Here is a 115,343-nt window from a genome sequence, read left to right on the forward strand (position 1 = left end):
GTCCGAGGGCCGGTACGGGCGGATGAACGGTTCGGTCGTCATCCCGTGCACCCTGCCATCTTGGGAGCGCTCCCGCAGGCATTTTCGTCGGCCGGGAGCTCCCTGCGCCGGCGCAGCGGGGACAGGAGCGTCGGGAGGAAGCTCAGACAGAGGACACATCCGCCGGCCCAGAGGGCCGCGCGCGGCGAGTGATGCGCACCGACGACGCCGGCGAGCGCGGCGGCGACGGCCATCGATCCGGTGAGGAGGAAGCGGAAGGTGGCGTTCATGCGGCCAAGGAGGTCGTTCGGGGTCAGCCGCTGACGAAGGCTCACGCCCAGGACATTGGCCGTCCCCGTCCGCACGGCGAACGCGAACCATCCGGCGCCCGCCGCCCACAGCCCGACGCCCCGGTCCATCAGGGGCACCAGGAGACCGGCCGGGGCCGTGCACAGGCCGACCAGGACCAGCCCCCGCCCATGGCCGAACCGGTCGGCCAGAGGACGGGCACAGCGGGCACCGACGAACAGCCCGACGCCCCCGACCCCCCAGAACAGCCCCAGCGCACCCGCCGACAGGCCCAGTTCGCGGGTGAACACCACGGGGAGCATCGTGTTCACCATGACCGTCCCCAGGTTCCCGAGCGCGCCGGTCAGGGCGAGGGCGCGCAGTTCCGCATGGCGCAGGACATGACGCAGCCCCTCGGCGATCTGGGCGCGCAGGTTCGGCCGCGGGCCGGGGGCGGCGGTTCCCGCGGGAGCCCCACGGACGGCGGTACGGGCGTCGCCGCGCCCCATCCTCAGCAGTCGGAGCCCCGACCCGAGGTGGCCCGCCGCGGCGCACACCACCGCGAGCGGTGCCCCCAGGAACTGCACCAGTGCGCCGCCCGCTCCCCGTCCGGCCACGTTGCCCGCGGCCATCAGGCTCACCACGGCCGAGTTGGCCGGGATCAGGGCGGCGGGCCCGACGAGCCGGGGCAGGACGCTCTGCGAGGCCACGTCGAAGAGGACCGTGGCGGCCCCGCTCAGGAGCACCACCGCGCACAGGCTCCCGAAGGTCAGGACGTCGCACCACCAGGCCACCGGGATCCACGCGAACAGCGCCGCGCGCAGGAGATCCGCCACGATCAGGACCGTGCGGTGACGCAGGCGGTCGACCCACGCGCCCGCGGGAAGGCCGATGAGCAGGAACGCGAGCGTACTCAGGGAGGCGAGCAGGCCGACCTGGCCGGGCCCCGCGTCCAGGGCGAGGACGGCGACCAGGGGGACGGCGACGTACGTGACGTTCGTCCCGAGGGTGCTCAGTACGGAGGCGGAGAACAGGACACGGAAATCCCTCGTGCTCCAGGGGGACCGCGCGTCACGGGGGTCGTCGGGCTGTGTGCGCCGCCCGGAGCGCGCGCTCCGGGAGGCCGGGAGGAAGGTGGGCATGCCCGGAACGGTGGCCGGTCCGCACAGCCCGGGGCCAATGTTTTAGCCTCACATGAATCCATGGAACGGCGGCAGGTCAGGGAGGCGGGGTCACCCGTGCTGGAGATCGAGTTCTCGGCGGAGGACGTCGCGCGCACCCGTTTCGCCATCTCACCGCTCTGGGAGGTCGTGGCCGCGGTCCGCGTGCTGTCGGGGGCCGACGAGCAGACCCTGCACCGCCGCTGGGCCGCGCGGGTACGGGACCGGATCGCGGCCGCGCGGCTCGACCTGACGCCGCTGACCTCACTCGTCCCGGTGCCCGCGCCTTCCATCCCCGGTTTCCTCTGCCCGCCGCCCAGCACCTCCGGCCCGACGCTCGCCGTGGAGCTCGCCGCGCTGCGCGCCACCCCGCCCGAGCGGCTCCGGGCCTCCGCGCCCGAGGCGCAGCCCGGCGTCGACGCGCTGCGGGCCGACCCGGAGCGCGCGCTCGGGCGGCTCACCGATCTCATCGCGGCCTTCTGGGAGCTCGCGATGGCCCCGTACTGGCCTCGTATCCAGACGCATCTGGAGGCCGACATCCAGTACCGGGCCCGTCGCTTCGCCGGGGGCGGGACAAGGACCCTCTTCGAGGACCTCGAACCCCGACTCGCCTGGAACGCGGGCACCTTGAGCGTCCAGCACCGCTTCGTCCACGGTGTGCGCAAGCTGGACGGACGGGGGCTGCTGCTCGTGCCGTCGGCGTTCGTGTGGCCCCGGATCTTCTCGACGACGGACCCCCTGTACCAGCCGGCCCTGCGCTATCCCCCGCGCGGCATCGGCACCCTGTGGGAAGCCCCGCCGGAATCGGCCTCCCAGGCCCTGTCTGGGGTCCTCGGCCGGTCTCGGGCGCACTTGCTCGCGGAGCTCACCGCACCGGCGTCGACGACCGAACTGGCCGGGCGCACCGGCCTCACACCCGGCGGAGTGTCCCAGCACCTCGGCGCGCTGCGCGCCGCCGGTCTCGTCTCGGCCCACCGGGCGGGACGGTCCGTGCTGTACGCACGCACGCGCGTGGCGGAGGAACTCGTCGCGGGAGCGGGCCGGTGACGGCCGGACCGCGGATTTCCGGTCCACGTCGGAGACGGCCCGCATCCTGGGGTTGAAGTTGCCGCTGCGGCAGCTTCTACCGTCCTGACCAGGGCCGGAGAGACCGGCCCGTGACGCACTCGTGTGGGAGGCGGCCATGGACTGGCCGATCGCGGAGGTCGCCCGGATGTCGGGCGTGACCGCCCGGACCCTGCGGCACTACGACGAGATCGGCCTGCTGCCGCCGGCCCGGATCGGCGCCGGTGGCCATCGCCGTTACGGGGAGCACCAGCTCCTGCGGTTGCAGCAGATCCTCGTCCTGCGGGCGCTGGGCCTGGGTCTGCCCGAGATCGGCCGGATCCTCTCCGAGCAGGTCGACGAGGTGGAGGCGCTGCGCGGCCACCACCGGCGGCTGCTCGCCGAGCGGGACCGGCTCGACGCCCTGGCCGGCACCGTCTCCCGCACGATCGTCGAACTGGAGCAGTCCAGGAAGGACGGCACACCCATGACCGCGATCAACCGACCCGAGAATCTCTTCGAGGGCATTCAGCCCTCCCAGTACGAGGAGACCCTGCGCGACTTCCCCGAGCACGCCGAGGCCGTCGCCCGCCGGGTCGCCGGCATGAGCGCCCGGGCCGTCGAGGACGGGCAGCGTGAGCGCACGGAGCAGATGGTCCGGCTCGCCGAGCTGATGGCCGCGGGCCTGCCGGCCGACGCCGGACCCGTGCAGGCCGCGACGGACGCCCAGTACCGGGCCCTGACGGAACTGCGCGCCGTCTCCGTCGAGGAGTACCGCGCCATCGGGCGCTCCTGCGTGGACAACGAGCAGTGGCGCGCCGCGTACGAGGCGATCGCACCGGGCCTGGCCGTGTACCAGCGCGACGCCATCGAGGCGTACGCCGCGTCCAGGCTGGGCTGAGGCGGGCAGCGGCCGGGGCCTCACTTCACGGGGACACGGTCACCGCTGGGCCAGGCCCGCCGGGGCCGGCGGGCTCTGTGTTCCGCCGCGGGGTACCGGGACGTGCGGGCGATGCCGTGATGACAGCGCGCCGGCCGCCGTCGTGGCGAGGTCGAAGGAGGTGAGAAGGAGGCGCAGGGCCCGGCGGGCCTGCGGGGCGTCGACCCGGGCTTCGAGGTCCGCCAGGGCGCGACGGGCACGGTGCCGGGCGCGGCCGGTGTGTCCGGCGCGGTGGTCGGCGAAGGCACGGGCGTAGTGGGCCAGCGCCGTGGCCCACGCGTCGTTCGCGCAGTCCGGCTGTGCGAGCGCCCGGCGGGCGGTACGGGCCGCCGCCGTCGGGGTGCGGTGGGCCTGGACCACGGCCAGGGCGGCCAGGCTCACGGTGGGCGACGGGCCTCCGGGAGCGCCGCCGGCCGTGGTGTCCGCCGCCTGCCGGTAGTACGCGGCGGCCGATTCGAGGTCCTGTCGCTGCCAGGCCAGGGTTCCGTGCACATGGGCGATGCGGCCGAGGAGGGCGTCGTCGCCCGCGAGCACGGCAGCGGGCCAGGCGAGCGACAGCAGCTCGTGCGCCGTGCGCGGATCCCACGCCGTGCTGAGCCAGGCCGCGAGCCATCGGCCCCGCGCCACGAGCCGGCTGTCCGCCGGCAGCCGGGGGAGCAGTGCGTGCAGGTGGTCGCTGCCTTCTCGGGCGTGGTCGTGGACCGCCCACCAGAACCAGAGGTGCAGCATGGCCTCCAGGGACGTCTCGGCATGACCGGTCCCGGCCCCGGCACGGTGCACGAGGGCCATCAGGTCGTCGTGTTCGTCCTGGACGGTCTGCAGCGCCTGTCGCTGAAGGCCGGTGCTCCACAGGGTCTCGGCGACGGCCGCCACTCCGCGGAAGTGCGCGGCATGCCGCTCCCAGGTCGTCGGCCGCTCCCCAGCCGCCGCGAGCCGTTCCGTCCCGAAGTCGCGGGCGGCCCGGGCCATGCGGTAGCGGGGCAGGCTCACCGCGCCCGCCTCCCCGAGGGTCCGGAGCACACCGGTGGCGCTCAACACCGCGAGGGCGGGCGGCACTTCGTGCGGCGCGAGGTCGGACCCCGCACACACGAACACCGCCGCCGCCTCCGTGAAGGAGCCGGCGAAGGCACTGAGCCGGCGCCAGACCCTGCGCTGCGCCGGTTCGCACAGGGCGTGCACGGCCCCGAGGGAGGTCCGCAGCGTGCGGTGCCGCAGTAGGAGCGGCGCGGGGTCGGCGAGCCGGCACTGGCCGGCTTCGAGGTGGGCGGCGAGCTCTTCCATCGTCCACTCCCCCAGCCTGCCGGCGGCCAGTTCGAGGGCCAGGGGTACGCCCTCCAGCAGGCGGCACACCCGCGCCAGGGCCGCCGGGTCGGGTTCCTCGCTCCACCCGCGTTCCCGCGCGCGGGCGACCAGGAGTTCCGCGGCCGGGGACGCACCCGCCCGGCCCGGTGCCGTGTCGACCGGCAGCGGCGCCAGTCCGACGACCTTCTCGTCACCGAGCCCGAGCGGCCGCCGCGCGGTCACCAGGATCCGTACCGCCGGCCGGGCCATCCGGAGCGCCTGGACCAGACCGATGCACTCCGTGTGCACGGGGTCGACATCGTCCAGGAGGAGGAGCACCCCACCGGCCGGGAGGGTACGAGCGGGTACGGCGAGGTCCGTATGCGCACCCACACCGGTACCGGTACCGGCACCGCTCCGGGCCACCGGATCCCAGGGCAGCCCCGCACCGCTCAGCGCGCGGGCGACCCGCGCCGTCAGCGCCCGGCGTCCCACGGGGACCCCGTCGTGCCACCGCACCCGGACCACCGTCCGCCAGGGGCCGTCCAGGGGTGACGTGACCGCGGCCAGCGCCAGCCGGCTCTTCCCCGTCCCGACCGCGCCCGTCACGGTGACCAGCGGGTGCCCGGACACGGCGCTCCGGAGCTCGGCGAGCTCCGCGTCGCGTCCGACCAGGGCGTGACCGTCCCGGAGGCAGTCCACGAACCGGGCTTCGTCTTCCTCGCCCCGAGTCCACATCTCCGGCACCGTGCACCCTCCAGATCTTCGCTCTCGCCCGCCGACCCGCCACGATCGGGAGTCGGCACAGAACCCGCAGGTCCCGGATGCAGAACCGTCACTGCACCGGGGTCACGGCAATCCCAACGCGCCCACCCGTCCATGGGTGGCGCGGACGGGGGACGAACCACCCGCCGCAACGAACGCTGGAACGCGTGACCGACACGCACGATCGATACGGACGTAACAATTCCGTTGGCTTGAAAGCGATCTGCTTGACGTTTCTGGCAGTTGATGATCGATTCAAGTAATCTTCCATCGCGCCGGGGGCGTCAGGGGATCACCCGGGATCACAACCTGGGGGGCCAGTGTCCAAAGCGACCACGCTCGACCTGCCGTTTCCGCCTCGCAGCAATCCGCACCAGGCATTCGTCGCGCAGCCCAACCGCGACTGGCTCCTCCGTCACGAGGGACTCGCCGCCGCCATCGCCCTTCCGGCGTACGACAAGTGGGACGTGCCCCGCCTCGCCGCGTTCACCAGCCCCGATTCCGCCGCCGACGACCTCGTCCTCGCCGCGGACCTGCTCAGCTTCTACTTCCTCTTCGACGACCGGTTCGACTCGGACCTCGGCCGGGCCCCGGCACAAGTGGCCGAGATATGCACCCGCCTGACGGACCTTCTGCACGGGGAGGGCCCGGCGCCCGACGTCCGCACCCCTGTCGAGCGGGCCTTCGCCGACCTCTGGGAGCGCAGCCTGCACGGCATGTCCGCGCGATGGCGGGCCCGGTCCGCGTACAACTGGGAGTGGTACTTCGCCTGCCACCCCGCCGAGGCCGCCGGCCGGCTCTCCGGCCGCCTCCCCGACCGGGAGAGCTACCTCGCGCTCCGCCGGGGCACGGCCGCCATGGAGACCCTCTTCGACATGGTCGAGCGGCTCAACCGCTTCGAGCTGCCCCAGGAAGTGCTGCACCACCCGGTGTTCCGCCGGATGCGCCAACTGGCGGCCGACATACCGTCGTTCACCAACGACGTGCACTCGTACGCCCAGGAACTCGCCCGGGGCGACGTCGCCAACCTGGTGATGATCGTCCGCGAGGAACGCGGCGGCACTCCTGAACAGGCGGCCGTCCAGGTGATGCGCGAGGCACAGACCATGGTCGACCGCTTCGTGGAGCTGTCGGCCGATGTCCCCGGGATATGCGACCTCCTCGGCCTCACCCCGGCCGCACGCGAGGCGGCCCACCGGTACGTGGACGGCCTGGCCGCCTGGATAGCCGGCTACCACCGGTGGGAGATAGACACCGGCCGCTACGGCCACTGACCGACGACCGAGCCGGCCGGCACCTTCCCCAGGGCCCGGCCTGCCCCTTCCGCAGCCGGGTCCGGGGGTCGTCGCCGGCGGCGCCCATGGTGGAGCGGTACCGCTCGGCGTCCTCGGCCGTGCTGCGGCGAGCTCGGCGCCGACGACGTCGTCGACTACGTGACCACCCCCGACTGGGCCGGGGAGGTCCGGGCCCTCACCGAGGGCCGGGGCGCCGACCGTGTCGTCGACGTCGCCGGCCTCCTCCACGAGTCCGTCCGCGCCATCGCCCTGGGCGGCACGATCGCGTGCGTCGGCTTCACCGGCAGGACCGCCCCGCCGCTCGACCCCCAGGCCCTCTTCGCCTCCGGTGCCACCCTCCGCAGCGTGGCGGTCGGCAGCCGCGCCCAGTTCACCGCGATGAACGCCTTCATCGAGACGCACGGACTCCGGCCGGTCATCGACCGCGTCTTCCCGTTCGAGCAGGCCGTCGACGCCTACCGCCACTACGCCGACGCCTCCCCCTTCGGCAAAGTCGTCATCCACCACTCCTGACCCCGGCGTCGCTCCCCGCCACCCCCTGGTCCCAGTACTGGGAGAGCGCTCCCTCCCGGTACGGAGCCGGGCTCACGCTCAGTTCACCGGCGAAGGGGCGGTCGAGGACGAAGACGAGGAGGAGGCTGAAGCCGATGAGGGCGGCGACCGAGGCGACGAAGAGGAGCTGGATCCTGAGCTTGCGCATGCCGTAGAGGAAGGTCAGCGGGACGAGGACGAGGGCGCCGCCGAAGGCCAGGACCTGGAGCAGGGGCGGAAGTTCCTGCTGGGCCATGGTCAGGCGGGCCCGGCGCTGGGCGGCGACGTCGTTGAGATGGGTGACGGCCTCCTCGTAGAAGACCTCCTCGCGCGATGTCTTCGGGTCGTACGCCTGGAGGACGTCGAAGGCCGCCCGGAGATGCCCCTCCGTGGCCCCGAAGCTCGGCTGCCCGGCCCGCATGCGGGGCCACTGGTCCTCGACGACCGCGTGGACGTAGCCGCTGAGCGCCGCATCGAGGTCGGTGCGCACCTCGGGCGGGAAGGCGACGGCGTCGCGCGCGATGAGCGCGACGTCGGTCGCCTCGCTCGCGACGATGGTCTGCGTACTGTCCAGCTGCGTCCAGAGGGTGACGATGACGAAGGCGAGGATGATCCCGTAGATCGCGCCGAACATCCCCAGCGTCACCCCGACCATGTCGTTGTGCTCCCCGCGGGCCAGCGACGGATACCTGCGGCGGAGCAGCACGCTGCCGGCCACCGCGAGGACGACGGTCCCGCCGACGGTGACCGCGGCCAGGGTGAAGGTGCTGAAGTGATTGAGGAGCCAGAGCGACATGTGCGCGGAGTCTAGGTGCGACGCACGGCCGTTCTCGCTCCACGGCGGCGATCACGGTGAATGATCACTCGCCCGTGTCGGCGATGGAACACGCTGTCGCCACGACAGCTCCGTGCCACGGGTTCAGGACGACTCGACGGCTCGGCCGACAGGGGGCGTCACGCTCCTCCGGGCGGAGTGACCGCGTCGCCGTACAGCCGGAACAGCCGAAGGGGTGACACGGCGGTGCCCTGGGCGGCGGTGGGGCGGGCACGGAGGGCCGCCCAGCACTCCTGGGCGAGTCTGCGGGCACGGCTGCCGGGCCAGGGCCGGGGCAGCAGTTCCAGGGGCAGGAGCGGGTCGGGGGTCATGGCGCGGCTGAACTCCGCGGCGAGTTCCACGGCGAGGCCGATCCGCTCCGCCCCCGACAGCTCCGCTCCGTGGGCGAGCCGGTCCGCGCACGTCTCGGCGAAGGCGGCGAGCTGCTCGTGGCGGGCGGAGATCTCGTCCAGGGGCCAGATGGCGGCGGCCAGTCGGAGCGGGTCCTCGACGTCGCCGATGCGCAGGTCCCGGCTGGTGAGGAAGGTGACGTTGTCGAGGACGTCGAGGTGCCGGGCCTGCGCCTCGACGAGACCGGCGATGGGGTTGGCGGCGACGTACAGGCCGCCCTGGACGGGCGCGGCGCCCAGGTGCAGGAGGGCTTCCCGGAGGGCGTCGCGGGCGTCGCGGCGCGCCTCCGGGACCGCGAACGCGAACAGGTGCCAGGTGCCGTCCCAGGGCGCGAGTCCGCTGTCCTGACGGTAGGCGTGGCGGACGTGGTCGGCGTCGGGGGCGAAGGTTCCGGTGGAGGGATCGGCGACGGCCCGCAGGACGGCCTTGCGCCCTCGCCCGTCCTGCACGAACCGGCCTTCGGCGACCAGGCGTTTGACGCACAGACGGACCTGTTGATCGGTCATGCCGAGGAGCTCGGCGACGCCGTAGAGCTCACCACCGTCGACCGTCCCGTCCTCACGGACCAGGGCGTGGACGAGCAGCCGGGTGGCAACCTCCGGACGCCGCACGCGGTCCTGCTCTGTGTGATTCATCGGGGGATTCCTCCGCGCTGGTCGTCCGGCGTGACGGGCCGGTGCATGGTGTCCACGGCGCCGAACCCCATCGGCTTCCGCAGGAAAGGGGTCCGCCGGGTGCGTACGGTACGGAAGCCGTGGCGTTCGTACAGGGCCTTGGCACGGGGGTTCACGTCGATGACGTCGAGCCGGATCCGGGAACAGTCGTGCTCGGCGGCCACGGCGACGATCTCACGCAGCAGCAGGCCGCCGATGCCACCGCCCCGCTGCGCCGGTGCGACACAGATGCCGTCCATCACGAGCTCGCCGTCGGCGGGCTCGCGGGTGAACAGGGCGAGGAGGGCGAGCCGGGGCAGCCCGCGCAGGGAGCCGTACGCGGACAGCACGTCACGCGCCGAACCACCGATCAGGGCGCGGCCCGCGAGGTGGTAGCCGGCGACGCCGACGACACGGCCCGCGCCGTCGAGTGCGGTGATCCCTCGGTCGTGGTGGAGATGGGCGGCGAGGAACGCGCGGCCCTCGTCGGGCGGGCCGAGCGCCCCGCCGAGCTTGCGACCGAAGGCCTCCCAGTACAAGGCGGCCACCTGCTCCTCCGCCCCTTCGGGGATTCTCCGGTACGCGCGGGGGAAGCCGCTGTGACCTCGCCCCGTCGGCTCCTGTGCTGGGTTCAAGACCGGCCTTCCCTCGGTACGCGGACCGCTGCGCGGCTTCCCTCACCCCCCCTGCCGACAATCATAGTACGCTCGTGAGAGACACGATCGTTTTGGATTCGTTAGTTTGGAGCGCCGTGAGAGCCCGGACGCATGGCGAGGACCCCTCGCACCCCCTCCCCGCGGCAGGACAGCGACAGGAACGGCACCAGGAGCAACGGCAGCCGGCGAGCGGCACCCGGCTGGCGCAGGTCGACGCACTCCGCGGCTTCGCGCTCCTCGGCATCCTGATGGTCAACATCACCTACATGGCCTCCGCCTATCACGGCAGCGGCCTGGAGGACCCGGGCCTCGACGGCCCCGTGAGCGAGACCGTCCGCCGACTGGTGGCGGTGTTCTTCGAGGCGAAGTTCTTCCTGCTGTTCTCCTTCCTGTTCGGCTACAGCTTCACGCTCCAGATGGACTCGGCCGACCGGGGCGGCGCGCGCTTCACGCCGCGGTTCCTGCGGCGGCTGACGGGACTGTTCGCGTTCGGTGTCGTCCACGCCGTCGTCCTCTTCCCCGGCGACATCCTCACCCTGTACGCCGTGCTCGGCCTGGTCCTGCTCGCGCTGCGCGGCCTCCGGCCCCCTACGGCCGTGCGGGTCGCGGTGGTCCTGCTCGTGGTGACCGCCGTCGGGTACGCGCTCCTCGCGCTCGGCGTCGGGCTCACGGGCGGGGACGACTCGATCCCACCGTCCACGGCCGCCGCCGCGGCGCAGACGACCGAGGCCCTGCGCGGTGGTCCGGCCTCGGTCATCGGCGCCCACCTCCGCGACCTGCCCGACATGGCGTTCGTACTGGTCTTCTTCCAGGCGCCGTCCGCGTTCGCCGCGTTCCTGCTGGGTCTGGCCGCCGGACGCCGTCGAGCCCTCGCGGACGCCGACCGCCATCAGCGACTGCTGCGACGGCTCCAGTGGGCGGGCTTCACGGTCGGTCTGCCGGGCGCCCTCGTGTACGCGGACGCGAGCCTGAACCACGCCGGGTCCGCCTACCACCTCTTCGCCGTGAGCGTCGACGTGATCACGGCTCCGCTGCTGGCCGCCGCCTACGCGGCGACGGTGCTCCGCCTCGTCCACGGCCGCCACGGCCGCGGGGTGGTCGCCGCGCTCGCGCCGGCGGGCCGGATGTCGCTGACCAACTATCTCGGTCAATCCCTCGTCTGCGCCCTGCTGTTCACCGGCTTCGGGGCCGCTCTCATCGGCCGCGTCGCACCCCTCGGTGTCGCGGCGATCGCCCTGGTCCTGTTCGCGGCCCAGACGGTGGCGAGCCGCTGGTGGCTGCGCCGCCACGCCTACGGTCCGCTGGAGTGGCTCCTGCGCGCCTGGACCACGCTGTCGGTTCCACCGTGGCGCGCCCGGGACGAAATACGTCCGCCGAGGCCTTAGTTCCCGTACATCCCCGGTCCCGACCGACCGACCGACCTCACGAAGGAAAGGCACATGGACATGTCCGGCACGGATGTGACGACCGTGGTTCGACAGAAGACATCGAACCGGGTTCTGGTGGCGGCCGGGTTTCCCGTCCTGGGCGCGGTGGCCGGATGGCTGCTGAAACTCCTGGCGCACTGGGCGGCCTCCTGGCCCTGGATACCGTGGGAGGGCCCGGTCAAGCTGATCGACAACGCGCCCGAGCCGGCGGCGACGATCGTCAGCCTGCTCGTCGGGGCCCTGGCCGGGGGCGTCCTCGTCCTCCTGGCCGAACACGGCTACGTGACCGTCACCATCGAGGACGACCAGGTCACGACGGCCCGCGGCGACGCCTCCCGGAGCGTCCCCCGCCACGCGGTCCACGCGGTGTTCGCCGACGGCGGGCGCCTGGTCGTGCTGGGCTCGCGAGGCGAGGAGCTGGCCGTGGAGAGCAAGAACGAGGGCGCGGACCTGCCGTCGATCACGGAACTCGAGGAGGCCTTCCGCGCCCACGGCTATCCGTGGCTGCCGGAGGGCGACCCGTACCGGGACACGTACAGGCGATGGGTCGAGGACACACCGGACCTGCCGGCCGGCGGCAACGCGCTCTTCAAGGCACGGTCCGAGGCCCTCAGGAAGAACGAGGAGAAGGACATCGCGGACCTGAGGAAGGAACTGGCGCGACTCGGCGTGGTCGTACGCGACGAGGGCAGGCGGCAGTGGTGGCGCCGCGTCGAACAGGGGGAGGCCGGCGGCCACTGAGTGAACCGGGCTGTCCCTGCCACGCGGCCGGGGCTGCACCGTACGACACCGACCGCGCGACAGACGCGCCTGGCCGGGCTGCCGTCCTGGCAGCCCGGCCGGGCTGCCAGGTCGTGACGCCGGTGCCGCACTCCACCACCCCGGGCACGCGCTCACCGGAGGAGTCCCCCCGAGGTCGTCACCGCGGCCACGGAGGCCGCCTTCCACGGCACCCGTGTGGCGTGCCCTGCCTCCGAGGCGCATCCTGGTGGCGAGATCGTCGGCACGGGCCCGGCTCCCGTGCCCGCCGGGCCACGGCGCGCGGGCGCCGTACAGCCCGTCCGTCGCCCTGCGGAAGGGAGCGGGATGACCGTCGGATCGTCAGGGCGACCGGATCGCTCGGAGAGCTTCGGGGAGGGGCTGCTGGGCGGGCTCCTGGACCGGGCCCACGAGCTGCCACCGCACCGGGTCGGGGCGGTCCTCGCCGACACGGTGGCGCGGCTGGGGGGACGGGATCCGCAGATCCTGCTCCAGGACTACGGGCAGCAGAGGCTGGTCCCCCTGCGGGGCGAAGGGCTGGCGGGCGGTGAGCCGCAGTCCATCGACGGCTCCGACGCGGGTCGGTGCTTCCTCACCTCGCGGCCGGTCGAACTCGTGCTGCCCGACGGTGTGCGGGTCCTGCTGCCGTTGCTGGACGGGGGTGACCAGTCGGGTGTCCTGGCCGTCACCCTGGACGCGGTCGACGACGACGGCCGCCGTCTGCTGCGCAGGATCGCCGGTCTGGTAGCGGACATGATGCAGACCAAGAACGGCCACACCGACCTTTTCTTCCGCACGCGCCGCAGGGAACCGATGAGCGTCGCCGCCGAGATCCAGTGGTCCCTGCTGCCGCCGCTGTCGATGGTGACGCCGCACGTCACCGTCGCCGGCGTTCTGGAGCCCGCCTACGACGTGGCGGGCGACAGCTTCGACTACGCCCTGAACGGGGACACCTTCCACCTCGCCATGATCGACGCCATGGGCCACGGTCTGGACGCGGCCACGATGGCGACGGTGGCCATCGGCGCGTACCGGCATGCCCGCCGGATCAGCATCGAGCTGTCCGAGATCTACCTCTTCATGGACCGGGCCATCGCCGAGCAGTTCGCCCCCGACCACTTCGTGACCGCGCAGATGATGCGGCTGGACACGGACACCGGCCGCCTCCAATGGGTCAACGCCGGGCACCCCGCCCCCATGCTGATCCGCAGTCACCGGGTCGTGGGCCGCCTGGACAGCCCCACGACCCTGCCGGTCGGGTTCGGAGGGGCACAGCCGCAGGTCAGCGAAGTGACGCTCGAACCGGGGGATCGCGTCCTCTGCTTCACCGACGGTCTGATCGAGGAACACGAGAGCGGACAGGAGGAGTTCGGCGAGGACCGGCTGATCGAGTGGGTGAACCAGCTGGAGAAGGCTGACCGGCAGGTCCGCGCGGTGGCACGGGACCTCTCCCACACCCTCAAGCGGGCACGGGGCGAGGCCACTTCGGACGACGCCACGCTGGTCCTGGTCGAGTGGCGCGGATGACGGAGGGGGTCACCGGACCGGGCGGTTGCGGGCGGAGCGGCGCGTGCGCAGGGCGATGTAGAGGAGGTCTGCCACGAGCAGCACGATGCCGATGAACAGAAGGAAGAGCAGCCCGTCGACGACGGCGCCGATGATGCCGAGCACGATCGCCACGATGATCAGGGCCAGGAAGAGCGACACGAGGGCCACCTCCTCGGTCGGTCGGGGGGCTCAGCGGCGGGCCAGTTGCCGTTCACCGTTCGCCCCGGGCTCGTAGGGGAGGTCGTAGTACCGGAAGACCGCTTCCTCGTCCCCGGCGGGAAGGACGTCGTCGGTGCCGATCGAAGGCCCCTGCTTCACCAGCGCCTTGTCGTGAACGACCTTCACGTACCCCGGCCCCACCGTCGCCCCATCCAGGGGGACGAACACCAGACGGTGCCGGGTGGGCAGGCCGACCCGAACCGTGGCCATGGCCGGCTCATCGGTGCTGGTGTCGACGTAGACAGCCTCCAGCTCTCCGATCCTGTGGCCCCGCGCGTCCACCACGTCGTGGGTTCGCCACTCGCGGATGTCCGCCATCTGGATCATGCCGGCTCCTCGCGGTCGGTCGCTGGTTCCGGAAGCGTGGCGACGAGGATCTCCGCGGCCTGGGTGACGTTGTCGGCCCGGACCGCACGGGCCATGGCGTCACGTGCCGCGTCGGGTGTCGTGTCCGGGGGCACCACCAGGAGGGCGAAGTGGTCGGTGTCGCCACGGGTGATGAGGACGGTGTCGTCGCCGACGGGGAAGGAGTCGAGGTGCACGACACGGCCGTCGACGACCACACGAGTCGGGACCTCCTCCCAGGCGGCGCTGTCGAGGCCGACCCGTGTGAGGGGTCCGAGGTGCTCGGTGAGTACCTGGATCAGGGCGGGGAGCTCGTCCGCGAGCGTACGGGAGCGGGGCCACCACGCGCCGTCGAGAACGCCTTCGCGAGAGTGCGTCGTCCGCAGCCGGAGCAGGGCCGTTCCGGGCCTCACCGCTCGGTGGATCTCCTCCGGAAGGAGCTTCGGAGGGGTGGGGGCGTCTGATTCGGCCATGGTGGGTTCGCCTGACTGCACGGGGCCGCCGACACCTCATGGCCGACGAGAAGCCGCCGTGGTTCTCACGGTACTCGTGCGGCCGTGGACCTGCCCGCGGCCACCGGCCGGGCGGCGTGGCCCGGGGAAGATGACCTGGCCGGAACGGCTCGTCCGACCCCAGCGCGGAGTACGCTGAAAGTACCGGGAGTAAGTCGAGCACCCGCTCCCACGCGGACGTCGTTTCCGGCGATCAAGACACTGGGCCGCCCTGCAGGGCGGCCCGGAGACGGGTCCGCGATCATGACCACGACCCTGGCACCCACGCTTTCGGCGCGACTGTCACTGACACCGAAGACCACCCTCGCCGGCCTTTTGGACGGCGCCTGGTGGCCTCACTCGCGTGACCTCGCCGCCGAGCTTCCGCCTCTGGTCGACGCGCTGGAGAGGCGCTACGGACGCATCACACGCGTCACGGTGAACCCCACCCACTGGCCCGTCGTCCCGCACAAGGTCGCCTTCCCCGGGCACACCGTGCATGTCGGCTGGTTCACCGAGCAGGATCCCGACAAGATGATCCTGCTCTCCTACAGCGTGGGCCGCTGCGACCTGCTGGTGATCCCGCCCGAGACCGAACCCGCCGCAGCCGCCCGGCTCATGACCGCCGCCGCCGTCCCCGGCAGCGTTCTGGCCGCCGGTGTCCTGATGTCCGACGAAGCCGCGACCGGCCGCCGAATGCGGGACGCCCGAAGCAGCGAGGACGCCTGGGAGACCGACGGCGGGGCATCCCCGCCGCCCCTGCGGCACCCGATCGTCGGCGCCCGAATGATCGCCATGCCGGGAATCCCGCGGAGGTGACCCCATGGAGACCCTGATCACGCTCGCCGCGATCGCCCTGCTGATCGTGCTCGGCATACGCCTGATCCACCGGCTCAACGCCCAGCACGACGCACGCATCGCCGCCCACCACTTCGGCGACCCCTTCCCCGCCATTCGCCGGCCGCCCGGCCACGGCCACGGCCACCCCACGGCGAAGGACCGAGCCGACCGCCGCGAGGTCACGGGCACCTGACCCTGACCACCCCCGACCACTCCTCCGACCGAAGGCGGCGGGTGGGGCACCCGACACCCGGGACAACCCACCCGCCGGCCTCTCGCTCGCCCGTGAAGGGACCACGCTCCTTGTACTCCACCGACACCGCGACCCTGCCCTCGGCCGGACACGCCGAGATCCGCATCGTCGCCGCCACCCCCGAAGCCGCGCGCGCGGTCGCCCAAGTGATCCGCCGCTCCTTCGCAGGGGCGGAGCAGCGCAGCTACCCCGTTCCCGAAGGCGGCACACGGCTTCACCTCACCGTCGACACCGGCTCCGCCGCGGAACCCGCCCTCTCCTGGCTCGCCACCAGCAGACCGTCCTCTCGCTCCGGCACCCACGTCGACGAGGTGTGAGCAGCGCCGGCCGTTCCCGACGGGACGGGCAGGAAAGGACTCGGTCATGGCGACACTCCGCGAGCGACAGGCCTACCGCGAACGGGTCCTGACCGCCCTCTACGAAGCCACCGAAGGCAATCGACTCCTCGGAGTCCCGGGGCGGAAACTGGGGAACGACCTGCGCATCCCGGAGGAGGACCTGGCCGCCGCCTGTACCTATCTCGTCAGCGAGGGGCTGATCACCGTCGACTGGGAACCGGGCAACACTCCCGCGATGGCCTCCCTGACCCACCAGGGGATCCTCCGCATGGAGGCCGCGGAGGAAGAACGCGGATGAGCCGGACCGCCCGGCGGCCCGTTCTCCCGACGATGAACCGGCGCGGAGGAAGATGCGCGTCCGGCCTCCCGTCGGAGGCCGCTGACCTTCATGCCGTTGATGCGCATGATGTGTTGATGCGCATGATGTACTTCGTCCCCCCTAGTACCAGGGGCGGGCGTCCTGCCCGGGCAGCGGACGCAGTGTCGACCAGCGTGCGAGCAGGCGGTCGGCCAGGGCGGAGCTGAGGCGGCCGAGGGCGTGCAGATGGTCGTGGTCGCGGGTCATGTCGGCGACCACGCCCAGGCGGTGGACGAGCCGCTCACGGGCGGTGGCGTTGCCCCACTCGAAGTCCTCGGCGGGAACCCGGGCGAGCTGGTCGGCCGTCCCGCGGTGGGCCCGCTCGACGAGTGCGTCGCCCTGGATCAGCCACGCCGCACACGCGTCGGCGAGGTCACCCGACACGTCCTTGCCGGTGAGGCCGCGCCAGGTGGTCCGGTAGACGTCCTCGACCTCCGTGAGCGGGGCCGCGGTGATGGACATGGCACACCAGCAGGTGGGGAAGCCGATGCGGAAGTAGGCGAGTTCCATCAGGCCGTTGCCGAGCGCGGCCCGCTCGAAGTCGACGAAGCGGACGCCGTCGGCGGTGCGCAGATCATTGCCGGGGCAGGGGTCGCCGTGCAGCAGCGCATGGTGCGCGGTGGGGTCCAACCGCTCAAGAAGACCGGCGAGTTCATCGGGAACCGTGGACGGCACGGGCACGTCGAGCGCCCTGGCCAGGGCGAGGAAGGACTCCGCGTCGCCGGCCGTGGGCCCCGACAAGACCGGCAGTGCGCCCGCGTCGGCGGGCCCGGTCAGGGCGTGCAGCCGGGCGAGCGACTCGGCGTACCCCGGCATCCAGTCGTCCGTCTTGCCGAGGTCCTCCACGTGCTCAAGGACCATCGCCCGCGAGGCCGGGTCCGTGGCGAGCACCGCGGGAGCCACGGCGGGCTCGGAGCCCCGCCCCGCCAGGCGCAGCCCGGAGACCTCCCGCGCGAAGCGCGTGCTCGCGTCGGCGCCCGCGTCCCCGTCGTCGGTGATCTGCTTGACGATCACCAGGCGTCGGTCGGTCAGCCGCACTCGCCACACTCGTGACCGCGGACTGCTGTCGAGGAGTTCGGCCTGCTGGGGGGTGCCCACGGTGGAGAGCAGCGCCTCATGGAACGGAACAGGGGTCAGCATGCCGCCGAGCCTAGCCGTTGCTTCGCACATGCGAGCGAGCACCCTGACCCTGCGGGGGCGATCAGCAGCAGCCGCCGGCGGTGGCGGTCGCCGGCTCGCCCGCCCGGGCGTCGGCGGCTGCCGGGGTGGAACAGCACGTGCTGGTCTGCCGCTTGGCCAGGGAGTCGGCGTCGGCCTTGACGACGTACACCTCCCACGGCTCGCGGCCGGGGCCGTGGACCCACACCTTGTCCTGGAGGGCGTAGCAGCAGGTGCTGTCGTTCTCCTCCGTGGTGGCGAGACCTTCCTGGGCCAGCCTGGTGGTGGCGGCATGGACGGCGGCGGTGCTGTCCACCTCGACGCCGAGGTGGTCCAGGCGGGTGTCCTCGCCGTCGACGCCCTCGATGAGGACGAGTTTGAGCGGCGGTTCGGCGAGGGCGAAGTTGGCGTAGCCGTCGCGGAGTTTGGCCGGCTCGGTGCCGAAGAGCTTGGTGTAGAAGGCGACGGATGCCGCCAGGTCGGGGACGCGCAGGGCGAGTTGTACGCGAGACATGACGGTCCTCCTGCTGTGAGCGGGGCGGGTGGCCGGGCCAGGTCAGCAGCCGCCGGAGGCGGCCGGGGAGCCGGCGCCGAGCTGGATGAGCGCGGGGGCGGGGGCGCAGCAACCGCCGCCGTCCGCCGTCTCGTCGGTCTGCGGCTGGTCGAAGAGGCCGGCTCCGCCGCAGACCCCCGTCTCCGGGAGGACGAGTTCGACGCGCTCGGCGGACGCGCGGTCGCCGGCGATGGCGGCGACGACGGAGCGGACCTGCTCGTACCCCGTGAGGGCGAGGAAGGTCGGGGCGCGGCCGTAGGACTTCATGCCGACGAGGTGGACGCCGGGTTCCGGGTGGGAGAGCTCGTTGACGCCGTGCGGGTAGACCGTGCCGCAGGAGTGCTGGTTGGGGTCGATCAGCGGAGCCAGCTCGACCGGGGCCTGGAGGCGCTCGTCGAGGCCGAGGCGGAGTTCGTCGAGGAAGGTCAGGTCGGGGCGGAAGCCCGTGAGGACGATGACCTCGTCGACCGGGTCGAGGCGTCGGCCGTCCTCCGCGACCAGGACGAGCCGCTCGCCGTCCCGCTCGATCACGGCTGTACGGAAGCCGGTGACGGCGTCCGCGTGCCCCGCGTCGACCGCCGCCTTGGCGGCGAGGCCGAGGGCGCCGCGCGCGGGGAGCTGGTCGGCGGCGCCGCCTCCGAAGGTGGAGCCGGAGATGCCCCGGCGGAGGATCCAGGTGGCGTGCGTGCCCGTGCCGTCCTCGGACTTCGCAAGGTCGGCGAGGGACGCGAGCGCGGTGAAGGCGGAGGCCCCGGAGCCGATGACGGCCGTACGACTGCCCGCGTACCGGCCTCGTACGGCGGGGTCGCTCAGGTCGGGGACGCGGTAGGAGATCCGGTCGGCCGCCGCGCGCTCGCCCAGGGCGGGGAGTCCGTCCCCGCCGGCCGGGCTCGGGACCGACCACGTACCGGAGGCGTCGATGACGGCGCGGGCGAGGATCCTCTCCTCGCGCCCGTCGGCGTAATCGACATGGACGGTGAAGGGCTGGGTCTCGCGGTCGGCGTCGACGATCCGGTCTCGGCCCACGCGGGAGACTCCGGTGACCCGGGCGCCGAGCCGGACGCGCTCACCGAGGACGTCGGCGAGCGGCTGGAGGTAGTCGGCCGCCCAGTCGCCACCCGTCGGGTACGTGCCCGCGTCCGGCTTCACCCAGCCGGTGGGGGCGAGGAGCTTCTCGGCCGCCGGGTCGGTGACCTCGCCCCAGGTGGAGAAGAGCCGCACGTGCGACCACTCGCGCACCGCCGCACCCGCCTGCGCGCCCGCTTCCAGGACCACCGGCTCCACGCCACGGTCCACGAGGTGGGCGGCGGCGGCCAGGCCGGCGGGACCGGCCCCGATGACCACGACGGGCAGCTGCTCGGTGGCGATGTCGTTCATGCCGATTCCCCTTGTATATCGATGTTCGTCGATCTCCTGCGCCTTCAGGATGACACCTGCATCGATGAGCGTCAACATAGACATGCATCGAATTAAAGGCGGTGCAATGCCTCGCCGACCGCTCGGCCCCGCACCTTTAGTTCGATGTGTGTCAACATAGACACATGTCGAACGCGAAGGCGCTGCCGCTCCTGGAGCCCACCGTCGAGCCCTGCTGCCCGCCCCTGGCGGAGCGGCCGCTGACGGCCGAGGAGGCCGAGCGGACGGCCGTCATGTTCAAGGCGCTCGGCGATCCGGTCCGGCTGCGGCTCTTCTCCTCCATCGCCTCGCACGAGGGCGGCGAGGCCTGCGTCTGCGACATCTCCGACGTGGGCGTCTCCCAGCCGACCGTCTCCCACCACCTCAAGAAGCTGAAGGAGGCCGGGCTGCTCTCCTCCGAGCGGCGCGGCACCTGGGTCTACTACCGCGTCGAGCCCGCCGTCCTGGCGGCGATGGGTCAGCTGCTCACCAGGGCGGCCGCCGTATGACCGGCTCCGTCGTCGTGGTGCCGCTCACCGCAGCGCACGCCGACGCGGTCGTCGCGATCTACCAGGCCGGTGTCGACGAGGGGAACGCCACCTTCGAGACCACCGCCCCGACCTGGGAGCGTTTCGACGCGGCCAAGCTGCCCGAGCACCGCTTCGCCGCCCTCGACGAGACCGGGCGCGTCCTCGGCTGGGTCGCCGCCACCAAGGTCTCCGACCGGTGCGCGTACGCCGGAGTCGTCGAGCACTCGGTCTACGTGCACCCCGCGGCGCGGGGCCGAGGCGTCGCCTCCGCGCTCCTCGACGCGCTCGTCGCGTCCACCGAGGCGGCGGGCATCTGGACCATCCAGTCCGGCATCTTCCCCGAGAACGCCGCCAGCCTCGCCGTCCACGCCCGCGCCGGTTTCCGCGTCATCGGCACCCGCGAACGCATCGGCCGGCTGCACGGCGTCTGGCGCGACACCGTCCTGGTCGAACGCCGCAGCCCCCACATCGGCTGACGGGCCCGGCCACGCCCACCAGAGCCGCCGCTCCAGAGGGCCGGCATTGCGACAGCATGCGACGGCCCGGCCGGGCGTTCCCGGCCGGGCCGTCGCATGCTCCGTCAGTCCGCGAGCCGGGCGGTGTAGTCGCCCGCGCCCTTCACCGCTGCCACGAGCGCGTCGGCGTCCACGTCGACGCCCTCCTCCAGGCGCACCACGGTCCGCCCCTTGCGGACGTCGGTACGCGCGGAACGGACGCCCGCCAGTTCCTCCAGCTCGTCGTCGATGAGCATTCCGCAGCTGGAGCAGTGCATGCCCTCCACCAGCAGCACCAGCTCCTCCCCCGTCTCGGGGGCCTTCTTGTTCCTACGGCCGAACAGGCTCACGGAAGCCTCCTCACGCGAAGTCGATGACGCCGGTCTGCATGCCCATGGCGCAGGAGAAGCGCAGCGTCCCCGCCTTGGGCGTGCCCAGGTCGACGGCGGTGTCGCCGTTCTCCTTGACGATCTCCCGTACGCCCATCGCCGGGATCGTGAAGGCACGAGCGCAGCCGCCCGCGTCCTTGCCGCGCAGCACCAGCTCGGTGGGCACGCCCGCCTTGGCGGCGAAGGCCGTCGTCTCGTAGAAGTCCGTGACCGTGAGGGTGAGGATCTGCTTCCCCGAGGCGTCCGACCGCACCGGGGCGTCCGACGCGGCCTGGGCCCTCGGCCCTGCGGGCGGCTCGGCGGCCGCGACCGCCGGCCGGGCGTCCGTACCGAAGGAGACCCAGCCGCCCGCCTGCAGCGCGGAGGTGATCGTCCAGACCGCCACGGTCAGGACGACGACGCCCGTGAGGCTACGCAGGTGCGCAGAGACGGATCCGGCGGCCCGGCGGAAGAGATGGCCGAGGACTGTGAACAGCGGTGCGGTGCCGAGGACGAAGCCCGCCATCACCGCCGCCCCGGCCACGGGCGAGCCGGAGGTGATCGCGACCAGCTCGACCGACAGCGTCACCCCGCAGGGGACGAGGACGGTGGCGAAGCCGACCAGCGCCGGCGTGAGGGCCGACGTCGTCCTGGCACTGCGCCGCACCACCCGGCCGAAGGAGGCCGGCGGACGGGGCACGAGCCGCCCGACCGCCTTGACCCCGAACAGATCGAGCGCGAACAGCAGCATCAGCGCCCCGGCGATGATCAGCAGCACCGCCTGGGTGCGCGGGCCGGGTTGAAGGGTCTTGCCGAAGGTACCGAGCAGGGCGCCGAGCACCGTGTGGGAGGCGAGTTTCCCGGCCAGGAACGCCCCGACCGGGGCGAGGTCGCCGGGCTTCACCGCGGGGAGCGGGCCTCCGGCGGAAGGCTTCCGGCTGTCGGCCGCACGGCGGGTGACCGCCCCGGCCAAGAGACCCCCCTGAACGGCGGCGCACGAGGCCCCGCCGGCGAGAAGACCGGTGCCGGCACCGGTCATGAACAGAGCGATGGACGACGGCATGCGTCGTGACTCCTGATTCTGCGACGGCACGCGGGCGTGCCGAAGTGGACGTGAGAGGACCGGCGGCCCGGGAGGCGGCAGGGCCTCACGGGCGGTCGGTATCACGTCCGCGATACGCAGAGTCGATGCGGATCAGGAGGGGGAAGGGGCTCGGGCGGCGCGTGGGGCCAGGCCGTGTCCGGGACATGGGCGCAGGGCGAGGTCGACGACGGGCCGATGGGATCCGCAAGCGGCTGAACGTCCTGCGTGAGGGTGCCCTGGGGCGACACGCACTGGGGATCGACCATCGGACACCGCGTACCGGCCGCACCCGGTTCGGCCGCCGTCGCGGCAGCCGGATCGCCGGCTGCCGAAGCGAGAGCGGGCGTAGGAGCGGGAGCGGAAGTCGAAGCGGGAGCGCCCATCGCCTCCATGGCCATGCCCGGCATCGCGGGAGACATCGGAGCCATCGGGGCCATCGCCATCGCCGGGCGGGCCAGCCCGCCCAGGCAGAACAGCAGCGCGCACACCAGAAGCGCCCCGGACCATGCCCGGAGCGGCATCGGCAGACGGCGCACCATGCCCGTCATGCTGGGCGACACCGGTCAGCGACCGACGTCGGGCATCACCTCACGAACGTGCCGTGGAGGTCAACGCCCCAGCAGGCCGGCGATCTGACGTGCTGCTTCCCGGGCGGGTCGGCCGACACCGATGAGGGTGGCGGAAGCGAGGCCGGTCCAGTCGCCGTAGCCGAGGAGGTGGAGGCGTGGTTCGCCGAGGGCCTGGGTGCCGGTGGTGGGGATGTGGCCGCGGGGACCTCGCAGGCCGAGGGGGGCGAGGTGGGAGAGGGCCGGGCGGAAGCCGGTGCACCAGATGATCGCGGCGGCGTCGGCGGTGGTGCCGTCGGCCCACTCGACTCCGGTCGCGGTGACGCGGGCGAACATCGGCATGGGCTTGAGGAGTCCGGCGTCGCGGGCGGCTCGCACCGGCGGCACCGCGACGATGTCGCCGAGCGAGGCGACGCCACCGGTGTCGGTGCGGCCTTCGTCGAGGGCTCGGCGGCGGGCCGTCGCGTGGTCGAAGAGGGCGCGGCCGTCGATCTCGTCCGCGAGGTAGCGGGGTTCGCGGAGGGTGACCCAGCTCAGCTCGGTGTCGTACGCGAGGTCGGCTGCGATCTGGGCGCCGGAGTTGCCGCCGCCGACCACGATCACCGGCTGTCCGGCGAAGTCCGCCGGTCCGCGGTACTCCACCGTGTGGAGCTGAGCACCCTTGAACTCCGTACGCCCGGGAACGGCCGGGACGAACGGACGCCACCAGGTGCCGGTCGCGCTGATCACCGTACGGGCGCGCCAGGTGCCGGCATCCGCCTCCACCCGCAGGAACTCGCCGTCACGGTGAACTCCTCCGACGCGGACGGGGCGTGCGACGGGAAGCTCGTACCGCTGCTCGTAGTCGGTGAGGTACGAGACGACGTGGGCGGCCTCCGGGTACGTCTCGCCCGGCTGGGGCGGCATGAGCCGGCCGGGGAGGGAGGAGTACGCGGCCGGGGAGAAGAGGCGCAGCGAGTCCCAGGTGTGCTGCCAGGCGCCGCCCGGGGTGGCCTGGGCGTCGAGGATGACGAAGTCCAGGCCGAGGCGGCGCAGGTGGTAGCCGGCGGCGAGCCCGGCCTGGCCGCCGCCGATCACCACCACGTCCACGGCCCGGGTCATCCGGCGTCCGTCCTGCCGCGCGTGAAGATGACCGCGACCAGGGCCAGGCCGACGGCCGCGCCGATGATCTGCATGCCGACGAACGCCGGGACCGAGGCGGGTGCGATGCCGGCGAAGGTGTCCGTGAAGGCCCGCCCGATCGTCACGGCCGGGTTCGCGAAGGACGTGGACGAGGTGAACCAGTAGGCCGCGCCGATGTACGAGGCGACCGCCACCGGCGCGAAGCGGAGTCGGTCCGTCCGGGCCAGGCCGAAGATCAGCAGGATCAGGCCGGCCGTCGCCACGACCTCGCCGAGCAGGAGGTTCCCCGCAGAGCGGTCGTGCGTCGACCACTTCACCAGCGGCGCGCCGAACATCGCGTCCGCCAGCACCGCGCCCGCGATCGCGCCGACGGTCTGGGAGGGGACGTAGACGGCGAGCTCGCGCGCGTTCACGCCCGCCCCGCCGCGGCGGGCGGTCCACCACTCGGCCAGGGTGACGGCCGGGTTGAAGTGCGCACCGGACACCGGCCCGAGGAGGACGATGAGGACGCCGAGGCCGAAGACGGTGGCGGTGGAGTTGGCGAGGAGCTGGAGTGCCACGTCGTCGGTGAGCTGGGTGGCCTGGATGCCGGAGCCGACGACGATCGCCACCAGGGCGGCCGTGCCGACGAACTCGGCGGCGGCCCGTGCGGCGAGCGGGGTACGGGGCGGGGTGGCGCCGGGCGCGGGCTGCGGCGACGGGTCGATACCTATGGCGTCGCGCGCGGCGGGCTCGGGGGCGTTCACGGGCGGGTACTCCTCGGCAGGTGAGGCGAGAGGCTACGGGCAGGCTCTCTTGGTGTCGGCGTTCGCGCGGGCGGCTGCCGCCAGGTCGGCGAACTGGCCGGCCAGGGCTTCGATGACGTCCGGCTTGAGCCGGTAGTAGGTGAAGCGGCCGCACGGCTCCGTCTCCACGACCCCGGCCTCGCGCAGCACTCTCAGGTGGTTGGAGAGGTTGGTCTGCTTGGCACCGGTCTCCTCCACGAGATGGGTGGTGCAGAGCGTCTCGCGGGCGAGCAGGGTCACGATCTGGAGGCGCAGGGGATCACCCAGCACCCGGATCAGATCAGTATCGACTGACGTCATCATGGACTGATACTGTCACATCACCCGAGGCTGATACCAGCCTGGACCGACCTCTTTGGATCCAGGGGTTTCCCCCCTGTCTCGAGGAAGAACCGATGACCGCTCCTCTCGCCTCCGTGCTCTTCGTCTGCGTCCACAACGCCGGCCGCTCCCAGATGGCCGCCGGATTCCTCACTCACCTGGCCGGTGACCGCATCGAGGTCCGCTCCGCCGGCTCGGTCCCGGGTGACCAGGTCAACCCGGCCGCCGTCGAGGCCATGGCCGAGGTCGGCGTCGACATCTCCGACCGGAAGCCGAAGGTCCTGACGACCGAGGCGGTCCAGGCGTCGGACTACGTCATCACCATGGGCTGCGGCGACGCCTGCCCGGTCTTCCCCGGCAAGAAGTACCTGGACTGGGCCCTGGAGGACCCGGCCGGCCAGGGCGTCGAGGCCGTCCGCCCCATCCGCGACGAGATCAAGGTGCTCATCGAGGGCCTCATCGCGGAGATCGACGCGAAGCGGGAGGCGTGACCGCAGCGACCCCGGTCGCACTCTCCACGTGACTGAAGCCGGTCCGGCGCGCCCCCACTTGGCGGGGCCCAGGGGATGGGATCAGGACGATCGATCTCTTCCCGCTCGCGATCACATCCGCCCGGTCGTCGGCGGACTGTGATCACCTCTCGTAGAACGCGGTGTCGGGAGATGCTCAAACCTTCCCGGAGAGTGAAACCGCCACACATCCCCCAGCGGTGGGGATGTCCTGTTCTGTGCTGCCACGTGACGGTTCCGGGCTAGAACGGTGCATGTGCCCCCGGCACTGGTCGACGGTCTGGATCGGTGCCTGATCCCCCGTACCCAGGCTTGGTCCCGTCGCGCTCGGGCGTCACCCCGCTCGCCGAAGGATGCGATGTGCCAGGGGCACTCCCACGGACAGCTCGTGCCGGCCCGGCGTTCGCCCGGGTCGGCCGTACCGAGAGGACGACTTCGTGAGCAACCCGCAGGACGACGCGGTCAGCGCGGTCACCACCGCCCAGCTGAGCCGGATCGCCGGGAACGGCCTGTACACCTCGGCCACCTCGATCGACCCGGCCGCGGCCAACGTCGCACAGGCCCTGATCGCCACCCTGAACGGCTCGGCGGAGCAGCCGCTGCTCCCCGCCGAGCTGCAGAAGCTGACGGAGCAGGTGCAGGCCAAGGCGAGCATCGGATTCCCGCGGATCACCGCCGACGACGGAGTCAGCCTGTCGGCACACACCATCAAGCTCAACACCACCGAGCCCCGTCCCGTGGTGATCGTGCCCGCGGGCTGGACGCCCTTCGGCTGGGCCCTGTTCGAGTACGCGTACCTGCAGCTGGCGCTGCGCGGCTACCACGTGCTCGCCTACACGCCCCGCGGCCTCGGGCTCACCTTCCCCGTCCCGGGCGGCGGTTACGTCGACGCGCCGTTCACCTCCGGGGGCACCATCGACGTGGCCGGGCCGCTGGACCGGGCCGACGGCTCCACCGTCATCGACTACGCCGTGCAGCACTTCAACCCGAGCAAGATCGCCTTCCTCGGCGAGTCGTACGGCTCCGGCATCAGCCAGCTCGTCGCGGCGCACGACCCGGACGCGCGCGTCGACGCGGTCGTGGCCCTCAGCACCTGGGGCGACCTGGCCGACAGCCTCTACCAGTACGAGACCCGCCACGTGGCGGCGGTGACCGCCCTGATCAACTTCACCGGCGGACCGCTGGAGCGGAAGTTCGACCCCGCCACCCGGCAGCTCCTGGAGGACTTCCTGGCGGGCCGGAACCTCGACCTGGTCGTGGCATGGGGCAAGGAGCGGTCACCGCGCTCGTACGTCGACCGGACCAACGCCCGCGGCGTTCCGACCTTCCTCTCCAACACCTGGCACGAGACGCTGTTCCCGGCCGGGCAGGTCGTCGAGCACTTCGAGCAGCTCACCGTGCCCAAGCACCTCAACCTGTGGATCGGCGACCACGCGGCCCCCGAGGGTGCCGGGCTGACCGTGCCGTTCAGCGGGCCGAACCTGCCCGTGGAGGAGGCGTTCGCCTGGCTGGACCACCACGTGCTCGGGACCGACAACGGCGTCCCCGGCTGGTCGCCGGTCCGCAGCCAGATCATGTTCACGTACAAGACCCGGACCGACCCGGGGACCGGACAGAACGTCATCACCGAACCGGCCGTCCGCGAGGACGCGGACTCCTGGGCCGACGTCACCAAGAGCACCGAGCAGTGGTACCTCACCGGCACCGCCGCTGATGACCGCCGTGACGGCGGGCTGGTCACCGGCTCACCGGAAGCCGGCTGGAAGCAGGAGTTCACCGCGGGTGAGCTCACCGACGCCACCGCCGTGGACGAGATCATCAAGACCGGCCAGGCGGAGTGGCAGGGCAACCCGAAGGCGTACGCCACCGACAAGTTCGACCGCCGACACCTCGCCGTGTGGTCCAGCGCCCCGCTCCCGGCGGCCCGGCGCGTCCGGGGCATCCCCGAGCTCACCCTCACCGTCCGCAGCACGGCCCGGGCCACGACCCTCGTCGCCCTGCTCCTCGACGTGAGCGCCGACGACACGGCCCGCATCATCACGCACGAGCCCCTCACCCTCACCGACCTGACCCCCGGCCAGGACCGCACCGCGACCTGGAAGCTCCAGCCCGCGGGCTACGACCTGGCGGCCGACCACCGGCTGATGCTCGTGCTCACCAGCAAGGACCCGCTCTATTCCGACGAGAGCGCCTCCGGCAGCACCACCACGATCACCTCCGTCGACGACACCGCCGCACACCTGCTGCTGCCTCTCGGCTGACGCGGCACTCCACGGGGTCTCGCCCCTGACTCGACAGCCGGCGCGCGGGCAACGGCCCGCGCGCCGGCTGTTCCGGCTTCGGCGGCGGGCGTCAGAAGCCCCCGCCGCAGCTGAACCCGCCGCTGAAGCCGCCGGCGCCTCCCGTGGCGGTGCCGCCCGACGGATTGCTCCGCCCGGACGAGGAGCCCCGCGCGGGAGGCGGTGCGGTGAACGTGCGGAAGTCCTCGTGGAACAGGTCCCGCCACCAGCGCCCGAAGCCGATGCCCGCCAGCTCACGCTCCGTCTCGGCGAGCGCCGCCCCGTCCCACCGCACGTCGGGCAGGTCGAGATCCACGATCGCCCGGCGCAGGCCTCGCAGGTCGACGTGCGGGCTCTCCTCCGGAGCGGCCCCCTCCGGCGCGTCGTCGCGCGGGACGTCGTGCCGGAAGACGTACACGGCACGCCGGCCCGCCTCCGTCACCTCCGACCAGCCCCAGAAGGCCCGAGCGGCCAGCACCGACCTGTGGCGACGGGTCTCGTCCTGCTGCCGGGCCCGTTCCTGCGCGGCGATCTCCACCATCTCGGCGAGGGCCCGTCCTATCTCCCGGGCCACGGGCTCGTACGCCTCGGCCGCCTCCCGCGTCACCTCCTCGTAGCGCCGCGCGGTCGTCTTCCAGTCTCTGAAGGCACGCTGCGCGGCGACGTACCGCCACCACGGGACGGACGCGGCCCGCCGGTGGGCCGCCTCCAGTTCGGCACTGACGTCGTTCACGACGATGACGTACTCGGCGGCGGCCCTCACCCAGCGGCTGCACGCCTCCGGGGTGCACGCGACGAGTTCCCCCCGGCCGTCCACGACTCCCGGGGACCGCACGAGAAAGACGGAGGCGCCCAGTCGCCCGTCGAGCAGCCCCCGGCAGGCCCGCTCCTCGACGCCAACCCGGCCGTCGAGCATGTCGACCCGCTCGCGTTCCTCCTGGGCCGGAAGCCGGTCGCCGTGGTGGGTCAGCTCCGGCAGTCTCCGGCGACTCATCCGCTCCACCCCCGCGATCCCGTACTCCCCGTCTCCTCCCCCAGCGTTCCCCCGCGCCCCGGCATCCAAGCCGGGGCGCGGGCACTGGCGTTGCTCAACGGCGCAGCGCCACGGCGGCGTGGTGGCCGTCCGGCACGACCACATCGGCGAGCAGCCATCCGGCGGGCGCGGTGGCCACCGGGCCGGAGCCGACGTAGTCGGCGGACGGGTCGGCGCCCAGGCCCGTGCCGATGCCTTTCAGGTAGGCCTCCTTCCTCGTCCAGACCCGGGCGAAGGCGGCGGGGCGCAGGGCGGGGGCGAGGGCGGCGAGTTCGGCCGCCTCGGCCGGATGGAGGACCTCCGCCGCCTCCGTGACGGTGTGCGGGGCCGGCACCCGCTCGATGTCCACGCCGACGGGGGTGGAGGCGACGGCGATCAGGCTCAGTCCCTCGCAGTGGGAGAGCGAGAAGTGCAGGCGCCCGTCGGGCAGTACGGGGCGCCCGTGCGGCTCGCCGCAGCAGGGGCAGGGTGCCCGGGCCACCGACACGGTGCGGGGCGCGACGTCCAGGTGGGCGCCGAGCACGCGGCGGAGTCCGACGTGCGCGCACAGATAGGTGGCGCGGTCCCCGGCGCGCCGGAACTCCTCGGCACGGGCCAGTTCGGTGGTGTCCAGGACGAGGGGTGCGTACCGGGTGACGGTGTCCTGGTGGGCTTCGGTGGCCACCAGCCACAGCTGCGGTCGTACGGGGCGCAGCCCCGGCAGCCGTGGCAGGGCCGTGGTCAGGAGTGGAAGGGACGTGGGAATCAGCGGGCCGGCCGGAGGAGCCTCCGGCGGCGGGGCAACCAGCGGAATCATGTCTGCCTCACACGGACGTGGCGGTGGGCTCCGGTGCGGTACGGGTACGGGCGTCGGCGCGCGGCGCGGCGGTGGTCGCTCCTCCGCGCAGGGCGACGGCCGCGGCGACCGGGGAGAGGAGGGCGAGGCCCGCGCAGAGCAGCCAGGTCCCGGTCACCCCGAGGTAGAGCGAGACGGGGCTGAACACGGCCAGGGACAGCGGTGCCGCGCCGATGCCGGAGAGGGCGAAGGTGGACATCGCCGCGCCCATCCGGCCCTCGGGGACGGCCTGTTGGTACGCGGTGACCAGGGCGGGCCCGTTGAGTCCGGAGAGCAGGCCGACGGCGCCGGCCGTGGCGGCCAGGAAGACGGGCGAGGGGACGAGCGCCATGGCGGCCATGCCGGCCGCGAGGCCGGCTCCGGTCACCACGAGCTTGGTGTGTGCGGGGATGCGGTGGGCGAGGGCCGCGCCGAGGGCGGCGGACGCCAGCGCGCCGGCTCCGAAGACGGCCAGGACCATGGCGACGGCGCCGACTCCCCAGCCCTCGTCGGCGGCCCGCAGGGGCAGGGCGACCTCGGCCGGCCACAGGAACGCCAGGTCCATGCAGAAGCAGGCGATGAACATCCACCGCAGGCGCGGGTGCGCGGCGAGGAGGCGGAAGCCGTCGCCGGAGCGGCGCAGCAGGGAAGGGCCCTGGGGGGCCCGCTCGGGCCGGGACATGCCGTGGGTGACGTGGGTGGCGCAGGCCAGCCAGACGGCGCAGCCGACGGCTGCCGCCGTCATGGCCACGGGCAGTCCTCCGACGACGACCAGCCAGGCGCCGAGGGGCGATCCGGCGATGGGGGCGAGGCGGAGCACCATGGAGAAGAGCGAGTTGGCGCGGCCGAGTTGGTCCTGGGGGGCGAGGCGGGGCAGCAGGACCCCGGAGGCGGGGCCGGTGAGGCCGAGCAGAACGCCGTCGACGAGGGCGACGGCGATGAGCGGCCACAGGGTCTCGGTGGTGGCGGTCACCGCGATGCCGGCGGCGAGGACGAGGATCCGGACGCTGGTCGCGCGGAGCAGGACGGCGCGGGGGCCGAGCGCGTCGGCGAGTGCTCCGCCGAAGAGGAGGAGCAGGGCGCGCGGCAGGGTGGCGGCGAGGGTGACGTACGTGACGGCTTCGCGGCCGCCGAGCTGGACGGCCGTCCAGCTCATGGCGATCAGGAGGGCGAAGCTGCCCGCCTGGACGGCGGCCTGGCCGATGACGAGACTGCTGACGCGGCGCCAGTCGACGGCGGGCTCTGTGCCCGCCGGTGCGCTGGTCGTGGGGGTCGTTCCCATGGGGCCGGCTTTCTGTGGTCGAGGGACGGGGAGCCAGGAGGGTGCGGGAGCCGGGGTGTTCGGTCGCGCTCAGAGGGGCGGGCGGACGGGGACCCGGACGTCGGCGGCGTCGCCCCGGAGGGTGGCGGCGACGGCCAGGGCCACGGCGCGGTCGGCGGCCCGGCGCACGGCGCGTCGCCGGCGCGTGCCGAAGGCGCTGGGCCGTGAGGTGACGCGGGCGGGGGGCCGGGGCGTACGCAGTTCGACGCGGCCGCCGAGGTAGCCGCGGCCCGCCTCCGTGAGGGCGCGCTGTGCCGTGTGCCGGACCGTGGTGACGAGGCCCGTCCCGTCGTGGGAGACGGCCACGGTGATGCCGGGAGCCTCCCTGACGGAGAAACAGGCGTGGACGGTGCGATCCGTGCCGCGCCGCCGGTACGCGGTCATGGCGTCGCTCCCGCCGGGTCGGTGACGCCCAGGGGCGGTGCGTCGGCGGGCGCGAGGTGGGACGGGTGGCCGTCGGGCCACCACAGGTCCTCGGGCGCCAGGGCGGCGACGGTGTACTTGCCCAAGGCGCTGATGAGGAGGCGCAGTTCGAGGGCGATGCTGTCGACGAGGCGCTCCAGGCCGTGCTCCGGGTCCTCGTCGACGGCCACGAGGGCCGCGCGGCCCAGGCCGACGGCGGTGGCACCCAGGGCGAGGGCGCGCACGGCGCGGCCGCCTTCCCACATGCCGCCGGCGGCGAGGAGGCAGCCTTCGGGGCGGCCGATGCGGCGCAGGGATTCGGCGAGGGGCAGGCCGACGTGGTCGAGGAAGACGCCCGGGGCCCAGCCGGTGCCGCCCTCGGCTCCGTCGACGGTGACGGCGTCCGCTCCGGCGGACCAGGCGGTGCGGGCGGCGTGGGCGATGTCGCGGCCCGGGTGGAACTTCACCCAGGTGCGGGCCTTGGGGAAGTTGTTCCGCATGAAGCGCAGTTGCTGGCGGAGGATCTCGTCGGTGAAGGTGCCGGGGGTGGCGCAGCGCAGCTGCCGTTCGCCCTCGGGGTCGAGGACCTTGCGGACGGTGAAGCGGCGGGCGAGCTGCTCGGCCTCCGCGCGGTCGACGACGGTCATGCCGCCGAGGCCGGGTTTGGCCCCCTGGCCGGTCTTCAGCTCGAAGGCGAGCCGGCCGGTCTCCAGGAGGGGCCGGAAGGCGGGGTCGCTGTAGAGGAGGTTCCAGACCTCGGAGTCGGCGTCCTCGGTGGACTGCTGGACGACGACGCCGCCGGCTCCGTCGGGTGCGGCGTCGAGGTAGGCCTCGACGCGGGCGAGGAGTGCGGAGCGGGTGGCGTCGCCGGCGCGGCGGTAGCCGTGCACGGGGATCATGTTCTCCCCGATGACCATGGGGATGCCGAGGCGGGCGGCCTGCCGGCTCGCGTGGACGGCGAGGTCGCCGCTGCCGGCGCGGGTGGAGCCGAAGGCGGACAGGTAGAGCGGCAGTCGGGCGGTGAAGCCGCCGACGCGGGAGCCGAGGTCGACGTCGGTGAACTCCGGTTCGCGGGCGAGGTCGATGAGCTTCTCGAGGCGCTGGGGCATGAAGACGGGCGGGACGATGCGCGCCCGGTCGAGGCTGTCGGCGGGGAGGGCGCCGGCGCTGGGTCCGTACAGACGCGTGCCGTACGTGGTGGCGTCGGGGAAGACCTCGGCGGTGCCGTTGCGGGCCCGGGCGCGGATCGCTCCGTCCGGGAAGCCGGGGGTGCTGAGGGCGGTCACGGGGCCACCACCCCGGGGAGCTTCGGGTAGGCGCTGACCTGCCACAGGGCGTCGAGGCCGGTGAGGAAGCGGACCAGGCGCTGCAGGCCCATGCCGAATCCGGCGCTGGCCGGCATGCCGTCGCGGGCCTCCTGGAGGTACCAGGCGTACTTGGCGGGGTTCTCCCCGCTCTCGCGCATGCGGGTGACGATGGTGGCGTAGTCGGCCTCGCGTTCGCTGCCGGAGACGAGTTCGCCGTAGCCGTGCGGCGCGATCAGGTCGAAGTTTCGCAGGACGCCGGGGCGGTCGGGGTCCTCCCGGTCGTAGAAGCCGCGGGAGCCCTTGGGGTAGTCGTTGACGAAGAAGGGGCGGTCGCTCTCCAGGGAGAGGAGGCGTTCGCCGGCCCAGTCGATCTCGCCGTCGGGGTTCTGCGGGTGACCGGCGGCGAGGAGGGCGGAGACGGCGTCGTCGTGGGTGCGCACGTCGTACTTGCCGGCGCGGATGTCGGCGAAGTCGCCCTCGATCCGGCCGAGTTCGCGAAGGATCTCGGGGACGGCGGTCCAGACGTGCTCGGTGACGTGGGTGAGGAGGCCGGCGGCGATCTCCTGGGCGTCCTCGCGGCTCCCGTCGGCGATCTCCACGTCGATCTGGTGGAACTCGACGAGGTGGCGGCCCGTGGTGGCGGTCTCCTCGGGTTCGACGCGCACGTTGGGGGCGACGTAGAAGAGGCGGGGGAAGCCGCGGAGGGACGCCTGCTTGTAGAGGATCGCGCTGGTCATCAGCTTGTACGGGTGACCGTAGTAGTCGACGTCGAGCGCCTTGGCGCCGCGGCCGCCGGGGTCGGTGACGGGGCCGACGAGCGGGGGCAGCAGCTCGGTGAAGCCTTCGCCGCGCAGGAACGCGCGGGCGGCGTGGAGGGCCTCCTGCTGGACGAGCATGGCGGCGCGCAGGCGGGGCGAGCGGAGGTGTTCGCCCAGCGGGGGCGGGGTGGCCGGTGCGCCGGTGGGGTGGGGCGTGTCCATGGCGGGGCTCCTGTTCGGGGTGGTCGCGGGCGGCGGGTGCGGTGTCGGGCGGCGGCAGGTGCGGGGGGCGGGCGGCGGTGCGATGTCGGGCGGCCTCAGGGCGGCCGGTGCGTGCGGTGGTCGGGCGGCGCCGGAAGGGCGGGGCGGGGGTCAGACGGTGACAGGGGTGGCCGGTGGCCGGTCGTGGCCGTCGCCGCTGTCGCGGTGCCGGGGGCTGTCGTAGCGGTCGGCGACGTGGTGGAGGGCGGCGAGCAGACCGGAGGAGGTCAGCGGCGCGGCGTCGGCCGCCGTGTCCGGGCGGATCGGCATGGCGCCGGTGCGGGCCCACCTGAGGCGGCCTTCGGGGTCGACGAACCCCAGGGAACGGCCGGGGTTGTCGGGGTGGAGGCAGAAGGGCACGTCGAGCAGCCCTCGTTCGAAGGCAGCCGGCAGGGCCCGGGACAGGTCGGGGTGGAGACCGAGGACGGTCTCGATGAGCGTGCGGGCCTCCTGGTACACCTCGTCGTCCCCCTGGGCCGTGGGGCCGGGTGCCGGGGGTCCGGCGAGCGCGGCGGCCGCCGCGGCGGTCTCCAGGGCGCGGACGTTCTCCTCGACGGTGGGGATGCGGTGGGCCTCCGCGGTGGTCTTGACGATGAGGCGGCCGGCGCCGGAGCGCACGGCGAGCCGGGCGGAGGCCTCCAGGAGGCGGGTGGCGCCCTGTTCGGTGCGGGGGTAGACGCCCATGTAGGTGTAGAGGACGACGTGGTGGTCGATGTCGTCGGGCAGGAACTCGGCGGCGAGCCGGTGCAGGGCGCGCAGGGCCTCCTCGTCCTGGGCGGGGTCGGTCTGCTGGGCGTAGCTGAGCGAGACGCTGCGCAGCCCGTACTGGACGAAGAACAGGCATTCCAGGACGCTCGTGGCCACCAGCAGGCCGGGCGGGCAGAGCTGGCCGAGGAGGCAGCCGCCGAAGCTCTCCAGGTGGGGGACGGAGCCGGGGCGCGCGCCGGTGGCGAGCAGTTCGCAGGCGTGGGCCCATGCGGTGACGGACTCCCGCAGGGGGGTGCGGCCGTAGGGCAGGCAGTAGGAGACGGGGCCGCCTTCGGTGGCGTCGAGGCCGGCCGCGGTGAGCGCCCGGACGATGGCCAGGGGCCTGGCGGAGCCGTGCCGGACCTGTACGGGGAAGTCGGCGTCGAACAGTCCGTCGAGGACGGCCCGGGTGGTGGCCGGTGCGTGCGCGGCGATCGGGTAGCCGTTGAGGCGGGTTCCCTCGGCCACGGCGGCGCGGGCGGCGGCGAGGTCGCCGACGCGGGTGTAGCTGTCGACGGTCAGGGTGCCCGCGGTGTGGGCGGTGGCGGCCCTGGTCCGCGCGAGCCCGGCCCGCATGCGCTCGGGGTCGCCGAAGCCCATGCGGGGTTGGACGACGAGCCGGCCGGCGGCCGTGGACGCCGCGACGAAGCCGCCGAAGTCGGGGGCCTGGGCGGTCAAGCCGGCACCTCCCTGCGGGCGCGGGCGGCGAGGAACGCGCGCAGGGCGTCCAGGTCCTCGCCGAGCACGGCGTCGCAGCCGGCCTCGGTCAGCCGTGCCACGTCCGCTTCCTGGCGGTGCCCGGCGACGCCGAGCTTGCCCCCGAGCACCACGGGCAGGCCGGCCAGGGTCGGTTCGGCGCGCAGCAGGCGGACGGCGGCGAGTCCGTCGCGGTAGCCGTGCCCGTTGACACTGCTGAGCACCACCGCGTCGGGCGTGTGCCGCAGACAGCCGGCGAGCAGTAGCTCGGCGGGGGCGCAGGGCCCGAGCCCGACGACCTCGTAGCCCTGTTCCTCGAGGAAGAGACGGAGGTACACGAGATTCCATGTGTGGGAATCCGATGCGGTTCCGCTCAGGAGTATCTTCATGTGTCGAGGATAAATTTCCTGGGATTCCGGAAGGGGAAGTACGACCGGCAGCAAGGACCGGCACTTTCGCCTCCGGAATTCTCTCGGAATCCGGGCCGGCGGGAACGGGAAAAGCGCCGTGCCCCGCATCGGATGCGGGGCACGGCGCTGGGGGCCGGGTGGGTCAGGCGTACTGGGCGACGAGGCCGCGCGGGCGGATGTCGGTCCAGTTGGCGGTGATGTAGTCCAGGGCGTCGGCGCGGTTTCCGGTGCCCCAGACGCTGGTCCAGCCTGCCGGGATGTCCGCGAAGGCGGGCCAGAGGGAGTGCTGGCCCTCGTCGTTCACGACGACGTGGAAGGTGCCCTCGGCGTTGTCGAACGGGTTGACGGACTCGCTCATGACTGGCTCCTCGTTTCTTCCTTCTGAAGCGCGGAGAGTTTCTCCGCGACTATTCTTCCGATTCTTTCGAGAGGTTCCGGTTCGGCCATCTGGAGGTGGCCGCATTCGAGGGTGTGGTTGTCGACGACTCCCTCGGTGAAGGGAATCCAGGTGGCGGCGAGAGCGCCTTCCCGCTCCCCCGGCCTGCGGGCGGTGAAGAACAGCGTGTCGGTGTCGGCGACGCCCGGCACGTGCCGTGCCATGAGGGCGGCGTGCGTCTCGGAGGCGCGGAGCACCGCCCGGAGTTCGGCGTCGGAGAATCCGGCGAGGACGGGGTCCTCTCGGCGGATCTCCTCCAGGGCCGCGGCCAGGTCCTCGGCGTCCGCCGGGCCGGCCGCCGCCGTCCGCTCCTCGGGCGGGAGTACGGAGACGCTTCCGGGGCCGGTCTGGTGGACGTCCATCAGGGCGAGCAGCTCGACCCGTTCCCCGGCGTCGCGGAGCCGTACCGCCATCGTGTGGGCGACGAGGCCGCCGTAGGACCAGCCGAGCAGCCGGTACGGGCCCCAGGGCTGGATCTGCCGGATCTGCTCCAGGTAGTCGTCGGCCATCGCCTCGACGCTGCGGGGCCGGTGGTCGGGCTCGCTCAGCGCCCGGGCCTGCAGGGCGTACAGCGGCTGGTCGTCGCCGAGGTGGCGGGCGAGGCCGGCGTAGGCCCAGCCGACGCCGGTGCCGGGGTGGACGCAGAACAGCGGGCGGCGGCCGCCCCGGGTGCTGAGCGGGAGCAGGACGCCCAGGGCGGCGGCCGTGCCGTCGTCGTCGGGCGAGCCGAGCAGTCCGGCCGGGGTGGGCAGGCGGAACAGGTCACGGACGGTGCGCTCGACGCCGAGGACGCTGCGGACGCGGTTGACCAGGCGGACACCGAGGAGCGAATGACCGCCCAGGGCGAAGAAGTTGTCGTCGATGCCGACGCGGGGCACGTCGAGGATCTCGGCGAACAGCGCGCACAGCACCTCCTCGCGGGCGTTGCGGGGCTGCCGTCCGCCCTCGGCGGCGGCGGGGCGGTCCGGTGCGGGGAGCGCCGCGCGGTCGGGCTTGCCGTTGACGGTGAGCGGCAGGGCGTCGAGGACGACGACGGCGGAGGGCACGAGGTGCTCGGGGAGCGTGGCCCGCGCCTCGGCGAGCAGTTCGGCCTCGGTGACCACCGCGTCCGCGCGGGGGACGACGTAGCCGACGAGGCTCTTGTCGCCGGGCCGGTCCTCGCGGACCACCACGAGCGCCTGGCCGACCGAGGGATGCGCGGCCAGCGTCCGCTCGATCTCACCGGGTTCGATCCGTACGCCGCGGAGCTTGATCTGGCCGTCCGCCCGTCCGAGGAAGCGGAGTTCACCGGCGGGGGTCCACAGCACGCGGTCGCCCGTGCGGTACATGCGGCTGCCGTCGCGCTCGAAGGGGTCGGGGACGAACCGCTCGGCGGTCAGACCGGCCCGGCCGACGTATCCGCGGGCCACGTGCGCGCCGGCGATGTAGAGCTCGCCGGGGACGCCCGGCGGGACGGGGCGCAGCGCCTCGTCGAGGACGTGGCTGCGGGTGTTGTCCATCGGCCGGCCGAGGTGGAGGCCGGCGCCGCGCAGGGTGCGTTCGCCGGTGCCGAACCACTGGTTGTGGGAGGCGAAGGTGGTCTCGGTGGGGCCGTAGGAGTGGACGAGGACGGTGTCCGGGCAGTGGGTGAGGACCCGTTGGACGGCGGCCGGATTGGCGACGTCGCCGCCGGTCCACACCTCGCGGAGCCGGCGCAGGGTGTCCAGGCCCTCGTCGGCCATGACGTGGAAGAGGCCGACGGTGAAGTAGGCGGTGGTGACGCCGTGTTCGCGGACGGCGCGGGCGGTCTCGGCGAGGTCGGTGCCATCGCCGCGGGTGAGGACGAGGCTGCCGCCGTTGAGGAGCGGCACCCAGATCTCGAAGACGGAGGCGTCGAAGCCGGTCGCCGAGTGGACCAGCATCCGGCGCGGTCCGCCGGAGCGGACGTCGCGGTCGGCGGCGAGCTCCACCACGTTGCGGTGGGTGACACCGACGCCCTTCGGGCGGCCCGTCGACCCGGAGGTGAACATCACGTACATCAGGTCGTCCCCGGTGGCACCGGAGTCTGCTCCGACGGGCTCCCCGGCGTCGGGGGCGTCCACGAGCAGGACGGCCGGCCCGGCCCCGTCCGCGGCGACGACGGCGGTGGAGGCGGTGTCCGTGTCGGTCGTCAGCAGCCGGACTCCCGCGTCCTCCAGCATCAGGCGGAGCCTGGCCTCCGGAAGCCGCGGGTCCAGGGGGAGGTAGGCGGCGCCGCACTTGAGGACCGCGAGGGCCGTGACCACCAGGGGCACACCGCGTTCGAGGAGGACACCGACGGTGTCGCCGCGGCGCACCCCGGCGGTCCGGAGGCGGGCGGCCAGCGCGTCGGCGCGGGCGTCGAGTCCTCCGTAGCCGACGGTCTCCTCGTCGGTGATCAGCGCGGGCGCCTCGGGGGTGCGCGCGGCCCGGCGGGAGATGAGCTCGTGGATCGTCCCGGGGGCGGCGGGGACCACGGTGGCGGTGTCGTTGTACTCGCCGACCAGACGGAACCGGTCGGCGGCGGTGAACAGGTCGACGTCCCCGATCCGTACGCCGGGATCGGCCGCCGCGGTCCGCAGGGTCTGCTCCAGGTGGGCGGCGAGCAGTGCGGCGGTGGGGGCGTCGAACAGGTCCGTGGCGTACTCCAGGCCGCCGGCGAGGCCCGCCGGTCCTCCTTCCCCGTCCCGCCGCTCGTCCAGGGCGAAGGTCAGGTCGAACTTGGTGGAGACGGTGTCGAGGAGCGCCGGTCCGCCCTCCTGGAAGAGGCTCTTCGCGGCGGCGGCGCCGGGGACGTCGCTCGTGTAGTCGTGGTGGAGCTGGACGACGATCTGGGCCAGCGGGTGGTGGGCGGTGGTGCGGACCGGGTTGAGGTGCTCGACGACCCGGTCGAAGGGCAGCTCCTGGTGCCCGTACGCGGCGAGGTCGGTCCGCCTGACCCGCTCCAGGAGTTCGGTGAAGGTGGGGTCGCCGGAGGTGTCGGTGCGCAGCACCAGGGTGTTGACGAAGAAGCCGACCAGGTCGCCGAGGGTCTCGTCGTCGCGTCCGGCGGTCATGGTGGCGAGCGGCAGGTCGGTGCCCGCGCCGTGCCGGGTGAGGACGGCGGCCAGGGCGGCCTGGAGGACCATGAACAGGGTGGCGCCGCTGCGCCGTGCGAGGGCTTCGAGGGCCTGGTGGGTGGCGGCGTCGACGGCGACGGGGGCGCGTCCGCCGCGGTGGGTGGCTTCGGCGGGGCGCGGCCGGGCGGAGGGCAGTTCGAGCACGGCCGGTGCGCCGGCGAGGGTCTTCTCCCAGAAGTCCAGATGCGCCGCGGCGGCCGGGCCGTCGATCAGGTCGCGCTGCCAGAGGGTGTAGTCGGCGTACTGGACGGACAGCGGCGACCAGCTGGGGTCGCCGCCCTCGACGCGGGCGCGGTAGGCGGTGCCGAAGTCGGCGAGGAGGGGGCCGGTGGACCAGCCGTCGGCGGCGATGTGGTGGACGAGCAGGACCAGGACCTGGCCGCCGCCGCCGTCGGGGGTGACGAGGGTGGCGCGCAGGGGCGTCTCCTCGGCCAGGTCGAAGACGTGGCCCGCCGCTGCGGCGACGGCGGCCGGGAGCCGGTCGGCCGGGACGGACCGTACGTCGAGGGAGGGCCGGACGCGGGGCAGGATCTCCTGGTGGGGTTCGCCGTCGACGGTCCGGTAGCGGGTGCGCAGCACTTCGTGCCGGTCGGAGAGGTCGGTGAGGGCCTCGGCCAGCGCGCCGGCGTCGAGGGGTTCCGCCGGCCTGAGGACGAGGGGGATGTTGTAGGAGGCGCTGGGGCCTTCGAGGGTGTCGATGAACCAGAGCCGGCGCTGGGCGTACGACAGGGGGATGTGCCGGGGCCGGTCCGTGCGCGGGACGGGGCGGGGGCGCTCGGACGTCGGCGTGCCGTCCGCCTCCGGGTCGGTGGACCGGGCGGCGATGCGGCGGGCGAGGGCGTCGGGGGTGGGTGCGAGGAGCAGGTCGCGGACCTGGACGTCGGCGCCGAGGCGGGCGCGGATCCGGTTGGCGAGGCGTACTCCGCTCATGGAGTGGCCGCCGATGGTGAAGAAGCCCTCGTGGGGGCCGACCTCGTCGAGGCCGAGGACCTCGGCGAACAGCTCCCGCAGGGTGTCGGTGTGCGGGGCGGGCGGCTCCGCGGCGGTCCGCGCGGTCGCCTCGGCGGCGGTCTCGGCGGCACGCGCGGCGGTGCGGGCGCGGCGTTCGTCCAGGGCGTGGCGGGTGCCGGGATCGACGAGGGCGGTGTCCGGGACCCGGTCCCCGGGGTGCTCGGCGGCGGCGCGCAGGGCGCGCTCCAGGGCGGCGAGCAGGATCCGTACGGTGTCCTCGTCGAGGACGTCGCGCGCGTACTCCAGGCCGAGCCGCAGTCCCGCGGGGGCGCCGTCGGCGTCCCGGAGCTCCTCGAAGGCGGCCGTGAGGTCGAACTTGGTGGTGGCCGGCCCGTCGCCGGCGAAGCGGCCCTCGATGGCGCCGAGGCGGAAGGGGCCGCCGTCGGGGCCGGTGGTCCGCAGGGTGAGCATGACCTGGAAGAGCGGGTGGACACCGGGCGTGCGGGGCGGGTTGAGGTGCTCCACGAGAAGGTCGAAGGGCAGCCGCTGGTGGGCGAAGGCGGCGAGGTCGGTGTCCCGGACCCGGTGCAGGAGGTCGGTGAGGGCCGGGTCGCCGGAGGTGTCGGTGGGCAGCACGAGCGTGTTGACGAAGAAGCCGACCAGCTCGTCGAGGGCCTCGTCGTCGCGTCCGGCGACGGGGGTGCCGAGGAGGGTGCGCTCACCGGCGCCGTACGCCCGCAGGGCCAGCCCGAGAGCGGTCTGAAGCACCATGAGCAGGCTGGCGTCGTGCTCCTCGGCGAGGCGGACGAGCCGTGCGTGGACGCCCCGTTCGACGGTGGCGGTCACCAGGCCGCCGTCATGGGCGCGGACGGCGGGCCGGGGCCGGTCGAGGGGCAGGTCGGTCGCGGCCGGCAGGCCCTCCAGGGCCGCGCTCCAGTGGGCGAGGCCCCGGGCGACGGCGGATTCGGGGTCGTCGGCGTCGCCGAGGAGCTCGTTCTGCCAGAGCGTGTAGTCGGCGTACTGGACGGGCAGCGGCTCCCGGTCGGGGGCGCGGCCCGCGGCGCGCGCGGCGTAGGCGTGGGCGAGGTCGGTCATGAGCGGTTCGAGGGACCAGCCGTCGCCGGCGACGTGGTGGAGCAGCACGGCCAGGGTGGCGCCGGGTCCGTCCTCGGGGAGGAACAGGGCGACGCGCAGCGGGAGTTCGCGGGTCAGGTCGAAGGTCTCGGCGGTGAACCGGGCGACCCGCTCGGCGCGTTCCCGCTCGGGGCACTCGACGGTGCGCAACCGGACGGCGGCGGGGGCGAGGACGTGCTGGTAGGGCTCGTCGTCGGGGGCCAGGAACACGGTGCGGAGCACCTCGTGCCGTGCGGCGACGTCGGCCACCGCGGCGGCGAGGGCGGCCCGGTCGGGAGCCGTGTCCAGGTCGAGGACGATCGGCATGTTGTAGGCGGCGGACGGCCCGTCGAGCTGTCCGACCAGCCACAGCCGGCGCTGGGCGTGGGAGAGCGGGACGCGGTCCTCGGCGGGCAGGGGTTCCTCGTCGACGACGGGCAGGCGCGGGTCGGCCGTGCGCAGCGCCTTGCGGTTGATCTTCCCGGAGCTGGTACGGGGCAGGGCGACGACGATCGAGACGGCGGGCACGGCGGCGGCGGGCATGCGCGCGCGGACCCAGTCGCGCAGCTCCTCCGCGCCCGTGCCGCCCTCGGTCACCACGAAGGCGACGAGGCGCTTGACGCCGTCGCCGTCCTGCTGGGCGACGACGGAGGCCTCCCGGACCTTCGGGTGGCCGGCGAGGACGGAGTCGACGGCGGCCGGGTCGATGCGCTGGCCGCCGATCTTCACCTCGTCGTCGAGGCGGCCGTGGTACAGGATCTGCCGGTCCTCGCCGAGGGTGACGAGGTCGCCCGTGCGGTAGGCGCGCTCGCCGTCGAGCTCGGTGAAGCGGCGGGCGTTCAGTTCGGGCCGGTGGAGGTAGCCGCGGGTCAGGCCGCCGCCGAGCAGCCACAGTTCGCCGTCGACGACGGCGGCCCGGACGCCGGGCAGCGGCCGGCCGATGGGGATGGGCCCGTCGTCGTGGCGGCTGAGGTCGGCCATGGTGGCCACGACGGTGGTCTCGGTGGGGCCGTAGCCGTTGAGGAGCCGGACCCGCTCGCCGACGAGGCCGCGCCACTGGGCGACCCGCTCGGGCAGGGCGGCCTCCCCGTAGATCATCACGGTGCGCAGGCCGTCGGGGAGGCGGACGGAGCCGGTGGTGAGGACGTAGACGAGCTCGTGCCAGTAGGCGGCGGGCAGGTCGAGGTACGTGACGCCGTGCCGGGCACAGCCGGCGAGGAGTTCGGCCACGTCGAGCATGTCGTCGGTGCGCAGGACGAGGGTGCCGCCGGCGCCGAGGGTCGTGAAGATCTCCTGGATGCTGGCGTCGAAGTGCAGCGGGCTGAACTGGAGGACCGCGTCGTCGGGGCCGATGCCGTACGCGGGGGTCGCACCGGCGATGAAGTGGGCCAGGGAGTCATGGGCGACGACCACGCCGTTGGGGGTGCCGGTGGACCCGGAGGTGTAGATGACGTAGGCCGCGCCCTCTCCGGCGCCGGGGCCGCCGAGGACGAGCTCGCCGTGCCGGGCGACGTCGGCGGGGGCCGGTGCGAGGTCTCCGCAGGCGTCCTTGAGGATCGCCTCGTTGCGGGCGTCGGGGGCCTGGACGTCGAGGGGCAGGTACGCGGCGCCCGTGCTCAGGACGGCGAGGAGGCCGACGATCGCGTCGATGCCGCGGGGCCGGTGGAGGGCGACCAGCCGGCCGGGTCCCGCGCCCTGCGCGGTGAGCTCCCCGGCCCGGGCCCGTACGGCGGCGGCGAGCTCGGCGTAGGTGAGGCGGGCCTCGGCGTGGACCAGGGCGGGGGCGTCGGGGCGGGTACGCGTCTGGTGGGCGATCAGGTCGAGCACGGGCGGCGCGGGGGCGGGAGAGGGTCCGCCGTCGAGCAGGTCTTCCGTTCTGCTGGGGGGCATGCTGAGTTCCTCCGGTAAAGGGCCGAGAGACCGGGGCGGTTCCTCTCGCCTCCGTGCCCTTCACGCTAGGGGCGGCGCGGGGCCGGCCGGGGCAGTCGGCCCGGCAGCTGGAATCGGCAGAACCGGCTGCCGGGAGCTGCCGGTGCGGGCTCACTCGGCGCCGGGGGGGTGCCCGCTCCCCCGTGCGCCGGGCGGTGCCCACCGCCCGCGTGGGCCCGTGCCCCGGCCCGTGTGGTCCCGCGCCCCGCCCGTGTGGGCCCGCGCCGCGCCCCGTGTGGGCAATCGTCCCGCTGGGGCGGGACGGGTGGGCACACGGGACGGCACCTTCAGCGGCGCCTCCGCGTTCCGCGCCTGGACCCGCACCAACAGCGCGCCGCACAACGGGTGCGGGTTCACGGCTCGGGAGCCTCTGGCGCCGGCAAGGGCGCCGTTCCGTTGTGCCCACCCGTTCCGCCCTGGGGGCACCTCCCGGACGAAGTCTGGGGGAGGAACGCATGCCCACAACGGGGGTTCAGTTGGGGCGGCGGGATCCCGCTGATGTGCGGCGGCGGAGTGCCGGGGGCGCGGGCGGCGCCGCCGTAGGGGCCGGCGCGCCGGCCTCGGCGAGGCGGTGGGCGAGGGCCGCCGCCGTCGGGTTCCGGAAGACGTCCCGCAGCGTGAGGTCCTGGCCGAACTCGGCGCGGATCCGGTTGAGGAGCCTGACGGCGAGCAGGGAGTGTCCGCCCGACTTGAAGAAGTTGTCGTCCCGGCCGATGGGCCGGCCGCCGAGGACGTCCCGGAAGACGAGGAGGAGGCGTTCCTCCCGGCTGTCCGGACCCGGCGCCGCACCCGCACCCGCACCCGCTGTCTCCGCCTCGGGCCGGGCGTCGGCGTGTTCGCCGGACGCGGGCAGCCGGGGCACCGGGACGACGCGGGCGGGCGCGAGGTACTCGGGCAGCCGCTCGGCGGCCCAGCCGCGCAGGGCGGCCTCGTCGGCTCCGCCGGGCCGGCGGGTGACGTAGGCGTGCAGGCGGTCGTCGCGGACGGCGACGCTCGCTCCGGTGACGTCGGGGTGCCCGCCGAGCACGGCCTCGACGTGGCCGGGCTCCACCGGGTAACCGCCGACGGTGAACGCCGCCACGGGCCGCAGCCGCCCGTCGGCTTCGGCGTAGGCGCGGCGGCCGGTGGCGCGGAGGCCGCCACCGGGGGTCCGCTCGTGGACCTCGCCGGGCACCCGTACCGGCGCGGGGCGTCCCCGCTCGTCCAGGACGACCTCCCGCCCGGCGGGGGCGGCCGGCCCGTACGGCGTCGCCGAGAGCGCGGTGCCGGGGTCGGCGGCGAACGCGTCGAGGGTCTCGGCCAGACGCCGGGCGAGGAGAGCGGCCGTGTCCGCGTCGTAGAGCGCGGTGGCGTACTCCAGGGCGCCCCGCAGTCCTGCCGGCGCACCGTCGGCGTCGACCAGTTCGGTCAGCGCGAAGGTGAGGTCGGACTTGGCGCCCGCCGCGCCGAACGCGACCGGGTCGCCGTCCAGGACGGACGGGGAGCCGGTCCCGGTCGCCGCCGCGTGCACCTGGAGCATCACCTGGACGAGCGGGGCGTGCGCGGCGGAGCGGTGCGGGCTGAGGTGTTCGACGAGCCGGTCGAAGGGCAGGTCCTGGTGGCTGTACGCGGCGAGGTCGGTCCGCCGGACCCGCTCCAGGAGTTCGGTGAGGTCGGGGTCGCCGGAGGTGTCGGTGCGGAGGACGAGCGTGTTGACGAAGAAGCCGACGAGCGGGTGCAGGGCGTCGTCCGCGCGGCCGGCGACGGTGGTGCCGATCGCGAGGTCGGTGCCCGCGCCGTGCCGGGTGAGGAGGGCCGCGAGGGCGGCCTGCACGACCATGAAGAGGGTGGCGCCGCTGCCCCGGGCGCGGCGCAGCAGGGCCTGGTGGGTGGCCGCGCCGATCTCGAAGGGGGTGAGGGCACCGGCCCCGTCGCTCACGGCGGGGCGCGGGCGGTCGGTGGGCAGGGCGAGGAGCGGCGGGAGGCCGTCGAGGGCGTCGCGCCAGTGGGCGAGTTGTTCGCCGGCGACGCCGTGTGCGCCGTCGAGGAGGTCGTGCTGCCAGAGGGTGTAGTCGGTGTACTGGACGGGCAGCGGCTCCCAGGCGGGAGCCCGGCCGTCGGCCCGGGCGCGGTAGGCGGTGTCCAGGTCGGCGAGCAGGCAGCCCGTCGACCAGCCGTCGCCGGCGATGTGGTGGACGAGCAGGACCAGGACCTGGCCGCCGTCGCCGTCCGTCATCAGCCAGGCCCGGAAGGGGATCTCCGCGGCCAGGTCGAAGACGTACCCGGCGGCGGCGTCGACGGCGGTGCGCAGTTCGTCCGGCCCCTCGGCCCCGAGCTCCTGGAGGACGGGTGTCTCGCCGGTCAGCACCTGCTGGTAGGGCTCGCCGTCCTCCGTCCGGTACACGGTGCGCAGCACCTCGTGCCGGTCGGCGACGTCCTTCAGGGCGGCGGCCAGTACGGACGGCTCGACGGGTCGGTGCAGCCGGGTCACCACGGGGATGTTGTAGGTGGCGCTGGGGCCGTCGAGGCGGTTGAGGAACCAGAGCCGCAGCTGGGCGGCGGACAGGGGGACGCGGGCGGGGCGCAGCGCGTCGGGGACGGGCAGCAGCGGGGGGCGGGCGGGTCCGTCGCCCCGCGCGCCGAGGCGGCGGAGGAGCTGCCGGGGCGTGGGGGCGAGGAAGACGTCGCGGATCGCGGCCTGGAGCCCCAGCGTCCCCCGGATGCGGTTGGTCAGTTTGCCGGCGAGCAGGGAGTGCCCGCCGAGCTTGAAGAAGTTGTCGCCGGGCAGCACGTCGTCCCGGTCGAGGACCTCCGCGAACAGGCCACGCAGGATCTCCTCGCGCGGGTCCGTCACGGAGCGGGCCGCTGTGCGCCGGCCGTCCCCGGCGGTGGCGCGTGTCCGCTCGGCGAGGGCGACCGCGAGGGCGTCGTGGCGGCGGTCGAGCCCGCGGCGCTCCTCGTCGGTGAGGAGGTCGATCCCGCTGAGCGTAGTGTCGTCGGCCCGCTCGGCGAAGGCCGTCAGGGCGCGCCGGAACAGGGTGAGCAGGAGGCGCGCGGTGTCCTCGTCGTACAGGTCCGTCGCGTACTGCAGCCCGAGCAGCACGCCCCCGGGCTCGCCGCCGGTGTCGTGCGTCTCGACGCAGTTGAAGGAGAGGTCGAACTTGGCTCCGGCGAGGTCGGCCCCGTCCGTCACGCCGGTGATGCCGCCGAGGCGGACAGCGGTGTCCTGCGCGGTCTGCGCGCTGACCATCACCTGGAAGAAGGGGTGTCTGCCGAGGGACCGTTCGGGGTTGAGGTCCTCGACCAGGAGGTCGAACGGCAGGTCGTCGTGGGCGAGGGCCGCCAGGTCCCCGTCCCGCACGCGTCGCACCAGTTCGGCGAGGGTGGGGTCGCCGGACAGGTCGGTCCGCAGGGCCAGGGTGTTCACGAAGAAGCCGACGAGCTCGTGCAGGTCCTCCTCGGGCCGGCCCGCCACCGCCGTGCCCACGACCACGTCCTCACCCGCGCCCGCCGCCCGCAGGGCGAGGGACAGCGCGGCCCGGACGACCATGAAGAACGTGACCCGGCGGCTGCGGGCGACACCGGCGAGTGCCGTGTGGGCCGCCGCGTCCAGCTCGGCGGTCACCACCGCTCCCCGGTGGCTGGGTTCCGTGAGGCGCGGCCGGTCGGCGGGCAGCCGGGTCTCGGCGGGGATTCCGTCCAGGGCCTTGCGCCAGTAGGCCAACTGGTCTTCTCGGATGCCGTGTTCGCCGTCGAGGAGTTCGCGCTGCCAGAGGGCGTAGTCGGCGTACTGGACGGGCAGCGGCTCCCAGGCGGGAGTCCGGCCCTCGGCGCGGGCGCGGTAGGCGCGGTCGAGGTCGGCGAGCAGGGAGCCCACCGACCAGCCGTCCGTCGCGATGTGGTGCACGGACAGGACGAGGACGGCCGTGCCGTCGGCGACCGTGAACAGCCGTATCCGCAGCGGCGGTTCGTCCGTGACGTCCAGCGGGATCCTGGCGAAGGCGGTCGCCCGCGCCCGCGCGTCCTCACGGGCGGCGCAGTTCTCGACCTCGACCCGTACCTCCGGAGCGTCGAGGACACGCTGGTACGGTTCCCCGTTCCGTACCGGATAGACCGTCCGCAGCACTTCGTGACGGTGCATCACATCCCGTACGGCCGCCTTCAGGACGGCCGCGTCGGGCTGCGTGTCGAGGTGGAGCACCATGGGCGCGTTGTATGCCGCGGAGGAGCCTTCGAGCCGGTTGAGGAACCACAGCCGGCGCTGGGCGTACGAGAGGGGGACGGGGTCGGGGCGGTGCTCGTCCGGCACGGGCAGCAGGGCCGGGCGGCGGGTGCTGTCGCCCCGCGCGCCGAGGCGGCGGAGGAGCTGCCGGGGGGTCGGGGCGAGGAACACGTCACGGATCGCGGCCTGCAGCCCCAGGGCTCCGCGGATGCGGTTGGTCAGCTTGCCGGCGAGCAGCGAGTGGCCGCCGAGCTTGAAGAAGTTGTCGCCGGAGCGGATGCCTTCGCGGTCCAGGATCTCCGCGAAGAGGCCGGTCAGGATCTCCTCCCGGGGGTCCGTGACGGAGCGGGACGCGGTCCGCTCGCTCTCCTGTGCCTCTTTCCGGAGGGTGGTGCGGGTCCGTGCCGCCTCGGCGAGGGCCCGGTGGCGGCGTTCGAGTGCGTCGCGCTCGCCGTCCGCGAGGAGGACGACACGGCTGAGGGGGGTGCTGTCCCGCTCCTCGGCGAGGGCCGTCAGCGCGCGCAGGAAGAGGGAGAGCAGGAGGCGCGCGGTGTCCTCGTCGTACAGGTCCGTCGCGTACTGCAGCCCGAGGAGCACCCCGCCGGGCTCGCCGCCGGCGTCGAGCGTCTCCTGGCAGTGGAAGCCGAGGTCGAACTTGGCGGTGGCCAGGTCGGCGTCGTCGAGCTCGGCGGGGACGGGCCCGAGCCGGACGGTCTCGTCCTCCTGCCGGGTCTGCGTGCTCAGCATGACCTGGAAGAACGGGTGACGGCCGAAGGAGCGTTCGGGGTTGAGGTCCTCGACCAGGAGGTCGAAGGGCAGGTCCTCGTGCGCGAACGCGACCAGGTCCGCTTCGCGGACGCGGTCCACGAGCGCGCCGAGGCCGGGGTCCCCCGAGAGGTCCGTGCGCAGGGCCAGGGTGTTCACGAAGAACCCGACGAGCTCGTGCAGGTCCTCCTCGGGCCGGCCCGCGACCGGGGTGCCGACGACCACGTCGTCGCCCGCGCCCGCCGCCCGGAGGGCGAGGGACAGGGCGGCGCGGGCCACCATGAAGAACGTGCCGCGCCGGGCGCGCGCGACGGCGGTCAGGGCCCGGTGGGTCCCCGCGTCGAGCTCCGCCGAGACCACCGCGCCCCGGTGGCTGGGCTCCGTGGGCCGGGGCCGGTCGGCCGGCAGCCGCGTCTCGGCCGGGATGCCGTCCAGGGCCTTCCGCCAGTGGGTGAGCTGCTCGTGCGCGGTGCTGTCGGGGTCCTCGGGGTCTCCGAGCATGTCCCGCTGCCACAGGGCGTAGTCCGCGTACTGGACGGGCAGCGGCTCCCAGCCGGGGGCGCGGCCCTCGGAGCGGGCGCGGTAGGCGGCGTCGAGGTCGGCGAGGAGGCAGCCCACCGACCAGCCGTCCGTGGCGATGTGGTGCACGAGGAGCACCAGGACGGCCGTGCCGTCCGCCACCTCGAACAGCCGGGCCCGGAGGGGCAGTTCGACCGTCACGTCCAGGGGGAGCCGGGCGAACTCCGTGGCCCGGGCCCGCACGTCCTCGCCCGGGGCGCACCGCTCCACCTCGAAGGGCACGTCGGCGTCGTCGAGGATCCGCTGGTACGGCTCCTCGTCCCGGGCCGGGTAGACGGTGCGGAGCACCTCATGACGCTCCACCACGTCCCGTACCGCCGCTTCGAGCACCGCCGGGTCGGGCATCGATCCCAGCCGGAGCACCACGGGCGCGTTGTAGGCCGGGGACGAACCCTCCAGCCGGTTCAGGAACCACAGCCGGCGCTGGGCGTAGGACAGGGGGATCACGGTTGCTGCTCCTCGTGAGTGGCGGGGGCGGGCGGGTGAGGCGGCGACGACGGGGGGTGCGGTCAGGCATCCCGTGCGGCCAGCAGCTCCTCGATGTGGGCCGCGAGGTCACGCAGCCTCGGGTGGGCGTACACGGCCTTGACGGGGAGGGCCACGGACAGCTCGGCCCGCACGCGGGAGACGAGCTTGATGGCGAGCAGGGAGTGGCCGCCGAGCTTGAAGAAGTTGTCGTCCGGACCGATCGACGCGGCGCCCAGGACCTGCGTCCAGACGCGGGCGATCAGCTCCTCGGCGCGGCCGTTCAGACCGTCGGTGCCGTTGCCGTCGGCCGCCCGGTGCTCCTCCTCCGCCGGGGTGTCGACGCGGGTGGGCAGCGCGGACCGGTCGAGCTTGCCGCTGGGCGTCGTGGGGAACCGGTCGACCGCGACGTACGCGCTCGGGACCATGTAGGCGGGCAGGCTGTCGGAGAGCGCGGTGCGCAGGGCGGTGGCGTCCCCGCCGCGGTGGTAGGCGATCAGGGACGCGGTGCCGCCCGCGTCCTCGCCGAGGATCACCGCCGCCTCGGCGACGCCCTCCACGCGGGTGAGGGCGGCCTCGATCTCGGGGAGTTCGATGCGGTGGCCGCGCAGCTTGACCTGGCCGTCGGCGCGGCCGAGGTAGACGAGCCGGCCGTCGGGCAGCAGCCGGCAGCGGTCTCCGGTGCGGTACATGCGCCCGCCGGAGGCGCCGGCGATGTCGGCGACGAAGCGCTCCGCCGTCAGGCCCGGGCGGCGCCGGTAGCCGCGGCCCACGCGCGGGCCCGCGAGGTACAGCTCGCCGGACTCCCCCGGCCCGACCGGCGCGAGCCTCTCGTCGAGCAGGCGCATCCGCAGCCCCGGCAGGACGGCGCCGATGTGCGGCTCGCCGGGCCCGTCGATCCAGCCGGCGGTGGCGTCGACGGTGCACTCGGTCGGCCCGTACACGTTGAGCGCGCGCAGGAGGCCGGACCGGTGGGCGGCGGCCAGCCGGTCCCACAGCGCCGGGCTGATGGCCTCGCCGCCGACGAGGAGGGTCAGCGGGCGCGGTCCGCCGTCCCGGGTGAGCAGGTCGAGGAGCGGGTCGGCGTGCGAGGGGGTGATGTCCAGGTCGGTGAGGGCCTGCTCGTCGATGAAGGCGGCGAGCAGCGACGGGTCGCGGCGGGTCTCCTCGTCGATCATCACGAGGGTGTCGCCCCGGCAGAGCCGGGTCCACTGCTGCACGGAGGCGTCGAAGGACGGGGAGGCGTTCCAGCCGACGCGGGCTCCCTCGCCGGTGGCGGCGCCCGCCTCCTCCAGTTCCCGGAGCAGCAGGGAGGCGGCGGCGCGGCCGATCTCCACGCCCTTGGGGCGGCCGGTGGAGCCGGAGGTGTAGATGACGTAGGCGAGGGTGTCCCCGGTGACCGGGACGGGCGTGTACGGGGACGGGGCCGGGTCACCGATCGGGGTGGCCGTCAGTTCGGCGGCCGTCACGGCGCGGACGCCGGAGACCGGGGAGCCCTCCGTGCCGTCCGTGACGACCAGGTGCGCGCCGGAGTCCTCGACGAGGTGGCGGCGGCGGTCGGCGGGCAGCGCCGGGTCGACCGGCAGGTAGGCGGCGCCGGCGGTGAGCGTGCCGATGATCGCGGTGACCAGGGCGGCGCCCCGGGGCAGGCAGAGCGCCACGACGCTCTCCGGGCCGACGCCGAGGGCATCCAGCCGGGCGGCGACGACGGCGGCCTCGGCGCGCAGCTCGTCGAAGGTGAGGCGGCGGTCGCCGGCGACGACGGCGGCGCGGCCGCCGGGTGCCGAGGCGAGCCGGGCGAGGAGGTCGGCCGCGCCGGTGCCGGCGGCGGCGCAGGTGCCGCAGGCGCAGGCGTCCGTGCGCACGTGGGCCGGGGTGGTGGGCGCCGGAGCGGCGGTGGAGCGCTCGGGGAGGACGGCGGTCATGGCGGGGCTCACCTTCCGTACAGGGTGGTGGAGGGGGTGGTGGTCGGGGAGCAGTCGGAGAGCCGGACCGGCTCGCCCATGGCGACGACGATCTTGCGGTCCCCGGTGTACGACTCCCGGCCGTGCGCGCAGAGGATGTTGTCGACGAGCATCAGGTCGCCCGCCTGCCAGCTCTCCCGCACCGTGACCGCCTGGTACACCTCGTTGATCGCGTCGACCTCGGCGTCGGTGAGGGCGGTGCCGTCGCCCAGGCGCGTGTCGAAGGGCAGGCCGTCCTCGCCGAACGTGTCGGTGAGGACCTCGCGGACGTCCTCGTCGAGGCTGCGGGCGTTCCAGAAGGCGAAGTGGTTGAACCAGGAGCGCTCGCCGGTCACCGGGTGCGTGATGATCGCGGAGCGCCGCTGGCGGGTGCGCAGGGTGTCCTCGTCGAGCCACTCGTAGCCGATCGCGTGGGCGTCGCAGTACTCCTCCGCGCCCGCGGGCTCCTCCGACGAGAAGGCCTTGCGCCAGGGCATGCCGGCCAGGTCGGAGTAGTTGCGCACCAGCAGCCAGCCGGCCTCGGCGAACCGGGCGACCAGGTCCTGCGGCAGCAGGGCGAGGGCCTTGCGCATGTCGCCGACGGTGGTGGCGCCGCCGGTCTCGGGGGCGGTGACGCAGCCGAAGAGCAGCACGCCGGGGAAGTCCAGGGTGTAGCTGTTCTCGTTGTGCAGGCGGATGGCCTGGGCGGCGGGCAGGTCGGTGGAGGAGAACACCCCTTCGCCGAAGTCGCTGCGGGGGGTGGCCTTCTCCTTGTAGCCGGCCCGCTGGGCGATCAGCGCGTCACGCGCCTCGGCGAACGTCTCCGTGTCCGTCACCGGAAGCCCGCGGAGCATCACCGCGCCGGAGCGGTGCAGTTCGGCCTGGATGGCGGGGAGCTGGGCGGACAGCCAGGCGGTGGCCTCCGCCATGGTGTCGAAGGCGGGGGTGTGGACGAGGGCCGGCTTGCCGGGCTCCCGCACGACGGTGATGCCGGCGGTGGCCGGGCTCTGGGCGTACGTGGTCATGATGGGTTCCTCGTGATCCCTAGGAGGGGCTTGGGTCGGCGGGCGATCAGGCGTTGCTGGGGGCGGAGGCGTGCAGGGCCTCCAGGACCGGGTTCAGCCGGGCGAAGAAGCCGGGCAGGTCCTGCTGGAAGTAGAAGTGGTCGCCGGTCAGCACCTCGGGCACGACCGGGTGTCCGGCCACCAGCGACCAGCCGTCGAGCATGTCGACCGGGACGATCGGGTCGGCGTCCCCGCCGAACACCGCGACCGGGCAGTCGAGCCGTACGGCCGGGGCGGTGCACCGGTAGGCGTCGTCGATGGCGAAGTCGGCGCGGATGGAGGGCAGGACGATCTCGCGGAGCTCCTCGTCGTCGAGGATGCCGTCGTCGGTGCCGCCGCGCTCCTTGATGGCCGCGACCAGGTCGTCGTCGTCGAGGCGCTCCGGGTGCACCGGGCACTGGTTGGGCAGCACCGGCGCCCGGCAGGCGGAGGCGACGAGGCCCTGCGGGGTGCGGCCGACGGCCTGCAGGGCGCGGGTCACCTCGAAGGCGACCAGGGAGCCCATGCTGTGCCCGAGCACCACCAGGGCACCGGTGTCCGCGGGGAGGGCGTCGACCACGGGCAGCGCCAGGTCGTCGACGGACTCGGGCAGGTCCTCGCTGAAGCGGGCGCCTCGGCCGGGGTACTGGCCGATGAGCAGCCGTACATCGGCCGGGAGGTGCTCGCGCCACGCGCTGTACGCGTGCGCGTTGCCTCCGGCGTGCGGCAGCACGAGCAGCGACAGGCGGTGCGGCAGGTCGCCGGGCAGGTCCCAGACGACGTCCTCGGGGGCGGGGGTCGGGAAGGTGCTCATGAGCTGATCCGTTCTGTCGCGGTCGCGGTCGTGGTCTGGCTGGTGCGGCGGCGGAGGGCGGGACGGGCCTTCTTCGCCGGCGCGGTCTTCAGGGAGGCGATGTGCTCGGCGAGCCGGGCGGGGGTGGGGTGCTGGAAGACGTCGCGGATGGTGAGGCGGACGTCGAGGGCACCGGCGATGTGGTTGGTGAGGCGGGCGCCCAGGAGGGAGTGGCCGCCGTGGTGGAAGAAGTCGTCGTCGATGGTGAGGTCGGCGGTGGTGTCGAGGGTGCGGGCGAAGAGCGAGAGGAGCGTCTCCTCCAGCGGCGTGCGCGGGGCACGGCCGGCGGAGGCGACGGGGCCGGGCTCGGGCAGGGCGCGCTTGTCGACCTTCCCGTTGGGGGTCAGAGGCAGCCGCTCAAGGACCATGAGGTGCGCGGGGACCAGGTGCTCCGGGAGCCGCTCCGCCACGTGCCGGCGGATCTCCTGGGGGTGCGTGTCCCCGTCGGAGACGACGTAGGCGGCGAGCTGTTCGTGGTGGACGGTGACGACGGCCTGGGTGACGTCGGGGTGCGTCAGGAGCGCGGCCTCGGTCTCACCGGGTTCGACGCGGAAGCCGCGGATCTTGATCTGGTCGTCCGCCCGCCCGTCGTAGTGGAGACGGCCGTGACGGTCGAAGTGGGCGAGGTCGCCGGTCCGGTAGAGACGGCTGCCCACGGGGCCGAGGGGGTCCGGTACGAAGCGGGTGGCGGTCAGATCGGGCCGGCCCAGGTATCCGTGGGCGAGGCCCTCACCGGCCAGGTACAGCTCACCGGTCACGCCCGGCGCGCACAGCTTCAGGTGGGCGTCCAGGACGTAGGCGGCCTTGTTCACCAGCGGCGCACCCACCGGGATCAGCGCCTGCGGCTCGTCACCCGCCTCGATGGGATGCGTCGTGGTGAATCCCATGGACTCGGCCGGTCCGTAGCCGTTGGCGACCCTGATGCCCGGCTTGAGCTGCTGGAGCTTGTGCACGTGCGCCGGAGAGGCCGCCTCGCCGCCGGTGAAGGCGACGGTGACCGTCTCGAAGGCCTGCGGGTGCTCGTCGACCAGGTAGTTGAACAAGCTCGCCGACAGCTGGAGCATCGTCACCCCGTGCCGACGGGACAACTCCTCGATCAGCACCGGCTCCGGCCGCTGCCCCGGCTGCAACACCGTCGCACCACCGTGCAGCAGCGCACCCCAGAACTCCAGGCTGAACGCGTCCCACGACACCGGCGAGCACTGCAGGAACACCTCACCCGCACCGAACAAACCGTACGACTGACCACTCACCGTCGACACCAGATTCCGGTGCGAGGACAGAATCGCCTTCGGCCGACCCGTCGAACCCGACGTGAACATCAAGCAGGCGGAGTCGTCCGAGCCGAGTGGCAGGCCGAGGTTTCCGGGGTTGCGGGTGAGCAGTTCGCCCGGGGCCTCGGTGTGTGTCTGCCACGGTCCCGTGACCCGCCCGGCGAGGGCCGGTGCGGTGACGAGGTGGGTGATGCCGGCGTCCGCCGCCGCGGCGCGGAGCCGCTCGTCGGGGAAGTCCGGGTCGAGGAGCGTGTACGCCGCCCCGGACTTGACCACGGCTATCACCGCCGCCGCGAACTCCACCCCGCGCTCCAGCAGCACACCCGCCATGTCGCCACGGCCCAGCCCGTGCGCCCGCAGGTGGTGGGCCCACCGGTTGGCCATGGCGTTGAGCTCCGCGTACGGCACCTCGCGGTCACCGTCGATCAGGGCCGTCGCCTCCGGACGGCGGGCCGCCTGCTCCTCGAACCGCTCGACGAGGGACGCGTCGCCCGTCTCGGCGACGGTCCCCGCCCACGGACCGGTCAGGAGCTCACGCTCCGCGCCCGACAGCACCTCCAGGGACGAGAGCGGCAGACCGGGGTCGTCGAGCACCTGGGACAGCACCTGCCCGAGGACCGACGCCATGCGCCGTACCGACTCCTCGTCGAAGAGCTCGGACGCGAAGAGGATCGCGCCGTGCAGGCGCCGGCCGTCGTCGGAGCGGAGCAGGAACTCGAGGTCGAACTTGGCCGCCCCGTTCCCCAGGCCGGAGATCTCGGCGGTGCGGACTCCGGGCAGGCGCAGCTCCGGGACGCCGCCCACTTCGAGGCCGAGGCAGATCTGGAAGAGGGGGTGACGAGCGAGGCTCCGGGTGGGGTTGACCGCTTCGAGGACAAGGTCGAAAGGGGCCTCCTGATGGGCGAAGGCGTCCAGGTCCGCCGTACGCACCCGCCGCAGCAGGTCACGGAAGCTCGGGTCACCCGCACTGCTCGTCCGCAGCACCAGCGTGTTCACGAAGAACCCGACCAGATCCTGCAACGACCGCTCACCACGACCCGCCACCGGCGTACCGATCGCCAGATCCGACCCCGCACCCAGCCTGGTCAGCGCCGCGACCAGGGCCGCGTGCACCACCATGAACGGCGTGCACCCTTCCGAACGGGCGAGGACCGCGAGCCGATCGAACAGGTCGGCACCGAGATCGAGTTCGACCTGACCGCCCTGGTGCGAGGCCCTGGCCGGCCTCGGGCGGTCCAGATTCAGACCGTGCTGCTCCGGCAGACCCTCCAACGCGCCACGCCAGTAGGTCACCTCCCGGCCCAGCACACTCCCGGGGTCGTCCGCCGAGCCCAACACCCGCCGCTGCCACGCCGCGTAATCCGCGTACTGCACGGCCAAGGGTTCAAGAACCCGGCCCTCGGCCCCCGCGACCCGGGCCTCGTAGGCCTTCTGCAGATCCGCGAAGAACACACCGTTCGACAGACCGTCCGTCGCGATGTGATGCACCACCAGCGACAGCACCACCGAACCGTCACCCAGCTCGAACACCACCGCCCGCAGGGGAAGATCGACCGCCAGATCGAAGACACGAGCGGCGAGCCGCGCCAGCTCCGCGGCCAGATCGGAGGCGGCGATGCTCCGGCGTTCCACCGAGACGCGCGCACGCTCCGGAGGCAGGACCCGCTGGCGCGGCTCCCCGTCCACCGACGCGAACACCGTCCGCAGCGGAGCATGCCGCTCCACCACGTCGCTCAGCGCGGACTCCAGCGCCTGGACGTCCAGCCCGCCCTCGCACCGCACCACCATCGGCACGTTGTAGGCCGCGCTGTCCGCCTCCAGTTGAGCCAGCAGCCACAACCGCCGCTGGGCGAACGACGCCGGAACCAGTTCCCCGGCCCCCTCCCCCGCGACCAGCGGCGGGAGCGCCTCCCCCTCGCCCCGGCCGGCGACGAGCTCGGCGAGGCCCGCCACCGTCGGACGACCGAACACGTCCCGGATCGTCAACCGTGCGCCCAGCGCCTCGGCGATGTGATTCGTCAGGCGCGCCGCGCGGAGCGAATGGCCGCCGTGGTGGAAGAAGTCGTCGTCGATGGTGAGGTCGGCGGTGGTGTCGAGGGTGCGGGCGAAGAGCGAGAGGAGCGTCTCCTCCAGCGGCGTGCGCGGGGCACGGCCGAGGGAGGCGACGGGGCCGGGCTCGGGCAGGGCGCGCTTGTCGACCTTCCCGTTGGGGGTCAGAGGCAGCCGCTCCAGCAGGATGACGTGGGTGGGAACGAGGTGCTCGGGCAGCCGGTCGGCCACGTGCCGGCGGATCTCGTCGGGCTGCGTGCCCTCGTCGGCGACGATGTACGCGGCGAGTTGTTCGTGGTGGACGGTGACGACGGCCTGGGTGACGGCCGGATGGTTGAGGAGGGCGGCCTCGGTCTCACCCGGCTCGACGCGGAAGCCGCGGATCTTGATCTGGTCGTCCGCCCGCCCGTCGTAGTGCAGCTGACCGTACTGGTCGAAGTGGGCCAGGTCTCCCGTCCGGTACAGCCGGTCACCGGCCGCCGCGAAGGGATGCGGTACGAAGCGGGTGGCGGTCAGATCGGGCCGGCCCAGGTATCCGTGGGCGAGGCCCTCACCGGCCAGGTACAGCTCACCGGTCACGCCCGGCGCGCACAGCTTCAGGTGGGCGTCCAGGACGTAGGCGGCCTTGTTCACCAGCGGCGCACCCACCGGGATCAGCGCCTGCGGCTCGTCGCCGGGCTCGACGGTGTAGGTGGTCGTGAATCCCATGGACTCGGCCGGTCCGTAGCCGTTGGCGACCCTGATGCCCGGCTTGAGCTGCTGGAGCTTGTGCACGTGCGCCGGGGAAGCCGCCTCGCCGCCGGTGAAGGCGACGGTGACCGTGTCGAAGGCCTGCGGGTGCTCGTCGACCAGGTAGTTGAACAAGCTCGCCGACAGCTGGAGCATCGTCACCCCGTGCCGACGGGACAACTCCTCGATCAGTATCGGCTCCGGCCGCTGCCCCGGCTGCGACACCGTCGCACCACCGTGCAGCAGCGCACCCCAGAACTCCAGGCTGAACGCGTCCCACGACACCGGCGAGCACTGCAGGAACACCTCACCCGCACCGAACAAACCGTACGACTGACCACTCACCGTCGACACCAGATTCCGGTGCGAGGACAGAATCGCCTTCGGCCGACCCGTCGAACCCGACGTGAACATCAGGCAGGCCACGTCATCAGCGCTCAGGTCCGTGCCGACGTTCTCCCCGCTGAGTTCCGCCAGCTGCTCGGGGGAGCAGGAGGCCGTGTCCCAGGGTCCGTCGAGGCGTGCGGCGAGGCGGGGTTCGCTCACCAGGACGCTGATGCCGGCGTCGGTCGCCGCCGAGCGGAGCCGCTCGTCCGGGAAGTCCGGGTCGAGGAGCGTGTAACCCGCCCCCGCCTTGACGACCCCGATCACCGCCGCCGCGAAGTCGACCCCGCGCGACCACAGCACGCCCGCCATGTCGCCGCGGCCGAGGCCGCGGGACCGCAGGTGGCGGGCCCAGCGGTTGGCGGCGGCGTTGAGCTCGGCGTAGGTGACCTCGCCCGCCTCGTCGACGAGCGCGACCCCGTCGGGGAACCGTGCCACCTGCTCCTCGAACCGCTCCACGAGCGTCGTGTCCACCGCGTCGGCGGCCGGCCCGGCCCACCGGCCCGTCAGCAGCTCGCGCTCCGCCGCCGACAGCACCTCCAGTTCGGACAGGCGCAGACCGGGCTCGTCGAGGATCTGGACCAGTACGCCGCCGAGGACTGTCGCCATCCGCCGTACCGTGGCCTCGTCGAACAGCTCCGCCGCGAAGAGCACGGTCGCCCGCAGCTCCTTCTCGTCGTCGGAGCGGAGGAAGAACTCCAGGTCGAACTTGGCGGATCCGCTGGCGAACTTCTCGACCGGGCCGGTCCCGAGTCCGCTCAGTTCGAAGGCGGGGCCTCCGTCGGACTCCAGGCCGAGGCTGATCTGGAAGAGGGGGTGACGAGCGAGGCTCCGGGTGGGGTTGACCGCTTCGAGGACGAGATCGAAGGGGGCCTCCTGATGGGCGAAGGCGTCCAGATCCGCCGTACGCACCCGCCGCAGCAGGTCACGGAAGCTCGGGTCACCCGCACTGCTCGTCCGCAGCACCAGCGTGTTCACGAAGAACCCGACCAGATCCTGCAACGACCGCTCACCACGACCCGCCACCGGCGTACCGATCGCCAGATCCGACCCCGCACCCAGCCTGGTCAGCGCCGCGACCAGGGCCGCGTGCACCACCATGAACGGCGTGCACCCTTCCGCCCTCGCGAACGCGGTCACCCGCTCGAAGAGGTCCTCGCCGAAGCCGACCTCGACCTGACCGCCCTGGTGCGAGGCCCTGGCCGGCCTCGGGCGGTCCAGATTCAGACCGTGCTCCTCCGGCAGACCCTTCAGTGCCCCGCGCCAGAAGTCCACCTCCCGGCCCAGCACGCTTCCGGAGTCGTCCGCCGAGCCCAACACCCGCCGCTGCCACGCCGCATAGTCCGCGTACTGCACGGCCAGAGGGTCGAGGACACGTCCCTCGACGCCCGCGACCCGGGCCTCGTAGGCCTTCTGCAGATCCGCGAAGAACACACCGTTCGACAGACCGTCCGTCGCGATGTGATGCACCACCAGCGACAACACCATCGAACCGTCACCCAGCTCGAACACCACCGCCCGCAGCGGAAGATCCCCGGTCAGGTCGAAGACACGTCCTGCCGCCGCTGCCAACTCCTGCTCCAGCGCGTGGTCTTCGATCCGGAGCCAGTCCACGGAGACGCGCGCACGCTCCGGAGGAAGGATCCGCTGGCGTGGCTCCCCGTCCACCGACTCGAACACCGTCCGCAGCGGAGCATGCCGCTCCACCACGTCGCTCAGCGCGGACTCCAGCGCCGCACGGTCCGGGGCGCCCGCCAGGCGTATCGCCATCGGTACGTTGTAGGCCGCGCTGTCCCGCTCCAACTCCGCGAGCAGCCACAGCCTCCGCTGGGCGAACGACGCCGGCGCGGTGTCTCCGGCCCCCTCCCCCGCGACCAGCGGCGGGACGGCGGCCCGTGCGCCGCCCTGCTCCGCGAGCAGCTCGGCGAGGCCCGCCACCGTCGGACGGCCGAACACGTCACGGATCGTCAGCCGGATGCCGAACGCGTCGGCGATGTGGTTCGTCAGCCGCGCCGCGAGCAGGGAATGGCCGCCGAGGGCGAAGAAACTGTCGTCGACGCCGACGGGGCCGGCCGTGTCCAGGGTCCGGCCGAACAGCGCGGCCAGGATCTCCTCGGTCTCGTCGCGCGGTGCCCGGTGCGTGCCCACGGGGGCCGTCGGTGCCGGGAGCGCCCGCTTGTCGATCTTGCCGTTGGGGGTGACGGGCAGGCGGTCGAGTACGGTCAGGTAGGTGGGGACGAGGTGTTCCGGCAGCAGGTCGGCGACGTGCCGGCGGATCTCGTCGGGGTCCGCTGCGGCGTCCGCACCGCCGTCCGCGTCGACGTCCGTGACGACGACGTAGGCGGCCAGCCTCTTCTCGTGGACGGTGACGACGGCCTGGGTGACCCGAGGGTGGGTCAGGAGCGCGGCCTCGGTCTCACCGGGCTCGATGCGGAAGCCACGGATCTTGATCTGGTCGTCCGCCCTGCCCTCGTAGAGGAGGCGTCCGTCCCGGTCGAAGCGGGCCAGGTCCCCCGTCCGGTAGAGCCTGCCGCCCGCCGGGCCGAAGGGATCCGGTACGAAGCGGGTGGCGGTCAGGTCCGGCCGGCCCAGGTACCCGTGGGCGAGGCCCTCGCCCGCCACGTACAGCTCGCCCGTCACGCCGGGCGGGCACAGGTTCAGCCGGGCGTCCAGGACGTAGGCCGGCTTGTTGACCAGGGGGGTGCCGATCGGGATCACCGCGTGCGGCTCGTCCCCGGCCTCGATGGTGTGGGTGGTCGCGTAGATCATGACCTCGGCGGGTCCGTAGCCGTTGAGGACGGCGATGCCGGGCCTGAGCCGCTGGAGCTTGTGGACGTGGGCCGGGGAGGCCGCCTCGCCCACCGTGAAGGCGGTGGTGACGGTGTCGAAGGCCTCGGGGTGTTCGTCCGTGAGGTAGTTGAAGAGGGTGGCGGACAGCAGGAGCGTCGTGACGCGGTGCCGGCGCGCCAGTTCGGTCACGAGGGCCGGCTCGGGCTTCTGGCCCGGCTGGAGGACCGCCGTGCCGCCGTGCAGGAGGGCACCCCAGAACTCCAGGCTGAACGCGTCCCAGGACACCGGCGAGCACTGGAGGTAGACCTGGTCCGGGCCTGCGGGGAGGTAGGGCTGGCCGATCAGGGTCGCCACCAGGTTGCGGTGGGAGGACAGGATGGCCTTGGGCCGGCCGGTCGAGCCCGAGGTGAACATGAGGCAGGCGGGGTCGTCGGGGCCGAGCGGAAGGCCGAGGTTGCCGGGGTGGCGGGTCAGGAGCTCGCCGGGGGCCTCGGTGTGGGTGGCCCAGGGGCCCTCGACGCGCTCGGCGAGCACCGGGCGGGTGACGAGGTGGCTGATGCCGGCGTCGGTGGCCGCCGAGCGCAGCCGGTCGTCGGGGAAGTCCGGGTCGAGGAGCACATGGGCGGCGCCGGTCTTCAGGACGGCGAGCAGGGCGGTGGCGAAGCGGGTGCCGCGCTCGAAGAGGACGCCGGCCATGTCGCCTCGCCCGAGACCGCGGGACCGCAGGTGGCGGGCCCAGCGGTTGGCGGCGGCGTTGAGCTCGGCGTAGGTGACCTCGCCCGCCTCGTCGACGAGGGCGACCCCGTCGGGGAACCGTGCCACCTGCTCCTCGAACCGCTCGACGAGCGTGGTCTCCACCGTGTCGGCCACGGGCCCGGCCCACCGGCCCGTGAGGAGCTCGCGCTCCGCCGCCGACAGCACGTCGAGCTCGGCGACGCCGCGTTCGGTGGGCCGCTCGCCGGCGAGGGCGGTGGTGAGGAAGGCGGCGAACCGGTCCTGGTGGCCGGCGACGGCCGTCACGTCGACTCCTTCGACCGGGGTGTCGAAGTCGATGCGCAGGCCGTTCGCCGCGCCCAGGTCGAGAACGGCGACGCTGAGGTCGTCGACCGGGCCGTTGCTCACGTTGTGGTTGACCGTCGGGTGGCCGCACACGGTGAGCTCCGCGTGGAAGCCCATGATGTTGAGGACGGGTGTGGCCAGTCTGCGGGCGCCGTCGATGAGGCCGGCGTCGCGGCACAGGTCCTCGTACCGGGTCATCTGGTGGCGCAGGCCGTGCTTGACCTCGGCTCCCACGGAGCGGACGAGTGCGCCGAGCGAGTCCTCGGGGCGGACCCGGAGCCTCAGCGGGACCACGTTCGACGACATGCCCGGGGTGCTGCGCGCCCGTCGGGACGTCCTGCCGGTCACGGGCAGGGCGATCATCAGCTCCGTCTGTCCGGTGACGCGGTGCAGGTAGGCCGCGAACAGCGCCACGAGGAGGACGGACCAGGAGGCGCGCTCACCGCGTGCGACGGTACGGAGGCGGTCGGCGTCCGCCGGGGACACCCGTACGCTCCGCCGGGCGAAGGGCAGGCCGCCTTGCGCGGCCCGCAGCCGTCCGGTGCCCCGGACGAGCCCCGCGGGGGCGTCGGGCGCGCCGGCGAGGTGCTCCCGCCAGGCGGCGCGCTCGGCGGCGGCCTCCTCGGACTCCCGGTACTCCGCGTCCTCGGCCAGCAGTTCGGCGAGGCTCCCGAAGGGGGAGGGCCCCCAGGGGTCTCCGGCGACGGCCCGCTCGTACAGCTCGATCAGGCGCGACAGTGCCATGGAGACGCCCACGCCGTCGACGACCAGGTGGTGGAAGCCGTAGAAGTAGAAGTACCGCTCCTCGCCGAGTCTGATCAGCGCGCAGCGGACCGGCGGCCGGGAGGTGAGGTCGAACGGGGCGGTGATCAGCGCGTCGATCAGCCGCCAGGCCTCGCCCTCGGGGTCGTCCGCGGCGCTCACGTCGGTGAAGGGCAGGCTGCGCGTGCCGGCGTCGGCGTCGACGACCTGCCACACCTGCTCGCCGTCGTCCTCGAAGCGGCTGATGCGGAGGAAGTCGGCCTCCTCGACGAGCCGGCGCCAGGCGGCCGCCATCAGCCCCGCGTCCACGGGGCCGTTGATCTCGCGGCACTCGGCGACGTTGTACTTCACGCCGGTGGGGTCGAGGGCGTGTGCCGTCCAGATGTCACGCTGGGCCACCGAGAGCGGCAACCGGACGGCAGCCGGAGCGGGTGCGACGGGCGTGTCGAACGGCATGAGGGGCTCCTGTGGAAGTCACGACAGAGGAGGGAGAGGGAGGACGCGGGTGGGGCGGTCGCGGCCGGGGCAGTCGCCATACAACCCGTGGGCCGGTGCCGTGAGCGGCAGTTGGTCCGGCGGTACGGCAGCGGTTCCGCGGCGGGGCGGCAGTCGGGCGGCAGCGGTTCCGGCAGTCGTGGGGAACCCGCCGGGGGCCGGAGTGCCGGTCAGCGCACCGGGGTCGTGGTCGCGAGGGCGTCCGCCGCGAGGGCCCGCACCACACACAGCACGCGGAACGCGGAGCGGCCGGTGTCGGTGCTCGACCGGATCACGCCGCTGACCAGCAGGTCGCGGACCGCGCGCCCGCAGTACGGCAGGGGCATGCCGGTCAGCCGGACGACGTCCTCCAGGACGAACGCGTCCTCGCTCGCGGCGCAGAGCGCGCCGATCAGCTCCCGGTGGCCGTCGGGCAGGGCGGCGAGGGTACGGGCGACGCGCTCGCGGAGACGTGAGCCGGACGGGCCGTCGGCCAGGTGGTCGAGCAGCGGTGCCGGGTCGGTCTCGACGATGCCGCGCAGGGTGGCCAGGTCGCAGACGGTGAGCCAGGAGGCCGCCGCGGAGAGGGCGAGCGGGTGACCGTCGAGCCGGTGGCAGACCCACGCGACGTCCGCGAGGACGCGGTCGTCCGGAACGATGTCGGGGCGGACGTGGCGGAGGCGGCTGAGGAAGAAGCGGGCGGCGGGCGCGTCGGGGCGGACGCCGCCGGACGGGTCCGGAGCCTCCAGCGGGGAGAGGAGGAAGAGGCGTTCGCCGGGGACGTTCCAGGGTTCGTCGGCGGTGACGAGCAGGCGGAGTCCGGGCAGCTCGCGCAGCAGTCGGCTCAGGCGCGGGAAGTCGAGTCGTGCGGTGTCGACGCCGTCGAGGACGAGGAGCACGGCGCGGTCGCCGAGTGCGCCGGTCAGTTCGGGGAGCAGGTCGTCGGTCCGGCCGTGGCCGTGCAGGAACGCGGCGCAGTCGGCCGTCAGGGCGGCCGGCTGGTCGTCGCAGGCCGGCAGGCAGTCGGCGACGGCCCCGGGGGCGGTGTGCCACAGCACCGGGAAGCCGGCATCGTGCAGGCGGGCCGCCGCCTCCAGGGCCAGTCTCGTCTTGCCGACGCCGCTCAGGCCGACGACGGTGATCAGCCGTTCGGCTCCGGAGCGCAGCTCGTCCGTGAGGACGGTGGCCTCGGCGTCCCGCTCGATCAGCGGGTGCAGCGGTACGGGCGGGGCCGGCCGCTCGGCGGTGAGGTGCCGGGCCCCGACGCCGAACCGGTGGCCGCGCCGTACCGCGTCCTCCAGGGCCGTGCGGGCGCGGGGGCCCAGGCGCAGGCCGTCGGCGATCAGCCGGATGGTGTCGGCTCTCGGCCGCTGCGCCTTGCCCTTCTCCAGGTCGCGGATGGCGCGGACGCTGATGGTGGAGAGGTCCGCCAGCTCCTGCTGGGTCAGGCCGATGCGGAGCCGGTGGCCGCGTATGAGGGTGCCGAGTGCGGCGGTGGCCGTCACGGTGTCCTCCGGGGAGAGACTGGTCGTCATGAGAAGCTCCCGCTCGTCGAGTTGGGGCGGGTCTCCGGCCGGCGGCCCGGTGGGGCCGCCGACCGGGGGCCACGCCTCGCCGTCTGCTGGAAGCAATCGTCCGGACGCGACTATTCAGGGGGCATCCCGGCACTAAGGGCCGGCCGCGGTCCCGTGATAGCGCCGCAGGGCCCGTGATAGCGGTGCGGGCGGGGGGCCGTTCCGTGATAGCGGGGTGATAAGGCAGCGAGCGGTGCCGTGAATCCGCGGGTTCCTAAGTTGGTGGTCACAAGGAAGCGCCGCACACGACCGAGAGGCAGGACCCGATGTCGAACACCACCGCCGCCGCCCGCACCACCCTCCGCGCCGCCGTCACCACCGCGCTGCTCGTGATCGTGACCGGTGCCGGTGTCCAGGCGAGCTGGGCCGACGACGCCACGGGCAGCACCACGGGCACCACGGCCGGCTGCACCACCACGGGGACGGGCACCGGCGGCACCACGACCACGGGGGGCACCACCACCGGTGGCACCACCACCCCGTGCATCAACGACAACAACCCCTGGGACTGATCCAGGTCCGGTCCGCCGCGGGCTCAGCCGCCGGTCGCGAGCAGCCTCTCCGCCTCGGCGAGTTCCCGCCCCATCCGCCGCTCGCGGAACACCTCGACGGCAGGGACGAGCAGTTCCCGGGAGCGCCCCGGCTCCGCGTCGAGGAGACGGGCGAGGTCAAGGCGCGCCAGCGCGCCACCCCCAAAATCCATGACGCCCTCCCGTGCGGTCACCGCACGGTCGTAGAAGTCCCTCGCCCGGTCAGGGCGGCCCATGACGGCGAAGGCGTGCCCCAGGTCGCGGAGCAGGTGGCCCTCTCCGATCACGTCTCCGGAATCCCGGCAGAGCTCCAGGACCTCCGTGAAGGTCAGGACCGCCAGGTCGCTCCGGCCCTGTTCGAGCAGCAGCTGCCCGACGCGCCGCAGGGTGCGCGCCCGGCCGCCGGTGTAGCCGACCCCCTCGTAGATGTCGAGCGCCTCGTCCAACTGGCTCTGTGCCGCCGCGATCTCGCCCTGCCGCATCCGGATGTGCGCGCTCTGGGTGAGGACGATCGCGCGGCCCACGACGTCGCCGGCCCGGTCGAAGTCGGCCAGGGACCTGCGGTACAGCTCGAGGGCCGAGGCGTCGTCGCCGCTCGTGCGGGCGATGAGGGCCATGTCGCGCCGGCACAGCGCCTCGCCCATCGGCTCGTCGAGCGCCTGGAAGACGTCGAGCGCCGAGTTCAGGGCCTGCCGGGCCGTGTCGAACTGGTTGCGGCTCATGTAGAGCGAGCCGAGCGAGGCCCGTATCGCGGCGGTGCCGCGGAGGTTCCCCGCCTTGCGGACCGCGGCGAGCGCGCTCAGGTGGGTCTGTTCCCACAGGTCGTAGTGGCCGCGCACCTCGAACAGGGTGACGAGTGAGGTCGCGAGGTCCCAGCTGAGGTCGTGGAGGCCCGCGTCGGCGGTGTGCTCGACCATGCCGCACAGCGAGGCCTGTTCCGCGTCGAGCCAGGCCAGCGGATCGGCGAGCACCTCGTCCGAGTAGGAGGCCGGGGGTTCCCAGCGGGGCGCGTCGCCGTGCAGGACGGTGAAGTCCCCGCCGTACACCGTGCGGTGGGCCTGCTGGGCCAGGTGCATCCAGCCGCCCGCCATCCGGGCCAGGGCCTCCTGCCGTGTCTCGGGCGTGTGCTCGGCGGCGAGCTGTTCCCGCGCGTACACCCGGATGATCTCGTGGAAGCGGTACCGGAAACCGCCGGTCCGCTCCACTCCGGCGACGTCCAGCATCTGCACGTCGACCAGCGGTTCCATCAGGTCCGAGGGAAAGGGGCGGCGGTCGTCGAGCAGCGCTCCCGCCAGCCAGCTCGGCAGGGTCGGTGCCTGCGCCATGCTCAGGAGCCGCAGCAGCCGGCGGTCCTCCGGCGCCAGGCCCTCGTAGGTGAGGGACAGGCTGGCGCGCATCGTCATCTCGCCGTGCGTCAGTTCGTCGAGCCGGTGCCGCTCGTTGGCCAGCCGCTGCACCATGGACGCCAGGGTCCAGTGCGGGCGGGCCGCGAGCCGGGCGGCGACGATCCGCAGGGCCAGCGGGAGCCGTCCGACCGTCCGGACCAGGGCCTCCGCCGCCGCGGCCTCGCCCGCGACCCGCTCGCGTCCGACGATCCGGGAGAGCAGTTCGAGCGCCTGGTCCTCGGCGAGCACGTCGAGTTCCACTCGGTGCGCCCCGGGCAGGGCGGTGAGGCGCGCGCGGCCGGTGACGAGGACGGCGCAGCCGCGGCTGCCGGGCAGCAGGGGCAGCACCTGGCCCTCGCCGGCGGCGTCGTCGAGGACGACCAGGACCCGGCGGGAGGCCAGTCGGGTGCGGTACATCTCGGCCCGCTCGTCCAGGGATTCCGGGATCAGCTGGCCGGGGATGCCGAGGGCGCGCAGGAACCTGCCCAGGACCTCCTCGGGGGTGGCCGGGGTGCCGGTCGTGCCGCGCAGGTCGCAGTAGAGCTGGCCGTCGGGGAAGCCGGACTCGGAGAGCATGTGGGCGACGTGCACGGCGAGGGTCGACTTGCCGGTGCCGGGCTTTCCGGTGATGGCGGCGAGCCCGACCGTGGTGCGGCCGGGCCGTCCCGTCAGTGCCTCTTCGAGTGCGGCGATCCGGCCCGCGTCGGTCACGAAGTCGGCGACGGCCGCGGGGAGCTGGTGGGGTACGGCGTCCTGGCGAACCGATTCTGCAGACGGCGTGGCCGCCGGGGCGGCCGCGTCGGCCTCCTCCTCCGCCTTCGCCACCGCCGGCCGTGCCGGTTCCTCGTGCGGCGCCTTCTCCCCCGGTGTGCGGACGGGCACGGCCCCGGCGGGCGCGGGAAGGCGGCCGGCGAGGATCGCCGCTTCCAGGTCCCTGAGCTCCCGGCTGGGTTCCAGACCGAGTTCCTCGGCGAGGAAACGCCGTGCGGTGCGGAAGGCCTCCAGGGCTTCGGCCTGCCGTCCCGACCAGTACAGCGCCTGGATCAGCTGGCCGCGCAGCTTCTCCCGCAGGGGGTGTTCGTGGGTGAGCCGCTGCAGTTCGCCCACGAGGCCGTCGTACCGGCCGAGTTCGAGTTCGAGCTGGATGCGGAGTTCGACGGCGTTCAGCCGTTCCTCGTTGAGCTGACGCGCCTTGTTGGCGAGCGGGCCGCTGTCGAGTCCCGACAGGCAGTCGCCCTGCCACAGCGTGACCGCGTGCCTCAACAGCTCTACGGCCTGCGCGAGTTCACCCTGGTCGCGCAGCCGGCGGGCCCGTAAGACGAGGCTAGTGAAGAGCGCGGCGTCCACGTTGGCCGCGTCGGTGTGGAGCACGTATCCCGGGGGCCGGGTCGTGATGGAGACCTCGCCGTCCGCCCCGGCGAGCAGCTTCCGCAGCCGCGAGACGCAGATCTGCACCTGGGTGCGGGCGGTCTCCGGCGGGTTGTCCTCCCAGATGAGGTCCACCAGATGGTTGGTGCTGACCACCCGGTTCGTCTCCAGGAGCAGCGCCGCGAGGATCACCTCCTGGCGCCCGGGCGGGAGCCGCAGCGGCCCGTCGGGGCCGTGGACCTGCAGCGGCCCCAAGACCCGGAAGGCGAGGGGCGACATGTCCGGGAGTTCCTGGGATCTGTCCCCGATGTCGTCCGTCACCGATTCCCCCACCAAAGAAACGAGTTGACACGTCAGGTCCGAGTGAGGACAGTCTCCACAACCACCCCCGCCCTGTCCATGCCGTGAAGATCCCGGTCGGAGATAGAGGGGGGATAACGTGGAGTTGGCGGCTCCCCCCAGAATCCTGGCCGAGAGTGAAAGGGGCTCAGCCGTTGAACCGCCAAGATGACACGAGCACCGGGTTGCCGGGACAGGCCGACCTGGTCACCGCCGCGGGAATGGACCACGTCCGCCTGGTCTACGACTACCTCGACGCCGGTGACCTCGACTCGTGCGCCTCCCTGCTGCACGACGGAGTGGTCCTCGAACTGCCGGGGCTGCCTGCGTTCCGCGGCCGTACGGCGGTCCTGCACACGCACTTCGGGCGCTCCGCGCCGAGGGCGCGCTACGAGATCGACCGGGTGGTGGGCCAGGACCGCAGCGTGGTCGCCACCGGGCGCCGCGTGGTCCCGGGCACCGACGGACAGGACCTGCGCTTCGTCGACGTCTTCACGATCGCCGACGACGGCATGGTCCTCTCCTGTACCCGGTACTACCACGTGGCACCCTGAGCGACGCCCGAGGACGGACCCCACCCGTCCTCGGTCCGCAGCGCGGAGACGCGGGGGCTACAGCCCCGGACCGTTGTACGCGCCGCGGTGCGGCTTCGTGGTCGCGCTCACCGGGTTCCCCCAGTAGTCACGCCCTCCGTTGCCGCTGATCACGGAGCCGTTGTTCAGGCCGGGGGACGTGGCGCGCAGCTTGTAGCCGTCGACGGAGTGGATGGTGTCGCCGCCGGTGCCGGGGTTCACGAACTGCGGGTCGCCGGCGATGCCGTTGGCGGTCGGACGGGGCACTCCCTGGAAGACGTTCCACAGCCAGGAGATCCCGGCCGCGGTGGGCAGTCGGGAGTCGGTGGTCCCCACCCAGATGTTGTTCTCGACCACGCTCTCGTCGGGGAGCGTGATGTTGAACTTCTTGTCCGTGCAGTAGAGGACGTTGTTGTACAGGTGCAGCGCGGAACGTCCCGCGCTGACACTGCTCATGCGGCAGTCGTTCTCGGAGATGTTGTAGCGGATGACCTGCTGGGCGCCGCCGATGGTGCCGCACCCGTCGCAGTCGAGGAAGAAGCCGCCGATGTTGTCGCGGCTGAAGTTGTACTGGATCGTGCAGGTGCCGGTGTTGCCCCAGTCGCAGTCGAACGCCTGGCTGTCGGCCACGGACATCCGTGTGATGCCGTACACGGCGTTCTTCTGGATGGTGGGGTTGTGGTCGCCGAGCACCCATATGCCGGCGAAGTTGCCGCCGGAGAAGGGGTAGACGCCGTTGCCGACGCCGGAGGCGTTGTTGTACTGGATCATGGGCGCGTCGGCGTAGCTGGCGATGATGCCGTCGCCGCCGACGTCCTTGACGGTGTTGTTCTCGATGAGGACTCCGGTGCCCTTGACGGCCATGGCGCCCACGCGGATCTTGAGGCCGCCGCCGCCCGTGTTGCTGATCTGGTTGTCGTGGACGTGGACGTCGTTGAGCGTCGAGTTCGTGCCGCTCGCGCCGGTGACGATGCCGGCGGACTGGACGAAGTCCTCCGTGGTCGGGCTGTTCTTGTTCGTCTGGCCGGCCACCCGGTCGATGACGAGGTTGCCGATGTCGTAGCCGCGGTGCGCCGTTCCGTCGGTGGCGGAGATCCGCAGACCGGTGCGGCGGGCGACGGTGGGGACGGGATTGGTGAGCTTGAGGTTGCTGATGCGCCAGTGGTCCTGATTGGTCAGGGAGACCGTGTCGGGGGCGCCGGCGCCGTCGATCACGGGCAGGGCGCCGGTGCCGTACGCGGTCAGGGCGATGGGCGCGGCGGCGGTGCCGCTGCCCCGCGGGGCGAGGGCGCCGGTACAGGTGGTGCCGGAGGCGAAGGCGAGCGTGTCGCCGGGCCCGTACGTCTTCCCGTTGGCCTGTCCGACGCTGTTGAACGGCGCCGTCTGACTGCCGTCCCCCGCGGTCGCCCGTGAGCAGTCCACATAGGTGACGCTTCCCGCGGCGACGGCGGGTGCGCCGGGGAGGACGGCGGTGCCGCTGAGGGCGAGGGAGGCGGCGATGAGGGCGCGGCCCATCAACTGCCGTGCGGGCAAAGCTCTGATGGTCATGACGCAACAACCTTTCTGGCGGTCGGGTGCGGCCAGAAATTAGGTGCGGGCGGTGATCGAGTCAATGCATTCCCGTCGATTGATCGAATATCGATCAGCAGGCGGTTGATTGGTCGATCTCGGACGGGGGTGTACGGGGGTGCGTGGTGGACGCGGCGGCCAGGGAAGCCGCCGCCGCACGGTCACCGTTGCCCGTCGTCGCCGGGCGCGCGAGCTTCGCCGTTCCCGCGCGCCCCCGCACCGCCCCCCGTACCGCCCGCCCCGTCAGAACCCGGCCGCGGCCGGCACGAGGCGGAGTCGGCAGGCGTCCACCGCGCTGTCGAGATGAGCGCCGAGGCCTGGATCGGGGGCCAGTACGGAAAGGCGGTGCAGGGTCAGCATCGCGTCCCAGGCCGACGTCCTGGCCAGGGACGACGCGCCCCACGAGACGTCCTCCAGGTGGGTCCAGAGGTGGGCCCCGAAGCCCAGATGAATCGTTCCTGCCCGGGATTCCTCCTCGTCGAGCGCTCGGCGCGCGGCCGTCAGGAAGGTCAGGGCGTCCTCGGCCCCCAGCGCCGTGACCACGACCCGGAGATGGGAGGCGGTCAGCCGCGTGACCTCGGACCAGCCGGCCGCGTCACCGAAGCGCTCGCACAGGCGTACGTTCAACAGGTGTTCCATGTGAGTGGTCATGCATGCACAGATACGTTTCCGCCGCCGACGGCGCCCGTCACGACACGCGGGTGGTGCCGCCCGCCCCCCGTACGGAGTGATCGGCCCCCGACGTCGTACGGCGCGCACGACACGAACGGCCCACACCCCGGAACGCCCGAGGACCGGGGCGACAGGAAGCGCCCCGGTCCTCGGGTGGGTCGGTGCCGGCCGGGTCAGGCCTGGTCGTCCTCCGGGATGCTGACCAGCCAGCGGGTGTCCTTGCGCGGCCGCAGGTAGAGCGCCCAGTAGAGGGTGGCCACCGCCGTGATGCCGCCCGTCCACAGCAGGTACTCGACGTCCTGCATGTACAGGACGTACGCGAGCACACCGATGAGCAGCACCGGGACGGCCGGCCACAGCGGCATGCGCCAGGCCGGGACGTGGCGGTGTGCGCCCCGGCGGCTGAACAGGGCCGCGACGGCGACCAGCAGGTACATGCCCGTGACGGAGACGCCGGTGACCCCGTAGAGGGTGTCGAGGTTGACGAAGCACAGGGCCGCGCCGGGCACGCCCACGACCAGGGTGGCCACCCACGGGGAGCCGAAGCGGCCCAGGCGGGACAGGGCGTTGTTGACGGGCTCCGGCCAGGCCTTGTCGCGGGCGGACGCGAACAGCACGCGGGAGTTCTGGATCACCATGACGATGCCCGCGTTGATGATGGCCAGCGCGACGCAGAGGCTGATGAAGGTGCCGACGGCGGAGTTGGACCAGGCCGCGATCATGCCGCTGATGTCGCCGCCGGTGAGGGTCTCCAGGTCGCCGGCACCGAGGGTGATCGCGACGACGGGCACGAGGATGACGGCGGTCGAGATGGCGAGGGTGGCGAGCACGGTGCGGGCCACGTTGCGGCGCGGGTTCTCCAGCTCCTCGGAGAGGTAGACGGCCGTCGAGAAGCCCTGGGTGATGAAGAGGGCGATCGCGAGGCCGGAGACCACCATCGCGCCGGTGACGAGCGAGTGGGTGCCGCCCTCGGCGGCGACCTGGCCGTGGACGAGGGAGCCGACGCCCCGCTCGGAGTGGGCGAAGCCGAGGATCGCGACGATGCCCGCGGCGATCACTTCGAGGACGAGGAAGATGCCGGTGATCCAGGCGTTGGCGCGCAGGTCGAGGAGGCCCGCGAGGGTGGCGAGGAGCATGACGCCCGCGCCGGCGAGCGGGGCGGGGACCTGCACCAGGGGCGCGAGGTAGTCGGCGGTCCCCATGGCGATCACCGGTGGCACGATCATCACGACCAGCAGCGAGAGGACGAACACCAGCCAGCCGGCGAGGCGGCCCGAGAGGGTGGAGACGATGGCGTACTCGCCGCCCGCGCTGGGGATCAGGGTGCCCAGCTCGGAGTAGCAGAACGCCACGCCGATACAGAGCAGCGAGCCGATGGCGATGGTCAGCGCGGCGTACGTGCCGACTCCGTCGAACAGGTCCGGTACGACCACGAACAGGGTGGAGGCGGGCGTCACGCACGACAGCGTGAGCAGTGTGCCGCCCACGACACCGATGGAACGCTTGAGCTTCTGCGGCACGGGGCCGGTCTGGGGGGCCAACGCGTGCGGTGCGCTGAGGGTGTCGGTCATCAGGCGGTTCCGATCGATGCGAGCGGTAGATCTGAGCGGGAGCGGTATCGCCTCCGAGGCGGCTGGTGATCAGGTGGTTCCGTGGGCTCCCGGGCTGAATGGAAGCGTGAGCAGAACCGCAGGTCAATGGCCCCCTTGCTGCGGAATCCGTTGCTCCGACACGCCCGGGCGGGGCGTCGGGGCGTCAAGAACGCGTCAAGACGGCCGAAACACTCCGTGCGGGAACCGCAGCCCGCCCGGGAGGACTTTTCCCGCGCTTTACCGCCGCTCCACATGCCGGAACACCGGGCGCACCCCGAAGAGGCCGCCCCTTCCGGTTCCGCGCCGCTTCCGTTCCCGCGCCGCTTCCGTTCCCGCGCCGCTTCCGTTCCCGCGCCGCTTCCGCTCCCGCGCCGGCCCGGCACCGCTGTCTGGACCGGCCATGTCACATTCCCGGCCGCCGCGGTGTCGTACTGCCGAGACGTTCCACTCGTCCCCAGCAGAAGGAGAACCCCATGTCGGCAGCCGAGGCGACGGGAAACATCGCGGCGCTCCACCGTTTTCACTCCGCCACGAACAGCGGCGACCCGGGCCTCGTCGCGAGGGCCATCGACGAGCTGGCCGCACCGGACATGGTCTTCCACGCCCCGGTGCCCCTGGGCGCGACGGGAGCGGAGGCCCTGAAGCGGGTCTGGGAGACCCTCCTGCGCGCGTTCCCCGACCTCCACGTCACCGTCGAGGAGACGGTCGCGGAGGGCGACAGGGTCGTCTCCAGGAACACGGTGACCGGGACCCACCGCGGCGAGTACCGGTGGCGGCCGGCCCGCGCCCCCCGCCCACGGACTCCCGGCCCAGCTCAGAAGTGGCTCAAGTCCCTTGTCCTGCAAGCTTCTCGAAGGCAGGGTCGACGTAGCCATCGACCAATGGCCAGAGGTTTCAGGGGGACACGAACATGAAGATCACGAAGGCCGCTCTCTCCGCGTGCGCCGTCGCCGCGCTGCTCACCGGCACGGCCGCCTGTACGTCCGAGAGCGGCGGGACGGCCGCCCGTCCCACGAAGACGGCCGCCACGGCCTGCGCGAACGGCACGTACACCTGGTTCAACGTCGACGCGCGGGACGTGCTGACCGGCATCGCCGAGAAGCAGAAGCTGGGCAAGGGAGGCGGCCCCCTGACGAACGAGCTGTCGCGGCTCCACACTCCGGCCACCGCCGTCATCTTCGAGAAGGGCCCACGGCTCGACACGAAGGCCACGCTGCGTTCCCTGGGCACGCACATCGGGGACTACGAGGCCGCCGAGGGAGTCGTCTACGATTTCGCCGACGTCCGCAGGCCCGCGCCCAAGCTCCAGTCCCGCACCACCAGCGTCGACGGCGCCGGAACCTTCGTGGACTTCGCCTACGTACACCAGGTCACCGCCGACTTCCAGTACAGCTGCGACAACGGCACACGAGCGGCCGGCCGTGCGATCGGCTGGACCCTGGACGGTTCGGGTGTCCTGGAATGCTCCACCCCGATCGAGAAGCCCAAGGCGGGGGATCCGGCCCAGGAGGCGGCGCGCCTGTCCTGCGGCCGCACCTCCCCCGCGGCCGGGGGGAAGAAGGGCTAGCAGCCGGGGGCCGGGCGGTGACCACCGCCCGGCCCTCGCCCGGCCCCCGCCCCAGCTACGGACGCGAGCCCGAAAATAGTAGCCATGTACATAGTATCCATGTACTGTATCTCTTGTGAGTTCAGCAACTGAGAGCGCCACGGCGGGCTTCCTCGTCTGGCGCCTGTCGATGAAGTGGCGCGTGGCCGTCGACCGGGCGGTCACACCCCTGGGCCTGACCCATGCCCAGTACGCACTGTTGGGATCCCTGTACGGCATGGCGCGCTCCGGGCTCCGGCCGAGCCAACGGCAGCTCGCCGACCACACCGGGCTCGAACCGCTGTACGTCTCCAAGCTCGCCCGAGCGCTGGAGACGTCCGGACTCGTCGCCCGCACCCGGGACCCCGACGACCCCCGCGCCATGCAGCTGTCGCTCACCGAGGAGGGGCACGACGTCACGCGGCGCGCCATCGGCGTGGTCCAGGGACTCCTGGACCAGATGCTGGAACCGCTCGGGGGGCAGGACAGCCCGCGCGCACGGCAGTTCACCCGCGAACTGGCGACCCTGCTCGACGCACCTCTTGATCCGCACACCGAGAACTCCGAGGAGCAGTCATGACCACCACCGCACCCACGACCAACGGACGCGTCATCGCCCTGGCGCACTACGCCGCACGCGCACTCCTGGAGGGCGTCCTGACCCGCCACGGCGCCACGTTCGAGCAGAGCGTGACACTCCGGGCCGTCGTCCTCGCGGGCGACTCCGTCGGCCGGGACGAGCTCGTCTCCGACGTCATCGGCTCGCTGAAGACCGACGAGTCGGCCGTCCGCGCCGTGATCGACGAACTGACGGCCACGAAGCTGCTGGAACAGGACCCGGCCGAGACCTCCCGTCTGCGGCTCACGGACTCCGGACGGGAACTGTACGAGACCACCACCGCCGAGACCGCCGAGATCTCCGCCCGGCTCTACGCCGGCATCCCGGCCGAGGACCTCGCGGTCGCGGGTCGCGTGCTCACCCTCATCACGCAGCGCGCCAACGCCGAGCTGGCGGGGGCCTGAGCCCCACGGGCCCCGGCAGGGCCGGAGAGGCGCTGCCGCTCTCGTCACTCTGGTTGCTCCGATCGCCCTGGTTGCTCTGGTCACGCCGGTTGCGGGCGCCCGCTCTCGGCGTTTCGGCCACACTCCCGCCAGGGCACGACCCACGCGCCGCAAGGGTCGATGCACCCGGCACGAACGCGCATTCGCCGTGCCACGGGGTTCGGGCGCCGTCCGAAACACATGTGTTCGACCGGCCTGGCCTGGTCGTTGAGCTCTCCGACAGTCCGACACCCGGCTCCCGGAGAACGCCATGAACCCCCTTCCCGACCGCATCGCCACCCCCCTTCCCGTCGTTCCCCGCCGGCCCCTCGGCCGGCGGAACCTCGCCATGAACCCGCGCCGAAGCGCCGGTTCCTTCCGCTCCGCACGTCCGGATGCGAGGTGGGCCGCATGACGACCACCACGAACGACGCGTCGTCCACGGCCCCCACCACGGACGACACATCGGCCACGACCTCCGCGGAGACCGTCTCGGCGTCCGAGCGGTTGCTGTTCGGCGGTGAACTCGCCTACGACCAGGGCTGGAGCCAGCACCGCGGCACCTGGGTCAAGCTGGGCATGTGGCACATGGCCGTGAGCTTCCCGCGGCAGGTCGCGATCGCCGTGCGGCTGGCCCGGCGCGCCGACCCCCGCGCCCTCGCCACGGTGGCGGTCAGCGAGGTCGGCCGCGGTGTGGCGCAGGCGTTCTCGCTGGTGGCGGTGAACGCGCTGCTGGCCGAGCTGCTGGCCTCGGGAATCCTCGTCGACCGGCTTCGGGCGGCCGTGCCCTCACTGGTGTTCGTGTCCGTGATGGCGGTCGTCTCCTCGCTGCTCCAGTCGGCGTCGACCGCCTCGACGGGGATCCTCGAACCGAAGGTCCAGCGCGTGGCCACCGAGCGCTACCTGGGCCTCGTCGCCCGGGTGGAGATGGACGCGATCGAGGACGACGCCTTCCACAAACTGATGGACTCGGCGCAGTGGGGCGCCGACGGCGCCCGGCGGATGGTCGGCTACTGCACGGCCGTGGTCGCCTCGGCGATCTCCCTCGTCGCGGCGGCGAGCGTGCTGACGGTCCTGCACGTGGCGCTGCTGCCGCTCCTGATCGCGATGGCGCTGCCGAGCGCGTGGGGATCCCTGACGATGGCCCGGGCGCGGTACGAGAGCTGGCACCGGTTCGTCCAGCACGCACGCGCCGCGCAGCTGCTCAGCAGGCTCCTGATCGACCAGCAGGCGGCGGGCGAGGTCCGGGTCCATGACGTGGGACCGTTCCTGCTGGAGCACTTCCGGGGCATGGCGGAGACCAGCGAGCGCGAGCAGACCCGGCTCGCGTGGGTGGGGGCCCGCACGGGACTGTTCGCGGACGGAGCCCGTGGTGCGGCCACGGTCGCCGCGTACGCGGTGCTGGGTCTGCTCCTGTGGAACGGGCAGATGGCGCTCGCCGTCGGCGGCACCGCGGTGCTGGCGATCCGGGCCGGATCGGCGAGCATCACCGACCTGGTGCTGCGGGTCACCGACATCCAGGAGGAGTCCCTCTTCGTCGCCGACCTGGAGCGGCTGTGCACCGAGGCCGAGCGGCGGGCGATCCCGGAAGGGGGCCTGGACGTGCCGGACGACTTCGACGCGATCCGCTTCGAGAAGGTCACCTTCTCCTACCAGGGCGCCGAGGAGCCGTCGCTGCGGGAGGTGGACCTGGTCATCCCCCGCGGCAGGACGGTCGCGCTCGTGGGGGCGAACGGTTCGGGCAAGACCACGGTGTCCAAGCTCCTGTGCGGTCTCCACATGCCCGCGACCGGCCGGGTGATGTGGGGCGAGGTGGACGCGGCGGAGGCCTGCCGGGCCCGGCTCTTCTCCCGGGTGGCGATGGTCGCCCAGAACTTCCAGCGGTGGCCGTTCACCGCCAGGGTGAACATCGGGATCGGCCGGCCCGGCGGGACGATCGACGACAGCGACGTCGACGCCGCTGCCGTGTACGCGGGCGCCGACGACGTCGTGGCGAAGCTGCCGCGCGGCCTGGACACGCTGCTGGCCCGCGGCTATCAGGGCGGCCAGGAGATCTCCGGCGGCCAGTGGCAGAAGATCGGCCTGGCGCGGGCGCGCTACCGGAACGGACAGGTGCTGGTCGTCGACGAGCCGACCAGCGCCCTGGATCCGGTGGCCGAGCAGCGGGTCTTCGACCAGATCCACCGCCTCGCCGGCACGGGTCAGACCACCGTCCTGATCACCCACCGGCTCCACAGCGTCCGCCACGCGGACCTGATCTACGTCCTGGAGCGGGGCCGGGTCGTCGAGCACGGCACGTTCGAACAGCTCATGGATCCGGCCCACGGCACCGGGGCGTTCCGGGAGGCGTACAACCTGCAGGCCCGCCAGTTCCTGGCGCCCGCCGTTCCCGGGCAGACCCGGGGCTCCGGCAGGGGCAGCGCGCCGGAGGGGACGACGGCGTGAGACCCGTCTCCGGAGAACGCTTCGTCTTTGGAGAACCCTTCCCTCCCGGGCCGTGAAGGGGGCCGGAGAGCGGAACGATCGGCGCGGCGGCCGCCGCGCCGACCAGCCTCTTCCCGCTCTCCGGTCCTCCGGCCGGCATGCCGGCGACCTCGCCCTGGCTGGTGGAGCTCGGACTCGCCGAGCGACGTCCGAGGGCTCTCGGTGCCCGTGAAGCCGCCTCTTGACGGACAATCCTTGTGGGGGCGGGCAGGTGCCCACCGAACACAGAGGTCGTCATGTCCGAACCGTCGGTGACCGACACACCCACCAAGGTCTTCCTCGTGGACGATCACGAGGTCGTCCGGCGGGGGCTTCGCGACCTGATCGACGACGAACCCGACATGGAGGTGGTCGGGGAGGCGTCGACGGCGGACGAGGCCCTGGCCAGGGGGCCCGCACTGCGGCCCGACGTGGCCGTGCTCGACGTCCGGCTGCCCGACGGCGACGGGATCACGGTCTGCCGCGAACTGCGCTCGCGGATGCCGGACCTCGGCTGCCTCATGCTGACCTCGTTCGACGACGAGGACGCCCTCATCGACGCGATCATGGCCGGGGCCGCCGGGTACGTGCTCAAGCAGATCAAGGGCTCGGACCTGGTGTCGGCGGTACGGACCGTGGCCACGGGCCAGTCGATGCTCGATCCCGCGACCACCGCACGGCTCATGCGCTCGCTGCGGGAACCCGAAACGGCCAAGGCTCCGGGGGACGAACGGCTCGCGGTGCTCTCCGAGCGGGAGCGGGCCGTGCTGGAACTGATCGGGGAGGGACTCACCAACCGGCAGATCGCCAAGCGGCTCTATCTGTCCGAGAAGACGGTCAAGAACCACATCTCCCGGCTGCTCGGCAAGCTGGGCGTGGAGCGCCGGGTGCAGGCGGCCGTGATCGCCGCGCAGGTCCACGAGCACGAGACCGACGCGTAGGCGTGTCTCACGCTGGTTCGTCCGGCAGCGGAACCCGCCATTCCAGCAGCGTGCCGCCGGTCGGCTCCGGCCGTGTGCGGACCGACAGCTCACCACCCAGACGTTCGGCGCGCTCGGCGAGGTTGCGCAGTCCGCTGCGGACCCCGCCCGGCCGGACGCCGACACCGTCGTCACTCACCGCCACAGCGAGGACACCGGCCTCCACGACGACCGACACCTCCGCCCTGCGGGCCCCCGCGTGCCGGGCCACATTGGTGAGGGCCTCACCGATCACCGCGACCACCTCGTCGGCGGTCCCGGCCGGCACATCCGTGTCGAGCAGGCCCTCCATCCGCAGGGCGGGGGCGAACCCGAGCGTCGGCACGGCCACGTCGACCGTCTTCACGACGCGGTTCCTCAGCTTCGACGCCGCGCCCGGCGTGTCGTGCTCCCGGAGGCCGAAGATGGTCGACCGGATGATCTTGATGGTGGCGTCCAGGTCGTCGATCGCCCTGGTCAGCCGGTCCACCGCCTCCGGATGCTCGATGAACCGGCGCGCGCTCTGCAGCGTCATGCCGGTGGCGAAGAGCCGCTGGATCGCCAGGTCGTGCAGGTCCCGGGCGATCCGGTCACGGTCCTCCAGGAGACTCATCTGCTCGGCGTCGCGCCGCCGGTCGGCCACTTCCAGCGCCAGTGCCGCCTGTCCGGCGAAGCCCGGCAGGGCGGTGGTCTCGGCGGGCGTGAACGGCGGGCGCCCTCGGAGCCGCGCGAGGATCAGCACGCCGCTCAGCCGCTCCTTCGTGCCGACGGTGACCGCCACCGCCGGGCCGAAGCCCTTCCAGCGTTCGGGCTGCACGGTGATGCGGGCGTCGCTCTCCACGTCGGCCACGGCGATCAGGCCGTCCCGGGTGAGGGCCGCGGCGGCCAGGGTCCCCTCGCTGCTGGGCAGCACCACACCCCGGTGGACCTCGGCGCCCGCGCCGCTGGCCAGCGAGCCCCGCAGTTCGCCGCCCGGTCCGACCAGGTAGAAGACCCCCATGTCGGCGCCCGCGATGTCGACGGCCCGCTCCAGCATCCCGTCGAGGACCTCCGCCTCCTCCGCACCGGACAGGAGGGCGCTCGCGAAGTCGGAGCTGGCGGCCAGCCAGCGCTGGCGGAGCCGGCCCTCCTCGTAGAGGCGGGCGTTCTCGATGGCGATGCCGGCCGCGACGGCCAGCGTCGTGACGACGGCCTCGTCCTCGGCGTCGAAGTCGGCCCCGCCCCGCTTCTCGGTCAGATAGAGGTTGCCGAACACCTCGTCGCGCACACGGATCGGGACACCGAGGAAGGTGTGCATCGGCGGGTGGTGCTCCGGAAAGCCGTACGAGGCCGGGTGCTCGGACAGTTCGGACAGCCGCAGCGACCGGGGATCGCGGATCAGTTCGCCCAGGATCCCGTGCCCGGACGGCAGCGCGCCGATCCGCTCGCGCAGAGCGTCGTCGATGCCGATGGGCACGAACTCGGAGAGCGTGTCGTCGTCACCGATGACGCCCAGCGCCCCGTACTCGGCGTCCACGAGGGTCACCGCCGCCTCCACGATGCCACGGAGCACCTGGGGCAGATCGAGCTCCCGGCCGACGGACATCACCGCTTCGAGGAGCCTGGTGAGCCGGTCCCTCGTCCCCCGTACCTCGTCGATCCGGGTCTGGAGCTCGTCGAGCAGCTCGTCCAGCCTCAACCGCGGCAGCCGCCCCTCCGCGGAGTCGGTCTCCTCCCGGCCCATCGAAACCTCCGGTCGCGTCATGCGCGCGAACGGCTCCGGCCGCGCCCGCCTTCACGGTAGTCCCGATGCCCTCCCCCTTCCTGCTGGGCGGGTCCACCGGAACGAGGCCCGCACCGGGCAGCACGGCCCCGAGGCCGGTCGGGCCCCGCTCTGGACCGTTCGGCCCTCGCGGGCCGCGCCCGGACCGGGGATGGTGAGGACGAGGGGCAGCTCAGTGCGACGGCACCGTCGGACCCGGCTCACCCCCGCGGCGTCCACCGCCCACGACGGCTTCGTACGAATCCCCGCGCACAGACAGGACGAACCGTGTCCCCCATCACCCTGACCCGCCCGCTCGTCACCTCTCTGGTCGAGGACGCGGTCACCGCGCCGTCGATGCACAACGCGCAGCCGTGGAGGTTCGTCCACCGGTCGGGCACCGACGTCATCGAGCTGCACGGCGACCCTTCACGCGAGATGCCTCACGCGGACCCCGACCACCGAGCCCTCCACCTCGGCTGCGGCGCCGCCCTGTTCGGCCTCCGTGTCGCCGCCGCCCACCACGGCCGGGAGGCCGTGCCCCGCCTGCTGCCCGCCCGTGGGGACCCCTGGCATCTCGCCGACGTGCACATCCGGCAAGCCCCGGGCGACGACGAAGGCCTGGCCGCCCTGCGGCCCGCGCTCCGGATGCGGCACACCAGCCGGTTCCCGTTCACCGAGGAGCAGATCGCCACCGAGATCCTGGACGGTCTCCGCGCCGCCGCGCTCCTGGAGGGCTGCCGGCTGGAAGTGCCGGGCGCCTGGCACACCGACACCGTCATGGGCCTCGTCCACACCTCCGAGCTGTTCGAAGCGACGGACGCCTCGGTCCGTGCCGAGATCGCCCGATGGATCCGGGCGGGCGAGGCAGATGAGGGCGCCGTGACGGAGGGGATCCCCTCGTACGCCCTGGGTCCCCGCCAGTACGACGTGACCTCTCCGGTCCGGGACTTCGACGTCCCCCGCCGCGTGGCCGACCGCCCTTCGGCGCGCTTCGAGAAGCGCCCCCAGCTCGTCCTCCTCGGCACGGTCGAGGACACCCCGAGCGACTGGCTGAGGGCCGGCCAGGCCATGCAGCGCGTGCTGCTCCAGGCGACTCTGGACGGTCTCTCCACCTCGCTCATGTCCCAGCCCCTCGAATGGCCCGAACTCCGCTCCGACGCGCGGGATCCGGTCTCCACGACCGGCCACGTCCAGATGGTGATCCGCCTCGGCTACGGGCCCCGTGGCAGGGCCACCCCTCGACGGCCGGCGCCCGAGGTGCTCGAATTCGCCTGACGGACCTGACCGGGGGGCCTGTCATTCCTCGCTGGTCCGAGGGGGCCGGTTATTCCTCGCCGGTCCCGGGGCCGCTGCCCCGCCGGAGCCGGCCGGACCACACGGGCTCCACCTGTTCCCACTCCCGCTCCCAGGCCGCGAGCCGGCCGCCCTCGGCGCACCGGCGTACGGCGGCGATCACACCCACGCCCACCGCCCCGGCGACGGCCGCCGCACCCGTGCCGCCCGCCAGAGCCGTCAGTGTGCGGTCCGCGCCACTGGCCGGCGGGCGGGCGGGAGCGCCGTTGTCGTCCACCCACACGGCCACCGTGCGCCCCTGCGGGGTCCGGGGCGGGACCTGGACGGTTCCCGACCGGTGGACGTTGTCGGGGTACTCCCAGACGGCCGGCGCGACGGACCGCGGGACGACGTTCTGCCGGCTGACGGCCGGCGGATCCACGGCCCGACCCGTCGTGGTCGCCTGCACCTGGTGCCGGTGGGCGGCGAGTGCACGGTCGGCCCGCGCCCCGGCGCTCCACAGCATCCCGGCGGCGACGGCCCCGCAGATCAGGGCGATCGCCAGGACGAGCACCAGGGCGGCGCGCCGTACGGCCCCGGTCCCCGGCACGCCGGACCCGGGGCCCGGCAGCTCCCGGCGGTTCATGCCGCACCTCCGAGCTCGCTTCCGATGGGGTGGGACCGAGCGGGCCGGCCGACGGGGCCGTCGCGAGGACGGGAGCGCCCGGCCCCGGAAGGAGCACTCTCCGTGGCCGCCCGCTCGGAAGGGGGAACGATGATCACGGGGCAGGCGGCGTGGTCCAGCAGACCGTGGACCGTGGAACCGAGCCGCGTGCCGGAGGACCCACCACGGCCCTCGCGTCCGACGACGACCGCGAGGGCCTCGCGGGAGGCCCGGGTGAGTTCCTCCACGGGGAGTCCGCGCAGGACCACCTGATCCAGCCGGACGTCCGGGTGGCGTTCGGCGCAGCCGGCGACCGACTCGGCGAGCAGCCGGTGGGGGCCGCCGAGGTCCTCGGTCCCGTCTCCTCGGGGCAGCGGGGGCCGGGGCCGTACCCAGACCGCCAGGAGCCGGGCCTCGCGCAGGCTCGCCTCCGTCGCGGCGAAGGCGACGGCGGTCCGGCAGTCCTCGCTGCCGTCCACGCCGACGACGATCAGCGGCGGGTGGACGGCCGTGTGCTCCGGTTCGCGGATCACGGCGACGGGGCAGTCGGCCCCTGCCGCCACCGGGACGGCGACGGAACCCTCGGCGAGGACTTCGGTGGCCCGGGCAAGGTGCCGTGAGCCCACGACGGCGAGTGCGGCACCCGGTGTCCTGTCGCGCAGCACGGTGGCGGGGGGCCCGTCGACGAGCTCCGTCGCGGTCCAGAGTCCTCCGTGCAGTTCCCGTACGAGGTCTTCGGCGTTGGTGAGCGCCGACTCGGCACGGGCGCGCGGGGAACCCCGGTGGGTGCGCACGGGCCCGTCGCCGAGCGGAGGCACGGCAACGACCAGGCGCAGCCGCGCGCCTCTGCGTACGGCTTCGTCGGCGGCCCAGACGAGAGCCCGGACGGACACGTCGCGCGGGTCGATGCCGACCAGGATGTCGTTCATGGCGCGTCGTCCCGCGAGGCGAAGGCGGCCGGGACGATCTCCACGGGGCAGTGCGCGTGGTGGATCAGGGCGTGCGCCACACGTCCCAGGGACGGTCCGACGCCGAGGGGGCGGCGGCCGCGCCCCATGACGAGCAGGTCCGTGTGGGCGCTCGCCTCGACCAGGATGCCGGGGGTGCTCGTGCCCGCCTCGACGTGGTGCCCGACGATCAGACGGGGGTAGAGCTCGCGTACGTCGTCGGCGAGCGCCTTGACCTCGTGCACGCGCCGGCGGGCGATCGCGTCGAGGTCGTCGAGCATGGTGGCGACGCTGCCCACGTGCGTGAGGACGTTCCACACGCTGACGATGCGCAGGGCCGCCTTGCGCGCGTCGGCCTCGGCGGCGGCGAGCAGCAGCCAGTCCAGGTCCGCGCCGTCGTGCACGGCCGCGGTCACCGAGCCTGTCCCGGGCCGGTCGCTCTCCCCTCGGACGACGATCACGGGCACCTCGGCCCGCGCCGCGACACCCAGTCCGACCGAGCCGAGCATGAGGGACGAGAAACCGCCGAACCCCCGGTTGCCGACGACGATCGTTCCCCGCTCCCCGGCGGCGTCCCGGAGTGTGGACATCGGCTCGTGACGGCTGAGCTCCCTGGTCACGGAGAGCTCGGGACAGCGTTCGTGGACGGCGTCGACCGTCCGGGTCAGCAGGTCGCGGCCCGCTTCCCGCACCGCCTGCATCGTCTCGGCGTCGGTCCAGTAGGCCCGCCGGTCCGTGTCGGCGGCATGGACCAGACGCAGGGCCCGGCCCCTGAGCTCCGCCTCGGCCGCGGCCCAGAGTGCGGCCGTATGCGCGGAAGGAGACCCGTCGACTCCCACGACGACGTCACCGAGCTCCGGCCGGACGGGATTCTCGCCGTTCATCGTTCCTCCTCCGGAGTACGCACCCGGGCGCCGGTGCGGCGCCCATGGAGCGGCACCTGCCACGTTGGCACCGCGGTGGTCCTCCTGGGATGGGCCGTTCGGTCCCCGATCGAGGCCGGCCCGGCCCCTCCTGCGTCCCTTGGCGTGAGCCGTCGGCGACGCGTCCCTTCATCCGTCTCCGGGCGAAGGGGCGGGGTCGTGCCGCGGGACGAGTGCGACGGGGCACGAGGCGTGGTGCAGGGCGCGGTGGGCGACCCTGCCGAGCTCCGGGCCGACCAGGCGGTGCCGGCGGCGGGCGCCGACGACCAGCAGGTCGGCGGCGGCGGCGCGTTCGGTCAGCACGCGGGAGGCGGGACCCTCGACCACGGTTCTGTGCAGCCGCACGCCGGGATGGGCGCGCGCCACCGGTTCAAGGGCCTTGTCGAGGAGTTCCGAGGCTCGGTGCGCGAAGGCCGCACCGGGTTCCGCCGTCGCGAGCGAGGGGTCGACCGGTTCGTGGCCGGATCGCCGCCAGGAGGTGACGACGTCGAGTTCCGCCTCCCGGACGGCCGCCTCGCGGAAGGCGAACCGCACGGCCGGCTCATCCACGTCGTGGTCGCCGACGCCCAGCAGGATCCGCCGGTGGCGTGCCTCCAGGCTGTGCCGGTCCCCACGGACGACGACGACCGGGCCGTGAGCCCGGGCGGCCACGACGAGACCGACGGATCCGAGCAGGACGTCCGCGATCGCTCCACGCCCCCGGGAGCCGACGACCAGGAGCCTGGCGTCCTGCCCCTCACGGAGCAGCGCGCTCTGGGCGTCCTCGGCGAGGACCTCCGTGGTGAGGGCGAGACCAGGGGCGCGGCGCCGGGCCCGTTCCGCGGCCGTTCGGACGACGTCTTCGGCAAGGATCTCGCCCGAGGGCCGGTCCTTGCTCCTTTCCGCCGCGACGCCTTCGTAGCGTTCCCACAGCGAGGCGTGCACGATACGCAGCGGGCATCCGTGCCGTACCGCTTCGTCGACCGCCCAGTCCAAGGCCGTCAGGCCGGCATCCGAACCGTCGACGCCCACGATCACGGGGCCTGCCGCCACGGGTGCTTCCATCCTGCCCACCGCCTTCCGCGTGCGTCGTCGCTCGTCGCCACGCGCGCACCGGGCCGTCGTGGCCGGCAGGGCCGGTCCGACCCGGCCGTGGCCCGTCCGGTACGCGACGGTGGGAACTGCTCCGCGTCCTCACGCGGGCGGGTCGTTCTCACCTTCAGGGAACCATGCCCGTTCACCCCTCGCCAGGGAGGTCCGGACCCGTCTCGGTGGCACACCCGGTGAGTGCACGCATAACGGGCCTCCTTCCATGGAACATAGGGCGCCATAGACGCCGATATCACCACCCGCGTCCCGCAGCCCCGGGCCCGGCGTGGTGTGGAGCCGAGGAGGACCCCATCTCCGCAACCCCACCGCCGACCCGCTCCGCGGACGCGCCGGGAAGCCAGCCCCAGGAAGCCGACCTGCTGCGGACGATGCTGCGCCGGCCCGAGTACCGGAAGGCCCTGGTGTTCTGCGGGCTGATCGGTGTTCCGGTCGCGCTCGTCGCCTTCTGGTTCCTCGTGGCGCTGAAGCAGCTGGAACAGCTGATCTGGACGGACTGGCCCAAGGACCTGGGCTGGAAGCAGGCTCCCTGGTGGTGGGGGCTCGTCCTGCTGCCGGTGGCCGGCCTCATCGTCGGTCTTGTGGTCGCGCGCCTTCCCGGTCGGGGCGGGCACATCCCGGCCGGCGGACTGCACTCGGGCGGGGTCTCGAAGGAGGCCTTGCCCGGTGTCGTCCTCGCCGCGATGGCCGGTCTGCCGCTCGGCGCCGTGCTCGGCCCCGAGGCGCCCCTGATCGCCCTCGGCGGCGGGCTGGCGCTGTTCTTCGCGGCCCTCGCCCGGGCGCCGCAGAACGAGTCGAGCACGGCGCTGCTCGGTGCGGCCGGGGCGGCGGCGGCCATCTCCGCGCTCTTCGGCAACCCGCTGGTGGGCGCCGTGCTGCTGATGGAGGTGGCCGGGGTGGGCGGGCCGCAGCTGTTCGCGGTGATGCTGCCGGCGCTGCTGACCAGCGGCGTGGGAGCGTTGATCTTCACCGGGTTCGTCCACTGGACGGGGCTGGCCACGGGGACTCTCGACATCGGCCTGCCCGTGCCACCGCCGCTCGACTGGGCGGACGTCCTGTGGGTGGTCGTCCTGGCGCCCGCCCTCGCGTTCCTCGTCCACGGGACCTTCGTGGGCGGCCGGTTCGCGGCACGCTTCGTGGCGGCCCGGACCGTACGGAACACCGTTCTGTGCGCGGCGGGCGCGGGGGTCTGCATCACCCTCTACGCCCTCGTCACCGGCCGCTCGCCGGCCGAGGCGGCCCTGTCCGGCGAGGCCGGGCTGTCCTCCCTGGCGGCGAACCCGCACGCCTGGTCGGTGGGGGCGCTCGTCGCGGTGCTGGCCTTCAAGGGTCTGGCGTACACGCTCTGTCTGGGCAGTCTGCGCGGCGGCCCCGTCTTTCCCTCCCTGTTCCTGGGAGGGGCGGCCGGGGTGCTGCTGGCGCCCCTGCCGGGCCTGGGGCTGGTGCCGGCGATGGCCATCGGCATGGCGGCCTCGGTGACCGCGGCCCTGCGGCTGCCCGTGAGCAGCGTGGTCCTGGTCGTGCTCCTGCTGGGCAACGTGGAGACGGTGGCGCTGGTGGTGCTGGCCGCGGTCATGTCCTTCGTCGTCACCCAGCTTCTGCCCCAGGGCCCGCGCATCCCCGCGTTCGGTGAGCACCCGGCCGGTCCGACGCGGCGCTCCCGACCCGGGCGGTCCTGAGCCGCTGGGGGGGCCGGGCGTACGCCCGCGCCGGGGCTCCGGGGTCGCGGATCGCAGGCCGCGGATCGCAGGCCGCGGGCCGCAGGTCGGGGGTCCCGGGTCACAGGTCGTGGAAGTCAGGTGCTCAGGGGGCGGTGCTGATGCGGGCGACGAGAAGGGCGATGTCGTCGTCCGCCGAGGCCGGCACGAGGTGGGTGAGCAGGGTGTCGCAGAGCGCCGACAGGGTCGGGGCGGGCTCGCCGAGCAGGTCGGTCAGTTCGGCGAGCCGTGCGTCGATGTCGCTGGTGCGGGACTCGACGAGGCCGTCGGTGTAGAGGACGAGGAGGCTGCCGGGGGGCAGCGTGACGTCGGTGGTCGTGAAGGCGATGCCGCCGACGCCCAGCGGCAGCCCCGGCGGTACGTCGATCAGGCGCACGGTGCCGTCGGGGAGGACGGCCGCGGGCGGCGGGTGGCCCGCACGGGTGATGCGGCAGTTGCCGGTGGCCGGGTCGACCACGATGGACAGGAAGGTCGCGAGCATCGGCTCGGCGAGATCGCGCAGTGCGGCCTCCAGCTGGTAGAGCATGTCCTCGGGGGCGAGATCGAGGCGGGCGAGGGCCCTGACGCTCGCGGAGAGCCGTCCCATCACCGCCGCGGCCCCGGTTCCGTGCCCCATCACGTCCCCGATGACGAGCACGGCTCTGCCGTCCTCCAGCGCGATGACGTCGTACCAGTCGCCGCCGACCTCGTTGACGTCGCTGGCCGGCAGGTAACGGTGGGCGACCTCGATCCCCGGCGGCGGGGTGATGTGCTGCGGCAGCATGCTGCGCTGCAGCACGACGGCGGTGTCGTGCTCGCGGCGGTAGAGGCGCGCGTTGTCGACGCAGACGGCGGCGCGGGCCGCCAGTTCGCCGGCGAGGGCGACCTCCTCCTTGGTGAAGGGGCCGACGGGACGGGTCCGGTAGAAGGTGGCCAGGCCCAGCACCACGCCCCGGGCGTGCAGCGGGACCATCATGAACGAGTGCACACCCAGCCGGAGCAGTGCCTCGGGGGCCGCGGAGTGGATCGCCGCCGGGGCGATGGCCTCCTCGTCGAACCGGGGGACGACGAACGGGCGGCGTGCGCCGAGCGCCCGGGTGTACGGCGCACTGGCGGGAAAGGCGAGCGTGCGTCCCAGCGGGGTGAGGACGGTCGTGACGGGTGACCCGGTGAGGGGGGCCTTGGCCAGCCGGCGCAGCGTGGTGCCGCCGACGAGGCCGGCGCCCAGCTCGCCGCCCGCGGCCAGGGTCTCCAGGACGTCGACGGTGACGGCGTCCGCGAGGTCGGGCACGGCGACGTCGGCGAGTTCCTGCGCGGTGCGTTCGAGGTCCAGGCTCGTGCCGATCTTGTGTGTGGCCTCGTTGACCAGGGCGAGCTGGCGCCGGCCCGCGTCGGCTTCGAGCTGCGCCCGCTGCTGGGCGGTGATGTCGATCAAGGTGGCGGCCAGCCCGATCGGGCGTCCGACGGCGTCCTCCAGCCGGACGTACGACCCCGACCACACGTGGTCGTGATCCGGGTCGGCGGGAGTGCGGCCGGTACGGCGGGAGTCCAGGACGGGCTTTCCCTCGTCCAGGGCCCTGCGCATCGCGCGCTCCATGTCGGCGGCGTTGACGTCGGGCAGGATCTCGACGAGGCGGCGCCCGATGTGCGCGGCCTGCGGAAGACCGTTCATCGCCTCCAGGGCCGGGTTGACGCGGAGGAACCGCAGTTGGGTGTCCAGGACCGCGATGCCCACCGGGGAACGGGAGAACAAGCCGTCCCACACCACCGACGAGCCCCGGATCTGCCGTGCGGCCTGCGCCTCCGCGGCGAACACCAGCACCGTCGTCCCACCGCGGTGCCGGGCGGGGACCGGGCACGCCCAGATCTCCAGGTCCAGCGGGCGCCCCTCCTTGTGCCAGGCGGTCACCGTGCCCATCACCCCGCGCCCGGTGGCCGCGCCCTCCCACAGCGAGCGGCCGAGGCTGCGGTCCGCGCCCGGATGGAGCAGGTCGGCGATGTGCCGGCCGAGCACCTCGCGCGGGGTGTGGCCGAGGAGGTCCTCCGCCGCGTGGTCCCAGCGGACGATCGTCCCGTCCGCGCTGGTGGCGACCACGGCGACGGGGAGCGCGCCCAGCCAGCCGCCCGCGTCACGGGCCGCACCGGTGATCACTTCGTCGAAGGGCACCTGCTGCATCGCCACCGCGATTCTCGTCCGTGTGCACCCATGGACGGCTGTCGTCGTCCTCAGTATGGGCGTGTGCCCGTGAGCCCGCACGGCGCGTACCGCCCCGCGGGCTCGTCCCGGTACCGCTCCGGGCCCGGCTCGTCCGGTGCCGCTCCGAGACCGGCCCGGAGCCGGCCCGGAACCGGTCGGTCGGTTCGCTCAGCGGAGTTCGCCCGCGCCCTCGAAGGCGGCAGCGGCGACGTCCGTTATGTAGTCGCCGTACTGCTTCCCGTCCCCCGTGCCGTTGGGGTTGAAGGAGTAGACCAGGCGGCGCTCGAGATCACGCGTGGCGAACATCCCGTTCTCCCAGCCGGGGCGGGAGCCCGTCTTGCCCCACACGGTGACGCCGTTCACGGTGAGCCGCATCAGCCCGCCGGGAGCGAAGCAGGCGGTGCCGGCCGCGCGGCAGTTCTTGTTGTCCGGCGCGTTGGGCACCTTGGGGACGGAGAAGGCCAGATCCTGCTGGGCCGGCGGAAGCAGACGGCCGCGGAAGAGGGCCGTCATGAAGCGGTCCAGGTCGGCGGCGGTGGAGATCATCCCGCCCTCCGCCCAGGGGTAGGGGCTCTGCTCGGTGACGTCGTCACCGTCGACGTACACGCGGGTGTGCGGGCTGGGGAGGGTGAGGTCGTCGGCGGCGGGCAGGCTGGTGTCCCGCAGCTGGAGGGGGCGGAGGATCCGCCGGTCGAGCTCGTGCCGGAAGGAGTGGCCGGTGACCCTCTCCACGAGCAGTCCGACGATCACCGTGTTGATCCCGTTGTACTGCTGGACCGTGCCGGGGGCGGGGCGGTGCTCGTTCCACCGCGGGTCCTGGGCGGCCAGGGCGAAGGTGTCCCGGACTCCGTCCCTGGGCGCGACGCTCTTCAGCCACCACCCCGGTTCCCCGCCGGGGGCCGGGGTGGGAGCCGGCTTGGGGAGGCCGCTGGTGTGGTCGAGCAACTGCCGCACCGTGGCCGAGCCGTACTCCGCCGGGATCAGGTCCGGGAGGTGGCGCCGCACCGGGTCGTCGATGCCGATGCGGTGCTCGGCGACCAGCTGCAGGGCCAGCGTGTGGGTGAAGACCTTCGTCACGCTGCCGATGCGGAAGTGGTCGTCGGCGGTGACCGGTCCGGCGGTGCCGGTCCACAGGGGGCCGCGGCCGGGTCCGTCGACTCTGACCAGTACGCCCGCGTGATGGCTCGGCAGGGGCGTGACCAGCTTCCGCAGGGGCTCGGGGTCGAAGGTGGACCCGGTGCTCGTCACGGGCGCCGGAGCCGGGCCGACGGCCGTCGCGGCGGGGACGCCGGCGGCGATCGTGAGGACCGATGCGGCGAGGCCGGCCACGGCGAGGCGTCGGAGGGTGGTCGGACGGACGCGCACGGGGTGCTCCGTTCTCCTGGTGCTGCGGGGCTCACTGCGCCCCCTGACACCTCAACTCTGCTGATTCCGGAGCCTGGTGACCATCAGTGATCACCCCGAGGCGACCCCGATCTCCCCGGCCCGGGCCCCTGGGGGTCGCCCCGGAGGCTCGTGGTCGGAGCGCTCGGCTCATGCCCTCGCCGGCCCGGGATCCCTGGAGCTGAGCCCCTTCCCGCCGCGTTCGCTCAGCCGTTGAGCAGGCGCCAGGTGGTGAGGGCCAGTCGTGCCCGGGTCAGGCCCGTGGGGGCGGTGAGGTCCAGGGCGAGGGTCCTGCCGATGTGGTCGAGGCGGCGGGCGATGCTGCTGTGGTGGAGGTGGAGGAGGTCGGCCGCGCGGCGGACGGAGGCGGTGGCGCAGTAGGTGTCCAGCGTCTCCCGTTCCTCCGGGGAGAGACCGTCGATCGCGGTGACGTCGCGGTTGTCCCGTACGGCTTCCTCGGGGATGTCCGCCAGGAGGGCCAGCGCGCCCAGGTCGCCGTGGTGGACGACGGGTTCGCGCGGGGTGGTGAAGCGGAGGGCCGTGCGGGCCTGGTGCCAGGAGCGGTCGGGGCTCCCGGTGGCGCCGATGCCCGCGCGTACGCCCTCGGGGATGCCCGTACGGTCCACGGTGGTGGCCAGGATGACGCCCACATCGGCGAGCGGCGCCGCCTTCACCGGGCGGGCCGGGCAGACGAGGGTGCCGACGCGGTCGAGCGGAAGGGCCGTGCGGACGGCGACGACGTGGACGGGGAGGTCGGGGGCGAAGCCCAGGAGCCGGAGCGCCCGGGCCCGGGCGGCGTCGTCGCTGTCGCAGCTGATGACCAGTTCGACGAGGGCGGGATCGGCCATGGTGGTGCGGGCGGGGCCGTAGCGTTCGGCGGCGGCGGCCGCCGCGAGGGCGAAGCGGTCGAGGAGGACCTCGTCGAGCGGGTTGGGCGGGCCGGGGCGCTCCAGCCAGACCGTGCCGATCTCCTCCTCGTCGAGGACGATCGGCGCCTCGGTGGACGCGGGGGCCCGCGGGCCGGAGGCCTGTGTGCCGTGGGGTGAGACGCGGGTCGACCGGCCGGTGCCGTGGAGGCGTATCCCGGCGACGCACTCGGCCAGGCCGGCCGAGGCGCGGGCGAGGGCCGGGAGGTCGACGCGCCGGCGCATGAGGGTGTCGTAGAACGCGACGATGCGCATGGCGCCGTCGACGTACGGATCGAGTCCCGACAGCCGTACGGCCAGTGCCTCCATGGCAGAAGGATCGCAGAAGGAGGGCGGGACGGGGGCGCGCCGTCCGGTGCGTGAGGGGGCCCGGACGCGCGACGGTCGGCGGGTGACCGCTCGGGGGCCGGCCCGGAGGATGGTCGTCATGGATCCCGAACTCGAGGCCTTCATCCCGTTCTTCCCGCAGACCGACCTGTCCGACCCCGTCGCCGCCCGCGCGTACTTCGCCGGGTTGGCGGCCGCCGTGCCGGCGCCCGACACCCCCGACATGGAGGTCGAGGACCGTGTCGTGCCCGCCGACCCCGACGTGGCGGTACGGATCTACCGGCCGCGCGGGGCGCGGGGGGCCGTGATCTGGCTGCACGGCGGCGGTTTCGTCATGGGAGACGTGGACACCGAGCATCCGTGGGCCACCCGCATCGCGGAGAGCTCCGGGGCGGTGGTGGTGTCGGTCGGCTACCGGCTGGCCCCCGAGCACCCGTTCCCGGCGGCCCTGGACGATGCCTACGCCGTCCTGAACTGGACGGTCGAGCACGCGGACGAGCTCGGCGTCGACCCCGCGCGGATCGCGGTCGGTGGCCACAGCGCGGGTGGCGGGCTCGCGGCGGCGGTGGCGCTGCGGTCGCGTGACGAGCAGGGGCCGCCGATCCGCTTCCAGCTGCTGAACCAGGCGGGACTCGACGACCGCATGGAGACGTGGTCGGCGCGGAACTTCACGGACACGCCCTGGTTCCACCGCGGGAAGATGGTCGCCTCCTGGCGGCACTACCTGGGCTCGCGGCCCGCCACGCCCTACGCCGCTCCCTCGCGGGCCGCCGATCTGTCCGGGCTCCCGCCGGCCTATGTCGCCTCCGCCGAGTTCTGCCCGAACCGCGACGAGGACATCGCGTACGCCGTCCGGCTCCTCCAGGCGGGTGTGTCCGTCGAGCTGCACCAGTGGCCGGGGACCTTCCACGGCTCGCAGGCGATCCTCTCCGCCGAGGTCTCGCAGCGGCAGAACGCCGAGCTCGGTGCCGTACTGCGCCGCGCCCTCGCCGACTGAGCCCCGTTCTCTCCGACCGACGTTGTTCGTGACCTCGAAAGGACCGATGTGTTGAAGATGCGACTGGTACTGGTGGGAGGCGTGGCCGCGCTCGGCGTCTGCGCGGGCATGGTGGCCGCGTCGGCCTCTCCCGGCGGCGCGAGGCCGGCGCACGCCGGGAGCGCGCGCGGTTCGGCCGGTCTCGATCCCGCGGAGCTGCGGTCCGCCCTGGACGCCGTCCACCGTGCGGGGGTGCCGGGCGTGTTCGCCGAGGTACGGGACGACGGGCGGACCTGGCGTGGTGCCTCCGGGGTCGCCGATGTCGCGACCGGCCGTCCCGTCGGGCCGGACCTGCGGCACCGCGTCGGCAGCGTGACCAAGACCTTCACCGCCGCGGCCGTCCTGCAGCAGGTCGAGCGGGGGCGGATCGGGCTCGACGCGCCGATCGGTGACTATCTGTCGGAGCTCGTGCCGGGCGCACGAGGCCGGAGCATCACGGTCCGGATGCTGCTCAACAACACGAGCGGCATCCCCGACTACCTCCCCTACGCGTTCCCGTCCCTCCGGGCCTTCCCCTCGCTGCCGGACGTCTCGACGGAGAGCCTGGACGAGAACCGGTTCCGGACGTTCCGTCCGGCCGAGCTCATCGCGATGGGGCTCTCTGCGCCTCCCACCGGGGAGCCCGGCGGACCCACGGGCGTGTACTCCAACACCAACTGGCTGATCCTCGGCGAACTCCTGAAGGAGGTGACGGGCCTGCCGGCGGAGGAGTACATCACCCGGAACGTGATCGCGCGCGCCGGACTCCGCCACACCGGGTTCCCGAAGGGACCGCGCGTCGAGGGGCCCCACTCACGGATGTACGAGGCGTTCCACGGCCTGATCGACCCGCCGCGTGACTACAGCGTCTACGACATGTCCTGGGTGGGGACGGGCGCCGCGCTGGTGTCGACCATGGAGGACCTCAACCGCTTCTACGCCCTGCTGCTCGACGGAAGGATCGTCGGCCGGTCCTCCCTGGCGGAGATGCAGCGCACCGTCCCGGTCCGCGCCCTGGACGGGTCGATGATCGAGTACGGTCTCGGGCTGCACAGGGTCGAGGCCCCGTGCGGCACCTTCTGGGGGCACGACGGCACCGTCTGGGGGGCCGGGACGATGTCCCTGACCCGCGCCGACGGCAGGCGGCAGATGTCCGTGGCGGTCAACCTCATCCGGTGGAACAGGCCCGACGCCTCGGGCAGGCCGCAGCCGCACCCCATCGACGGTGCCATGAAGGCGCTGTACCAGCGGGCGATGTGCGGACCGGCCTCCGCCGCCTCCGCTCCTTAGGCGGGGTCAGGCCCGGCCTCCACCGCCTCCGCGCGCAGGCGGGGTCAGGCCCGGCCGGCGGCCATCTCCATCAGGCGGGCGAGGACACGTCCGCCGGAGGCGGCGAGGCCGTCGTGCTCCCACTCGTTCGTGACCCACACGCGCGTGGCGCCGATCGCACGGGCCGTGCGCAGGGAGAGGCCCGCGTCGACGTACATGTCGTCGTGGTAGACGACGGCGGCGAGCGGGACCTCGTTCGCCGCGAGGCGTCGCGGGTCGTACAGGGGCGGCCAGTCGGTGCGCGCGGCCAGCAGGTCGGCGGCGTCCGCGAAGGGGCGCAGACCCCTGATGTCGCGGAACATCCACGGGTACATCATCTCCCCGGTGAGCAGGAGCGGGTCGGCGTGCTCGGTGAATTCGGGGAAGCCGGCCAGGGCGCGGGCGGCCGCCCAGTCGGTCGGCCCGTCGCCCTGCCCGTAGAGGGACTCCTGCAGGACGGCGAAGAGCGGGTTGTCGGTGAAGCCGGTCAGCGACATCACCTGGTGCAGAAAGGTCTCGCTCAACTCCTTCTCGCCGGCCAGGGATTCGTCGAGGAGCCAGTGGAGGCGCTCGAAGCCGTCGCCCATGCCGAGGACGAGTCCGAGCGTGCGCAGCCGGCGCGGGGTGAGCCGGTCGCCGTCCGGCAGGCGGACGTCGTCGGCCGCGAGGAGGTCGGCGATCCTCCGCAGGCGGGGAGCGTCCTCCGGGTAGCGGGCGTAGAAGTCGAGGACCCGGTCGCGGACACGGGGGTAGGTGCGGGCGTACACGTCGTCGGCGGTGGCGCGGAGGCCGGGCAGGCCGCCCGTGACGTAGCAGGCGCGCAGGCCCTCGGGTGCCTGGGAGAGGTAGGTGAGGGTGAGGAAGCCGCCGTAGCTCTGTCCGAGGGTCTCCCAGGGGGTGTCGCCGCAGAGTTCGCGGCGGATCAGTTCCGCGTCGGCGACGATCGCGTCGGCCCGGAAGTGCGCGAGGTGGTCGGCGAGGCGGTCCGGTGAGGCGAAGCGGGCGGCGGAGCGCGCGGTGACGGGGCTGGAGCGGCCGGTGCCCCGCTGGTCGAGGAGCAGCACCCGGTGGGTCTTCAGGGCGTGGGGCAGCCAGCCGGTTGAGTGGGCGGACGGTCGGGGCGACTTGCCGCCGGGGCCGCCCTGGAGATAGAGCAGCCAGGGCAGTTCCTCGCCCGCGCGGGCCGGGTCGGCGACCTCGCGGGCGAAGACCTGGAGGGTGGGGCCGTCGGGGGCCCGGTGGACCAGGGGGACGGTGAAGGTGTGGTCGACGGTCGCGTACGCGGGATTCATCGGTTCCCTCGCTGAGGAGTGGGAGGGCGGTCGGGCGGTCGTCCGCCCGGGATGCGTACGGTGGTGACGCCTTCGGATCCGGCCTCACCACCGTACGAGGTCACGCCGCCGGACCCGCCGGCGTCAGGGTGTAGGTCCGGCCCGAGGTGTAGAACTCCAGGGCCGCCCTGCCCTGTTCGCGCGGGCCGTGGCTGGAGGCCTTGGATCCGCCGAAGGGCAGGTGGAAGTCGACGCCGGTGGACGGGGCGTTGATCCGGATCATGCCGGTGTCGAGCAGGTCCAGGCCCTGCAGGGCCGTGTTCAGGTCGGCCGTGTGGACCGAGGTCACCAGTCCGTACGGGACGGAGTTGGTGATCCGGATCGCGTGGGCGAGGTCGTCGGCGGCGAGCAGGGACGCGACGGGGCCGAAGACCTCCTCGCGCAGCAGCCGGTGTCCCGGGGACACCTTCTCGACCAGGGTCGGTGCCGCGAACCAGCCGGGCCTGTCGATCGCGGTGCCGCCGGCGAGCGTGCTCAGCCCCCGGCAGGCCTCGGTCATCCGGTCGCGGGCGCCCTCGTGGATGAGCGGGCCGCACACGGTGGCCGGGTCGGAGGGGTCTCCGACGGCGAGGGTCCTCAGCGCTTCGGAGAGTGCCTCGCGCAGCGGGTCGAGGGCGCCGCCGACCGCGATGACGCGGCTGGTGGCGGTGCACTTCTGGCCCGCGTACCCGGCGATGGAGGCGGCGATGTGGCTCGCCGCCTGCTCGATGTCCGCGTCGGGCAGGACGATCGCCGCGTTCAGGCCGCCCATCTCGGCCTGCGCCGGGATGCCCCGGGCGGTCGCGGCTCTGGCCACGGCCTGGCCGACGGGGGTGGAGCCGGTGAAGGATACGACGTCCGCGGCCGAGACGAGCGCGTTGCCCTCGGTCGCGCCGCCGGGAAGGACGGTGAACACCCCTTCCGGTACGGCCTGCCGCACGAGCTCGGCCAGGCGCTGGGCGCACGCGGTGGCCTCGGGGGCGGGCTTGAGGACCACCGTGTTCCCGGCCGCGAGCGCGGGGGCGGCCTTCCAGGTGGGGATGGCGAAGGGGAAGTTCCAGGGCGTGATGAGTCCCGCGACGCCGTGCGGGCGGCGCCGGGTCAGGAGGAGTCCGGTCCCCGCGGCGGTCTCGTGGACGGCGCCGGTGGGCTCGAAGGGGGCCTGGGCGTAGTAGCGCCAGATCGCGACGGTTCGGGCCACCTCGGCCCGGGCCTCGGAGATCGGCTTGCCCACCTCGCGCACGGCGAGCTCGGCCAGTTCGCCGGCCGCGGCCTCGGCGGCGGCCGCGACCGCGCCCAGCGCGGCCGAACGGGCGGCGGCTCCGGCCAGCAGCCAGCCGGGCTGGGCGGCGCGGGCGCGTTCGACGGTGTCGACGGCCGCGAAGGCGCCGGGCGCGGGGATGCGGAGGAGCACGTCGGCCGGGTCGGCCGGGTTGCGGGAGGTGAGGGTGGAATGTACGTCGGTCACGGGAGGAGGCCTCCGGGGAAGGGGGTCGTCCGGGGAAGGGATCACACGAAGGTGCCGCGCAGCGCCGACGGCGAGCGGCCGTCACGGCCGTCGGCGGTGAGCGGCGGGCGCGGCCGTCGGCGGCAGGCGGCGCGTGTCAGCGGTGGCCGTTCGCGACGGCCTTCTCCGTGGCGGTCCGCACCGCCGCCTCGATCGTGCCCGTGAGCGGGTGGCGCGGCGGCCGGGTGGGGCCGCCGGGGCGCCCGGCGATGTCCATGGACAGCTTGATGGACTGGACGAACTCCGTCTTCGAGTCCCAGCGCAGCAGGGAGTGCAGGGACTTGTACAGCGGCAGAGCGGTCGTCAGGTCGCCGGCGACGGCGGCACGGTAGAGCTCTGCGCAGCTCGCGGGGAAGGCGTTGGGGTAGCCGGCGATCCACCCGACGGCGCCCGCGACGGCCAGCTCCAGGAGGACGTCGTCGGCTCCGATCAGCAGGTCGAGCTCCGGGGCGAGTTCGGCGATCTCGTAGGCCCGGCGGACGTCGCCGCTGAACTCCTTCACCGCGACGATGCTGCCGTCGCCGTGCAGCCGGGCGAGGAGGTCCGGGGTGAGGTCGACCTTGGTGTCGAAGGGGTTGTTGTAGGCGACGACCGGGATCCCGACGCGGGCCGCCTCGGTGTAGTGGGCGCGCACGGCCGTCGGGTCGGCGCGGTAGGTGTTGGGCGGCAGGAGGAGGACCGAGCCGCAGCCGGCCTCGGCGGCCTGCTCGGCCCAGCGGCGGGATTCGGCGCTGCCGTAGGCGGCGACGCCCGGCATGACGCGTGCTCCGTCCCCGGCCGCGTCGACGGCGGTGCGGACGACCTGGGCGCGCTCGGCGTCGGTGAGGGTCTGGTACTCGCCGAGGGAGCCGTTGGGGACGACGCCGTCGCAGCCGTTGGCGATCAGCCAGGCGACGTGCTCGGCGTAGGCGTCGTGGTCGACGGTGAGGTCCTCGCGGAAGGGGAGCGTGGTGGCGACCATGATGCCGCGCCAGGGGCGGTCGGTGTTCCAGGTGGTGGCGGTCATGTCGATGACCCTCTCTATAGTGTGTGACATTTTACAGATGGGAAAGGAGAGAGACCCGTACGGGCCTCTCCTTCGGGGCTCTAGGAGGCGTCGGGACGCGGATCGGCCGGCGCGGCCGGGTCCCCGTCGAGTGCGGCGAGCGTCGAGAGCCGCACCGGAACGGCGAACGGGCGCCGCTCCGAGGGCGGTTCGGCGGCCCCGTCGCGCGCGGCGAGACAGGCGACGGCCGTTCCGCACATCCGCCCCTGGCACCAGCCCATGCCGGCGCGGGTGAGGAGCTTGACGGTGCGCGCGTCCCGCGCGCCGAGGTCGGCGACGGCCTCGCGGACGCGGCCGGCGCTGACCTCCTCGCAGCGGCAGACGTCCGTGGCGTCGGTGAGCCAGTCCTGCCAGCCGGGGCCCGGGGCGTGGGCCGCGGCCATCACCTCGGCGAAGGCGCGCATACGGTCCCTGCGGCGCCGCAGTTCACCGGTCCGGCCCTCGCCGGACCGGCGGCCGAGGAGGCGCGCGGCGATCGCCCGCGCGGCCAGCTCTCCTTCCGTACGCGCGAGTTCGGCGCCTCCGACGCCTCCGGTCTCGCCCGCCGCCCACAGGCCGGGCTCCGAGGTCTCCTGGAGGTCGTCCAGGGCGAGGCCCAGCGTTCCGTCGGGGAGCCGTCGGGTGGTGCAGCCGACCGTGGTGGCCAGCTCGATCTGGGGGACCAGGCCGTGGCCGACGGCCAGGGCGTCACAGGTGATCCGGCGGCCCGTTCCCGGCACGGGGCGCCAGTCGGCGTCCAGGCGGGTGACCGTGACGGCTTCCACCCGGTCGGTGCCGTGCACCTCGGTGACCGCGCTGCGCACCCGGACCGGCACCCGGTGACGGAGCAGACCGGCACCGTGCAGCAGGGCTTCGGCCGCCTTCCCGGGGTTGGTGACGAGCGCCCGGGGGCTGCGGGCGTACCGCAGATACCCGGCGGCCTCGACCACGGCCGGCACCCGCGCGCCGGCTGCGGCGAGCGAGGTGGCGACGGCGAGCAGCAGCGGGCCGCTGCCGGCCACGACGATCCGGCGGCCGGGCAGCACGAGGCCGGACTTGAGCATGGCCTGGGCTCCTCCGGCGCCCACGACGCCGGGCAGGGTCCAGCCGGGGAAGGGAAGTTGACGCTCGTACGCGCCCGTGGCGAGCAACAGGGCCCGCGCCCGGATCCGTACGGGCCGCTCGCCGCTGCCGTCGGCGCCGGTGACCGCGTGGACGGTCCAGGTCCCGTCAGCCTCCCGCACCGTGGACCACACGTGGTGTCCGGGCAGGTGGGCGGTGCCGCTCGCGGCGAGGCGTCGCCGCAGGTCGGAGAAGGCCGACCAGTCGTGGTGCAGGGCCTCGGGCCGCACCGCGCCGAGGGCGGGCGCCGGGTGCCGGTAGAACTGCCCGCCGGTCTGGGAGGAGGTGTCGAGCAGTGCGACGGAGAGGCCGAGTTCGGAGGCCGTGACGGCACCGGAGAGTCCCGCGGATCCGGCCCCCACGACCGCGAGGTCGTACGGTTCGGCCCGCACGTCCGGCTCAGACGGTGAGGCGGTCATGGCCGTGTCCCTCCTGGGTGGTGACGGCGTCGCCGGGCCGGGCCGGGACGAGGCAGGCACGGCGGTTGGGTTCGCCGTTGACGGTGGCGAGGCAGTCGTAGCACTGGCCGATGCCGCAGAAGGCGCCGCGCGGCCGGCCGCCGTCCCGGGTGGTGCGCCAGGCCAGGATGCCGGCGCCCCAGAGGGCGGCGGCGACGGTCTGTCCCGGCAGGGCGGTGACGCGACGGCCGTCGAAGGTGATCTCGAACGGCGGATCGGGCTGTGCGCCGACGAGGTCGGCGGGGGTGCGGGCCACGGGCCCTCCTCTCGTGACGGTGGGTGTGCGCGGATCAGGGCGCGGTGTCGGCGTGGTGTTCCCGGGCCTCAGGGCGCGGTGGCGGCGAATCGGTCGGGCCGGAACGGGTGGATGTCGAGGGGCGGTGCGGCGCCGGTCAGACAGGCGGCGACGATCTGCCCGGTCACGGGGGCGAGCCCGATGCCCGCCCCTTCGTGGCCGCAGGCGTGGAGCAGACCGGGGACGCGCGGGTCGGGGCCGATCGCGGGCAGGTGGTCCGGCAGGTACGGGCGGAAGCCGAGGTAGGTGCGGATGGCCCGTACGGTGCCGAGGACCGGGAACAGCGCGGTGGCCCCGGCGGCGAGCCGGCGCAGGACCTCGGGGGAGAGTGTCCGGTCGAAGCCGACCCGTTCGCGGCTGGCGCCGATCAGGACCGGGCCGGCCGGGGTGCCCTCGACGACCGCCGAGGTCTGGAGGGCGGCGGAGCCGCTGGCGACGTCGGCCACGTAGTCGGCGGCGTACACCTTGTGGCGCACCACGCGCGGGAGCGGTTCGGTGACGAGGACGAAGCCCCGGCGGGGCAGTACGGGCAGGTGGACGCCGGCGAGTTCGGCGAGGGCGCCGCCCCAGGTTCCGGCGGCGTTGACCACGTACGGGGCATGGATCTCGCCCGCCGTGGTCCGCACGCCGCGGATCTCGCCGGAGGCGCCGGTGAGCAGGCCGGTGACCTCCTCCCCCAGGCGCAGGCTGATCCGCTCGCCGCCCGCGCGCAGGAGTTGGGCGGCCGCGTGGGCGGGCATCACCTGGGCGTCCTGAGGGTAGTGGAAGCCGCCCGCCAGGGTGGGTGCGAGGTGGGGCTCCAGGTCGTGGAGCCGGTCCTCGGGGACCTCCTGGCTGGTGACGCCCGCCTTCTCCTGGCGGGCCGCGAAGGCGCGCAGGGCGCGCATCCCGGGCTCGTCCGAGGCGACGACGAGGCCGCCCTTGGCCTCGTACTCGACCTGCGGCGGGAGCAGTTCGGCCAGCTCCCGCCACAACGCGGTGGCGATCAGGGCGAGTTCGAGCTCGGGCCCTGGTTCCTTGTCGGAGACCAGGAGGTTTCCCTCGCCGGCTCCCGTCGTCCCGCCGGCGACGGGACCGCGGTCGACGACGGTGACGGAGAGGCCGGTTCGGGCGGCGTAGTGGGCGCAGGCCGCGCCGACGACGCCGGCGCCGACGACGATGACATCCGAGGTGTTTCTCGTGGGCACGGCAGTAATATTTCACATGGCACTGAAGTTGCCAAGACCCGCAGGGAGCTTCTCAGTCGCCCCACCGTCGCCGCGCGCGCCGCACGGACACGGATGAGTAACGGAGCGCCCGACACCTTGTCAGTACAATTTCACATTACTATGTTACCGGTCACATTCCAGCCGCCCGAATCACCGACACGGCTGTCCGACTGCAGCTCTCCCGGAGTGACCTTCATGAACAAGCGCACCCGCACCCTGGCCACCGCCCTGGTGACGACCCTCGCCCTCGGCGCGACCGGCTGTTCCGGCGGCGGGAAGTCCGGCGGCTCCCCGGACCGCAAGAACCCCGTGACCTCCACCAACGGCACGGTCATCGGAGGAACCCCGCAGAAGGGCGGCACGCTGACGGTCCTGTCCAACCAGGACTTCACCCACCTCGACCCGGCCCGCAACTGGGTCATGCCCGACATGGACTTCGGCACCCGGCTGCTCTACCGCACCCTCGTCACCTACAAGGCGGAGCCCGGCGCCAAGGGCAGCGAGCTGGTCCCCGACCTCGCCGAGGACCTCGGCACCCCGTCCAACGGCGCCAAGACCTGGACCTTCCGCCTCAAGCCCGGCCTGACGTACGAGGACGGCACCCCGATCACCGCCCAGGACATCAAGTACAACGTGGAACGGTCCTTCTCCCCCGACCTGCCCGGCGGCCCCGACTACGCGGCCCGCTACCTCGCCGGCGCCCAGGGCTACCAGGGTCCCGCCCGGGGCAGGCACCTCGACTCCGTGAAGACCCCGGACGCCCGCACGATCGTCTTCGAACTCCACAAGCCCTTCGCCGAGTTCCCCTACGCCGCCACCCTGCCGACCTTCGCCCCGGTGCCGCCGAAGCAGGACAAGGGCCCCCAGTACGACAACCGCCCGTTCTCCTCGGGGCCGTACAAGATCGAGTCGTACGCCCGCGACAAGCAGATCGTCCTGGTCCGCAACACCCACTGGGACCCGAAGAGCGACTCCGTCCGCAAGGCGTACCCGGACCGGATCGTCGTCACCATGGGCCTCAAGGGCAACCAGATCGACGACCGGCTCATCGCCTCCTCCGGCACCGACGCCTCCGCCGTCCCCTGGGCCCAGCTCCGCCCCGAGTCCATCTCCAAGGTCCTCACCAAGGCCGACGTCAAGGCCCGGCTGCTCGCCGAGTCCAGCAGCTGCACCGAGATGGTCCAGATGCACACCGGCCGCGCCCCCTTCGACGACCTGAAGGTCCGCCAGGCCGTGCAGTGGGCCCTCGACCGGGAGGCGATCGTCACCGCCGCCGGCGGACCGGCCGTCACCGACGCCTCCAGCGCCGCCATGCCCGGCTCCCTCTTCACCGGCGGGAAGCAGCCCGACACCCTGAGGATCCCGCTCTCCGGCGACCCCGAGAAGGCCAAGCAGCTGCTCAAGGAGGCCGGGAAGGCCGACGGCCTCTCCACCCGGCTCACCGTCTCCATCAACGACAAGGCCATCGGCGAGGCCATCCAGCAGTCCCTGGGCCGGGCCGGCATCAAGGTGACCCTCGAGACCGTCGACCCGTCCGCCTTCTACGACACCATCGGCGACACCAAGAACCGCACGGATCTCGTCTACACCGGCTGGTGCCCCGACTTCCCCTCCGGCACCACCTTCCTCCCCTTCGTCTTCGACGGCCGCTACATCAAGGTGAAGGGCAACAGCGGAAACCACTCCCTCTTCAAGGACGACGCCGTCATGAAGCGGATGGACGAGATCGCCGCCATGACCGACGGCGCCCAGGCCAACAAGGCGTGGCAGGAGCTCGACGGACAGATCCTCGCCAAGGCACCGGTCGCCCCCGGCGCCATGAAGCGCCGCTCGCTCCTCGTCGGCACCAACGTCGCCGGTGCCTACGGCCACACCTCCTGGAGCGGTCAGCTCGACTACGCGACCGTCGGCCTCAAGGACCCGTCGAAGAGCGCGAACTGAAGGACGCCCCTCCCATGACCATGACCACCACCTCCCCTCCGACGCACGAGGGGGGCGGGGCCTGGCAGCTGGTCCGCGCGGAACTGCGCCGCCGCACCTCCCTCAAGGTCTCCCTCGCCGTCGTCGCCCTCTTCGCCCTGATGACCGTGGCCGCCCCGCTGATCAGCTCGCTGGGCGGCTGGGGCCCGGAGGAGTTCGACAAGTCCGCCGTCGACCCCTACCTCGGCGGACTGCCGATCGGGCCGCTCGGCGGGGTCTCCGCCGAGCACTGGCTCGGCGTCGAACCCATCACCGGGCGCGACCTGTTCGCCCGGGTCGTGCACGGCGCCCAGGTCTCGCTGCTGATCGCCTTCGCCGCCACCGCGATCGTCGTGGTGGCGGGAGTGGCCGCCGGCATCGCCGCCGGCTACTTCGGCGGCCGCACCGACACCGTCCTGTCCCGGCTGATGGACCTGACGATGTCCTTCCCCTCCCTCATCTTCATGATCGCGATGATGTCGGTCGCCCGTGACGTCAACCGGACGCTGCTGATGATCCTCGTCATCGGCCTCTTCGGCTGGCCCGGCGTGGCCCGGGTCGTCCGCGGCCAGACCCTCTCGCTCAAGCACCGCGAGTACGTCGACGCGGCCCGCGTCGGCGGCTCCGGCCCCTGGCGGATCCTCGCCCGCGACATCCTCCCGGGCGTCGCGGGACCCGTCATCGCCTACACCACGCTGATGATCCCCGGCATGATCGCCACCGAGGCCGCCCTCAGCTACCTCGGCGTCGGGGTCCGTCCGCCGACCCCGTCCTGGGGGCAGATGATCGCGGAGAGCGTCGCCTACTACGACACGGACCCCATGTACTTCCTCGTCCCCAGCCTCTGCCTCTTCCTCACCGTGCTGGCGTTCACCCTCCTCGGCGACGCCCTGCGCGACCTCCTCGACCCGCGCGGGGGTCTCACGTGATCCTCTACCTCGGGCGCCGGCTGCTCGGGGTGGCCGGCGTCCTCCTCGCGATCGCCGCCGTCACCTTCACCATCTTCTACGTGCTGCCCTCCGACCCCGCCGCCGCGGCCTGCGGCAAGGCGTGCAGCGACGAACGCCTCGAAGCGATCCGCGCCCACATGGGCCTGGACGCCCCGCTGTGGCGGCAGTTCGCCGACTTCGTCACCGGCATCTTCACCGGCCGCACCATGGGCACCGGCCAGTACGCCCTGCGCTGCGACTTCCCCTGCCTCGGCTACTCGTACGAGAACAGCGAGAACGTCTGGGACCTGCTCGTCGACCGGCTGCCCGTCTCCGCCTCGCTCGCCGTCGGCGCGGCCGTGCTGTGGCTGGTCCTCGGCCTCTCGGCCGGCGTGACGGCCGCGCTCCGCAAGGACACCCTCACCGACCGGGTGCTCATGGTCGGCGCGGTCGCCGCGGCCTCCCTGCCGGTCTACTTCACCTCGGTGCTGCTCATCTACGGGCTGATCCGGCTGACCGGGCTGCTGCCCTACCCGCAGTACGTCCCCTTCACCTCCGACCCGCTGTCCTGGGCCTCCAACCTGCTGCTGCCCTGGCTGGCCCTCGCCGTGCTCTACGCGGCCATGTACGCCCGGCAGAGCCGCGGCGCGATGATCGAGTCCATGGCGGAGCCGTACATCCGCACCGCCCGCGCCAAGGGCCTGCCGCGCCGCACGGTCGTCGTCAAGCACGGTCTGCGGGCGGGGATGACCCCGGTCCTCACCATCTTCGGCATGGACCTCGGCGGGCTCCTCGCCGGCGCCGTCATCACGGAGTCGCTCTTCGGACTGCCCGGCGTCGGGCGCCTCTTCTACGGCGCGCTCACCTCCGGCGACCAGCCCGTCATCCTCGGGGTGACCCTGCTCGCCGCCACCTTCATCGTCGTCGCCAACCTGGCCGTCGACCTGCTGTACGCCGTCGTCGACCCGCGAGTGAGGTACTGATGGGCGACTCCACTCCCCTGCTGTCGGTGCGGGACCTCACGGTCACCTTCCCGACCCGGCGCGGCCCCGTCCGGGCGGTCGACTCCCTCTCCTTCGACGTCCTGCCCGGCCGCACCCTCGGCATCGTCGGCGAGTCCGGCTCCGGCAAGTCCGTCACCTCGCTCGCCGTCCTCGGCCTGCACACCGGCGCCGCCGAGGTCACCGGCTCCGTCACCCTGGCCGGCCGCGAACTCATCGGCCTGCCGGAGCGGGAGCTCAACCGGCTGCGCGGCCGGAGGATGGCGATGATCTTCCAGGACCCGCTGTCCAGCCTGCACCCCTACTACACCGTCGGGGAGCAGATCGCCGAGCACCACCGGGTCCACTTCGGGTCCCGTCGCGCGGCGGCCCGCGAGCGGGCCGTCGAGGCGCTCGGCGAGGTCGGCATCCCCGAACCCCGCCGCCGGGCCGGCGAGTACCCGCACCAGTTCTCCGGCGGCATGCGCCAGCGCGTGATGATCGCGATGGCGCTCGCCTGCGAGCCGGACCTGCTGATCGCCGACGAGCCGACGACGGCGCTCGACGTCACCGTCCAGGCCCAGATCCTGGAACTGATCGCCCGCCTCCAGCGGGAGCGGGGACTCTCCGTCGTCATGATCACGCACGATCTGGGGGTGGTCGCCCGGGTGGCCCACGACGTCCTGGTGATGTACGGCGGCCGGGCCGCCGAACACGCTCCGGTGGACGCCCTGTTCGAGGCGCCGGCCCATCCGTACACCCGGGGCCTGCTCGACTCGCTGCCCCGGCTCGACGACCACGACGACACGCCGCTGCGGGCGATCCCGGGCAGCCCGCCGTCCCTGCTCGACCCGGCGCCGGGCTGCGCCTTCGCACCCCGCTGTTCCCGCGCCGCGGCCGGCTCCGAGGAGGAGCGGGCCCGCTGTACGGGCGAACGCCCGCTGCTCGGCGGCCCGGAGGGACACCCGGCCGCCTGCCACTTCCCCGCGTACGAAGGCGTCGCCTCATGACCACCACTGCCCCTCCCCTGCTGCGCGTACGGGACCTGACCATGACGTTCCCCGGACGCCGGGCCCGCTCGGCGCCCGTCCGGGCCGTGGACGGGGTCTCCTTCGACGTGGCGGCGGGCGAGACCCTCGGCCTCGTCGGCGAGTCCGGCTGCGGCAAGTCCACCACCGGCCGCATGATCGTGCGGCTCCTGGAGCCGACCGCGGGCTCCGTCTCGTACGACGGGCGCGACATCAGCCATCTCTCCCAGCGGGAGCTGAAGCCGCTCCGCCGCGAGCTGCAGATGGTCTTCCAGGACCCGCACTCCTCCCTCAACCCCCGGCAGACCGTGGCCCGGATCATCGCCGACCCGCTGCTCGTCCAGGGGAGTTCGGCGGCCGAGGCGCGCAAGCGGGCCGCGGAGCTGATGGAGCTGGTCGGGCTCATCCCGGAACACATCGACCGCCATCCGCACGAGTTCTCCGGCGGCCAGGCCCAGCGCATCGGCATCGCCCGCGCGCTGGCCACCGGCCCCCGGCTGATCGTCGCGGACGAGCCCGTCTCCGCCCTCGACGTCTCCGTCCAGGCACAGGTCGTCAATCTCATGGAACGGCTCCGGCGCGAACTCGGCCTCGCCTACCTCTTCATCGCGCACGACCTCTCCGTCGTGAAGCGGGTCTGCGACCGGGTCGCCGTGATGTACCTCGGCCGGATCGTGGAGATCGGCGCGAAGGAGCGGGTGTACGCGGCGCCCGCCCACCCCTACACACGGGCGCTGCTCTCCGCCGTGCCCCTGCCCGACCCGGCGGCCGAGCGGGCCCGGGAGCGGATCACGCTGCTCGGTGACCCGCCGAGCCCGGCCGCTCCCCCACCGGGCTGCACCTTCCATCCGCGCTGCCCCAAGGCCCGGGAGATCTGCCGCACCGAGGCCCCGCCGCTCCGGGTCGCCGCCCCGGGCGAGGCCCGGCAGGTCGCCTGTCACTTCCCCGAGGGAACGGAGGGGAACTGAGGGAAGGCCCGCGCTCTTGACAACCGCTCATGTTCGTCGTCCTCATGTTCCTGACAGAAGTGGCACATCACGGGGGGACGACCAGCGCATGACCAAGCCCGAGAGCGCGGGACACGACTACGACGTCGTCATCGGCGGAGCCAGCCTCGCCGGCTGCGCCGCGGCGATCCTGCTCGCCCGACGCGGTGCCCGCGTCGCCCTCCTGGAACGCCGCTCGCGCCCCGCGGCGTACAAGGCGCTGTGCACCCACTCCCTCACCGCCAACGCCACCCCCGTCCTGGAGGAACTCGGTCTGGTCCCCGCCCTGGAGAAGGCGGGGGCCGTACGCAACGAGGCCCGCTGGTACACCCGTTGGGGATGGATCGAGCCGAGTGCCGCGCCGGGCCCCGAGCTGCCGTACGGCTACAACGTCCGGCGCAGCACCCTCGACCCGCTGATCAGGTCCCGCGCGGCCGAGACCCCGGGGGTCGATGTGCTCCTCGGCCACACGGTGACCGGGCTGCTCCAGGAGGACGGGCGGACCACGGGGGTGCGGGCGTCGACGCCCGAGGGCGAGCGCGAGATCCGGGCCCGCCTGGTGGTCGGCGCGGACGGCAAGGACTCGGCCGTGGCCAAGTTCGCCGGGGTGCCCACCCGGCGGCACGAGAACGCGCGCTTCGGCTATCTCGCGCACTTCCGGAACCTGCCGCTGCGCGACGGGATCAGTCACGCCTGGTTCCTGGTGCCCGACATGGCCTACGCGTTCCCGAACGACGACGGGGTGACGGTCGTCGCGGTGCTCCCGGGCAAGAAGCGGCTGCCGGACTTCCGGGAGGATCTGGAGGGCAGCTTCCTGAAGTTGTTCCGCTCGCTGCCCGACGCTCCGGACATCGATGCCGCCGAGCGCGTCACGAAGTTCACCGGCGCGGTCGACTATCCGCTGCACACCCGCAGGCCGACCGCCCCGGGCCTCGCGCTCATCGGCGACGCGGCCCTGACCGGCGACCCCCTGTGGGGCGTGGGATGCGGATGGGCCCTGCAGTCCGCGCGGTGGCTGGCGGAGGCGGTCGCCCCGGCCGTGACCGGGCGGGGCGACCTCGACCGGGCCCTCGCGGTGTACGCGCGCCGGCACCGGCGCCGTCTCGGCGGCCACCAGTACCTGGCGGCGGACTTCGCCAAGGGCCGGCCGTTCAACCCCGTGGAGCGGCTGATGTTCTCGGCGGCGGCGCGTGACGGCGCCGTGGCACGGCACATGCACCTGTTCGCGTCCCGCCTGATCGGTCCGGCGCGCTTCCTGAGCCCCGCGGCGGTGGCGAGGGCCGTCGTCGTCAACCTCAGGCACCGCCGGGCGGCCGCGCCGCCCGCGCGTCCGTCGCGCACGGAGGCGTGACCGGCGCCTCCGGACACGCCGACGCCGGCACCGCTCGTGGGGAGCGGTGCCGGCGCCGGCGTGTTCAGGCTCCGCGGACCGCGCGGTACAGGGAGCTCGCGACGGCGAGGTCCTCCCAGGCCATGCCCACGCTCTTGAAGAAGCGCGGGCGCTCCGAGGGGGTGTGGCCGTGCACGAGGTCGGCCAGGGTGCCCGTGATGTGCTCCTCGCCGATCGCGCCCTCGGAGAGGGGGACGAGCAGGTCCCCCGCCTCGCGGAGCGCCGCCGCGCGCGCCTCGACGTAGACCTCGGCGCGGGTCACGAGTGCGGTGTCGGTCTCCCGGGCCGTCGGCTCGTGCGAACCGACGGCGACGACGGTGGCGCCCGAGGCGACCAGGGCGCCGTCGAAGAGGGGCGTACGGGCCGTCGTGCAGCAGACGACGAGGTCGGCCTCGGCCACGTCGTCGGGTGTCCCGGCCCGGGCGTTCACGTCGAGCGTCCGCGCGTATCCGGCGAGGGCGCGGGCGGCGACGGGGTTGCGTCCGACGACGACGGCCTCGGCGACCTCGCGCACGGCGAGCACGGCCTCCAGATGGCCGTAGGCCTGGGGCCCGGTGCCGAAGAGCACGAGGCGCAACGGCCGGTCGTCCGGGGTGAGGTGGCGTACGGCGAGGGCGGAGACGGCCGGGGTGCGCAGCTCGGTCAGGGCGGCGCCGTCGAGGAGGGCGAGGGGCCGGAGGTCCGTTCCGTCGAGGAGCAGGTAGGAGCCGGTGATGCGGGGCAGGCCGAGGGCCGGGTTTCCGGGGGCCACGCCCGCGATCTTCACGCCGGCGTACGCGTGGTCGGCGGCGGGCATGAGGAGGAGTTCGCCGGCCGGGACGGGGACGGCGGTGCGGGGCGGTGCGGTCTCGGGGTCGAGTCCGGCGCGCAGGACTCCGGCGAGGACGTCGACCGTCGCCGCCGGGGTCAGCAGGCGGGTCATGGCGGGGGCTTCGATCCGCAGCAGGTCGGTCGTGGTGGTCACAGGAGGAATCCCGTGCCCAGGTCGTCGTGCGGGTCGAGGACGAAGGTGTGGGTGCCGGTGCGGTGGGTCGTGCCGGTGACCTCCGTGATCCCGCCGGGCAGCAGGCGGCCGGTGAACACGGTGTCGGCCACGGACTCGTGCGTGAGGACCTCACCAGGGGCGAGGCGCCCCTCGTCGCCGAGCAGGGCGAGCCGGGCGGAGGTGCCGGAGCCGCAGGGTGAGCGGTCGATCTGTCCGTCGGCGAAGACGGTGACGTTGCGCTGGTGCGGCCCGGTGGGGGTGTCGGGCAGGTCCTCGTACAGGATGACGCCGTACACGTCGTGTTCGGGGAACGCGGCGCGGATCTCCCGCCCGGCCCGGACGAGCGCGGGCAGGGAGGCCCGGGTGGTGTCGAGGCCGAGGGCGCGCGCGGGGACCGAGACGTAGACGGCGCCGGAGTCGGCGAGGTCGGCCTCGACGGTGCCGGTGGAGAGGGTGACCGGGACCTTGCGGTCGAGGACGCGCGTCGGGACGTTGCGGAAGGTGACGCCGGTGGTGCGGCCGTCCGCGCGGTGCACGGTGGCGGTGACGCGCCCGGAGGGCACGTCGACGCGGACGGGGACGTCGCCGTCGTGGGGCGCCGGGACCCGTCCGGTGTCGACGGCCCAGGCGCCGAGCGCCATGGTGCCGTGGCCGCAGGCGGTGGAGTAGCCGTCCTTGTGCCAGAACAGCACGCCGAAGTGGGCGCCGTCGTCGTCGGGCGGGACGATGAAGCCGCCGTACATGCCGGAGTGGCCGCGGGGCTCCCGGACCAGGAGGCGGCGCAGGTCGTCGAGCGGTCCGAGCCGGAGGGCGAGGGCGCGGCGCTCGGCGACGGTGTCGCCGGGGATGGGCGGCAGGTCCTCGGCGACGATCCTGAACGGCTCGCCTGCCGTGTGGTAGTCGGTGGTGCGGACCGGGTGCGGGGTGGTGCTCACGTCGTACGTCCTCCGGAGGGAGAGGTGCGGTGCCGGGCCGGCCCCTCCCCCCGTGGAAGGACCGGCCCGGACGGTGGTGGGGTGCGGTCAGCTGCGGAGGGGGCCCTCGCAGCTGTAGCTCGACGTGCCCGCGACCCTGGTGGACCAGATGTCGATGGCCCCGAAGCTGCAGTTCATGTCGGCCAGGTTGTTCGACACGGCGCCGGCCCGGTCGAGGATGAAGTAGTCGACGGTCTCGGACATGTCCTTGAAGTTCCGGTCGGGGCTGTTCGCGTCCGACAGGTTGGCGGTGATCCGACCGGTGCAGACGAAGCGGCGCTTGCCGGGCTCTCCGTTCTCGACGCAGTCGGGGGTGTTGTAGGTGGCTGTGGCGAAGGCGGACTTCACGGACGCGAGGGCCGAGTCCCGCAGCTGGTCGTTGGGCGTGAACGTGGTGTTGGGCACGTACAGCTGGTCGACCTTGGCGATCTGTGTGTCGAGGAAGCGGTCGTAGTCGCGCTGGAGTCCGGCGTCGGAGCCCAGCCGGTTGCGCCACGCGTCGTACGCGGCCACGTCGTTGGCCCGCAGGCTGGTGTACATCTCGCGGAGCAGCGAGGGCCGCTCGGTCCAGAGGAACTCGAAGAAGGTGCCGGCGTAGTTGTAGAAGCGGAAGCCGTCGCCGGCGTAGGTGGCGTTGAGGATCTGGCGGATGTTCATCCGGGGGCCGCCGCCCGCGGTGTCGTTGATGATGCCGCGGACGAGGGACTTGCGGACGGCGATGCCGTTGTCGCGGGTGGCTCCGTCGAAGAACTCGGCGGTGCCCTCGTCCATGGCGGTGGTGCGGTCGCCCTGGTACCAGGGGCCCTCGCCGAAGGAGCCGGGGACGGCCCAACGGCCGTTCAGGTAGTGGGTGTACTCGTGGCGGAAGAGCTCTTCGAGGGTGAGGGAGGAGTCCTGCGGGACGCGCCGCTGGTACGTGTAGAAGGTGGCGCCGCGTTCGATGTAGATGCCGCCGTTGTTGGTGTCCATCCCGGTGAGGATGGGGTGGTAGTTCTCGTAGTCCGCGCGGGAGCCGTACAGGACGATGTTCAGGGTGGCGTTGGTGTCGCCGGCGAGCGGCTGGTCGGTGCCGATCACCCGGTGGAACTGGGCCTTGACCTGCTTGCTCGCGTAGTAGAGCTGGTCGACGGTGGCCCGGTCGAGCGCGGTGCGGACCTTGATGCCCCCGTTGTCGTAGGTGTACGTGTACGGGAAGAGCTGCTTCTCGATGTCCTCCTTGCACACGCCGTACGGCTTGCAGGCCTCGTAGAAGTTGAGCCACGAGACGACCTTCGCCCAGGGCTGGCTGCCGCGGCCGAAGGTGTCGACGACGGTGGTGAGCAGCGGGCCGAGGTCGGCGACGACGCCGTCCTTCAGGGCCGCGACCTGGCCGAAGCGGCCGTACTCGCTGAGGGCGTCACGGACGACCCAGGCGTTGGCGGTGCCCTTGAGATGGCTGTAGCCCGCGAAGGCCCTGAAGGCGGCGCGGTAGGCGGGGTCGGCGGCGACGGCCGCGTGGAAGGCGCTGTCCTGGTTGCCCGGGTAGACGCCGAGGTAGTTCACGGAGAGGCCGGCGAGCGCGGCGCCGGCCCAGGCCGGGTCGAGGTTCGTGGCGGTGTGCGAGGGGTCCATGGTGGCGAGGACCCGCTTGATGAGGCCGAGCTGGTGCTGGCGCAGGCCGGGCGCGCTGGCCGCGTTGAGGGCCTCGCGGAGGGTGTTGGCGTTGGTGCCCGTGACGTCGAAGGTGTGCGCGGCGGCGCCGAAGTCGGCGACGGCCCGGCGGACGGCGTCCACGGTGGGGGCGTCGGTGGTGTCGATCTCGCCGCGCGAGAAGTCGTGGTACGCGACGGCGTGCAGGTACGTGAACATCTCCTCCAGGTGGGAGGAGTTCCGTCCGTCGTGGGCGGCGGACAGGCTCGATATGCGGCGGGCGACGGCCTGGACGTGGGCGTCGGACATCACGGGGGCGAGCCGGGCGTCCCAGGTCCATATGAGGGTGCGCAGACAGCCGTCGGCGGTGACCGCCGGGTCGGCGAGGAAGTCGGCGAACCGCTCCGGGGCGAGGCCGGTGATCCCGTCGAGCGTGCAGGGGACGCCGGCCGCGGTGGTTCCGGTGGCGGCCGCGGCGAAGGTCCGCGCGGTGGCGGCGGCCGGTGCCCGGCCGGGGACGCGGCCGGTGGCGAGGCCGCCGGGGGCGGGGGCCGGTCCGAAGGTGGTGCGCGGGGCGGTGGCGAGGTGCTCGACCTCGTCGAAGGGGTTGGCTCCCGACTGCGCCTGGGGGGCCGGTGCGCCGAGCAGGGGCGCGGGGGCGGCGGGCTGTCCGTCCGTCCCGGTCGCGAAGGCACCGGCCTGGCCGGCGGAGGCGAGGACGGTGACGGCGATGGCGGAGGCGAGGAGGGACGAGCGCACACGTCGGTGGAGGAACAACGGAACTCCAGCTGATGAGGGGGGTGGCGCGGGGATGGGTTCGCGAACTGGTCGGGTTCGCACGGCGTATGACGGGCGTTCATCAGGCCGTGTGCGCTGTAACATAGTAATGTGAAATTGCACTGACAACCCCTGTGACGGCATCACTTCCCCGGCGGGCCCCGCAGACCTCCCCCGAAGCGGCTCAATCCGTCACAGAAGCCTCAGGATTCGGCGGCCTTCCGCCGCCACGCCCGCGCCTGACGCACGTGCCCCTGCTCCTCCGAGAGCCGGGCCAGCCGGGTCATCGCACCGACGTGCCCCGCCTTGGCGGCCTTCTCGTACCACCCCTGCGCCGCGTACAGATCACCGCTCCGCTCCCTGGCCCGCCCGAGGGAGACATACGCGTCGACGTCTCCCCTCCGGGCCCGCTCGGTCAGCCAGGCCTCGAGCTCGCCGAGCATCTCGGCGTCGGTGAGCACCCCGGCGAGCAGGCGCCCGCCCTCGTCGTCACCGGCCGCGACCGACTTGCGGTACCAGGCCTTCGCCGCCTCACGGTCCCCCCGCTCCTGCGCGAGGATCCCGAGGGTGTTCATCGCGGCGGTGCTGCCGCCGGCCGCAGCACGGCGGGCCCAGCGGTCGGCCTCGACGCTCTCGCCCCGCTCGTGCAGCAGCTTCCCGAGGACGTACGCGGCGTCGGCGAGGCCCGCCTCGGCGGCCCGCCGGTACCAGCCCTCGGCCTCGGGCAGGGCTCCCCGCTCCCGGTCCAGGTCCCCGAGGACAGCCATCGCGTACGGGTTGCCGCCCTCGGCCGACCGCCGGTACCAGAGGACGCCCTCGGCGTGTTCGCCCCGCTGCCGCATCAGGTACCCGACGATCTCCATCGCCCGGACGTGTCCGGCCCCGGCGGCCGCCCTCAGCAACGGCTCGGCCTCGGTGGGCCGCTGCCACTGGTGGAGCAGGACGCCGAGGGTCACACCGGCCTCGGGATGCCCCGCCGCGACCGCCCGGCGCAGCCAGCGCTCGGCGTCCTCCCGGTCGCCGTGCGTCCCGAGGTGGAGGCCGTACCGGAACATCGCCGTGACGTCACCGGTCTCGGCGGCCTCGCGAAGGCGCCCCGCGTCCGGGCCCCGCCCGCCGTCCCCGCCGCTCCCCCGACTTCCCCTGTCCCCCCGCACGCGCGTCCCCCTTCGCGATCACCCGACGGAATCCGGGGGCCGACGAAGCCGCGCCCAGGGCTGGTCATCCGCCCCTCGGGCCCCCACCATGCTCGTGACTACTCGTGCGTAACTCATCCTAGGGGAAAGCGTGTTGAGATCCCGTGGCCGGACCGCCGTTCCACTGCTCGCCGTCGTCGCGTCCCTGCTCCTGTCGGCCGCGCCCGTCCGGGCCGAGGCTCCCGCCCCGGCCGGGTCCGCCCGTGTCCCCGTCGTGTTCGTCCACGGCTACAACGCCGACCCGGGCGTCTGGGGCGGTCTGCGCGCGGACTTCAGGGCCGACGGATACACCGACGCCGAGCTGTTCTCCTTCGGCTACGACACGCACCGGTCCGTCAACGAGGTCCTGTCCGGCGAACTCGCCGCGTACGTCGAGGGCGTCAAGCGGCAGACCGGGGCGAGCCGGGTCGATCTCGTCGCCCACTCCTTCGGCAGCCTCGTCACCCGCTGGTACGTGCGGTTCGACGCCGCCGGCCAGGCCTCCGTCGCCCACTGGGTCTCCCTCGCGGGCCCCAACCACGGCACCGGCACGGCCTGGGCGTGCGCACTGTGGGACCAGGCCTGCCGCGACATGACCCCGGGCTCCTACGTCCAGAAGAAGCTCGCGGAGGGCGACGAGACGCCCGGGGCCGTGCGCTACGCCACCTGGTGGTCGAACTGCGACGAGGTCATCAACCCCGACAGCAGCGTGCCGCTGGCCGGCGCCGTCAACAACGGCGCCGGCTGTCTCGACCACAACGAACTCCTCGGCGACGACGCGGTCTCCGAGGGGGTCCGCGCGTTCCTGCGCTCGTAGGGCCCGATCCGAACGGCGGGCCTCAGACGGTGACCCGTTCGCCGGCGGGCTCCGCGACCGGCTCGCCGAGCCGCGCCGTCGGGATCCGGAACGTCTCGCGCAGACCCCAGGCGCACAGCACGAGGACCAGCGCCGCCGCGCCGGAGTACAGGCCGACGCCGATCGGGTTGTTGCCGTACGCGATGAACAGGGCGGTCGCGGCGGTGGCCGCCGTGCCGCCGCCCAGCGCGGCACCGGTCTGGTACGTGGCGGAGATCGACGAGTAGCGGGTGGCGGCGGAGAACTGCTCGCCGAGGAAGGCCGGGATGCAGCCCTGCGGGGCGGCCATCAGCACGTTCACCAGGACGTAGGCGAGCGTGGCCAGGACGAGCACATGGCCGTCCACCAGGGGGAAGTACACGAAGAAGAAGGCCGCGTAGGCGAGGGTGCCGAGGATGACGACGGGCTTGCGGCCCTTCCGGTCGGAGAGGAGGGCCATGACCGGCACGGCGATCGTGAAGGCGACGGAGCCCGCGACCTGGAGCAGCAGGGACTCGGTGTAGCTGTAGCCGCGCTCCTCCGCGTACGTCACGGTGAAGATCGTGCCGATGTACGCGAGGGTGTTGTAGCCGAAGGCCACGCCGATGGCCAGCAGCATCTGGCGCGGGTGCCGCCTGATGGAGTCCAGGATGGGAACGCGGGGCGCGCTCCCGGTGCGGCGCTCCTCCTGGGGCATGCGGCTGCGGGCGAGGACGCCGACGAGGACCAGGACGCCGCCCAGCCAGAACGGCAGGCGCCAGGCCCAGGCTTCGAGCTGGTCCTCCGGCAGCAGGGAGATCAGCGTGAAGACGCCCGTCCCGAAGAGGCTGCCGATGCCGATGCCGGCGCTGGTGAAGCTGCCCCACAGACCGCGCCGGTCCTCGGGTGCGTTCTCGATGCCGAAGAGGGAGGCGCCGCCCCACTCGCCGCCGGCCGCGAAGCCCTGGACGAGGCGCAGGGCGACGAGCATGACCGGCGCGGCGATGCCCAGGGTCCCGTACGAGGGGAGGCAGCCGATGAGGAAGGTGCTGCCGCCCATGATCAGGAGCGTCAGGATCAGCATGGACCTGCGGCCGATCCGGTCGCCGAAGTGGCCGATCACGATGCCGCCGAGGGGGCGGGCGATGAAGCCGCTGCCGAACGCCGCGAAGGCCACCAGGGTGCCCACCGTGTGGTCGAAGCTGGGGAAGAAGACGGTCGGGAAGACGATCGCGGCGGCGAGGCCGTAGATGATGAAGTCGTAGAACTCCAGCGCCGTTCCGAATCCGGAGATGAGGAAGGTGCGTGTGCCTCTGGCCGCTCGGGCCTTGAGGCCGGGCCGGACGGTCTCCGTCATGGCGGTTCCTTCGGGGGTGGGGAGGGAGCGGAAGGGAGGGGGAAGCGGGGGACGGGGAGGGAGCGGCGTCAGAAG

The 115,343-nt window shown here is 73.3% G+C and carries 91 protein-coding genes (2 of these 91 only partly in view); 34 read left to right on the forward strand and 57 right to left on the reverse strand.

The window, feature by feature from the left end; genetic code table 11:
• Nucleotides 1-42, reverse strand: partial view of a GNAT family N-acetyltransferase gene (locus IE237_RS09615; RefSeq protein WP_189801369.1) — the 5' portion only. It extends 582 nt beyond the left edge of the window; the window shows 42 of its 624 coding nt (coding positions 1-42); it begins with the start codon at nucleotides 40-42; its stop codon lies off the left edge, out of view.
• Nucleotides 39-1,409, reverse strand: a complete 1,371-nt coding sequence (locus IE237_RS09620) for an MFS transporter (protein ID WP_189801370.1) — start codon at nucleotides 1,407-1,409, stop codon at nucleotides 39-41. Before IE237_RS09620 ends, IE237_RS09615 begins: the two co-directional genes overlap by 4 nt.
• A gap of 96 nt (nucleotides 1,410-1,505) precedes the next feature.
• Here IE237_RS09620 and IE237_RS09625 point away from each other — a divergent pair, with 96 nt between their 5' ends.
• Both IE237_RS09625 and IE237_RS09630 read left to right on the forward strand, forming a co-directional pair.
• The gene (locus tag IE237_RS09625; RefSeq protein WP_229842486.1) at nucleotides 1,506-2,474 is read left to right on the forward strand and encodes an ArsR/SmtB family transcription factor; all 969 of its coding nucleotides are present in this window, start codon (nucleotides 1,506-1,508) and stop codon (nucleotides 2,472-2,474) included.
• A gap of 136 nt (nucleotides 2,475-2,610) precedes the next feature.
• The gene (locus IE237_RS09630) at nucleotides 2,611-3,372 is read left to right on the forward strand and encodes a MerR family transcriptional regulator (protein WP_189801372.1); all 762 of its coding nucleotides are present in this window, start codon (nucleotides 2,611-2,613) and stop codon (nucleotides 3,370-3,372) included.
• Between the two features lie 39 nt (nucleotides 3,373-3,411).
• On the opposite strand, the gene IE237_RS09635 is transcribed toward IE237_RS09630, so the two are convergent.
• Nucleotides 3,412-5,430 (reverse strand): ATP-binding protein, encoded by a 2,019-nt coding sequence (locus IE237_RS09635; protein WP_189801373.1) that lies wholly within the window; start codon nucleotides 5,428-5,430, stop codon nucleotides 3,412-3,414.
• A 347-nt stretch (nucleotides 5,431-5,777) separates the two neighbouring features.
• Here IE237_RS09635 and IE237_RS09640 point away from each other — a divergent pair, with 347 nt between their 5' ends.
• Together IE237_RS09640 and IE237_RS09645 are read left to right on the forward strand one after the other, a co-directional pair.
• A complete protein-coding gene (locus IE237_RS09640) occupies nucleotides 5,778-6,731 on the forward strand; it encodes a terpene synthase family protein (RefSeq protein ID WP_189801374.1) in 954 nt (317 codons plus the stop codon).
• Nucleotides 6,732-6,890: 159 nt separating this feature from the next.
• Nucleotides 6,891-7,265, forward strand: a complete 375-nt coding sequence (locus tag IE237_RS09645) for a zinc-binding dehydrogenase (RefSeq protein WP_189801375.1) — start codon at nucleotides 6,891-6,893, stop codon at nucleotides 7,263-7,265.
• Here IE237_RS09645 and IE237_RS09650 read toward each other — a convergent pair.
• The 3 genes from IE237_RS09650 to IE237_RS09660 form a co-directional block, all read right to left on the reverse strand.
• Entirely contained in the window at nucleotides 7,249-8,079 is an 831-nt protein-coding gene (locus IE237_RS09650; RefSeq protein WP_189801376.1) for a bestrophin-like domain, read from the reverse strand. The two genes, IE237_RS09645 and IE237_RS09650, sit on opposite strands and share 17 nt — an antisense overlap.
• 158 nt (nucleotides 8,080-8,237) lie before the next feature.
• Nucleotides 8,238-9,143: a PaaX family transcriptional regulator C-terminal domain-containing protein gene (locus IE237_RS09655; RefSeq protein WP_189801377.1), complete on the reverse strand. Its 906-nt coding sequence runs from the start codon at nucleotides 9,141-9,143 to the stop codon at nucleotides 8,238-8,240.
• Nucleotides 9,140-9,796, reverse strand: a complete 657-nt coding sequence (locus IE237_RS09660) for a GNAT family N-acetyltransferase (RefSeq protein ID WP_229842488.1) — start codon at nucleotides 9,794-9,796, stop codon at nucleotides 9,140-9,142. Before IE237_RS09660 ends, IE237_RS09655 begins: the two co-directional genes overlap by 4 nt.
• 116 nt (nucleotides 9,797-9,912) lie before the next feature.
• On the opposite strand from IE237_RS09660, the gene IE237_RS09665 reads away from it, so the two are divergent.
• The 3 genes from IE237_RS09665 to IE237_RS09675 all read left to right on the forward strand — a co-directional run bounded on the left by IE237_RS09665 (nucleotide 9,913) and on the right by IE237_RS09675 (nucleotide 13,530).
• The gene (locus IE237_RS09665) at nucleotides 9,913-11,202 is read left to right on the forward strand and encodes a DUF418 domain-containing protein (RefSeq protein ID WP_229842489.1); all 1,290 of its coding nucleotides are present in this window, start codon (nucleotides 9,913-9,915) and stop codon (nucleotides 11,200-11,202) included.
• A 54-nt stretch (nucleotides 11,203-11,256) separates the two neighbouring features.
• Nucleotides 11,257-11,985, forward strand: a complete 729-nt coding sequence (locus tag IE237_RS09670) for a YqeB family protein (protein ID WP_189801378.1) — start codon at nucleotides 11,257-11,259, stop codon at nucleotides 11,983-11,985.
• 345 nt (nucleotides 11,986-12,330) lie between these two features.
• On the forward strand, nucleotides 12,331-13,530 hold the full coding sequence (locus tag IE237_RS09675; protein ID WP_189801379.1) for a PP2C family protein-serine/threonine phosphatase: 1,200 nt from the start codon (nucleotides 12,331-12,333) through the stop codon (nucleotides 13,528-13,530).
• A gap of 9 nt (nucleotides 13,531-13,539) precedes the next feature.
• Here the strand turns inward: IE237_RS09675 and IE237_RS09680 are convergent, their stop codons facing one another.
• The 3 genes from IE237_RS09680 to IE237_RS09690 are packed head-to-tail and all read right to left on the reverse strand — an operon-like array spanning nucleotide 13,540 to nucleotide 14,588.
• A complete protein-coding gene (locus tag IE237_RS09680) occupies nucleotides 13,540-13,710 on the reverse strand; it encodes a hypothetical protein (protein ID WP_189801380.1) in 171 nt (56 codons plus the stop codon).
• A 30-nt stretch (nucleotides 13,711-13,740) separates the two neighbouring features.
• Nucleotides 13,741-14,097: a PRC-barrel domain-containing protein gene (locus tag IE237_RS09685; protein ID WP_189801381.1), complete on the reverse strand. Its 357-nt coding sequence runs from the start codon at nucleotides 14,095-14,097 to the stop codon at nucleotides 13,741-13,743.
• Nucleotides 14,094-14,588: a DUF5994 family protein gene (locus IE237_RS09690; protein WP_189801382.1), complete on the reverse strand. Its 495-nt coding sequence runs from the start codon at nucleotides 14,586-14,588 to the stop codon at nucleotides 14,094-14,096. Before IE237_RS09690 ends, IE237_RS09685 begins: the two co-directional genes overlap by 4 nt.
• A gap of 282 nt (nucleotides 14,589-14,870) precedes the next feature.
• Here IE237_RS09690 and IE237_RS09695 point away from each other — a divergent pair, with 282 nt between their 5' ends.
• From IE237_RS09695 to IE237_RS09710, 4 genes are all read left to right on the forward strand, one after another.
• Nucleotides 14,871-15,425 (forward strand): DUF5994 family protein, encoded by a 555-nt coding sequence (locus tag IE237_RS09695; protein ID WP_189801383.1) that lies wholly within the window; start codon nucleotides 14,871-14,873, stop codon nucleotides 15,423-15,425.
• A gap of 4 nt (nucleotides 15,426-15,429) precedes the next feature.
• Nucleotides 15,430-15,639, forward strand: coding sequence for a hypothetical protein (locus IE237_RS09700; protein WP_189801384.1), 210 nt, complete (start codon nucleotides 15,430-15,432; stop codon nucleotides 15,637-15,639).
• 110 nt (nucleotides 15,640-15,749) lie between these two features.
• Nucleotides 15,750-16,016 carry a hypothetical protein gene (locus IE237_RS09705; RefSeq protein WP_189801385.1) on the forward strand — a complete coding sequence of 89 codons (267 nt, stop codon included), beginning with the start codon at nucleotides 15,750-15,752 and terminating at the stop codon, nucleotides 16,014-16,016.
• Nucleotides 16,017-16,062: 46 nt separating this feature from the next.
• Nucleotides 16,063-16,335 (forward strand): hypothetical protein, encoded by a 273-nt coding sequence (locus IE237_RS09710; RefSeq protein WP_189801386.1) that lies wholly within the window; start codon nucleotides 16,063-16,065, stop codon nucleotides 16,333-16,335.
• A 141-nt stretch (nucleotides 16,336-16,476) separates the two neighbouring features.
• Here IE237_RS09710 and IE237_RS09715 read toward each other — a convergent pair whose 3' ends face one another.
• The 3 genes from IE237_RS09715 to IE237_RS09725 form a co-directional block, all read right to left on the reverse strand.
• Nucleotides 16,477-17,535: a phosphotransferase family protein gene (locus IE237_RS09715; protein ID WP_189801387.1), complete on the reverse strand. Its 1,059-nt coding sequence runs from the start codon at nucleotides 17,533-17,535 to the stop codon at nucleotides 16,477-16,479.
• 61 nt (nucleotides 17,536-17,596) lie between these two features.
• Entirely contained in the window at nucleotides 17,597-18,067 is a 471-nt protein-coding gene (locus IE237_RS09720; RefSeq protein ID WP_189801388.1) for an ArsI/CadI family heavy metal resistance metalloenzyme, read from the reverse strand.
• Between the two features lie 42 nt (nucleotides 18,068-18,109).
• Complete coding sequence (locus IE237_RS09725) at nucleotides 18,110-19,483, reverse strand: NAD(P)-binding domain-containing protein (protein ID WP_189801645.1); 1,374 nt, start codon at nucleotides 19,481-19,483, stop codon at nucleotides 18,110-18,112.
• A gap of 164 nt (nucleotides 19,484-19,647) precedes the next feature.
• Between IE237_RS09725 and IE237_RS09730 the strand changes: the two genes are divergently transcribed.
• Nucleotides 19,648-20,010, forward strand: coding sequence for an ArsR/SmtB family transcription factor (locus IE237_RS09730; RefSeq protein WP_189801389.1), 363 nt, complete (start codon nucleotides 19,648-19,650; stop codon nucleotides 20,008-20,010).
• Nucleotides 20,007-20,507 carry a GNAT family N-acetyltransferase gene (locus IE237_RS09735; protein ID WP_189801390.1) on the forward strand — a complete coding sequence of 167 codons (501 nt, stop codon included), beginning with the start codon at nucleotides 20,007-20,009 and terminating at the stop codon, nucleotides 20,505-20,507. The genes IE237_RS09730 and IE237_RS09735 overlap by 4 nt, the downstream gene beginning before the upstream one ends.
• A 104-nt stretch (nucleotides 20,508-20,611) precedes the next feature.
• On the opposite strand, the gene IE237_RS09740 is transcribed toward IE237_RS09735, so the two are convergent.
• The 5 genes from IE237_RS09740 to IE237_RS09760 form a co-directional block, all read right to left on the reverse strand.
• Nucleotides 20,612-20,875 carry a heavy-metal-associated domain-containing protein gene (locus IE237_RS09740; RefSeq protein WP_229842490.1) on the reverse strand — a complete coding sequence of 88 codons (264 nt, stop codon included), beginning with the start codon at nucleotides 20,873-20,875 and terminating at the stop codon, nucleotides 20,612-20,614.
• Nucleotides 20,876-20,885: 10 nt separating this feature from the next.
• Nucleotides 20,886-21,956: an urease accessory protein UreH domain-containing protein gene (locus IE237_RS09745; RefSeq protein WP_189801391.1), complete on the reverse strand. Its 1,071-nt coding sequence runs from the start codon at nucleotides 21,954-21,956 to the stop codon at nucleotides 20,886-20,888.
• Between the two features lie 629 nt (nucleotides 21,957-22,585).
• Nucleotides 22,586-23,644, reverse strand: coding sequence for an ArsO family NAD(P)H-dependent flavin-containing monooxygenase (locus tag IE237_RS09750; RefSeq protein ID WP_189801392.1), 1,059 nt, complete (start codon nucleotides 23,642-23,644; stop codon nucleotides 22,586-22,588).
• Nucleotides 23,641-24,411, reverse strand: coding sequence for an aquaporin (locus tag IE237_RS09755; RefSeq protein WP_189801393.1), 771 nt, complete (start codon nucleotides 24,409-24,411; stop codon nucleotides 23,641-23,643). The genes IE237_RS09750 and IE237_RS09755 overlap by 4 nt, the downstream gene beginning before the upstream one ends.
• A gap of 33 nt (nucleotides 24,412-24,444) precedes the next feature.
• The gene (locus IE237_RS09760) at nucleotides 24,445-24,753 is read right to left on the reverse strand and encodes an ArsR/SmtB family transcription factor (RefSeq protein ID WP_150161004.1); all 309 of its coding nucleotides are present in this window, start codon (nucleotides 24,751-24,753) and stop codon (nucleotides 24,445-24,447) included.
• Between the two features lie 92 nt (nucleotides 24,754-24,845).
• On the opposite strand from IE237_RS09760, the gene IE237_RS09765 reads away from it, so the two are divergent.
• The gene (locus IE237_RS09765) at nucleotides 24,846-25,262 is read left to right on the forward strand and encodes an arsenate reductase ArsC (RefSeq protein WP_189801394.1); all 417 of its coding nucleotides are present in this window, start codon (nucleotides 24,846-24,848) and stop codon (nucleotides 25,260-25,262) included.
• A gap of 455 nt (nucleotides 25,263-25,717) precedes the next feature.
• On the forward strand, nucleotides 25,718-27,541 hold the full coding sequence (locus IE237_RS09770; protein ID WP_189801395.1) for an alpha/beta fold hydrolase: 1,824 nt from the start codon (nucleotides 25,718-25,720) through the stop codon (nucleotides 27,539-27,541).
• 91 nt (nucleotides 27,542-27,632) lie between these two features.
• Here the strand turns inward: IE237_RS09770 and IE237_RS09775 are convergent, their stop codons facing one another.
• The 16 genes from IE237_RS09775 to IE237_RS09845 form a co-directional block, all read right to left on the reverse strand.
• Nucleotides 27,633-28,553 (reverse strand): hypothetical protein, encoded by a 921-nt coding sequence (locus IE237_RS09775; protein ID WP_189801396.1) that lies wholly within the window; start codon nucleotides 28,551-28,553, stop codon nucleotides 27,633-27,635.
• Between the two features lie 94 nt (nucleotides 28,554-28,647).
• Nucleotides 28,648-29,388 carry a 4'-phosphopantetheinyl transferase family protein gene (locus tag IE237_RS09780; RefSeq protein WP_189801397.1) on the reverse strand — a complete coding sequence of 247 codons (741 nt, stop codon included), beginning with the start codon at nucleotides 29,386-29,388 and terminating at the stop codon, nucleotides 28,648-28,650.
• A gap of 7 nt (nucleotides 29,389-29,395) precedes the next feature.
• Nucleotides 29,396-30,688 (reverse strand): MFS transporter, encoded by a 1,293-nt coding sequence (locus IE237_RS09785; protein WP_189801398.1) that lies wholly within the window; start codon nucleotides 30,686-30,688, stop codon nucleotides 29,396-29,398.
• 69 nt (nucleotides 30,689-30,757) lie between these two features.
• Nucleotides 30,758-31,111 (reverse strand): hypothetical protein, encoded by a 354-nt coding sequence (locus IE237_RS09790; protein ID WP_189801399.1) that lies wholly within the window; start codon nucleotides 31,109-31,111, stop codon nucleotides 30,758-30,760.
• Nucleotides 31,108-32,415 (reverse strand): glutamate synthase-related protein, encoded by a 1,308-nt coding sequence (locus tag IE237_RS09795; protein ID WP_189801400.1) that lies wholly within the window; start codon nucleotides 32,413-32,415, stop codon nucleotides 31,108-31,110. Before IE237_RS09795 ends, IE237_RS09790 begins: the two co-directional genes overlap by 4 nt.
• Complete coding sequence (locus IE237_RS40640) at nucleotides 32,412-33,416, reverse strand: asparagine synthetase A (protein WP_190105752.1); 1,005 nt, start codon at nucleotides 33,414-33,416, stop codon at nucleotides 32,412-32,414. Before IE237_RS40640 ends, IE237_RS09795 begins: the two co-directional genes overlap by 4 nt.
• Before the next feature lie 150 nt (nucleotides 33,417-33,566).
• Entirely contained in the window at nucleotides 33,567-34,880 is a 1,314-nt protein-coding gene (locus IE237_RS40645; protein WP_229842491.1) for a methylaspartate mutase, read from the reverse strand.
• Nucleotides 34,877-35,287 (reverse strand): cobalamin B12-binding domain-containing protein, encoded by a 411-nt coding sequence (locus tag IE237_RS09805; protein WP_189801401.1) that lies wholly within the window; start codon nucleotides 35,285-35,287, stop codon nucleotides 34,877-34,879. The genes IE237_RS40645 and IE237_RS09805 overlap by 4 nt, the downstream gene beginning before the upstream one ends.
• A gap of 163 nt (nucleotides 35,288-35,450) precedes the next feature.
• Nucleotides 35,451-35,666, reverse strand: coding sequence for an MbtH family protein (locus tag IE237_RS09810; protein ID WP_189801402.1), 216 nt, complete (start codon nucleotides 35,664-35,666; stop codon nucleotides 35,451-35,453).
• On the reverse strand, nucleotides 35,663-42,814 hold the full coding sequence (locus IE237_RS09815; protein WP_189801403.1) for a non-ribosomal peptide synthetase: 7,152 nt from the start codon (nucleotides 42,812-42,814) through the stop codon (nucleotides 35,663-35,665). Before IE237_RS09815 ends, IE237_RS09810 begins: the two co-directional genes overlap by 4 nt.
• 511 nt (nucleotides 42,815-43,325) lie before the next feature.
• A complete protein-coding gene (locus IE237_RS09820; RefSeq protein ID WP_189801404.1) occupies nucleotides 43,326-48,845 on the reverse strand; it encodes a condensation domain-containing protein in 5,520 nt (1,839 codons plus the stop codon).
• Between the two features lie 62 nt (nucleotides 48,846-48,907).
• Entirely contained in the window at nucleotides 48,908-50,788 is a 1,881-nt protein-coding gene (locus tag IE237_RS09825) for a non-ribosomal peptide synthetase (protein WP_189801405.1), read from the reverse strand.
• 8 nt (nucleotides 50,789-50,796) lie between these two features.
• Nucleotides 50,797-51,831, reverse strand: a complete 1,035-nt coding sequence (locus IE237_RS09830) for a TauD/TfdA family dioxygenase (protein WP_189801406.1) — start codon at nucleotides 51,829-51,831, stop codon at nucleotides 50,797-50,799.
• Nucleotides 51,832-51,877: 46 nt separating this feature from the next.
• On the reverse strand, nucleotides 51,878-52,663 hold the full coding sequence (locus IE237_RS09835; protein ID WP_189801407.1) for a thioesterase II family protein: 786 nt from the start codon (nucleotides 52,661-52,663) through the stop codon (nucleotides 51,878-51,880).
• Nucleotides 52,660-62,205, reverse strand: a complete 9,546-nt coding sequence (locus IE237_RS09840; RefSeq protein ID WP_189801408.1) for a non-ribosomal peptide synthetase — start codon at nucleotides 62,203-62,205, stop codon at nucleotides 52,660-52,662. Before IE237_RS09840 ends, IE237_RS09835 begins: the two co-directional genes overlap by 4 nt.
• A 209-nt stretch (nucleotides 62,206-62,414) precedes the next feature.
• Nucleotides 62,415-63,758 carry a helix-turn-helix domain-containing protein gene (locus tag IE237_RS09845; RefSeq protein WP_189801409.1) on the reverse strand — a complete coding sequence of 448 codons (1,344 nt, stop codon included), beginning with the start codon at nucleotides 63,756-63,758 and terminating at the stop codon, nucleotides 62,415-62,417.
• Between the two features lie 305 nt (nucleotides 63,759-64,063).
• On the opposite strand from IE237_RS09845, the gene IE237_RS09850 reads away from it, so the two are divergent.
• Nucleotides 64,064-64,309: a hypothetical protein gene (locus IE237_RS09850; protein ID WP_189801668.1), complete on the forward strand. Its 246-nt coding sequence runs from the start codon at nucleotides 64,064-64,066 to the stop codon at nucleotides 64,307-64,309.
• 23 nt (nucleotides 64,310-64,332) lie between these two features.
• On the opposite strand, the gene IE237_RS09855 is transcribed toward IE237_RS09850, so the two are convergent.
• Nucleotides 64,333-67,359, reverse strand: coding sequence for an AfsR/SARP family transcriptional regulator (locus IE237_RS09855; protein WP_189801647.1), 3,027 nt, complete (start codon nucleotides 67,357-67,359; stop codon nucleotides 64,333-64,335).
• A 215-nt stretch (nucleotides 67,360-67,574) separates the two neighbouring features.
• Here IE237_RS09855 and IE237_RS09860 point away from each other — a divergent pair, with 215 nt between their 5' ends.
• A complete protein-coding gene (locus IE237_RS09860; protein WP_229842492.1) occupies nucleotides 67,575-67,973 on the forward strand; it encodes a nuclear transport factor 2 family protein in 399 nt (132 codons plus the stop codon).
• A 57-nt stretch (nucleotides 67,974-68,030) separates the two neighbouring features.
• Here IE237_RS09860 and IE237_RS09865 read toward each other — a convergent pair whose 3' ends face one another.
• The 3 genes from IE237_RS09865 to IE237_RS09875 all read right to left on the reverse strand — a co-directional run bounded on the left by IE237_RS09865 (nucleotide 68,031) and on the right by IE237_RS09875 (nucleotide 71,803).
• Entirely contained in the window at nucleotides 68,031-69,539 is a 1,509-nt protein-coding gene (locus tag IE237_RS09865; RefSeq protein WP_189801410.1) for a right-handed parallel beta-helix repeat-containing protein, read from the reverse strand.
• Nucleotides 69,540-69,803: 264 nt separating this feature from the next.
• Nucleotides 69,804-70,211 (reverse strand): hypothetical protein, encoded by a 408-nt coding sequence (locus tag IE237_RS09870; protein WP_189801411.1) that lies wholly within the window; start codon nucleotides 70,209-70,211, stop codon nucleotides 69,804-69,806.
• A gap of 194 nt (nucleotides 70,212-70,405) precedes the next feature.
• The gene (locus IE237_RS09875) at nucleotides 70,406-71,803 is read right to left on the reverse strand and encodes an APC family permease (protein ID WP_189801412.1); all 1,398 of its coding nucleotides are present in this window, start codon (nucleotides 71,801-71,803) and stop codon (nucleotides 70,406-70,408) included.
• A 494-nt stretch (nucleotides 71,804-72,297) separates the two neighbouring features.
• Between IE237_RS09875 and IE237_RS09880 the strand changes: the two genes are divergently transcribed.
• The 6 genes from IE237_RS09880 to IE237_RS09905 all read left to right on the forward strand — a co-directional run bounded on the left by IE237_RS09880 (nucleotide 72,298) and on the right by IE237_RS09905 (nucleotide 77,854).
• Nucleotides 72,298-72,738 (forward strand): ester cyclase, encoded by a 441-nt coding sequence (locus IE237_RS09880; protein ID WP_189801413.1) that lies wholly within the window; start codon nucleotides 72,298-72,300, stop codon nucleotides 72,736-72,738.
• Nucleotides 72,735-73,391: a hypothetical protein gene (locus IE237_RS09885; protein WP_189801414.1), complete on the forward strand. Its 657-nt coding sequence runs from the start codon at nucleotides 72,735-72,737 to the stop codon at nucleotides 73,389-73,391. Before IE237_RS09880 ends, IE237_RS09885 begins: the two co-directional genes overlap by 4 nt.
• Before the next feature lie 115 nt (nucleotides 73,392-73,506).
• Nucleotides 73,507-73,989: a MarR family winged helix-turn-helix transcriptional regulator gene (locus IE237_RS09890; protein WP_189801415.1), complete on the forward strand. Its 483-nt coding sequence runs from the start codon at nucleotides 73,507-73,509 to the stop codon at nucleotides 73,987-73,989.
• The gene (locus IE237_RS09895) at nucleotides 73,986-74,432 is read left to right on the forward strand and encodes a winged helix DNA-binding protein (protein ID WP_189801416.1); all 447 of its coding nucleotides are present in this window, start codon (nucleotides 73,986-73,988) and stop codon (nucleotides 74,430-74,432) included. Before IE237_RS09890 ends, IE237_RS09895 begins: the two co-directional genes overlap by 4 nt.
• Before the next feature lie 429 nt (nucleotides 74,433-74,861).
• Complete coding sequence (locus IE237_RS09900) at nucleotides 74,862-76,895, forward strand: ABC transporter ATP-binding protein (protein WP_189801417.1); 2,034 nt, start codon at nucleotides 74,862-74,864, stop codon at nucleotides 76,893-76,895.
• A 275-nt stretch (nucleotides 76,896-77,170) separates the two neighbouring features.
• Nucleotides 77,171-77,854, forward strand: coding sequence for a response regulator (locus tag IE237_RS09905; protein ID WP_189801418.1), 684 nt, complete (start codon nucleotides 77,171-77,173; stop codon nucleotides 77,852-77,854).
• 7 nt (nucleotides 77,855-77,861) lie between these two features.
• Here the strand turns inward: IE237_RS09905 and IE237_RS09910 are convergent, their stop codons facing one another.
• A complete protein-coding gene (locus IE237_RS09910) occupies nucleotides 77,862-79,595 on the reverse strand; it encodes a sensor histidine kinase (RefSeq protein WP_189801649.1) in 1,734 nt (577 codons plus the stop codon).
• A 306-nt stretch (nucleotides 79,596-79,901) separates the two neighbouring features.
• Between IE237_RS09910 and IE237_RS09915 the strand changes: the two genes are divergently transcribed.
• Nucleotides 79,902-80,891 carry an Acg family FMN-binding oxidoreductase gene (locus IE237_RS09915; protein ID WP_229842493.1) on the forward strand — a complete coding sequence of 330 codons (990 nt, stop codon included), beginning with the start codon at nucleotides 79,902-79,904 and terminating at the stop codon, nucleotides 80,889-80,891.
• A gap of 49 nt (nucleotides 80,892-80,940) precedes the next feature.
• Here the strand turns inward: IE237_RS09915 and IE237_RS09920 are convergent, their stop codons facing one another.
• The 4 genes from IE237_RS09920 to IE237_RS09935 all read right to left on the reverse strand — a co-directional run bounded on the left by IE237_RS09920 (nucleotide 80,941) and on the right by IE237_RS09935 (nucleotide 84,466).
• Nucleotides 80,941-81,534, reverse strand: a complete 594-nt coding sequence (locus tag IE237_RS09920; protein ID WP_189801419.1) for an Rv1733c family protein — start codon at nucleotides 81,532-81,534, stop codon at nucleotides 80,941-80,943.
• Entirely contained in the window at nucleotides 81,531-82,481 is a 951-nt protein-coding gene (locus IE237_RS09925) for a universal stress protein (RefSeq protein ID WP_189801420.1), read from the reverse strand. The genes IE237_RS09920 and IE237_RS09925 overlap by 4 nt, the downstream gene beginning before the upstream one ends.
• Entirely contained in the window at nucleotides 82,478-83,383 is a 906-nt protein-coding gene (locus IE237_RS09930) for a universal stress protein (RefSeq protein ID WP_189801421.1), read from the reverse strand. The genes IE237_RS09925 and IE237_RS09930 overlap by 4 nt, the downstream gene beginning before the upstream one ends.
• A gap of 168 nt (nucleotides 83,384-83,551) precedes the next feature.
• Nucleotides 83,552-84,466: a universal stress protein gene (locus IE237_RS09935; RefSeq protein ID WP_189801422.1), complete on the reverse strand. Its 915-nt coding sequence runs from the start codon at nucleotides 84,464-84,466 to the stop codon at nucleotides 83,552-83,554.
• Between the two features lie 413 nt (nucleotides 84,467-84,879).
• Here IE237_RS09935 and IE237_RS09940 point away from each other — a divergent pair, with 413 nt between their 5' ends.
• Complete coding sequence (locus IE237_RS09940) at nucleotides 84,880-86,187, forward strand: chloride channel protein (RefSeq protein ID WP_189801423.1); 1,308 nt, start codon at nucleotides 84,880-84,882, stop codon at nucleotides 86,185-86,187.
• Nucleotides 86,188-86,311: 124 nt separating this feature from the next.
• Here IE237_RS09940 and IE237_RS09945 read toward each other — a convergent pair whose 3' ends face one another.
• The 3 genes from IE237_RS09945 to IE237_RS09955 form a co-directional block, all read right to left on the reverse strand.
• Nucleotides 86,312-88,381, reverse strand: a complete 2,070-nt coding sequence (locus IE237_RS09945; protein ID WP_189801651.1) for a SpoIIE family protein phosphatase — start codon at nucleotides 88,379-88,381, stop codon at nucleotides 86,312-86,314.
• 189 nt (nucleotides 88,382-88,570) lie between these two features.
• Entirely contained in the window at nucleotides 88,571-89,767 is a 1,197-nt protein-coding gene (locus tag IE237_RS09950) for a serine hydrolase domain-containing protein (protein WP_229842494.1), read from the reverse strand.
• Between the two features lie 224 nt (nucleotides 89,768-89,991).
• On the reverse strand, nucleotides 89,992-91,020 hold the full coding sequence (locus IE237_RS09955) for a helix-turn-helix domain-containing protein (RefSeq protein ID WP_189801424.1): 1,029 nt from the start codon (nucleotides 91,018-91,020) through the stop codon (nucleotides 89,992-89,994).
• A 118-nt stretch (nucleotides 91,021-91,138) separates the two neighbouring features.
• On the opposite strand from IE237_RS09955, the gene IE237_RS09960 reads away from it, so the two are divergent.
• Both IE237_RS09960 and IE237_RS09965 read left to right on the forward strand, forming a co-directional pair.
• Nucleotides 91,139-92,035, forward strand: coding sequence for an alpha/beta hydrolase (locus IE237_RS09960; protein ID WP_189801425.1), 897 nt, complete (start codon nucleotides 91,139-91,141; stop codon nucleotides 92,033-92,035).
• 57 nt (nucleotides 92,036-92,092) lie between these two features.
• Entirely contained in the window at nucleotides 92,093-93,343 is a 1,251-nt protein-coding gene (locus IE237_RS09965; protein ID WP_229842495.1) for a serine hydrolase domain-containing protein, read from the forward strand.
• A 44-nt stretch (nucleotides 93,344-93,387) separates the two neighbouring features.
• Here the strand turns inward: IE237_RS09965 and IE237_RS09970 are convergent, their stop codons facing one another.
• The 6 genes from IE237_RS09970 to IE237_RS09995 form a co-directional block, all read right to left on the reverse strand.
• Complete coding sequence (locus tag IE237_RS09970) at nucleotides 93,388-94,653, reverse strand: alpha/beta fold hydrolase (RefSeq protein WP_189801426.1); 1,266 nt, start codon at nucleotides 94,651-94,653, stop codon at nucleotides 93,388-93,390.
• 100 nt (nucleotides 94,654-94,753) lie between these two features.
• Nucleotides 94,754-96,139 (reverse strand): aldehyde dehydrogenase family protein, encoded by a 1,386-nt coding sequence (locus IE237_RS09975; protein WP_189801427.1) that lies wholly within the window; start codon nucleotides 96,137-96,139, stop codon nucleotides 94,754-94,756.
• Nucleotides 96,140-96,275: 136 nt separating this feature from the next.
• Complete coding sequence (locus tag IE237_RS09980; RefSeq protein WP_189801428.1) at nucleotides 96,276-97,184, reverse strand: dihydrodipicolinate synthase family protein; 909 nt, start codon at nucleotides 97,182-97,184, stop codon at nucleotides 96,276-96,278.
• A gap of 80 nt (nucleotides 97,185-97,264) precedes the next feature.
• Nucleotides 97,265-98,743, reverse strand: coding sequence for an NAD(P)/FAD-dependent oxidoreductase (locus IE237_RS09985; RefSeq protein ID WP_189801429.1), 1,479 nt, complete (start codon nucleotides 98,741-98,743; stop codon nucleotides 97,265-97,267).
• On the reverse strand, nucleotides 98,724-99,038 hold the full coding sequence (locus tag IE237_RS09990; RefSeq protein ID WP_189801430.1) for a (2Fe-2S)-binding protein: 315 nt from the start codon (nucleotides 99,036-99,038) through the stop codon (nucleotides 98,724-98,726). The genes IE237_RS09985 and IE237_RS09990 overlap by 20 nt, the downstream gene beginning before the upstream one ends.
• Before the next feature lie 68 nt (nucleotides 99,039-99,106).
• On the reverse strand, nucleotides 99,107-100,264 hold the full coding sequence (locus IE237_RS09995; RefSeq protein WP_189801431.1) for an NAD(P)/FAD-dependent oxidoreductase: 1,158 nt from the start codon (nucleotides 100,262-100,264) through the stop codon (nucleotides 99,107-99,109).
• A 216-nt stretch (nucleotides 100,265-100,480) separates the two neighbouring features.
• Between IE237_RS09995 and IE237_RS10000 the strand changes: the two genes are divergently transcribed.
• The 6 genes from IE237_RS10000 (at nucleotide 100,481) to IE237_RS10025 (ending at nucleotide 107,518) form a co-directional block, all read left to right on the forward strand.
• The gene (locus IE237_RS10000; RefSeq protein WP_189801432.1) at nucleotides 100,481-102,226 is read left to right on the forward strand and encodes an ABC transporter substrate-binding protein; all 1,746 of its coding nucleotides are present in this window, start codon (nucleotides 100,481-100,483) and stop codon (nucleotides 102,224-102,226) included.
• A 20-nt stretch (nucleotides 102,227-102,246) separates the two neighbouring features.
• Entirely contained in the window at nucleotides 102,247-103,173 is a 927-nt protein-coding gene (locus IE237_RS10005; RefSeq protein WP_229842558.1) for an ABC transporter permease, read from the forward strand.
• Complete coding sequence (locus tag IE237_RS10010; RefSeq protein WP_189801434.1) at nucleotides 103,170-104,156, forward strand: ABC transporter permease; 987 nt, start codon at nucleotides 103,170-103,172, stop codon at nucleotides 104,154-104,156. Before IE237_RS10005 ends, IE237_RS10010 begins: the two co-directional genes overlap by 4 nt.
• Nucleotides 104,156-105,163, forward strand: a complete 1,008-nt coding sequence (locus tag IE237_RS10015) for an ABC transporter ATP-binding protein (RefSeq protein WP_189801435.1) — start codon at nucleotides 104,156-104,158, stop codon at nucleotides 105,161-105,163. Before IE237_RS10010 ends, IE237_RS10015 begins: the two co-directional genes overlap by 1 nt.
• Complete coding sequence (locus tag IE237_RS10020) at nucleotides 105,160-106,149, forward strand: ABC transporter ATP-binding protein (protein ID WP_189801436.1); 990 nt, start codon at nucleotides 105,160-105,162, stop codon at nucleotides 106,147-106,149. Before IE237_RS10015 ends, IE237_RS10020 begins: the two co-directional genes overlap by 4 nt.
• Nucleotides 106,150-106,237: 88 nt before the next feature.
• Nucleotides 106,238-107,518 (forward strand): NAD(P)/FAD-dependent oxidoreductase, encoded by a 1,281-nt coding sequence (locus tag IE237_RS10025; RefSeq protein ID WP_189801437.1) that lies wholly within the window; start codon nucleotides 106,238-106,240, stop codon nucleotides 107,516-107,518.
• Nucleotides 107,519-107,582: 64 nt separating this feature from the next.
• On the opposite strand, the gene IE237_RS10030 is transcribed toward IE237_RS10025, so the two are convergent.
• From IE237_RS10030 to IE237_RS10045, 4 genes are all read right to left on the reverse strand, one after another.
• A complete protein-coding gene (locus IE237_RS10030) occupies nucleotides 107,583-108,479 on the reverse strand; it encodes an ornithine cyclodeaminase family protein (RefSeq protein ID WP_189801654.1) in 897 nt (298 codons plus the stop codon).
• Nucleotides 108,480-108,517: 38 nt separating this feature from the next.
• On the reverse strand, nucleotides 108,518-109,477 hold the full coding sequence (locus IE237_RS10035) for a proline racemase family protein (RefSeq protein WP_189801438.1): 960 nt from the start codon (nucleotides 109,475-109,477) through the stop codon (nucleotides 108,518-108,520).
• Between the two features lie 87 nt (nucleotides 109,478-109,564).
• Nucleotides 109,565-111,922 (reverse strand): collagenase, encoded by a 2,358-nt coding sequence (locus IE237_RS10040; RefSeq protein ID WP_189801439.1) that lies wholly within the window; start codon nucleotides 111,920-111,922, stop codon nucleotides 109,565-109,567.
• 203 nt (nucleotides 111,923-112,125) lie between these two features.
• Nucleotides 112,126-113,079 (reverse strand): tetratricopeptide repeat protein, encoded by a 954-nt coding sequence (locus tag IE237_RS10045; RefSeq protein ID WP_189801440.1) that lies wholly within the window; start codon nucleotides 113,077-113,079, stop codon nucleotides 112,126-112,128.
• Between the two features lie 184 nt (nucleotides 113,080-113,263).
• Between IE237_RS10045 and IE237_RS10050 the strand changes: the two genes are divergently transcribed.
• Entirely contained in the window at nucleotides 113,264-113,914 is a 651-nt protein-coding gene (locus tag IE237_RS10050) for an esterase/lipase family protein (RefSeq protein ID WP_440862282.1), read from the forward strand.
• Nucleotides 113,915-113,936: 22 nt separating this feature from the next.
• On the opposite strand, the gene IE237_RS10055 is transcribed toward IE237_RS10050, so the two are convergent.
• On the reverse strand, nucleotides 113,937-115,268 hold the full coding sequence (locus IE237_RS10055; protein ID WP_189801441.1) for an MFS transporter: 1,332 nt from the start codon (nucleotides 115,266-115,268) through the stop codon (nucleotides 113,937-113,939).
• Between the two features lie 68 nt (nucleotides 115,269-115,336).
• On the reverse strand, nucleotides 115,337-115,343 hold the end of the coding sequence (locus tag IE237_RS10060; protein WP_189801442.1) for a C45 family autoproteolytic acyltransferase/hydrolase. Its footprint extends 1,058 nt past the window's final position; only the last 7 of its 1,065 coding nucleotides appear in the window; its start codon lies beyond the right edge, outside the window — the gene reads right to left on this strand; the stop codon is at nucleotides 115,337-115,339.

Source organism: Streptomyces tanashiensis, from assembly GCF_014648895.1.
In the GTDB taxonomy this organism is placed as follows: Bacteria; Actinomycetota; Actinomycetes; order Streptomycetales; family Streptomycetaceae; genus Streptomyces; species Streptomyces tanashiensis.

Excerpts from the sequence above, each read along its gene's own strand:
- IE237_RS09710 (WP_189801386.1), top strand. The coding sequence starts at position 16,063 with ATGGCGACACTCCGCGAGCGACAGGCCTACCGCGAACGGGTCCTGACC.
- IE237_RS09635 (WP_189801373.1), bottom strand. The coding sequence starts at position 5,430 with ATGTGGACTCGGGGCGAGGAAGACGAAGCCCGGTTCGTGGACTGCCTC.
- IE237_RS09775 (WP_189801396.1), bottom strand. The coding sequence starts at position 28,553 with ATGAGTCGCCGGAGACTGCCGGAGCTGACCCACCACGGCGACCGGCTT.
- IE237_RS09785 (WP_189801398.1), bottom strand. The coding sequence starts at position 30,688 with ATGGGAACGACCCCCACGACCAGCGCACCGGCGGGCACAGAGCCCGCC.
- IE237_RS10055 (WP_189801441.1), bottom strand. The coding sequence starts at position 115,268 with ATGACGGAGACCGTCCGGCCCGGCCTCAAGGCCCGAGCGGCCAGAGGC.
- IE237_RS10030 (WP_189801654.1), bottom strand. The coding sequence starts at position 108,479 with ATGACCCGCCTGCTGACCCCGGCGGCGACGGTCGACGTCCTCGCCGGA.
- IE237_RS09725 (WP_189801645.1), bottom strand. The coding sequence starts at position 19,483 with ATGAACGACATCGCCACCGAGCAGCTGCCCGTCGTGGTCATCGGGGCC.
- IE237_RS09650 (WP_189801376.1), bottom strand. The coding sequence starts at position 8,079 with ATGTCGCTCTGGCTCCTCAATCACTTCAGCACCTTCACCCTGGCCGCG.
- IE237_RS09695 (WP_189801383.1), top strand. The coding sequence starts at position 14,871 with ATGACCACGACCCTGGCACCCACGCTTTCGGCGCGACTGTCACTGACA.
- IE237_RS09935 (WP_189801422.1), bottom strand. The coding sequence starts at position 84,466 with ATGGAAGCACCCGTGGCGGCAGGCCCCGTGATCGTGGGCGTCGACGGT.
- IE237_RS09970 (WP_189801426.1), bottom strand. The coding sequence starts at position 94,653 with ATGAATCCCGCGTACGCGACCGTCGACCACACCTTCACCGTCCCCCTG.
- IE237_RS09670 (WP_189801378.1), top strand. The coding sequence starts at position 11,257 with ATGGACATGTCCGGCACGGATGTGACGACCGTGGTTCGACAGAAGACA.
- IE237_RS09835 (WP_189801407.1), bottom strand. The coding sequence starts at position 52,663 with ATGAGCACCTTCCCGACCCCCGCCCCCGAGGACGTCGTCTGGGACCTG.
- IE237_RS09810 (WP_189801402.1), bottom strand. The coding sequence starts at position 35,666 with ATGAGCGAGTCCGTCAACCCGTTCGACAACGCCGAGGGCACCTTCCAC.
- IE237_RS09910 (WP_189801649.1), bottom strand. The coding sequence starts at position 79,595 with ATGGGCCGGGAGGAGACCGACTCCGCGGAGGGGCGGCTGCCGCGGTTG.
- IE237_RS10015 (WP_189801435.1), top strand. The coding sequence starts at position 104,156 with ATGGGCGACTCCACTCCCCTGCTGTCGGTGCGGGACCTCACGGTCACC.
- IE237_RS09830 (WP_189801406.1), bottom strand. The coding sequence starts at position 51,831 with ATGACCACGTACGCCCAGAGCCCGGCCACCGCCGGCATCACCGTCGTG.
- IE237_RS09760 (WP_150161004.1), bottom strand. The coding sequence starts at position 24,753 with ATGATGACGTCAGTCGATACTGATCTGATCCGGGTGCTGGGTGATCCC.
- IE237_RS09965 (WP_229842495.1), top strand. The coding sequence starts at position 92,093 with ATGCGACTGGTACTGGTGGGAGGCGTGGCCGCGCTCGGCGTCTGCGCG.
- IE237_RS10025 (WP_189801437.1), top strand. The coding sequence starts at position 106,238 with ATGACCAAGCCCGAGAGCGCGGGACACGACTACGACGTCGTCATCGGC.
- IE237_RS09735 (WP_189801390.1), top strand. The coding sequence starts at position 20,007 with ATGACCGGCTCCGTCGTCGTGGTGCCGCTCACCGCAGCGCACGCCGAC.
- IE237_RS09895 (WP_189801416.1), top strand. The coding sequence starts at position 73,986 with ATGACCACCACCGCACCCACGACCAACGGACGCGTCATCGCCCTGGCG.
- IE237_RS09765 (WP_189801394.1), top strand. The coding sequence starts at position 24,846 with ATGACCGCTCCTCTCGCCTCCGTGCTCTTCGTCTGCGTCCACAACGCC.
- IE237_RS09620 (WP_189801370.1), bottom strand. The coding sequence starts at position 1,409 with ATGCCCACCTTCCTCCCGGCCTCCCGGAGCGCGCGCTCCGGGCGGCGC.
- IE237_RS09750 (WP_189801392.1), bottom strand. The coding sequence starts at position 23,644 with ATGACCCGGGCCGTGGACGTGGTGGTGATCGGCGGCGGCCAGGCCGGG.
- IE237_RS09905 (WP_189801418.1), top strand. The coding sequence starts at position 77,171 with ATGTCCGAACCGTCGGTGACCGACACACCCACCAAGGTCTTCCTCGTG.
- IE237_RS09805 (WP_189801401.1), bottom strand. The coding sequence starts at position 35,287 with ATGAAGATACTCCTGAGCGGAACCGCATCGGATTCCCACACATGGAAT.
- IE237_RS09900 (WP_189801417.1), top strand. The coding sequence starts at position 74,862 with ATGACGACCACCACGAACGACGCGTCGTCCACGGCCCCCACCACGGAC.
- IE237_RS09840 (WP_189801408.1), bottom strand. The coding sequence starts at position 62,205 with ATGCCGTTCGACACGCCCGTCGCACCCGCTCCGGCTGCCGTCCGGTTG.
- IE237_RS09875 (WP_189801412.1), bottom strand. The coding sequence starts at position 71,803 with ATGACCGACACCCTCAGCGCACCGCACGCGTTGGCCCCCCAGACCGGC.
- IE237_RS09940 (WP_189801423.1), top strand. The coding sequence starts at position 84,880 with ATGCTGCGCCGGCCCGAGTACCGGAAGGCCCTGGTGTTCTGCGGGCTG.
- IE237_RS09865 (WP_189801410.1), bottom strand. The coding sequence starts at position 69,539 with ATGACCATCAGAGCTTTGCCCGCACGGCAGTTGATGGGCCGCGCCCTC.
- IE237_RS09790 (WP_189801399.1), bottom strand. The coding sequence starts at position 31,111 with ATGACCGCGTACCGGCGGCGCGGCACGGATCGCACCGTCCACGCCTGT.
- IE237_RS09945 (WP_189801651.1), bottom strand. The coding sequence starts at position 88,381 with ATGCAGCAGGTGCCCTTCGACGAAGTGATCACCGGTGCGGCCCGTGAC.
- IE237_RS09930 (WP_189801421.1), bottom strand. The coding sequence starts at position 83,383 with ATGAACGGCGAGAATCCCGTCCGGCCGGAGCTCGGTGACGTCGTCGTG.
- IE237_RS09870 (WP_189801411.1), bottom strand. The coding sequence starts at position 70,211 with ATGACCACTCACATGGAACACCTGTTGAACGTACGCCTGTGCGAGCGC.
- IE237_RS09720 (WP_189801388.1), bottom strand. The coding sequence starts at position 18,067 with ATGTCTCGCGTACAACTCGCCCTGCGCGTCCCCGACCTGGCGGCATCC.
- IE237_RS09920 (WP_189801419.1), bottom strand. The coding sequence starts at position 81,534 with ATGAACCGCCGGGAGCTGCCGGGCCCCGGGTCCGGCGTGCCGGGGACC.
- IE237_RS09655 (WP_189801377.1), bottom strand. The coding sequence starts at position 9,143 with ATGAATCACACAGAGCAGGACCGCGTGCGGCGTCCGGAGGTTGCCACC.
- IE237_RS09690 (WP_189801382.1), bottom strand. The coding sequence starts at position 14,588 with ATGGCCGAATCAGACGCCCCCACCCCTCCGAAGCTCCTTCCGGAGGAG.
- IE237_RS09815 (WP_189801403.1), bottom strand. The coding sequence starts at position 42,814 with ATGCCCCCCAGCAGAACGGAAGACCTGCTCGACGGCGGACCCTCTCCC.
- IE237_RS09700 (WP_189801384.1), top strand. The coding sequence starts at position 15,430 with ATGGAGACCCTGATCACGCTCGCCGCGATCGCCCTGCTGATCGTGCTC.
- IE237_RS09960 (WP_189801425.1), top strand. The coding sequence starts at position 91,139 with ATGGATCCCGAACTCGAGGCCTTCATCCCGTTCTTCCCGCAGACCGAC.
- IE237_RS09780 (WP_189801397.1), bottom strand. The coding sequence starts at position 29,388 with ATGATTCCGCTGGTTGCCCCGCCGCCGGAGGCTCCTCCGGCCGGCCCG.
- IE237_RS09855 (WP_189801647.1), bottom strand. The coding sequence starts at position 67,359 with ATGTCGCCCCTCGCCTTCCGGGTCTTGGGGCCGCTGCAGGTCCACGGC.
- IE237_RS40640 (WP_190105752.1), bottom strand. The coding sequence starts at position 33,416 with ATGGACACGCCCCACCCCACCGGCGCACCGGCCACCCCGCCCCCGCTG.
- IE237_RS10000 (WP_189801432.1), top strand. The coding sequence starts at position 100,481 with ATGAACAAGCGCACCCGCACCCTGGCCACCGCCCTGGTGACGACCCTC.
- IE237_RS10005 (WP_229842558.1), top strand. The coding sequence starts at position 102,247 with ATGACCACCACCTCCCCTCCGACGCACGAGGGGGGCGGGGCCTGGCAG.
- IE237_RS09850 (WP_189801668.1), top strand. The coding sequence starts at position 64,064 with ATGTCGAACACCACCGCCGCCGCCCGCACCACCCTCCGCGCCGCCGTC.
- IE237_RS09730 (WP_189801389.1), top strand. The coding sequence starts at position 19,648 with ATGTCGAACGCGAAGGCGCTGCCGCTCCTGGAGCCCACCGTCGAGCCC.
- IE237_RS09715 (WP_189801387.1), bottom strand. The coding sequence starts at position 17,535 with ATGCTGACCCCTGTTCCGTTCCATGAGGCGCTGCTCTCCACCGTGGGC.
- IE237_RS09675 (WP_189801379.1), top strand. The coding sequence starts at position 12,331 with ATGACCGTCGGATCGTCAGGGCGACCGGATCGCTCGGAGAGCTTCGGG.
- IE237_RS09985 (WP_189801429.1), bottom strand. The coding sequence starts at position 98,743 with ATGACCGCCTCACCGTCTGAGCCGGACGTGCGGGCCGAACCGTACGAC.
- IE237_RS09825 (WP_189801405.1), bottom strand. The coding sequence starts at position 50,788 with ATGACCGCCGTCCTCCCCGAGCGCTCCACCGCCGCTCCGGCGCCCACC.
- IE237_RS09630 (WP_189801372.1), top strand. The coding sequence starts at position 2,611 with ATGGACTGGCCGATCGCGGAGGTCGCCCGGATGTCGGGCGTGACCGCC.
- IE237_RS09925 (WP_189801420.1), bottom strand. The coding sequence starts at position 82,481 with ATGAACGACATCCTGGTCGGCATCGACCCGCGCGACGTGTCCGTCCGG.
- IE237_RS09980 (WP_189801428.1), bottom strand. The coding sequence starts at position 97,184 with ATGACCGCCACCACCTGGAACACCGACCGCCCCTGGCGCGGCATCATG.
- IE237_RS09685 (WP_189801381.1), bottom strand. The coding sequence starts at position 14,097 with ATGATCCAGATGGCGGACATCCGCGAGTGGCGAACCCACGACGTGGTG.
- IE237_RS09955 (WP_189801424.1), bottom strand. The coding sequence starts at position 91,020 with ATGGAGGCACTGGCCGTACGGCTGTCGGGACTCGATCCGTACGTCGAC.
- IE237_RS09745 (WP_189801391.1), bottom strand. The coding sequence starts at position 21,956 with ATGCCGTCGTCCATCGCTCTGTTCATGACCGGTGCCGGCACCGGTCTT.
- IE237_RS09845 (WP_189801409.1), bottom strand. The coding sequence starts at position 63,758 with ATGACGACCAGTCTCTCCCCGGAGGACACCGTGACGGCCACCGCCGCA.
- IE237_RS10020 (WP_189801436.1), top strand. The coding sequence starts at position 105,160 with ATGACCACCACTGCCCCTCCCCTGCTGCGCGTACGGGACCTGACCATG.
- IE237_RS09880 (WP_189801413.1), top strand. The coding sequence starts at position 72,298 with ATGTCGGCAGCCGAGGCGACGGGAAACATCGCGGCGCTCCACCGTTTT.
- IE237_RS09885 (WP_189801414.1), top strand. The coding sequence starts at position 72,735 with ATGAAGATCACGAAGGCCGCTCTCTCCGCGTGCGCCGTCGCCGCGCTG.